The sequence below is a fragment of the Desulfomicrobium macestii genome (assembly GCF_014873765.1).
In the GTDB taxonomy this organism is placed as follows: Bacteria; Desulfobacterota; Desulfovibrionia; order Desulfovibrionales; family Desulfomicrobiaceae; genus Desulfomicrobium; species Desulfomicrobium macestii.
Genome location: NZ_JADBGG010000002.1, coordinates 114,048 through 229,390, shown reverse-complemented (window position 1 = coordinate 229,390; position 115,343 = coordinate 114,048). Strand labels below are relative to the sequence as shown.

102 protein-coding genes, 1 tRNA gene and 1 pseudogene (2 of these 104 cut by a window edge) are annotated in these 115,343 nt (G+C 61.0%); 43 read left to right on the top strand and 61 right to left on the bottom strand.

Going from position 1 to position 115,343, the window contains the following annotated elements; translation table 11 throughout:
• The 3 genes from H4684_RS02325 to H4684_RS02315 all read left to right on the top strand — a co-directional run.
• On the top strand, nt 1–97 hold the 3' portion of the coding sequence (locus H4684_RS02325) for a YdbL family protein (protein WP_092189014.1). It extends 275 nt beyond the left edge of the window; 97 of the gene's 372 nt are visible here — the last part of the coding sequence; its start codon lies off the left edge, out of view; the stop codon is at nt 95–97.
• Nucleotides 98–410: 313 nt separating this feature from the next.
• The gene (locus H4684_RS02320) at nt 411–1,286 is read left to right on the top strand and encodes a DMT family transporter (RefSeq protein WP_092189016.1); all 876 of its coding nucleotides are present in this window, start codon (nt 411–413) and stop codon (nt 1,284–1,286) included.
• A 295-nt stretch (nt 1,287–1,581) separates the two neighbouring features.
• Complete coding sequence (locus H4684_RS02315; protein WP_192622693.1) at nt 1,582–3,990, top strand: PAS domain S-box protein; 2,409 nt, start codon at nt 1,582–1,584, stop codon at nt 3,988–3,990.
• Between the two features lie 36 nt (nt 3,991–4,026).
• Here H4684_RS02315 and H4684_RS02310 read toward each other — a convergent pair whose 3' ends face one another.
• The 6 genes from H4684_RS02310 to H4684_RS02285 form a co-directional block, all read right to left on the bottom strand.
• The gene (locus tag H4684_RS02310; protein ID WP_407644762.1) at nt 4,027–4,509 is read right to left on the bottom strand and encodes a rhodanese-like domain-containing protein; all 483 of its coding nucleotides are present in this window, start codon (nt 4,507–4,509) and stop codon (nt 4,027–4,029) included.
• A 98-nt stretch (nt 4,510–4,607) separates the two neighbouring features.
• The gene (locus tag H4684_RS02305) at nt 4,608–5,906 is read right to left on the bottom strand and encodes a rhodanese-like domain-containing protein (RefSeq protein WP_192622692.1); all 1,299 of its coding nucleotides are present in this window, start codon (nt 5,904–5,906) and stop codon (nt 4,608–4,610) included.
• Nucleotides 5,907–5,988: 82 nt separating this feature from the next.
• Complete coding sequence (locus H4684_RS02300) at nt 5,989–6,711, bottom strand: formate dehydrogenase subunit gamma (protein WP_092189024.1); 723 nt, start codon at nt 6,709–6,711, stop codon at nt 5,989–5,991.
• Nucleotides 6,712–6,719: 8 nt separating this feature from the next.
• Nucleotides 6,720–7,475, bottom strand: a complete 756-nt coding sequence (locus H4684_RS02295) for a 4Fe-4S dicluster domain-containing protein (protein WP_092189026.1) — start codon at nt 7,473–7,475, stop codon at nt 6,720–6,722.
• Nucleotides 7,475–9,664 carry a molybdopterin-containing oxidoreductase family protein gene (locus H4684_RS02290; protein ID WP_092189028.1) on the bottom strand — a complete coding sequence of 730 codons (2,190 nt, stop codon included), beginning with the start codon at nt 9,662–9,664 and terminating at the stop codon, nt 7,475–7,477. Before H4684_RS02290 ends, H4684_RS02295 begins: the two co-directional genes overlap by 1 nt.
• Before the next feature lie 95 nt (nt 9,665–9,759).
• On the bottom strand, nt 9,760–10,101 hold the full coding sequence (locus tag H4684_RS02285; RefSeq protein WP_092189030.1) for a c-type cytochrome: 342 nt from the start codon (nt 10,099–10,101) through the stop codon (nt 9,760–9,762).
• Between the two features lie 266 nt (nt 10,102–10,367).
• Here H4684_RS02285 and H4684_RS02280 point away from each other — a divergent pair, with 266 nt between their 5' ends.
• Entirely contained in the window at nt 10,368–11,792 is a 1,425-nt protein-coding gene (locus tag H4684_RS02280; RefSeq protein WP_092189032.1) for a sigma-54 interaction domain-containing protein, read from the top strand.
• Nucleotides 11,793–11,948: 156 nt separating this feature from the next.
• Here the strand turns inward: H4684_RS02280 and H4684_RS02275 are convergent, their stop codons facing one another.
• The 9 genes from H4684_RS02275 to H4684_RS02235 form a co-directional block, all read right to left on the bottom strand.
• A complete protein-coding gene (locus tag H4684_RS02275; RefSeq protein ID WP_192622691.1) occupies nt 11,949–13,268 on the bottom strand; it encodes a (Fe-S)-binding protein in 1,320 nt (439 codons plus the stop codon).
• Nucleotides 13,269–13,363: 95 nt separating this feature from the next.
• Nucleotides 13,364–14,278, bottom strand: a complete 915-nt coding sequence (locus H4684_RS02270; RefSeq protein WP_192622690.1) for a universal stress protein — start codon at nt 14,276–14,278, stop codon at nt 13,364–13,366.
• 21 nt (nt 14,279–14,299) lie between these two features.
• Nucleotides 14,300–15,217 (bottom strand): CoB--CoM heterodisulfide reductase iron-sulfur subunit B family protein, encoded by a 918-nt coding sequence (locus H4684_RS02265; protein ID WP_192622689.1) that lies wholly within the window; start codon nt 15,215–15,217, stop codon nt 14,300–14,302.
• Nucleotides 15,214–15,780: a 4Fe-4S dicluster domain-containing protein gene (locus H4684_RS02260; RefSeq protein WP_092189040.1), complete on the bottom strand. Its 567-nt coding sequence runs from the start codon at nt 15,778–15,780 to the stop codon at nt 15,214–15,216. The genes H4684_RS02265 and H4684_RS02260 overlap by 4 nt, the downstream gene beginning before the upstream one ends.
• An 18-nt stretch (nt 15,781–15,798) precedes the next feature.
• Nucleotides 15,799–19,227 (bottom strand): FAD-dependent oxidoreductase, encoded by a 3,429-nt coding sequence (locus H4684_RS02255; RefSeq protein WP_192622688.1) that lies wholly within the window; start codon nt 19,225–19,227, stop codon nt 15,799–15,801.
• A gap of 16 nt (nt 19,228–19,243) precedes the next feature.
• Entirely contained in the window at nt 19,244–20,386 is a 1,143-nt protein-coding gene (locus H4684_RS02250; RefSeq protein WP_192622687.1) for a 4Fe-4S dicluster domain-containing protein, read from the bottom strand.
• A gap of 20 nt (nt 20,387–20,406) precedes the next feature.
• Nucleotides 20,407–20,832: a hydrogenase iron-sulfur subunit gene (locus H4684_RS02245; RefSeq protein ID WP_092189046.1), complete on the bottom strand. Its 426-nt coding sequence runs from the start codon at nt 20,830–20,832 to the stop codon at nt 20,407–20,409.
• 10 nt (nt 20,833–20,842) lie between these two features.
• Complete coding sequence (locus H4684_RS02240) at nt 20,843–22,852, bottom strand: CoB--CoM heterodisulfide reductase iron-sulfur subunit A family protein (protein WP_192622686.1); 2,010 nt, start codon at nt 22,850–22,852, stop codon at nt 20,843–20,845.
• A gap of 21 nt (nt 22,853–22,873) precedes the next feature.
• Complete coding sequence (locus tag H4684_RS02235; protein WP_092189050.1) at nt 22,874–23,143, bottom strand: transposase; 270 nt, start codon at nt 23,141–23,143, stop codon at nt 22,874–22,876.
• 455 nt (nt 23,144–23,598) lie between these two features.
• Here H4684_RS02235 and H4684_RS21345 point away from each other — a divergent pair.
• The 3 genes and pseudogenes from H4684_RS21345 to H4684_RS02225 form a co-directional block, all read left to right on the top strand.
• Nucleotides 23,599–24,460, top strand: a pseudogene (locus tag H4684_RS21345) (sigma-54-dependent transcriptional regulator); the annotation flags it as partial.
• Nucleotides 24,446–25,003, top strand: a complete 558-nt coding sequence (locus tag H4684_RS21340; protein WP_456073123.1) for an AAA-type ATPase lid domain-containing protein — start codon at nt 24,446–24,448, stop codon at nt 25,001–25,003. The pseudogene H4684_RS21345 and the gene H4684_RS21340, both read left to right, overlap by 15 nt.
• A 147-nt stretch (nt 25,004–25,150) precedes the next feature.
• Nucleotides 25,151–26,746 (top strand): aspartate:alanine exchanger family transporter, encoded by a 1,596-nt coding sequence (locus H4684_RS02225; protein ID WP_192622685.1) that lies wholly within the window; start codon nt 25,151–25,153, stop codon nt 26,744–26,746.
• A gap of 22 nt (nt 26,747–26,768) precedes the next feature.
• On the opposite strand, the gene H4684_RS02220 is transcribed toward H4684_RS02225, so the two are convergent.
• From H4684_RS02220 to H4684_RS02195, 6 genes are all read right to left on the bottom strand, one after another.
• Complete coding sequence (locus tag H4684_RS02220; RefSeq protein WP_192622684.1) at nt 26,769–27,221, bottom strand: PaaI family thioesterase; 453 nt, start codon at nt 27,219–27,221, stop codon at nt 26,769–26,771.
• A gap of 87 nt (nt 27,222–27,308) precedes the next feature.
• Nucleotides 27,309–28,349 (bottom strand): ABC transporter ATP-binding protein, encoded by a 1,041-nt coding sequence (locus tag H4684_RS02215; RefSeq protein ID WP_192622683.1) that lies wholly within the window; start codon nt 28,347–28,349, stop codon nt 27,309–27,311.
• Nucleotides 28,346–29,137 carry an ABC transporter permease gene (locus tag H4684_RS02210; protein WP_225940185.1) on the bottom strand — a complete coding sequence of 264 codons (792 nt, stop codon included), beginning with the start codon at nt 29,135–29,137 and terminating at the stop codon, nt 28,346–28,348. The genes H4684_RS02215 and H4684_RS02210 overlap by 4 nt, the downstream gene beginning before the upstream one ends.
• Before the next feature lie 39 nt (nt 29,138–29,176).
• Complete coding sequence (gene wtpA, locus H4684_RS02205; RefSeq protein WP_192622682.1) at nt 29,177–30,154, bottom strand: tungstate ABC transporter substrate-binding protein WtpA; 978 nt, start codon at nt 30,152–30,154, stop codon at nt 29,177–29,179.
• A gap of 190 nt (nt 30,155–30,344) precedes the next feature.
• On the bottom strand, nt 30,345–30,608 hold the full coding sequence (locus H4684_RS02200; RefSeq protein WP_092189062.1) for a hypothetical protein: 264 nt from the start codon (nt 30,606–30,608) through the stop codon (nt 30,345–30,347).
• A 99-nt stretch (nt 30,609–30,707) separates the two neighbouring features.
• On the bottom strand, nt 30,708–32,069 hold the full coding sequence (locus H4684_RS02195) for an MFS transporter (RefSeq protein WP_192622681.1): 1,362 nt from the start codon (nt 32,067–32,069) through the stop codon (nt 30,708–30,710).
• Between the two features lie 148 nt (nt 32,070–32,217).
• Between H4684_RS02195 and H4684_RS02190 the strand changes: the two genes are divergently transcribed.
• From H4684_RS02190 to H4684_RS02165, 6 genes are all read left to right on the top strand, one after another.
• The gene (locus H4684_RS02190) at nt 32,218–33,126 is read left to right on the top strand and encodes a bifunctional enoyl-CoA hydratase/phosphate acetyltransferase (RefSeq protein ID WP_192622680.1); all 909 of its coding nucleotides are present in this window, start codon (nt 32,218–32,220) and stop codon (nt 33,124–33,126) included.
• 3 nt (nt 33,127–33,129) lie between these two features.
• Nucleotides 33,130–34,230: a butyrate kinase gene (buk, locus tag H4684_RS02185; RefSeq protein WP_192622679.1), complete on the top strand. Its 1,101-nt coding sequence runs from the start codon at nt 33,130–33,132 to the stop codon at nt 34,228–34,230.
• Nucleotides 34,231–34,346: 116 nt separating this feature from the next.
• Nucleotides 34,347–34,742 (top strand): bacteriohemerythrin, encoded by a 396-nt coding sequence (locus H4684_RS02180; protein WP_192622678.1) that lies wholly within the window; start codon nt 34,347–34,349, stop codon nt 34,740–34,742.
• Nucleotides 34,743–34,866: 124 nt separating this feature from the next.
• Complete coding sequence (locus H4684_RS02175; RefSeq protein ID WP_192622677.1) at nt 34,867–36,234, top strand: efflux transporter outer membrane subunit; 1,368 nt, start codon at nt 34,867–34,869, stop codon at nt 36,232–36,234.
• A gap of 21 nt (nt 36,235–36,255) precedes the next feature.
• On the top strand, nt 36,256–37,437 hold the full coding sequence (locus H4684_RS02170) for an efflux RND transporter periplasmic adaptor subunit (protein ID WP_192622676.1): 1,182 nt from the start codon (nt 36,256–36,258) through the stop codon (nt 37,435–37,437).
• 4 nt (nt 37,438–37,441) lie between these two features.
• The gene (locus H4684_RS02165; RefSeq protein ID WP_192622675.1) at nt 37,442–40,540 is read left to right on the top strand and encodes an efflux RND transporter permease subunit; all 3,099 of its coding nucleotides are present in this window, start codon (nt 37,442–37,444) and stop codon (nt 40,538–40,540) included.
• Between the two features lie 636 nt (nt 40,541–41,176).
• Here H4684_RS02165 and H4684_RS02160 read toward each other — a convergent pair.
• Nucleotides 41,177–41,446, bottom strand: a complete 270-nt coding sequence (locus tag H4684_RS02160; protein WP_015774533.1) for an RNA recognition motif domain-containing protein — start codon at nt 41,444–41,446, stop codon at nt 41,177–41,179.
• 299 nt (nt 41,447–41,745) lie between these two features.
• Between H4684_RS02160 and H4684_RS02155 the strand changes: the two genes are divergently transcribed.
• From H4684_RS02155 to H4684_RS02135, 5 genes are all read left to right on the top strand, one after another.
• Entirely contained in the window at nt 41,746–42,666 is a 921-nt protein-coding gene (locus H4684_RS02155; RefSeq protein ID WP_192622674.1) for a glycyl-radical enzyme activating protein, read from the top strand.
• Nucleotides 42,667–45,027, top strand: coding sequence for a trans-4-hydroxy-L-proline dehydratase (hypD, locus tag H4684_RS02150; RefSeq protein ID WP_192622673.1), 2,361 nt, complete (start codon nt 42,667–42,669; stop codon nt 45,025–45,027).
• A gap of 750 nt (nt 45,028–45,777) precedes the next feature.
• Nucleotides 45,778–46,518, top strand: coding sequence for a glutamine ABC transporter substrate-binding protein GlnH (gene glnH, locus H4684_RS02145; RefSeq protein WP_192622672.1), 741 nt, complete (start codon nt 45,778–45,780; stop codon nt 46,516–46,518).
• A 56-nt stretch (nt 46,519–46,574) separates the two neighbouring features.
• Entirely contained in the window at nt 46,575–47,255 is a 681-nt protein-coding gene (locus H4684_RS02140; RefSeq protein WP_092189084.1) for an amino acid ABC transporter permease, read from the top strand.
• Nucleotides 47,252–48,007: an amino acid ABC transporter ATP-binding protein gene (locus tag H4684_RS02135; protein ID WP_192622671.1), complete on the top strand. Its 756-nt coding sequence runs from the start codon at nt 47,252–47,254 to the stop codon at nt 48,005–48,007. Before H4684_RS02140 ends, H4684_RS02135 begins: the two co-directional genes overlap by 4 nt.
• Here H4684_RS02135 and H4684_RS02130 read toward each other — a convergent pair.
• Entirely contained in the window at nt 47,995–48,702 is a 708-nt protein-coding gene (locus H4684_RS02130; protein ID WP_192622670.1) for an RluA family pseudouridine synthase, read from the bottom strand. The genes H4684_RS02135 and H4684_RS02130 overlap by 13 nt on opposite strands.
• A gap of 110 nt (nt 48,703–48,812) precedes the next feature.
• Nucleotides 48,813–49,661: an NAD(+)/NADH kinase gene (locus H4684_RS02125; RefSeq protein WP_192622669.1), complete on the bottom strand. Its 849-nt coding sequence runs from the start codon at nt 49,659–49,661 to the stop codon at nt 48,813–48,815.
• A 155-nt stretch (nt 49,662–49,816) separates the two neighbouring features.
• Here H4684_RS02125 and H4684_RS02120 point away from each other — a divergent pair, with 155 nt between their 5' ends.
• Entirely contained in the window at nt 49,817–50,227 is a 411-nt protein-coding gene (locus tag H4684_RS02120) for a DVU0524 family FlgM-associated protein (RefSeq protein ID WP_092374136.1), read from the top strand.
• Between the two features lie 77 nt (nt 50,228–50,304).
• Nucleotides 50,305–50,607: a flagellar biosynthesis anti-sigma factor FlgM gene (gene flgM, locus H4684_RS02115; protein WP_192622668.1), complete on the top strand. Its 303-nt coding sequence runs from the start codon at nt 50,305–50,307 to the stop codon at nt 50,605–50,607.
• Nucleotides 50,608–50,661: 54 nt separating this feature from the next.
• On the opposite strand, the gene fliW is transcribed toward flgM, so the two are convergent.
• The 11 genes from fliW to flgF all read right to left on the bottom strand — a co-directional run bounded on the left by fliW (nt 50,662) and on the right by flgF (nt 60,912).
• Nucleotides 50,662–51,132 (bottom strand): flagellar assembly protein FliW, encoded by a 471-nt coding sequence (gene fliW / locus H4684_RS02110; RefSeq protein WP_192622667.1) that lies wholly within the window; start codon nt 51,130–51,132, stop codon nt 50,662–50,664.
• Entirely contained in the window at nt 51,108–51,347 is a 240-nt protein-coding gene (gene csrA / locus H4684_RS02105; RefSeq protein WP_192622666.1) for a carbon storage regulator CsrA, read from the bottom strand. The genes fliW and csrA overlap by 25 nt, the downstream gene beginning before the upstream one ends.
• Nucleotides 51,348–51,356: 9 nt before the next feature.
• Nucleotides 51,357–53,129 (bottom strand): flagellar hook-associated protein FlgL, encoded by a 1,773-nt coding sequence (gene flgL, locus H4684_RS02100; protein ID WP_192622665.1) that lies wholly within the window; start codon nt 53,127–53,129, stop codon nt 51,357–51,359.
• Between the two features lie 12 nt (nt 53,130–53,141).
• Entirely contained in the window at nt 53,142–55,232 is a 2,091-nt protein-coding gene (flgK, locus tag H4684_RS02095) for a flagellar hook-associated protein FlgK (protein WP_192622664.1), read from the bottom strand.
• Nucleotides 55,232–55,705, bottom strand: coding sequence for a flagellar export chaperone FlgN (gene flgN, locus H4684_RS02090; protein ID WP_192622663.1), 474 nt, complete (start codon nt 55,703–55,705; stop codon nt 55,232–55,234). Before flgN ends, flgK begins: the two co-directional genes overlap by 1 nt.
• 209 nt (nt 55,706–55,914) lie before the next feature.
• Nucleotides 55,915–56,505, bottom strand: coding sequence for a rod-binding protein (locus tag H4684_RS02085; RefSeq protein WP_192622662.1), 591 nt, complete (start codon nt 56,503–56,505; stop codon nt 55,915–55,917).
• 14 nt (nt 56,506–56,519) lie between these two features.
• Nucleotides 56,520–57,635, bottom strand: a complete 1,116-nt coding sequence (locus tag H4684_RS02080) for a flagellar basal body P-ring protein FlgI (RefSeq protein WP_092189110.1) — start codon at nt 57,633–57,635, stop codon at nt 56,520–56,522.
• Nucleotides 57,619–58,308, bottom strand: a complete 690-nt coding sequence (locus tag H4684_RS02075) for a flagellar basal body L-ring protein FlgH (protein WP_192622661.1) — start codon at nt 58,306–58,308, stop codon at nt 57,619–57,621. Before H4684_RS02075 ends, H4684_RS02080 begins: the two co-directional genes overlap by 17 nt.
• A 13-nt stretch (nt 58,309–58,321) precedes the next feature.
• The gene (flgA, locus tag H4684_RS02070; protein ID WP_192622660.1) at nt 58,322–59,272 is read right to left on the bottom strand and encodes a flagellar basal body P-ring formation chaperone FlgA; all 951 of its coding nucleotides are present in this window, start codon (nt 59,270–59,272) and stop codon (nt 58,322–58,324) included.
• A gap of 3 nt (nt 59,273–59,275) precedes the next feature.
• Nucleotides 59,276–60,058 carry a flagellar basal-body rod protein FlgG gene (gene flgG, locus H4684_RS02065; protein WP_092189116.1) on the bottom strand — a complete coding sequence of 261 codons (783 nt, stop codon included), beginning with the start codon at nt 60,056–60,058 and terminating at the stop codon, nt 59,276–59,278.
• 77 nt (nt 60,059–60,135) lie between these two features.
• Nucleotides 60,136–60,912 (bottom strand): flagellar basal-body rod protein FlgF, encoded by a 777-nt coding sequence (gene flgF / locus H4684_RS02060; protein ID WP_092189118.1) that lies wholly within the window; start codon nt 60,910–60,912, stop codon nt 60,136–60,138.
• A 136-nt stretch (nt 60,913–61,048) separates the two neighbouring features.
• Between flgF and H4684_RS02055 the strand changes: the two genes are divergently transcribed.
• The 11 genes from H4684_RS02055 (at nt 61,049) to pnp (ending at nt 71,615) form a co-directional block, all read left to right on the top strand.
• Nucleotides 61,049–61,123 (top strand) — tRNA-Gly (locus H4684_RS02055).
• Between the two features lie 88 nt (nt 61,124–61,211).
• Nucleotides 61,212–61,700 carry a ribosome maturation factor RimP gene (locus H4684_RS02050; RefSeq protein WP_192622659.1) on the top strand — a complete coding sequence of 163 codons (489 nt, stop codon included), beginning with the start codon at nt 61,212–61,214 and terminating at the stop codon, nt 61,698–61,700.
• Nucleotides 61,701–61,748: 48 nt separating this feature from the next.
• Entirely contained in the window at nt 61,749–63,074 is a 1,326-nt protein-coding gene (nusA, locus tag H4684_RS02045; protein WP_092189122.1) for a transcription termination factor NusA, read from the top strand.
• Nucleotides 63,075–63,332 (top strand): YlxR family protein, encoded by a 258-nt coding sequence (locus H4684_RS02040; protein WP_167364124.1) that lies wholly within the window; start codon nt 63,075–63,077, stop codon nt 63,330–63,332.
• Nucleotides 63,322–66,210, top strand: a complete 2,889-nt coding sequence (gene infB, locus H4684_RS02035) for a translation initiation factor IF-2 (protein ID WP_192622658.1) — start codon at nt 63,322–63,324, stop codon at nt 66,208–66,210. The genes H4684_RS02040 and infB overlap by 11 nt, the downstream gene beginning before the upstream one ends.
• A gap of 183 nt (nt 66,211–66,393) precedes the next feature.
• The gene (locus H4684_RS02030) at nt 66,394–66,681 is read left to right on the top strand and encodes a DUF503 domain-containing protein (protein WP_092189542.1); all 288 of its coding nucleotides are present in this window, start codon (nt 66,394–66,396) and stop codon (nt 66,679–66,681) included.
• A gap of 6 nt (nt 66,682–66,687) precedes the next feature.
• Nucleotides 66,688–67,032, top strand: a complete 345-nt coding sequence (gene rbfA, locus H4684_RS02025) for a 30S ribosome-binding factor RbfA (protein ID WP_092189544.1) — start codon at nt 66,688–66,690, stop codon at nt 67,030–67,032.
• Nucleotides 67,007–67,969, top strand: coding sequence for a DHH family phosphoesterase (locus H4684_RS02020; protein WP_092189126.1), 963 nt, complete (start codon nt 67,007–67,009; stop codon nt 67,967–67,969). Before rbfA ends, H4684_RS02020 begins: the two co-directional genes overlap by 26 nt.
• The gene (truB, locus tag H4684_RS02015) at nt 67,966–68,889 is read left to right on the top strand and encodes a tRNA pseudouridine(55) synthase TruB (protein WP_192622657.1); all 924 of its coding nucleotides are present in this window, start codon (nt 67,966–67,968) and stop codon (nt 68,887–68,889) included. The genes H4684_RS02020 and truB overlap by 4 nt, the downstream gene beginning before the upstream one ends.
• A 64-nt stretch (nt 68,890–68,953) precedes the next feature.
• On the top strand, nt 68,954–69,223 hold the full coding sequence (gene rpsO / locus H4684_RS02010) for a 30S ribosomal protein S15 (protein ID WP_092189546.1): 270 nt from the start codon (nt 68,954–68,956) through the stop codon (nt 69,221–69,223).
• 184 nt (nt 69,224–69,407) lie between these two features.
• The gene (gene pnp, locus H4684_RS02005) at nt 69,408–71,615 is read left to right on the top strand and encodes a polyribonucleotide nucleotidyltransferase (protein WP_192622656.1); all 2,208 of its coding nucleotides are present in this window, start codon (nt 69,408–69,410) and stop codon (nt 71,613–71,615) included.
• Between the two features lie 692 nt (nt 71,616–72,307).
• Here the strand turns inward: pnp and H4684_RS02000 are convergent.
• Nucleotides 72,308–73,258 (bottom strand): hypothetical protein, encoded by a 951-nt coding sequence (locus H4684_RS02000; RefSeq protein ID WP_192622655.1) that lies wholly within the window; start codon nt 73,256–73,258, stop codon nt 72,308–72,310.
• On the bottom strand, nt 73,255–73,638 hold the full coding sequence (locus H4684_RS01995) for a VanZ family protein (RefSeq protein ID WP_192622654.1): 384 nt from the start codon (nt 73,636–73,638) through the stop codon (nt 73,255–73,257). Before H4684_RS01995 ends, H4684_RS02000 begins: the two co-directional genes overlap by 4 nt.
• A gap of 82 nt (nt 73,639–73,720) precedes the next feature.
• On the opposite strand from H4684_RS01995, the gene lpxB reads away from it, so the two are divergent.
• The gene (gene lpxB / locus H4684_RS01990) at nt 73,721–74,845 is read left to right on the top strand and encodes a lipid-A-disaccharide synthase (RefSeq protein ID WP_192622653.1); all 1,125 of its coding nucleotides are present in this window, start codon (nt 73,721–73,723) and stop codon (nt 74,843–74,845) included.
• Between the two features lie 335 nt (nt 74,846–75,180).
• Nucleotides 75,181–76,800, top strand: a complete 1,620-nt coding sequence (gene cimA, locus H4684_RS01985; protein WP_192622652.1) for a citramalate synthase — start codon at nt 75,181–75,183, stop codon at nt 76,798–76,800.
• Nucleotides 76,801–77,218: 418 nt separating this feature from the next.
• Here cimA and H4684_RS01980 read toward each other — a convergent pair whose 3' ends face one another.
• Together H4684_RS01980 and H4684_RS01975 are read right to left on the bottom strand one after the other, a co-directional pair.
• Nucleotides 77,219–78,280 (bottom strand): phosphotransacetylase family protein, encoded by a 1,062-nt coding sequence (locus tag H4684_RS01980; protein WP_092189140.1) that lies wholly within the window; start codon nt 78,278–78,280, stop codon nt 77,219–77,221.
• Between the two features lie 49 nt (nt 78,281–78,329).
• Nucleotides 78,330–80,423, bottom strand: coding sequence for an acetate--CoA ligase family protein (locus H4684_RS01975; protein WP_192622651.1), 2,094 nt, complete (start codon nt 80,421–80,423; stop codon nt 78,330–78,332).
• An 11-nt stretch (nt 80,424–80,434) separates the two neighbouring features.
• Here H4684_RS01975 and rnc point away from each other — a divergent pair, with 11 nt between their 5' ends.
• The gene (gene rnc, locus H4684_RS01970) at nt 80,435–81,163 is read left to right on the top strand and encodes a ribonuclease III (protein ID WP_092189144.1); all 729 of its coding nucleotides are present in this window, start codon (nt 80,435–80,437) and stop codon (nt 81,161–81,163) included.
• 97 nt (nt 81,164–81,260) lie between these two features.
• Here the strand turns inward: rnc and H4684_RS01965 are convergent, their stop codons facing one another.
• The gene (locus tag H4684_RS01965; protein ID WP_192622650.1) at nt 81,261–82,184 is read right to left on the bottom strand and encodes a flagellin N-terminal helical domain-containing protein; all 924 of its coding nucleotides are present in this window, start codon (nt 82,182–82,184) and stop codon (nt 81,261–81,263) included.
• Between the two features lie 201 nt (nt 82,185–82,385).
• Between H4684_RS01965 and H4684_RS01960 the strand changes: the two genes are divergently transcribed.
• Nucleotides 82,386–82,769, top strand: coding sequence for a flagellar protein FlaG (locus tag H4684_RS01960; protein WP_192622649.1), 384 nt, complete (start codon nt 82,386–82,388; stop codon nt 82,767–82,769).
• Between the two features lie 77 nt (nt 82,770–82,846).
• On the opposite strand, the gene H4684_RS01955 is transcribed toward H4684_RS01960, so the two are convergent.
• From H4684_RS01955 to H4684_RS21085, 3 genes are read right to left on the bottom strand one after another with little or no spacing between them, the layout of a single operon-like run.
• On the bottom strand, nt 82,847–84,502 hold the full coding sequence (locus H4684_RS01955; protein ID WP_192622648.1) for a flagellar hook protein FlgE: 1,656 nt from the start codon (nt 84,500–84,502) through the stop codon (nt 82,847–82,849).
• Between the two features lie 44 nt (nt 84,503–84,546).
• Nucleotides 84,547–85,227: a flagellar hook assembly protein FlgD gene (locus tag H4684_RS01950; RefSeq protein WP_092189152.1), complete on the bottom strand. Its 681-nt coding sequence runs from the start codon at nt 85,225–85,227 to the stop codon at nt 84,547–84,549.
• A 12-nt stretch (nt 85,228–85,239) separates the two neighbouring features.
• Complete coding sequence (locus tag H4684_RS21085) at nt 85,240–86,994, bottom strand: flagellar hook-length control protein FliK (protein ID WP_192622647.1); 1,755 nt, start codon at nt 86,992–86,994, stop codon at nt 85,240–85,242.
• A 105-nt stretch (nt 86,995–87,099) separates the two neighbouring features.
• Here H4684_RS21085 and H4684_RS01940 point away from each other — a divergent pair, with 105 nt between their 5' ends.
• Nucleotides 87,100–87,639: a hypothetical protein gene (locus tag H4684_RS01940; RefSeq protein ID WP_192622646.1), complete on the top strand. Its 540-nt coding sequence runs from the start codon at nt 87,100–87,102 to the stop codon at nt 87,637–87,639.
• A 24-nt stretch (nt 87,640–87,663) separates the two neighbouring features.
• Here H4684_RS01940 and H4684_RS01935 read toward each other — a convergent pair whose 3' ends face one another.
• Genes H4684_RS01935 through H4684_RS01920 form a run of 4 tightly spaced genes read right to left on the bottom strand, consistent with a single transcriptional unit; the run spans nt 87,664 to nt 92,134 of the window.
• Nucleotides 87,664–89,628, bottom strand: a complete 1,965-nt coding sequence (locus H4684_RS01935; RefSeq protein ID WP_192622645.1) for a DUF1365 family protein — start codon at nt 89,626–89,628, stop codon at nt 87,664–87,666.
• Complete coding sequence (locus H4684_RS01930; RefSeq protein ID WP_192622644.1) at nt 89,625–90,899, bottom strand: NAD(P)/FAD-dependent oxidoreductase; 1,275 nt, start codon at nt 90,897–90,899, stop codon at nt 89,625–89,627. Before H4684_RS01930 ends, H4684_RS01935 begins: the two co-directional genes overlap by 4 nt.
• Nucleotides 90,896–91,708: a DUF1295 domain-containing protein gene (locus H4684_RS01925; protein WP_192622643.1), complete on the bottom strand. Its 813-nt coding sequence runs from the start codon at nt 91,706–91,708 to the stop codon at nt 90,896–90,898. The genes H4684_RS01930 and H4684_RS01925 overlap by 4 nt, the downstream gene beginning before the upstream one ends.
• Nucleotides 91,709–91,726: 18 nt before the next feature.
• Nucleotides 91,727–92,134 carry a DUF2177 family protein gene (locus tag H4684_RS01920; protein ID WP_192622642.1) on the bottom strand — a complete coding sequence of 136 codons (408 nt, stop codon included), beginning with the start codon at nt 92,132–92,134 and terminating at the stop codon, nt 91,727–91,729.
• 15 nt (nt 92,135–92,149) lie between these two features.
• Here H4684_RS01920 and H4684_RS01915 point away from each other — a divergent pair, with 15 nt between their 5' ends.
• Nucleotides 92,150–92,356, top strand: coding sequence for a hypothetical protein (locus H4684_RS01915; RefSeq protein ID WP_092189164.1), 207 nt, complete (start codon nt 92,150–92,152; stop codon nt 92,354–92,356).
• Here the strand turns inward: H4684_RS01915 and H4684_RS01910 are convergent.
• Nucleotides 92,342–92,722, bottom strand: coding sequence for a hypothetical protein (locus H4684_RS01910; protein WP_092189166.1), 381 nt, complete (start codon nt 92,720–92,722; stop codon nt 92,342–92,344). The genes H4684_RS01915 and H4684_RS01910 overlap by 15 nt on opposite strands.
• Before the next feature lie 261 nt (nt 92,723–92,983).
• On the opposite strand from H4684_RS01910, the gene H4684_RS01905 reads away from it, so the two are divergent.
• The 5 genes from H4684_RS01905 (at nt 92,984) to H4684_RS01885 (ending at nt 98,298) form a co-directional block, all read left to right on the top strand.
• Entirely contained in the window at nt 92,984–94,606 is a 1,623-nt protein-coding gene (locus H4684_RS01905; protein WP_192622641.1) for an ATP-binding protein, read from the top strand.
• A complete protein-coding gene (locus H4684_RS01900) occupies nt 94,603–95,286 on the top strand; it encodes a response regulator (protein WP_092189168.1) in 684 nt (227 codons plus the stop codon). The genes H4684_RS01905 and H4684_RS01900 overlap by 4 nt, the downstream gene beginning before the upstream one ends.
• Before the next feature lie 201 nt (nt 95,287–95,487).
• Nucleotides 95,488–96,459 carry a TRAP transporter substrate-binding protein gene (locus H4684_RS01895; protein WP_192622640.1) on the top strand — a complete coding sequence of 324 codons (972 nt, stop codon included), beginning with the start codon at nt 95,488–95,490 and terminating at the stop codon, nt 96,457–96,459.
• Nucleotides 96,460–96,526: 67 nt separating this feature from the next.
• Entirely contained in the window at nt 96,527–97,021 is a 495-nt protein-coding gene (locus tag H4684_RS01890) for a TRAP transporter small permease (RefSeq protein WP_192622639.1), read from the top strand.
• Between the two features lie 2 nt (nt 97,022–97,023).
• A complete protein-coding gene (locus H4684_RS01885; RefSeq protein WP_192622638.1) occupies nt 97,024–98,298 on the top strand; it encodes a TRAP transporter large permease in 1,275 nt (424 codons plus the stop codon).
• A gap of 76 nt (nt 98,299–98,374) precedes the next feature.
• Here the strand turns inward: H4684_RS01885 and H4684_RS01880 are convergent, their stop codons facing one another.
• The 5 genes from H4684_RS01880 to H4684_RS01860 form a co-directional block, all read right to left on the bottom strand.
• Nucleotides 98,375–98,929, bottom strand: coding sequence for a peptidylprolyl isomerase (locus tag H4684_RS01880; protein ID WP_225940183.1), 555 nt, complete (start codon nt 98,927–98,929; stop codon nt 98,375–98,377).
• A 13-nt stretch (nt 98,930–98,942) separates the two neighbouring features.
• Nucleotides 98,943–99,494: an AmmeMemoRadiSam system protein A gene (gene amrA, locus H4684_RS01875; RefSeq protein WP_092189178.1), complete on the bottom strand. Its 552-nt coding sequence runs from the start codon at nt 99,492–99,494 to the stop codon at nt 98,943–98,945.
• A gap of 11 nt (nt 99,495–99,505) precedes the next feature.
• Nucleotides 99,506–100,174 carry a phosphoribosylglycinamide formyltransferase gene (purN, locus tag H4684_RS01870; protein ID WP_192622637.1) on the bottom strand — a complete coding sequence of 223 codons (669 nt, stop codon included), beginning with the start codon at nt 100,172–100,174 and terminating at the stop codon, nt 99,506–99,508.
• Nucleotides 100,175–100,178: 4 nt separating this feature from the next.
• Entirely contained in the window at nt 100,179–101,687 is a 1,509-nt protein-coding gene (gene cobA / locus H4684_RS01865; protein WP_192622636.1) for a uroporphyrinogen-III C-methyltransferase, read from the bottom strand.
• A 263-nt stretch (nt 101,688–101,950) separates the two neighbouring features.
• On the bottom strand, nt 101,951–104,614 hold the full coding sequence (locus tag H4684_RS01860; RefSeq protein ID WP_192622635.1) for a valine--tRNA ligase: 2,664 nt from the start codon (nt 104,612–104,614) through the stop codon (nt 101,951–101,953).
• Nucleotides 104,615–104,758: 144 nt separating this feature from the next.
• Between H4684_RS01860 and H4684_RS01855 the strand changes: the two genes are divergently transcribed.
• The gene (locus H4684_RS01855) at nt 104,759–106,003 is read left to right on the top strand and encodes a BPL-N domain-containing protein (protein ID WP_192622634.1); all 1,245 of its coding nucleotides are present in this window, start codon (nt 104,759–104,761) and stop codon (nt 106,001–106,003) included.
• Here the strand turns inward: H4684_RS01855 and H4684_RS01850 are convergent.
• The 8 genes in view from H4684_RS01850 to H4684_RS01815 are tightly spaced (at most 55 nt apart) and all read right to left on the bottom strand, a layout consistent with a single transcriptional unit that may run on beyond the window.
• Nucleotides 105,969–106,736, bottom strand: coding sequence for an HD domain-containing protein (locus H4684_RS01850; protein WP_192622633.1), 768 nt, complete (start codon nt 106,734–106,736; stop codon nt 105,969–105,971). The genes H4684_RS01855 and H4684_RS01850 overlap by 35 nt on opposite strands.
• Nucleotides 106,736–106,927: a hypothetical protein gene (locus H4684_RS01845; protein ID WP_192622632.1), complete on the bottom strand. Its 192-nt coding sequence runs from the start codon at nt 106,925–106,927 to the stop codon at nt 106,736–106,738. Before H4684_RS01845 ends, H4684_RS01850 begins: the two co-directional genes overlap by 1 nt.
• Nucleotides 106,928–106,946: 19 nt before the next feature.
• Nucleotides 106,947–108,392, bottom strand: a complete 1,446-nt coding sequence (locus tag H4684_RS01840) for a TrkH family potassium uptake protein (RefSeq protein WP_192622631.1) — start codon at nt 108,390–108,392, stop codon at nt 106,947–106,949.
• The gene (gene trkA / locus H4684_RS01835; RefSeq protein WP_092189192.1) at nt 108,392–109,750 is read right to left on the bottom strand and encodes a Trk system potassium transporter TrkA; all 1,359 of its coding nucleotides are present in this window, start codon (nt 109,748–109,750) and stop codon (nt 108,392–108,394) included. The genes H4684_RS01840 and trkA overlap by 1 nt, the downstream gene beginning before the upstream one ends.
• Nucleotides 109,751–109,774: 24 nt before the next feature.
• A complete protein-coding gene (locus H4684_RS01830; RefSeq protein ID WP_092189194.1) occupies nt 109,775–110,497 on the bottom strand; it encodes a thermonuclease family protein in 723 nt (240 codons plus the stop codon).
• A complete protein-coding gene (gene rpoD, locus H4684_RS01825) occupies nt 110,487–112,253 on the bottom strand; it encodes an RNA polymerase sigma factor RpoD (RefSeq protein ID WP_192622630.1) in 1,767 nt (588 codons plus the stop codon). The genes H4684_RS01830 and rpoD overlap by 11 nt, the downstream gene beginning before the upstream one ends.
• A 55-nt stretch (nt 112,254–112,308) precedes the next feature.
• Nucleotides 112,309–114,012 carry a DNA primase gene (gene dnaG, locus H4684_RS01820; RefSeq protein ID WP_192622629.1) on the bottom strand — a complete coding sequence of 568 codons (1,704 nt, stop codon included), beginning with the start codon at nt 114,010–114,012 and terminating at the stop codon, nt 112,309–112,311.
• 19 nt (nt 114,013–114,031) lie between these two features.
• Nucleotides 114,032–115,343: the 3' portion of an endonuclease MutS2 gene (locus H4684_RS01815; protein WP_192622628.1), read on the bottom strand. 986 nt of this gene lie beyond the right edge of the window; only the last 1,312 of its 2,298 coding nucleotides appear in the window; its start codon lies off the right edge, out of view; its stop codon occupies nt 114,032–114,034.

The following is a 115,343-nucleotide window of genomic DNA, read 5'->3' as shown; positions in this document are numbered from 1 at the left end:
CGCCCTGGTAGGGCAGACCCGAGCCGCGCAGATCGCCGAGAAGGAAGCCCCGGGAACATGGATCCAGAGCCCCGATGGGGCGTGGAAAAAGAAATGAGCCGGAGATAAGAGTGCTCTGAAAATGAACCGGTGTGGACTGACGCGGAAGGAAACGGACTGACGCGGACAGGCATGGACCGACACAGACGAACACGGACAAACACAGGGTAATACAGGCGCGGCCATTATTCCTTGTCCGTGCCTGTCCGTGTTCGTCCGTGTCGGTCCGTGTTCTTCTGCGCCCCCCCCTTTAAAATCCACCCACGCCTACCCCCGACCCTCCACCCCCGCCTTGACGGAGCCGCCCCCGGCCCGCTACAGCCTCCATCCAGCCCGAAAGACATCACCCGCTTGCCGCACAAGGAATCCCCATGAACTCCAGAACCATACGCGCCAATCTCTTCCTTTTGCTGACCGCCCTGATCTGGGGCGCGGCCTTCGTGGCGCAGCGCATGGGCATGGACCACATGGGCCCCCTGACCTTCAACGGCATCCGCTTCGCGCTGGGCGCCCTGGCTCTCCTGCCCCTCATCGCGAATATGGACAGAAGACGCACCACCGTCGCCCCGCCGCTGTCCACCCTGATCCGCGGCGGCCTGCTCATGGGCGGAGCCCTCTTTCTGGGCGCGTGGCTACAGCAGTTCGGGCTGTGCTACACCACGGCGGGCAAGGCCGGGTTCATCACCGGACTGTACGTGGTCTTCGTGCCGCTGATCGGCATCTTCCTCGGACACCGCTACGGCATCGGGACCTGGGCCGGAGCGGGGCTGGCCATCGCCGGCATGTACATGCTGAGCGTCACCGAGAGCATGACCATGGACAAGGGGGACGCGCTGGTCCTCATGTCGGCGTTTTTCTGGGGCGTGCATGTGCTCCTCATCGGCAAGCTGACCGGCGGGCTTGCGGCCGTGGACGCCATAAAGCTGGCAGCCGTCCAGTTCGCCTTCTGCAGCCTGATCAGCCTGGCCGGAGCCGCGGCCTTTGAAGAAATCACCCTGGCCGGTCTCTGGGCCGGCATCGTCCCCATCCTCTACGGCGGACTCATGAGCGTCGGTGTGGCCTACACCCTGCAGGTCGTGGCCCAGCGCGACGCCCGCCCGGCCCCGGCGGCCATCATCCTGAGCCTGGAGGCGGTCTTTGCCGCCGTGGCAGGCTGGATGCTGCTGGGCGAAATTCTCACCACTCAGGCCCTCATCGGCTGCGCGCTGATGCTCGGCGGCATGATCTGGTCCCAGGCCAGACCATGACGGCAGCGGAAGCAAAAAAACGCCTGTCGAACCGCCAAGGCATCCCACCAGGATCAAATCCCGCCCAAAGACTTCCATAAAACATCACGCCGGCAGCATCCCGTTTTCGGCGCAGCCCTCTTTCCCGGACGGCTTTGGTTGTATTGGCCGAAAAAAGCTGTCATGTTCTTCTTCAGCACCAATCCTTGATCCCAGATTCAGCGCCTCCGTAATGCACAGTCAGTCACGCGCGGTGCCGCAAGAACAACAGACCAGTTCTGCCTGATCACAGCGACTCTCTGGAGCAAAAATCCATATGACGAACACCCTCCCCGCCGACGAGCTGGATAAACGACTCGCCGCCGCCCAGGCCGCCCTTGAAGACAGCGAGGCCAGATACAAAAACCGCTTCGAACATTCTCCGGTCGGAGTGTATCGAAGCTCCCTTTCGGGCAGGTTCCTGGAACTCAATCCCGCCATGGCGGAAATGATGGGATATGACACAGCGCAGGAAGCTCTTGCCGATCTGACGGACCTCTCCCGTCAGCTCTACGTCGAATCCTCTCGCCGCCGGGAATTCATAGATCTGCTGCAAGCTGACGGCGTGGTCAGACATTTCGAATTTCAGGCCAGAAAGAAAAACGGCGAAGTCATCTGGATTCACGAAAACGCAAGCCTCGGCAGTCACGATTGCCCTGAAGAATGGGTTATCGACGGTTTTGCCCAGGACGTCACTGCTCGAAAATCGGCCGAGGAGACCTTGCGGAAAAACGAGACCCTGCTGCGCTCCATAACCGCCAATGTTCCCGGCGCGCTCTACCAGTTCACCCGCAGGGGGCCCCTGGCATACGAAATTCCCTTTGTGAGCCAGGGTGCGGGTCGGCTACTCGAATGGCCGGACGAATCCCTGCGCGACACCTCCGTTCTTTTTCAGAACGTCTTCCCGGAAGACCAGAGCAGGCTCTTTGCCTCCATCGAGCAATCGGCCCTGTCCATGAGCCCCTGGAAGGAAGATTTTCGCATCTTCACCCGCACCGAGGCGACCAAATGGATCCGGGGCGCATCAAACCCGCAGGCCATGCCGGACGGGAGCATCACCTGGTTCGGCTTCATGCTCGACATCACCGAACAAAAACGGATCGAGGAAGCCCTGCGCGAAAGCCAGGAACACCTGCAGGCCATTTTCAAGGTCGCCCCCACGGGCATCGGCGTGGTCAGGAACCGGGTTCTGATCCGCGTCAACCAGCGCGTCTGCGAAATGACCGGACATACAGAAGAGGAACTGCTGGGCCAAAGCGCACGCATGCTTTATCCCGCGCAGGAGGATTTCGACTTTGTCGGCCGGGAAAAATACAGGCAGATCAAGGCAAAAGGAACCGGCGAGGTCGAGACGCGCTGGCTCAGAAAGGACGGGACCATCATTGACGTGCTCATGGCCTCTACTCCCCTTGACCCGGAAAACCTTTCCCTGGGCGTGACCTTCACCGCCACGGACATCACCGAACGCAACTCGATCCAGGCCAAGCTGCGCACCGCCAATCGGGAACTGCTCGAAGCCACGGCGCGGGCCACGGAACTGGCAACCCAAAGTCAAGCCGCCAACCGGGCCAAGAGTGAATTCCTGGCCAACATGAGTCACGAAATCCGCACCCCCCTGAACGGAGTGCTGGGCACGCTGCAACTCATGGAAACGACCAGTCTGGACGAGGAGCAGCGCAGCTTCGTGTCCATGGCCATCAACTCCTCCACCCGGCTGACCCGCCTGCTTTCAGACATCCTGGACATCTCGCGCATCGAGTCCGGAAAACTGGTACTTTACGAGACCGAGTTCGAAATTGGCGCGCTCAAGGATTCCGTACTCGAACTCTTTGCCCCCATCGCCAGACAAAAAAAACTGGACCTGAACTTCCAGCTTGCCGAAAACGTGCCGCCACGGTTTGTCGGAGACGAGATGCGCCTGCGCCAGATTCTCTTCAACCTGGTCGGCAACGCCATCAAATTCACCGAGCACGGCCGAATCGCCGTCGAGATCTCCGCCCTGCCCAGCAACGCGCAAAAAGAATGTCGCCTGCTGCTCTGCGTCTTTGACACGGGAACAGGCATCCCGGATGACCGTCTCAAGGACATCTTCGAACCCTTTGTACAGGTTGACGGTTCCTTCGTCCGTCAGCACCAGGGCGCGGGGCTTGGCCTGTCCATCGTAAGGCGCCTGACCCTGCTGCTGGGAGGCAATCTGGCAGTGGACACCGGCCCCGGCGAGGGAACCGCCATATGCCTGTCCCTGCCCCTGTCGATCCCGAAACCTGCCGAGCCCCAGATCCAGGCTCCTTCGGCAGCCAACTCCCCACGCCGGATTCTTCTGGCCGAGGACGACGAGGTCAATCTGCTGACCAGCCTCAAAATGTTGCAAAAACTCGGGCACACGGTGACTGCGGTCATGAACGGACAGGAAGCCCTGGACGCCCTGGCCCGGCAGGACTTCGACCTGATCTTCATGGACATCCAGATGCCTGTCCTGGACGGCGTCGAGGCGACCAGAATCATCCGCAAGTCAAGGGAGCTTGGCGCCAAGGCCGCAATCCCCATCGTCGCCATGACCGCCTATGCCATGGCCGGAGACAGGGAGACCTTTCTTCAGGCCGGCATGACCGACTATCTGGCCAAGCCGGTAAGCAGGGAAGCCCTGATTCAGGTCATCGAAAAGACAATGTCCGCCGGTTCCTGACAATCCGAATGAAAACAGAACCGGCATTGCTCCCTTTCAGGGAGTCCGCCCCTGCCAGGCCTGATACCCGCCCGGGTAGCGAAAGACATTCGTGTATCCCAGACGCACGGCCCAGGCTGCGGCGATCCCGCTGAGCAGTCAGCGAAATCCCCGGCAATAGACCACGATGATCCTGTCCTTGTCCGCGCCCAGGACGTCCTCGAAGGCCTGCCGCCGGGCAGGAGGCAGGTCGCCCCGGTCCGAGAGGTCAACGGGCAGACTGACCGCACCGGGCATGTGTCCTTCGGCGTACTCGTAGGAAAAACGCACATCGACCAGCAGCACGCCTGGCTTGACGCGCAGCATCTCGCGCAACCCGGCGGTGGTGACCATCCTGTAGCCGTCGCGCTCGGCCGCACGCGCGGCCTGCTCATAAAGCGGGGAGCCGGTTTCCTGATCGGCCAGCCCAGTCGAGACGCAGCACAGCGCCGTCAGCACGGACAGACACAAGGCTCGTCGCAGCAGATGCATGATCCTCACGGCATTTCCCCCTCCCTGCAAACTTTAAAGGCCGCCCTCACCAATGCATGACGAAGGCGGCCAACGGGTGACGCATTGCGAACAGAGACCAGGCCCCGCTACTTCTTGATCTCGAAAGACCCGTCAGGGGCGAAACTGACATTGGCGTCAACGTAGTAGACGTCCTTCAGGTCAGGCCGCATGGCCTGGAACATGTAGAAGGCTTCGCCGCTGCGTGCGCCGGTGGAGCAAATGAACACGAGGGGCTTTTCCGCCGAGAACTCGTCTATTTTCTTCTCGAGCATGTCCACGGTCATGTTCACGGAACCGGGGATATGCGCGATGGCGAACTCCGCAGGTGCGCGCACGTCGATGAGCCGGATGCTGTCCACATTGTTCCGGGCCAGTTCAGTGAATACATCGTTGTCGATGGTCCCTTCGGCAGCACCGGCCTTCAATGCTCCGGCCGGAGCAGCGGCCGGGGCCGGGGCCGGGGCCGGCGCGGCCTCCTGGGAAGCCCCCTCGGCGGTCCAGACCTTAAGGCCCTTGGCCACCCATTCAGGATCGCCACCCGCATACACGGCCACATTGGTGTAGCCCAGGGCTTCCGCCTTCCAGGCCGACTGGTGACTCAAGGGACATTCCACTCCGCCGCAGTAGAAGATCAGCTTCGCGCTCTTGTCGGCAGGCAGAACCTCGGCGGCCATCTTGTCGAACTGGCTGTCTGGCAGGCTCACGGCCGTGGGGATGTGCCCCTTGTCATAGCGGGGCTGCTTGGGCCGGGCGTCGATGATCATCACGTCCTCTATGGGTGTGGCCGAAAGCATGGCGTTGGCCACGTACGGCTTGACCTGATCGAGGGTCAGCAGCCGATGAAACGGTTTGGTCACCTTGGCCGGATCGAGCACCGGCAGAGGCGTACGCACATCGCGCGCCGTCCAGACCGTGTACCCCAGGGATTCCCATTCAGGGTCACCAGCGGCATAGACCTTGACGTTGGTGTAGCCAAGGGCTTCGGCCTTCCAGGCCGACTGGTGGCTCAAGGGACAGGCCAGCCCGCCGCAATAGAAGACCAGCAGGGTGTCCTTGTCCGCAGGCAGGACCTCGGCGGCCATCTTGTCGAACTGGCTGCCGGGCAGGCTCACCGCCGTTGGGATGTGGCCCTTGTCATAGCGGGGCTGTTTGGGCCGGGCGTCGATGATCATGGCCCCCGTCGACGGGTTCTGGTTCAGCATGGCCTCAAAGACCAGAGGTTTGACGAACTCGATGTCCACCAGGGTGTGGTAGGGTGTGGGCACCTTGGCCGGATCGAGCTGGAGAGCCGCGCCCTTGTGACCGCGCGCGCCGGAACAGCCGGCGAGCAGCCCCAGAAGGAGCGCCACCACAAGAACATGAAGAAGGGATGATTGTCTGCGCATTGCCTTGCTCCTCATCTGATTGGTTGCATTAAAAGTTGAATTTACCGTACGGACAGCCGCCGCGCCTCTTGAAAGCCCGTGACTAGCCGTCTTTGTCCTTTTCGGCGGCCACCTGCGCGTACCACAACGAGTGATGATGCCGCACGTAGTGTTCGGACACGTTGCCGGTGAACATGGACTTGAATGCCGGGCGCTCCTCGCGGGAGATGGCGGCCATGAAGATGTGCACCAGCAGGCCCGCGAAAACCAGACCCACCGTCAGGTAGTGGATCACGCGGGACCAGGCCGCCGGGCCGGGGTTGTCCATGGATATGGTTGAAAAGAACATGACCAGGCCCGTGGCCACGATCACCACCCCGCCCACCACCGAGGCCTGGGCGAAGAGCTTCTGCCCGAAGTTGTAAAAGCCCTGGGGCGGCAGGTCCGGGCTCAGCCCGAAGCGCTCAATCCCTTTGCGACCCAGGGTCATCTTCAGGGTCATCTTGAGCAGCCACTGCATATCGCTGGCCGGAGACACGGGAAAGACCTCCTTGAGGAAGGACCAGGTCGCGCGCGGCTTGAAGAGGATGTAGGCCAAAAACGCCCCGGCCCAGACCAGGCCGAGGTACTGATGCACCAGGAGCAGGTTTTCCCCGCCGCCGAAAAGGCTGCGCATCAGGTTCGGTAACCACGCGCCAACGGGGTTCAGCTCTTCGTTCTTGATCAGCCCCAGGCCCGTCAGCAAAAGGGCGAACCAGCAGAAGGCGTTGAACCAGTGCATGAAGATGGAGAGCCGGGTATGTCTGTGGATCATTTTTTCACTCATGGGGCACCTCAATCCTTTCCCGGGGCTGACGATTCATGTTCGCTCTCCTCCCTGTCCGGAGAAAAGATCTGCTTGGCCCACATGACCGCGACACCCAGGGCGCTGAGGCCCACCGCCACCTTGACCACCGGGTTGACCAGGGTGGCCATGGTCGTGAACGCACCGGGGAATTCGACCTCGCCCACCCAGTCCGTGGGCGCGGTGGCAGCCACGTAATACATGTTTGGTTTGGTATCGATGCCCCCCCTGGCCAGCACCCGGACGGAAGGCTTTTCGCGCAGCAGTCGGGAGGCGTCGCTGTCCGGGTCGTTCAAGTCCCCAAAAACCCGGGCCTTGGTCGGGCAAGTGTCCACGCAGGCGGGAAGAAGACCGCGCTCAAGTCTGCCGGAACTGAAACAGAAATCGCACTTGTCCGGCACCCGCCTGTCCGGATGACGGAAGCGGGCGTCGTAAGGACAGGCCGTGATGCAGTTGCCGCACCCGATGCACAGCGCCTCGTTGACCCGTACGATCCCGTTCTGCGTGTCCTTGTAGGTCGCGCCGCTGGGGCAGGCCTGCACGCAGGTCGGGTTGTCGCACTGCATGCAGCCCCCAGGCTGGAAATGGGTCCGGGTCTGGGAGCCCTGGGAAAAGTCGGGGATGGTGTGCTTGATCCAGTTTCGCCAGTATCCGCGGGGCACGTTGTTCTGCACCTTGCACGAGGCCATGCAGGCCTTGCAGTCGATGCACATCGAGGAATCGATGACCATGGCGTATTTCTTCATCAGCCCACCCTCCTCGTCACGGTGACCAGGGTTTCATGCATGGCCATGTTTCCGGAAATGAAGTCCGCGTGATCTTCGAGCACCTCGGCGATACTCGCACCCCTGTTGTGCACCAGAGGCAACTCCGGAGACAGGGCCCCGAACCCGGTGGCCATGTACACGGTCTCCTCTTCCATGCCCTCGAAAAGCCTGAGCGCAAGCGTAACAGTTCCAGCCGCGCTCGCCACTTCGACCATTTCCCCATCCACAAGGCCCTGCCTGGCCGCCGACCGGGGATGCATCCACAGGGTGTTTTCGTCCTTGAACTGGATGAGCAGGGCGTTGTTGGTGTTGCTGTGGGTAAAGAAGGCCGTGCGTCCCACCACCAGCCTGAAGGCGCCCTCCTTGCGGCGCGGAGCCTTGTACACGGGCATGGGGTCGAGCCCTTCGTGGGCGTAGCGCTGGTTGAAGAGTTCGATCTTCTTCGCCTGGGTCTTGAGCGGCGAGTCAAAATAGATGCCGTAGACCTTGCTCGGATTGTAGTACACGCCGTCGGCCTTGATGGCCTCGAAGGCTTCGGGGATGCTCTCCAGCTGCAATTTGCGGTACTCGTCCAGGGTGAAGTCGAAACTCTCCGGGAAGCCCAAGCGTTTGGACAGTTCCGTACATATCCAGAGCATATCCCGGCATTCGTGCATGGCCGGGACCACGGCATCACGCCACACGGCGCAGGCGCAGGCCGAGGAGCCCTGCAGGGCGGAGACGGGGTCGTTGCGCTCCAGGAAGCTCGGCGAAGGCAAGACCAGATCCGAGTACCAGGCCGTGTCGCTCATGACGATATCCGCGTTGACCACGAAATCCAGGTGTTTGAGCATCTCCAGGGTTTTGTTACGGTTGGCCGCTGTCTGCATGAAGTTGGTCTTGAAGGTGAACCACCCGCGGATGGGATAGGGCTCCTCCTTGATGATGGCGTCGCGCATGAGCTTAAATGAACCCTCGTGGTGGATGAGACCCGGAGCCATGCCGTGATCGATGCGGTCATCAGGGTTGTCGTCGTACCAGGGCACGTCGAAGTACGGGGCGCGCACGCCCACTTCCCGCGACGCGAGGATGCCGCCGGGCCTGTCCCAGTTGGACAGGAGGGCGTTGGCGATGGCCATGGAACGGCGGATCTGCGTGGAGTCTTCGTAGTCCGAGCTGCGACGGCCGGGATAGATCATGGCCGCCGGGGCCGCCGCCGCGATTTCGCGGGCGATGCGCCGGATGTCTTCCGCCGGAATCCCGCATTCCCCGGCCGCCCACTCCGGCGTGTACTGCCGCACATGGGCCGCATACTCATCCAGCCCGAAGAGCATCTTCTCGGCAAAGGCCGGGTCGTAGAGCCGCTCTTCGGTGATGACATTGGTCAGGGCCAGGAAAAAGGCCATGTCCGTGCCGGGACGGATGGCGTACCACTCGTCGGCCAGGGCCGCGGTCTTGGTGTAGCGCGGGTCCAGAACCACGATCTTGCAGCCGTTCTTGCGGGCCTCCATGAGATCGATGGTGTCCGGGGTGATGATCGCCTCCAGGGGGTTGGCCCCGGAGATGATGATGTACTTGGAATAGAGCACGTCGGCGTAGGGAGTCTCCCCGAAGGTGTCGAGGTACGCCCGGTTCTTGCTCAGCAGACAAAGCGTCTCGTGCGAGGTCACGTTGTAAGAACCGAAGACCTCGGCGAAGCGGATCAGGAACTGGGACTGCATGTCCGAGCCCGGAGAGAACATGACCCCGCAGCGGGTGTATTTCTCCGCGATGCGCGTGAACTGCTCCGCTGCATGATCGAGGGCCTGTTCCCATGTCAGCTGCTGCCATTTGCCCTCCCCGCGGGCGCCCTTGCGCAGGAGCGGGGTTTTCAGGCGGTTGGGGTCATAGAGGTGATCCACGGCCGCATTGCCGCGCGCGCAGAGCATGCCTCTGGATTTGAGGAATTTGGGGTTGGGGTCGAGCTTGACCACCCGGCCGTTCTGCACCCTCGCGATCATGCCGCAGCGGTTGAAGCACATGTCGCAGACCGTGTAGTGCGAGGTGACCGGAGCCTGGGGCGCCGCTCCTGCGGCATGGGCCGTGGCCAGATGGCCCTTCAGCGCCGGGACGCCGGCGGCGGTGGCCGCCACCGCCGCCGACGCCTGAAGAAATCCGCGTCTGGAGAGTGTTTTCGCTTGGGTTTTCATCCCGTGTTCCCTTTTCGAGCTGTCGGTGGCGGGTTTCAATATTCCTGCTCCTTCATGCATGTTCAGGCTTTGTGGCCGCGTCTAAAACCACTTGATCAGCCGCACTTGGCCGGGGTCGGGGAGTCCTTGGCGCCGTCATGGACATAGCGAAAGATGTCCTGACGATCCTTATCGGAAATCTTGGACCACTCGTCCTTGCAAGGCAGGTCGCCATAACTCTCGAACACGGCCTTCCACTCGGCCTGGGTCTTGGCGTCGGGCCCGAGGTAATGGGCGGGCTTGGCCCCAACGGGATTTTCCATGTGGCACGGACGGCAGTTCTGGCGAAACAAAAAACGACCCTTGCGCGCGTTGCCCACTTCACTGGCGACGGAAATACCTACATAGGATACCAAAATCAGGGCGGCTGCGATGCCCACGAAAGTCTGCTTCTTCATGATGAACTCCTCTTGGTAATTGTCATGGATGATTGTCTCCGGTGTGACTGAGCAGTATAGAGCAGAACGCATACCAAAAGAGTAGGAATTGCCGAAGGCTAGTTCTCCCTTGAATTCATTGAAAAAATACAAATGAAAAAAACCGGGACGCCAGAAGTGGGCATTGACAAGTGATTAATCACATATCAACTGTATAAATGTTTTAAACAACTAATTCAGCACCGCTTACAACACCCGATTCGCGCTAACGCAGCCCCAGGAGACTCATGACCCCCCTCTTCCAGATCCCTCAAAAGCCCCAAACCGGCCTGCCCGCAACGCCCCCGCTGGAGGCCCACTGGCACGAAATTGTGGACCTCATGCAGGAAGGGCTCCTGCTGGTGGATCCGGACGGCTCCATCAAGATGGTCAACCGGGCCTTGGAAGAAATCACCGGATACAGCCGGGAGGAGCTCATCGGCGCCAACTGCTCCCTCTTCAAGTGCGACGCCTGCCGCCGGGTCCGTTCCGAAGCCCGCGAGGCCTGGTGCAAGCTTTTCGAACAGGGCGTCTTCGTGCGCCGCAAGTGCAGCATCATGCGCAAGGACGGCACCTACGTCCCCATCCTCAAGACCGCCTCCATTCTGCGCGCCGAAGACGGCAGCGCGGTCGGGGCCGTGGAGACCATGACCGACCTCTCGGAACTCGACCGCAAGGAAAACGAGTTGCAGCAGCTCTCGCGCATGCTTGAGGAAGAAACCGTATTTCACGGCATGGTCGGACATTCGCCGCAGATGCGCAGGGTTTTCCACCTGATCGAGAAAGCCGCGCAAAGCGACGCGCCGGTGTTCATCTGTGGCGAATCAGGCACGGGCAAGGAACTGGTGGCGCGGGCCATTCACGATCTGGGCCCCAGAAGCGACCAGCCTTACGTGCAGTTCAACTGCGCTGCCCTGAACGAGGCGCTCCTTGAGAGCGAACTCTTCGGGCACGTCAAGGGTGCGTTCACCGGAGCGTTCAGACATAGGCAAGGCCGCTTCGAGGCCGCTCATGGAGGCGATATCTTTCTGGACGAGATCGGCGACCTGCCCATGCCGGTTCAGGTCAAACTCCTGCGCGTGCTGGAGACCAAGACCTTCGAGCGGGTCGGAGACAACCGGCAGCTGTCCGTGGACGTGCGCATCATTACCGCCACCAACAAGGTTCTGCCGGAGCTCATCTCTCTGGGGCAGTTCCGCGAGGACCTCTTTTACCGTATCAACGTCATCCCCGTGCACCTGCCATCCCTGCGCGAACGCAAGGAAGACATCCCCCTGCTGGCCGACTACTTCATCCAGCGGCTGCGCATGAAGAGCGACAAGGACATCAAGGGATTAAGCCCCCAGACCCTGCACCTCTTCATGGACTATTCCTGGCCGGGCAACATACGCGAACTCAAAAGCGCCCTGGAGTACGCCTTCGTGCTGGCCGACCACGGCCACATCGAGCCCGAGCACCTGCCGCACAACATCGCAACGCCCACCCTCGCTTCCGAAAATCCGCGCCCTGTCAACTTAGGTCAGGATACGCAGAAGCAGCAGCTCCTCCAGGCCCTGCGCCAGGCCGGTGGCAACAAATCGGAGGCGGCCAGGATACTGGGCATCAACCGCGTCACGGTGCTGAACCGCATGCGCAAATACGGCATCGACATGCCAAGGGTCATCCAGTCCTGAAAGAGCTGAAAAAATTCCGCCCAAGGCAAGAATTGGTTCTGCCGGCAATACAGGACCAAAAAATGTCAAAGGCCGAAACTTGAACGACAAGTTTCGGCCTTTCCCTACTTGATACGCCATCCAGGGGCCTGAAATCACATCAAGAAAAAACCCGTCCTAGACTGCAATTTCAGGATGAAAAACGTTTATATCCTTCAGATCATCCCCCAGATACGTCCGCTCGTTGGGCCCGAGGATGCCAAGCGAGAGGCAGATCAGGGTCCACAGGTGCACCACTCCGTAATGTCCTTCGTAGTGTTCGCTCAGTTCATGAATCTGGGCATGACAGTTGTGACAGGCGGCGATGCAGTAATCGGCTTTGGTGGCCTTTATCTGCTCGTCCTTGGTCAGCCCGTAGGCCAGGCGCTGATCCTTGAACCCCGATTGCAGGAATCCTCCGCCACCACCGCAACAGTAGTTGTTGGAACGATTCGGGTGCATGTCGATGAAGTTTTCCTCGCCGACAACTGATTTCACGACAAAACGCAGGTCATCGGCGATGGCGTCTCCATAACTTTTCCTGACGATCTGACACGGGTCCTGCACCGTGAATTTTATCTTGAGATCCTTGTTCCATTCGGAATTGACCTTGAGTTTGCCTTCCCGAATCCATTTTGCATAATATTCATAGATGTTTTTTACTTCGAATCGATGCTCGATACCAAATTTTTCCAGTCCGGCCCGGACTGAGTATGTTACGTGGCCTCACTCGGTATTGAGAAAGACCTTGCACCCCAGCTCGCTGGCCTTGTCCGCCGATTGACGCGTCAAACGCTCCCAGCTCTGGTTGTCCGCCAGAAACATGCAGTAGTTCTCCCCGGCCCAGCCCCTTGACCCGTAGGTCCAGTCCGCCCCGACCAGATGCAGGATCTTCCACAAGGGGAGCAGCTCGTCGGGCTCGGTCACGGGCTCGCGCGAGTTCTGGTTGAGGAAGAATTCCGCGCCTTCATTGTCGATGGGCGCTTCCATGTCCTCGAATTCGGGCTGCGCCTCCCGGCATTCCGTCAGGATGTCATCGACCACGAAGGCGAAATCATCCGGCGCGGTGCCCATGGCGCTTCCGCTCTCGTTTTTGAGCGCCATGTCGCAGGAGCCCATGATGCCCTTGGGGCGCGTCTCCCTCGGCCAGGCGGCCCTGGCCTCGTAGACCAGACGGGGAATGTCGATCTTCATGGGACAGGCGTAAATGCAGCGCTGACACATGGTGCACATCCAGACCCAGGGCGTGGACAGAACTTCCTCGTCCATGCCGAGCGCCGCCATGCGCAGGAACTTGCGGGGGTCCATGCCTTCCAGGCCGGAAGCCGGGCATCCGGACGAACATGCCCCGCAGGTCAGACACATGTTCAGGTTCCCCCCCTCGGGCAAAATTTCCCGGACTGTTTCCATGAAGGTACTTTTCCCGCGACCAAGCTCGATTATCTTTCCGTTCAACATCCCGGTATCCCCCGAAATGAATGGTTACCCAAGCGGCCGAAGCGCAGGCGGAGACGGCCGGGCCAAGCCGTCCGCCCCCGTGTGCGCCCTTAGAGCTAGACGGTGGCCGCGACATCAACCACCTGACCGGTCTGATCGTACATCAGCCCGCAACGCAGGTCGAAGTGGCGGTTGACGCTCATGGTCGGACACGGCGCATTGACCGAGACCTGCACCACGGTGGAGCCGAGGAAGGCTTCTTCCGGGTCGTCGGCCTTGGAATGGTGAGCCATGATGATCAGATCCGCGCCGATCTGCGTGGCCATATTCAGAATTTCCATGGCCGGCCGACCGAAGCGGCCCGCATAGACGAAATCGTCGATGCCCTGGAGCCGGTCGCCGTATTCGGCTTGCAGCCTGGCTTCGATATCGGCTCGGCCCTGCGGCGAATCCGTCGAGGTCTCGCTGACGTTCATGAGCGTGAGCCGGGCCTTGTACTGCCTGACCATCTGGCCGCCGTAGCTGACCGCGCACTCGGACTGATCGGAGAAGTCCGTGGCCACGAGGATGTTGGAGAACGCCGGATCCTTGCACTCCACGGCGCGATGCACGATCATGACCGGACAGCGCGCCTTCTGGCTGACCCGTTCCAGGGTGCTGCCGGCCATGCCCCACATCTGGGCCCGCTTTTCCTCGTATTCCTTGGTGTGCGGCCCCATAACCACCAGGTCGGTGTCCTTCTTGCGCGCCAGGCGCAGAAGCTCGTTATGCGGAATCCCGGCCACGACCTGCACCGCGACGCTCGGCAGGTCGGCCAGCAGGGAAGCGTACATTTCTCGGATGCGCGCCTCCAGCCGGGCCGTCTCGCCCGAGGCCTCCAGGGTCTCGATGGAACCCCAGCCCTGCTCCATTCCCGCCACGTGGACCAGATAAAGATTGGACTCGAACTTCTTGGCGAAACCCACCGCGGATTCAACCGCGCATGCATCCACGCCGCTGGGCGTCACGCCTACGATGATGTCCTTGAACATAACTACCCCCTTTGTTTTTAATCAGGTTTCGCGGGCAAGCGTCTCGTCACCTTCGCCTGGCGCTTCGTGCCGCCAGGCCCGGGATCTGATCCCGGCGCGCATGCTCCCATCCATGCTCATGTTCTTGTCCAGCAACACGGAGGGTTCCTCCAGGCCGAACGCCAGGCCCATGAGCTGGGTCAGATACAGTATCGGCACATGGTGCCCCCCGGCCGCCGAATCGTGCTGATATGCCTCCAGATTCATCTGGCAGAGCGGACAGACCGTGGCCACGGCGTCGGAGCCATCGGCGGCTCCCAGAATGGCGGCCACGGAATGCATGGCCACCTCCGGATGCGTGACCATGAGGGAAGCGCCGCAGCATTTGTTGCCCATGTCCCACGGCAGCGGCTTGGCTCCCAGGGCCGAGAGCACGTTGTCCATGCTGACCGGGTGCCGGGGATCATCGAAAACCTCGTAGGGACGCAGGATCTGGCATCCGTAGTATGCGGAGACGCGCATCCCTCCGAGATCGTTGACGATCCGCTCCTTTATGGGATCAAGCCCGATGTCGTTGACCAGCACGTCCAGAATGTGCCGCACCCCAACGGTGCCCCGGTAATTCAGGCCCGACGCGCCAAGGGCCTCATTGACCCGCGCGTGCAGATCCTTGTTGCCGACGACTTCGCGGTTGACCTTCAGGAGATTGAGGTAGCAGGCGCTGCACGGGGCGAGCACATCGAGCCCCGGTAGCTCCTGCTCGGCCAGGGCGAGATTGCGGGCCGGGAGTGCGTAATTCATGAGCGCGCTGACCGGCTCGGCCGCGCTGGCCCCGCAACAGGTCCAGTCCGGTATGTCAACGAGCTCCACCCCCAGCGCGGCCATGACGGCCCGCACGGACACGTCGAACTCCCGGGCGCTTTCCTGCAGCGAGCAGCCTGGATAGTAGGCGTATTTCATGATTCCTCCTCCATCTCGCGCACCTTGGCGAAAAGCTCCTTCAGCCGCCCTTTCTGGGCGCTGCTCGGCGGGTGCAGCTTGCCGGCCCGCATCATGCGCACCCCCAGAGGCAGGTAGTGCAGCGGCAGGAGCGGGTCGCGGCTTTTCAGGAAGTAGCCGGGCATGAGGCTCGTCTCCTGCACACGCCCGTACTTCTCCACGTTTTCCATGAATGCGTCGTAAAACGCGCTGTTCTTCCTGATCTTCCATGTGCCCCGCTGCCGGGCCAGCCGCTTCAGCGCCCCCATGGCCCGCGTCAGCTTCAATCCGCGCGGACAGCGCAGGGTGCACATGTAGCAGGAAGAGCACATCCAGAACGTTTTGCTTTCAAGAATCCTGTCCAGCATTCCGAACTGCACCATCCGCCACATCTGCCGGGGCGTTATGTCCATGGCGAAGCCGTTGGGGCATGACGCGGTGCATGTCCCGCACTGCATGCAGGCCCCGATCTCGCCGCGCAGCTCTTCAAGAATCTCCCGGGTAACGGCATCCGGGCTCCATGCGTGTGCTTGCGTCTGGTTCATGATTCACCTCCCCTTGGCCTAGGCCAATTGTTCCAGGGCGGCGTCAATGACCGCCATCATCGGACCGTCATGGAAGCCCTTGATCACCGTTGCGCTGTTGGGGCAGACCGCCGCGCAGGCTCCGCAGCCCTGACAGAGCATCTCATCGACCAGTATGAGCTCGTTCTCCAGATCCACGGTGCGCGCCCCGTAGGGGCAGGCCGCCACGCAGGCCTGACAGAGGGAGCACAGGGACGGCCGCACCGTGGCCACCAGGGTCTCCCGGGCCACCTTGCCCGCCGAGAGGATGCGCAGGGATTGCTGGGCCGCCGCCTTGGCCGAGGCCACGGTTTCGGCCATGCGCCGGGGCGAATGGGCCAGCCCGCACATGTAGACTCCCTGCTTCAGGAAATCCACGGGCCGCCATTTGCTGTCCGCCTCCTGGAAGAATCCGTTGGCGTCGGTCTTGACCCCGAAGATCTCCACCAGATCGTCCACATCGTTCGGCTCCACCCCGCTCGACAGGGACAGGATGTCCGCGTGCACCTCTATTTCATTGCCCAGAATCGGGTCCAGGGCGGTGATCACGGGCTTGCCTTCGACAAAGCGCACCTTGGGCGGTTTCTCCAGATCGTAACGGATGAAGATCACACCGGCCTTGCGCGCCTGGGTGTAATAGGCCTCAAGGAAGCCCTGGGCCATGATGTCGCGGTAGAAAACATAAATGGGCAGGTCGGGGTTGCGCTCCTTCATGGTCAGCACGTTTTTCAGCATCTCCGGACAGCAGATGCGGCTGCAGTAGTTGCGCTCGCCTTCCTTGCGGGACCGCCAGCACTGGATCATGGCCACCGCGCCAAGGCTGCCCACGTCAAGCGCGCCCGTGGCCAGTTTCTCCTCCAGCCCGAAGTGGGTCATGACCGTCCTGTGCACGCAGAATCCGCTCTCGTAGATCTTGGCCTCATGACCGCCGGTGGCCAGAATGGTCACGCCGTGTTCCAGCGGGAAGATGCCATTGTCGCCGCTTATGGCGGAGCGGAAGCGTCCGGCGCTGCCTCGGGAAAGAACCACGCGCGCGTCCTTGAAGACCTTGATGCGCGGGTGCTTTTCGACCTGGGCGACAAGGTCCTCCATGTACTTGCGCGGGTCCGTGCCATCGAGCTGGGTGTGCAGGCGCAGGGCCATGCCGCCGAGCTCCTCCTCGGCCTCCACCAGACAGACACCGAAGCCCTGGTCGGCGATGGCCATGGACGCGGTCAGACCGGCCAGGCCTCCCCCCACCACCAGCGCCGAGCGCGACACGTCCATGAGCACGTCCGGCGGCGTGGGATCGACACCCTGCAGTTTGGCCACGGCCATGGACAGGCTGGAGAATATTTCGCGGGCCACGTCCACGGAGTCGCGTCCGTTGAAGGTCGGGGTGTGCACGTCGACCACATCCATGAGCGCCGGGTTGAGCCCCACGGTGCGGGCCATTTCTTTCAAGCGCGGAATGTAGGCGTAGGGCATGCAGGCCCCTATGAGAATGCGGTTGGGTTTCTTCTGTTTGACCGTTTCAAGGATCTGCTTCCAGCCGGCTTCGGTGCAGGCCTGGAACACGGGAAGCACCGTGCCGACCGAATGGACCCGGCCCACGGTGTGCGCCAGCTCGTCCAGGTTCACCACCTTGCCCAGGGTCGGACAGGAGGTGCACACGGCCACCAGGGTGCGCACCGGCTCGCGGGAAACATCCGGATAGTCCGGCTCCGCGGGCGCCGGAGCCGCCCCCAGCACGTCGTAGATCTTGATCATGCGCGCCGCCGCCTCGGACGCCGCACCGGCCTGCATGACCGACTCGGAGATGTCGCGGGGCTCGCCGAACGATCCGGCCGCGAACACGCCGACCCGGCTGGTCCGCTCCGGGGCATAGGGCTGGGTCTTGCAAAAGCCCCACTCGTTGGTCTCGATGCCAACCGTGGCGGCGAACTTGTCCATACCCCTCGGGGGCCGGGCGCCCACGGCCAGGACCACCATGTCGAATTCCTCCGAGCGGCGCGTGCCGTCGTCGCTCAGCGATTCGAGCAGCACCCCGCCGCCCTCGGCAGGCACGACCGAGTGCGGCCGGTTGCGCACGAAATGCACGCCCTGCTGCACGGCCTTCTGCCGGTAATCGTCCCAGCCTTTGCCGAAGGTGCGCATGTCCATGTAGAAGATGGTGGCATCCACCGCCCCGTCCGTGACCTTCTTGGCCAGCATGGCCTCCTTCATGGAAAACATGCAGCAGACCGAGGAACAGTAATCGGCGTTCTTGCCCACATCGCGCGAGCCCACGCACTGAATCCAGGCGATCCTGTTCACGGGCCTGCCGTCACCCGGCCGCGTCAGCCTGCCGCCCGTGGGTCCGGTGCCGCTCAGCAGACGCTCGAACTCCACGGCGGTCAGCACGGCCGGATGGCCGTACCCCCAGATATCCCGTCCGCCGTTTAGGTCCATGTCGGGATTGTAGCAGTCGAAACCTCCGGCCAGGATCACCGCGCTGACCTGCAGCTCTTCGGTGGTGTCGGACATGATGCGCATGTAGTGCTTGTCCAGCCAGGGCACGAACTTCTTGGACGAGAGCGGCTTCATGAACAGATCCCGCGCCCCGCGCCGCACCAGATCGGCCGCAGCCTCTTCCTGCCCGGCGGCGGCCAAGACGGCCACGGGCATGCCGGGACTGAGTTCCTGGGCGCGGGTCATGACGCGCTGGGCATCCACGCCCTGCAGATTGAGCCCCACGAGCACGAAATTGATCGACGCGCCGGACTCAAGCAAATCCAGGGCTTCCTGGCCACCGGCCGCCTCAAAGACCGGGAATTGCAGATGCTCAAGGCTTTCGCGCACCGTGGAGCGGGTCTGCTCCTCCTCGTCCGCCACCAGAATGCCGAACCGCGCGCGCTCTTCGAACTTGAGGTCAATGGCCCCTGTCGGACAGACTTCGTGGCATTTCCAGCAGCGGATGCAATTATCAAGATCCAGGACATAATGATTGGGAATGGCGTGCGGCACCGGCAAATAGACAGCCGAGCGCTTCGTCAGCCCGGCGTTGAATTCGCTCGGAACCTTGACCGGGCAGACCTCGGAACATTTCCCACAGCTGACGCACTTGTGCGGATCGACCAGTGGGGAGCGCCTGCTCAGGCTGACGAAGAACTTGCCGGGTTCACCTTCCAGGGACGCAAGCTCCGTTGAAAGCATCAGATCTATATTTTCATGAAACATGCCTTTACGCAGACAAAACTGACTGGACGCATCCCGGCTCATGAGCGGAAGCATGCGGCACATGCCGCAGTGATCCGAAGGGAACTGGTAATCCAGCTGGCTCAGGATGCCGCCATGACTGGGGCGTTTGTCGATCAGGGCCACCTTGTGTCCGGTCACGGCCAGATCAAGAGCCGCCCGGAGTCCGGCGATACCCGCGCCCACCACCAACGCGCCGTATTGTTTCCTCATTGCCTCCTCCTCGGATTCAAGCCAGGTGCGAAACCGTATCCTGATATTCGTCCTCCCTGAACACCGTCAGGGGCGGAGCCTGGTCCAGACTGAGTCCAGGCTGATAGTCGAAACTCTTCTGCGTGCGGGCGGCCACGGTGCGGAACAGCTCCACGACCTCCACCCCGTTGGGGCAGGCGTTGGAACACTGGCCGCAGCCCACGCAGGCCGTACTCATGTGCGCCATGCGCGTGAGATGGTAAAAGACGGTGTCGGTAGGCAGCTTGAGGCTGCCCTTGCGTTTGGCCCAATCCAGATATTGCCAGGGCTTGTGCTCGAAGACGTCGGTGTTGAAGACGCACTCCTTGCAGTAGCAGACCGGGCAGGCCACCCGGCAGTTGTAGCAGTTCACGCAGGAGCCCAGATACTGGGCCAGCTTCTCCAGCGTCGAGGTCCGCTCCTGCACGTCGGCGTACATGGCGTCCCGCGCCGCCTCACGCTCACCGACCAGGGCGGCGACGGCGGCCTCGCGTTTCCCGTCGGGTTCCTGGGCCTGCAGCCCCATGGCCCCGAGCAGGGCTTCGCCGCGAGGACTGGCGGCCATGATCTGGATGCCTGAAGAGATGTCGCCCCCGAAAAGGCCGACGACAATGTCCGTGCCTTGCGGCGTGGGGTGCTCGCAGACCTTGCAGGCTCCGGCCAGCTCGACGGAAGCGGGCTTTCGGCCCTCGGCCAGGGCCTTGTGGAATTCGGCGCTGGCGGCCATGGGCTCGCGCTCGCCGAGAAAATCGCGATAATGCATGTTGTCGTAGGCTCCCGGACAATCCATGCCGATGAGGATGACCTCCTCAAGGAAGCCCTGATTGAGCTTGACCAGTTCCATGAAGGCCCGGATCTCGCAGGGGCGCATGACCACGGCGAAGCGTTCCCCCGCCGAACCCTTGCTCAGCCGCGAGACGAGCTTCGCGCTGCTCATGGGAAAAGCCGGAGCCAGCGGGTCGGCCCGATCCAGCTGGGCCGGATCGGTGACCAGGGTCGGCATAGGCATGCCGCCGCCGAAGAGATGCACGGGGACCATGATGCCGGACAGGGATTCGTCCGCCAGCAATTTCCTGAAAAAATCCTGCAGGGCCGGAACCGGGCCGTGTTCGCCAACTTCAATTCGTACCGTGGTGGCCATGATTACTCCTCCCCGTCCGCTTAAAGGGCTGCCATACCGCGCACGTCCAGCGGGCCGAGCTCTCGGATTTCATTGATGAAATTATTGACCGTGGCCGCAAATTCATTGCCTTCGCTGGCCCCGACCCAGGTCAGGCGCAGCCGCCGTTCGTCTATGCCGAACTGCGGCAGGATCTCGTTTAAAAGCTTGACCCGCCGCCGGGCCTTGTAGTTGCCGTTTATGTAGTGGCAGTCGCCGGGATGGCAGCCGCTGACGAGCACTCCGTCGGCCCCGGACAACAGGGCCTTGATGACATATTTGGGATCGACCATGCCCGTGCACATCATGCGCACAAGGCGGACATTGGGCTGCTGCACCATGCGCGAGGTTCCGGCCAGATCGGCGGCGGTGTAGGTGCACCAGTTGCAGACAAAAGCCAGAATGGCGGGTTCAAATTCCTGGTTCATGCAATCCTCCTCACGCCTCTGCTCGGTTCGCGGTTTCGTAAATATCTCCAATCAGGGCCATTATGTCCGGCTTGCGGTCCAGCAGACCGTCTATCTCGTTGAAGACCTGCACCTGGCGGAAATGCTTGATCTGGGCCGCTCCGCTCGGACAATGCCCGGCGCAGCTGCCGCAGCCCTTGCACATGGCCTCGTTGATGACCGCTATGTGGCGACGCTCGTCGAACTCGATGGCCGAATACGGGCACAGCCCGATGCACATCTTGCAGCCGACACAGATGTCCGGATTGATCCAGGAGGTCGTGGGGGAGATGGACACCACCCCGCGCGCGGCCAGGGCCAGGGCCTGCGCCGCGCCGCCCGCGGCATGGGCCACGGCGTCGGGAATATCCTTGGGCCCCTGGCAGGTTCCGGCCAGATAGATGCCGTCCGAGGCCGTGGAGACGGGACCGAGCTTGGGGTGCTCTTCAAGGAAAAATCCGTCCCGGCCCTGGGACACGCCGAAAACACGGGCCACTTCCGTGGTGTCCGCGCGCGCCTCCATGGCCGTGCACAACACGACCATGTCCACGGGCACACGCAGACGAGTCCCGAGCAGGGTGTCCTCGCCCACCACGACCAGCTTGCCGTTTTCCTGGACGACTTCAGAAGGTCTGCCGCGCACGAAGGTCACCCCTTCGTCCTGAACGCGGCGGTAGAATTCCTCGTACCCTTTGCCGAAACAACGCATGTCGATGTAGAAATTGTAGACTTCCGCCCCGTGCCCGACCTTGTCTTTGATGAGGTGGTCGTACTTGAGGGCGTACATGCAGCAGGTACGCGAACAGTACTCATGGTAATTTTTGTCGCGGCTGCCGACGCAGTGGATGATGGCCACGCTCTTCGGGGTCTCGCCGTTCTTCATCAGGATCTTGCCGCCGGTGGGGCCCACGGCGTTGTTCAGACGCTCGAACTGCAGGGCGGTATAGACCTCCGGATAGCGGCCGAACCCGTATTCGGTCATGGGGGTCGGGTCCATGGTGTCGTAGCCCGTGGCCAGGATCACGCTGCCCACATGGTAGACTTCCCGGCGGTCCTGCTGGGTGAAATCGATGGCTCCGGTGGGACAGGTCTTCTGGCAGACGCCGCACTTGCCCTTGGTGAGCATCTTGCAATGCTCGGCGTCGATGACCGGGGTGCTTGGCACCGCCTGGGGAGAATTGCGGTAGATGGCCCGGCGCATGCCGAGACCCTCCTCGAACTCGCTCAAGACCTTGGTCGGACATTTTTCCAGACACGCCCCGCAACCCGTGCAGATGTCCTCGCGAACGTAACGAGCCTTGCGCCGCACGGTGACGGTGTAGTTGCCGACAAAGCCCGTGACCTCCTCCACCTCGCTCCAGGTCAGAAGGTCAATATTGGGTTCCTGGGCCACGGCCACCATTTTCGGAGTGGAAATGCAGGCGGCGCAGTCCAGGGTGGGAAAAGTCTTGTCGAACTGGGCCATGTGTCCGCCGATGGACGGGGACTTCTCGACCAGGATGACGCGATGCCCGGAGCGGGCGACATCGAGAGCGGCCTGGATGCCGGCGATGCCCGCGCCCACGACCATGACGTCGGGCACGACGGCCACCTCGCGGGAATGAAGCTCCTGATGCCTGCGCACCCGAAGCACGGCTGCCTCGACGATATGCTTGGCCTTGGCCGTGGCCTCGGCCTTGTCACCGGTCACCCATGAACAGTGCTCGCGGATGCAGCAGTGCTGCATGAGGTAGGGATTGAGCCCGGCCCGGGCACAGGCCTTCTGGAATGTCTTCTCATGCAGGCGCGGCGAACAGGAGGCCACAACCACGCGGTCCAGCCCGTGTTCGTTAATGTCCCGGATGATCATGTCCTGGCCGGGATCCGAGCACATGAACTGGTAGTCACGCGAAACCGTGACGTTCTTGAGCCCCCGTGCAAAAGCGGCCACGTCCGGACAATCCACCTTGCCCGCGATGTTCGAGCCGCAGTGACAGACATACACTCCTATCCTTCTGGCCATGTCATCCCCCTTGTCCCTCGATCAGCGAAGACTTCCGCCCTTGTTCAATTCCAGGGTCAACTCGCCCACCAGACGCTTGAGCTTTTCGTTCTCGGCAGCCAGGTCCGACTGACTCGGGGCTCTGGGCTGCTCCTCGAAAATGAGGTGGCAGTGCTCCAGGAAATGTCCCCGCCATTTATAGTACAGCCCCGGTCGCAGCTCATGGTTTCGGCAGATCTCGTTCACACACCCGCCCATGAGCCCTTCGAGCACGATACGCGCCTTGGTTCTTGCGTCCCATTTGCGTTTCATCCTCCACTCCTCCTCGCAGGGGGCACCCTGTCATCAGATCATCAATGACCTCTTGCCGGGAAGGCGAGAACGTACTTTCCGCGCCATGCGCCAGCACAAAATTCAAATTCAACCTATATTGCGATGTAAAAGAACTCCGCTGCAGAGCGCCCTTGCTCTCTCATGTTGTCCGTAAAAACACTTTGCGTGCCGAATCATTCATTCCAAAATAATTCAAGCAAATGGATAAAAAACAGTACGCAATTATGAAAGGAGAGAAGGTGAGAGACAAATGAACTTTGTCTTGGGACAAGAGAAGTGTCTTACTTGACGAGACAGCAAAACAGTGTAGGTGAGAGCCATGTCCTCGCACCGGTTGGAGCAGGCCCTTCCGGACCGGGCGACACTCACCTTTGCGAAGCCCTAAAAAGCCTGATTATCGTCTTGCCAGACAAGACAGCACTGCGGGAGTCTTCATGAGCGACATTCTGATCATCGATGGCGATGCGGCATTTTGCCAATCGCTGATGGCGGAACTGGCCAGGCACAACCTGCACGCGGCCCACAGCACGACGCTGTCCAAAGGTCTTGCCATGCTGCACGTGGGCGAATTTTCCCTGGTCCTGCTCGGCGACGAGGCCGGCAGCAAGAACAGTCTGGAATTCCTGTCTACCCTGCGCGAGGTGCCGTCGCGCCCGGAAATCATCGTCATGTCCAAAAGCCGCGACCCGGACGCGGCCGAGGCCGCCATCCGCGGCGGGGCCTGGAATTTCATGCCCAAACCCGTGAACATGCAGCGCCTCATGGTCCTGGCGGAGCGGGCCCTAGAATACCATCGCGAGCGGCCCGCCAAGTGCGCGCCGGTCTCCCTGCGGCGCGAAGGGATCGTCGGCAACAGCCGCCTGCTCAACTCCTGCCTCGACATCGTGGCCCAGGCCGCATCCACGGATGTGAACGTGCTCATCACCGGCGAAACAGGCACCGGCAAGGAGCTCTTTGCCGGCCATCCACGCCAACAGCTCGCGCGCGGGCAAGCCTTTCGTGGTGGTCGATTGCGCGGCAATGCCCGAAACCCTGGTGGAAAGCATGCTCTTCGGCCATGAACGCGGCGCGTTCACCAGCGCGGAGAACCGCTCCATCGGCCTCGTCAAGCAGGCCGACGGCGGGACCCTGTTTCTGGACGAGGTCGGTGAACTGCCCCTGTCCACCCAGAAGGTCTTCCTGCGCGTGCTCGAAGGCCGCAGCTTCCGTCCCGTGGGCGGGGCAAAGGAGATCACCAGCAATTTCAGGCTGGTGGCGGCGACCAATCGAAATCTTGAGGCCATGGTCCGGGCCGACACCTTTCGGCGGGACCTGTTCTACCGCCTGCGCGGGATACGGCTTGAGCTCTCCCCCCTGCGCGACCTGCTGGACGACCTGAACGATCTCATCTGTCACTTCGTGCGCCGCACCTGCAAACGGCTGAACATAGACAACAAAGGCTTCTCTCCGGACTTTCTCGACACCCTCATGCAGTACGAATGGCCGGGAAACATCCGCGAGCTGGTCAACGCCCTCGATCAGGCCGTGGTCCGGGCCGGGACCGAACCCATCCTCTACCCCCAGCACCTGTCCAGAAACATTCGCGCCAACGTCGCCCGGCTCCTGGTCGCGGAGCTGCCCGAACTTGAAAACAGGACGCCACCGCTCACGGACGGGGAGGCTTTCCCGAGCCTCAGGGAGTATCGTGAAAAGCACATGGCCGAGCTGGAGACGTGGTATCTCAAGAATCTGATGCTGGTCAGCAAGGGCGAAATCGCAAACGCCTGCCGTCTCTCGGGCCTGTCCCGACCCAGACTCTACGCACTGCTCAAGCAAAGGGGCGTTGAGCGCGGTTCGTGACGATTTACCGACAGCTCCGATGCGCCCCCGCGACTTCACGCGCCCTGATTCCTCCGGCGCTACCCGTCACTTTCCGCTTGCAATGCGGGACAAAAAGAGTAGTGCCTGCGCCTATTGATCGATCAAACAATCTTTTGGAGGTTCCCCATGGAGCTCCTGCATAATCCCATGTTCCTGCTGCTTGCCGTCATCCTGTCCGGGCACCTGCTCGGCAAGGTCAAGATATTCTCCTTTTCCCTTGGCTCCTCTGGCATCGTCTTTACCGGCCTTCTGGCCGGATTCGCGGGCTTCAGCCTGCCCGGTGTGATCCAGAGCCTCGGGCTCATCCTGTTCATCTATTCCGTGGGGCAGCAGGCCGGACCAGGCTTCATGCACTCCATGAAGCGCGGGGGTCTGGCCCTCAGCATCGGGGCCATGGTCATGATCGCGACGGGCCTGCTCACGGCCCTCGGCTGCAAGGCATGGTTCGGATTTTCAAAAGAGATCACCGCCGGACTCTTCGCCGGAGCCCTGACCTCCACGCCGGGCCTGGCCGTGGCCGTGGAACTGGCCCACGACAGCGCGGCCCCGGCCGCATACGGCGTGGCCTACACGTTCGGTGTTGTCGGCGTGGTGCTGGTGGTCAAGCTCCTGCCGCGGATCATGCGCGCGAGCATCGGCCAGGAAGAGGAAAAACTGGAGCAGGAAATGAGCAGCCTGCATCCGCAAATCGAATTCACGCATCTTGAAGTCACCAACCCCAATCTGTGCACCGGGCCGCTATCCCAGGTCCTGCCTGCGCGCATGGCCGAGGTGACCATCACCCGCGTCCTGCGGGCAGGAAGCGACAGCCCGGAACTGGCCGTGGCGGAAACAGTCCTGAACATGCACGACACGGTGCGGGTGGTGGGGACCTCCGAGGCCCTGCATCAGGCCGAAATCGTCATTGGACCCGTGGTGGAGGCCGACCTGGCCTTCAATTCCGTGCTCATAAAAAAGGAAATCCTGCTCTCCCGCCCCGAGGTGGCCGGCAAGACCCTGCGCGCCCTAAATCTGAGTCATGTCTTCGGGGTGCAGGTCTCGCGCATCACCCGCAACGGTTTCGACTGCCCGGCCGGCTCCAATGTACGCCTGCGCCAGGGCGACGTGCTGCATGTGGTCGGCAATCCCGAGACCGTGGAAAACGTCAAGAAAATGCTGGGTGACGATGTGCGTGCGCTCTTCGCCACCAGCGTGATGGTGCTCCTGTCCGGATTGTTCTGCGGGCTGGCTTTCGGGGCGTTGCCCCTCTATCTGCCGGGACTTGGAATCTTCACTCTCGGCGCCACCGGCGGGGTGCTGCTGGCGGGACTTGTCTTTGGCGCGGTACGCCAGGTCGGGTCGGTCATCACCGAACTCCCGAGCACGGCCAACGCCCTGATCCGCGACCTCGGCCTTGGACTTTTCCTGGCCGTGGTCGGAACCGCGGCCGGAGGCACCCTCGTGCCGACACTGCGCGAATACGGCATGCCCCTCTTTCTGGGCGGAGCCATCATGACGCTTGCGCCCATGCTCATCGGCGTGCCCATCTGCTCCAGAGTGCTGCGCATTCCGTTCCTGCGCATGCTCGGCGTCATCACCGGCGGCATGACCTCCACCCCGGGCCTGGCCGCCGCCGCGTCCCTGAGCGACACGCCCTATGCGGCCACGGCCTACGCATCGGTCTATCCCATCGCCCTGGTGGGCATGATCATGGCCTCGAAGATCATCATGCTGCTAGGCTGACACCCGTGTCCATGGGCCGGAATCAATCCCGGCCCATGGTGGCGGGCATGGGCGCGGCCACGACCTGTCCCCGGGCACGCAACTCTCCAAGGGCCGATATCTCCACCTCGACCACGATCTTCCTGCCCCGCCGCTCAATGACCCGCGCCACCAACTCAAGCTCCGGCCCGAGCGGCGTGGGCCGCAGAAAATCCACATGCAGCGAGGCCGTCACATAGCGCTGGGGCCGGCCGTCGTCCCCGGCCGCCGAGGCAGCGGCCGTGGCCACGCCGTGACAGTCCACCAACGAAGCGAGCATTCCACCATAAACGAATCCGGGCAGCGCGATATGCTCCGGCCGAGGCGTAAAACGCCCCACACCCTGCTCTCCATCCCAGTGAGTCTGGATGTGCAGGCCCTGGGCGTTGTTTTTTCCGCAGCCGTAGCAATGGCTCAGGTCTTCGGCATAGCGGTGCTGAACGGGAATGTCGGTCATGAAATCCTCCTTTGGAAAAAAGAATAGGTCCTATAGGTCCCATGAGACCTATAGGACCTATTCTTCTTGCACTGCAAGGGCGTTTGGTCAGGCGTCCGGCATGAAATGCAGGCTTTCGCGGGCAAAAGTCAGCCAGACTGCCCGCCCCGGCTCCAGCCTGCCCTGCTCCGGAAACTGCCGGTCCAGGGCGGCGGTGAAACGCGAATGCCCGCAGGACACTTCCGCGAACCACGAAAAGCCTTCGTGCCGCACCCCCAGCAACGTTCCGGGCAGGCTCAACCATCCTGGCGCGGCGCGATCGGTGAACGAAACAAACACGTCCTCGGGCCGCAGGGCCACATGCCCGGGAACTGAAGCGCCTGGCACGGCAAAAAGCGCATCCCCGCCCAGGCGGCATTCCCCCTGGCCCTCCACGGAAAAAATGTTCTTCATGCCCACGAATCCCGCCACGAACGCAGTGGCCGGCTTGCGGAACACATCCCCGACAGTCCCGACCTGTTCCAGGCGGCCCTCCCGGAGCACCGCCGCGCGGTCAGCCAGGGTCAGGGCGTCCACAAAATCGTGCGTGACCATGAGGAAGGTCAGCCCCGAATGCCGATGCAGATCCTTGAGCGCCGCGCGCAGGTCGTCTCGAAATTGCGGATCAAGCGAAGACAGGGGCTCGTCGAGCAACACCACATCCGGCTTGCAGGCCAGGGCGCGGGCCAGGGACACGCGCTGCTTCTCGCCGCCGCTCAGGTTCACGGGCAGACGTTTGGCCACGCGGGTCAGGCCCAGGCGCTCCAGCAGCGCAAGCCCCATGCGCCGCCCCTCGTCCTTTGCGATGCCGTGATAGCGTTGCCCGTAGGTGACGTTGTCCAGCACGCTCAGGTGAGGAAAGAGGGCGTTGTCCTGGTAGACGAGGCTGACATTCCTGCGCTCGGGAGGCCGCCCGCCCACCTCCTGCCCGGCGACACGTATGCTACCCCGCGCATGCTCCACCAGCCCGGCGATGGATTCAAGGATCAGGGTCTTGCCCGAACCCGTCGGCCCCATCAGCGCAAAAAATTCACCCGGCGCGACCTGAAAGCCGACATCGCGCAAGCTGAATTTCCCGAAGCAAAGGGCCAGGGACTCTACGCGAATCATGCATCCCTCCTCTGGGGCCGGGAGACCACGCGCAAGGCGATGAAAAAGAGCAGGCTGACCACGATGAGGATCACGGCCACGGGTTGCGAATATTTGAGTCCGTAGGCGGTGAAGCGCTCGAACATGAGCACCGGTGCGATCATGGGATGATAGGCGACGATGACCACGGCTCCGAACTCGCTCAGGGCCCGGGCCATGCACATGATCATGCCGACCAGCATGGCGCGGCGGCACAGGGGCAGGGTCACGCGGAAAAAGGTTGCGCCGGGGCCTGCGCCAAGGGAACGGGAAACCTTCTCCAGACGAGGGGCAACGCTCTCGAACCCGGCCTTGGCCGTATTGATGTAAAAGGGCAGGCCCACGAAAAAAAGCACCACGGTGATGCCCGTGACCGTGCCCATCATCTCGATGCCCATGCTCGCGAGCAGGCCGCCGAACCAGTTGTTCCGGCCGGCCAGGGTCAGGAAGGCGATGCCGATGACCGGGTGCGGGATCATGATGGGCAGATCGATGAGGCTCTCCACGATCTTCTTCCCCGCGAACTCACGTCTGGCCAGAATATAGGCCAGAGGCGTGCCCATGATCAGCGAGAGGACGGCGGCCATGGCCGACGCTCCCATGGACAGGCCCACCGAACGCAGCACATCGGGATCGCCCAGGGTCTTCCACATCTGCTCGGCATCCGGAGAAACCACGGTCCGGGCCAGAGGGGCGACGATGAAGACCAGGACCAGAATGCAGGACGCGATCAGCCAAAACTGAAATACACGGCCGGGAAGGCTTCCCAAAAAGCCTCCCCGGCCGTGCGTCGCAACCGGGACTCCCATCTATTTTGCGACCTTGACCAGCGCCTTCAGGCCCTGCGGGAGCGCCTCGTGCATGGCGTCCGTTCCGACGCTGGCCGGAACGATGGGCGGCTGGCCCTGCGCCTTCAGAATCGCAAGTCCGCCCTTCTCGTCCAGCAGATAGGCCAGAAATGCCTCGGCCGCCTCGGGATTGGCCGCCGCCTTGAGCATGGTCACGCCGTAGGTGATGGAACTGCCCGTAAGCTCCATGAACGTGCCCGGTTCCTTGCCCGTGACCTTGACCACGGCGCTCTTGTAGAACGGATCCATGGCATAGTTGCCAAGGTTGATGTGGTCGTCGAAGGTCACGTATTCAAGCCCGTGCTGCACGGCCACGGACATGTACTCGAAGGCATAGTCCATGTTGCCCGACTCCATCATGGAAATGAGCTCCACGGACTTGGGGCGAACGTTCTTCTCCGGGCGGTTGGCGAGCACCTTGTCGTAAAGACCCGGCTGGCCCGTGAACTTCTCGGCGAGCTGGATGGTCATCAGACTGCGATAGCCGCACGGATCCAGATTCGGGTCTGAGTGCCCCCAGACGACATCCGGGCGCTGCAGGATCTCGAACCAGTTCTTGTCGTTAATTTCGTCGGCATACCTGCTTGTGGGGGTGTAGCAGAGCACGATCTGGTTGGTGGCGAAACGGGCGTTCCACTGCGCGAATTCGGGCACGAGCATCTTGTCGATGACCAGATAGTCGGCGGAAGCCATGATGTCCGCGGGCTTGCCAAGTTCCGTGATCATGCGCGCGAGCTTGGTGCTGCCGCCGGATTCGCGCTGTACGTCGACCTTGGGATATTTGGCTTCAAAAGCCTTTTCCATGTCGGCAAAAGGCACGGCCAAGCTTCCGGCATGGAAGATCACCAGCTTGCCCGACGGCTCGGCAAAAGCTGATCCGCTCGTGCAGACGCCGAGCAGGGCTACAAGGAGAAGCACTTTCAAAAAATAGGGATTCATGAGCAACCTCCGGATAAAATGAAAAAGGTGCCCTGTATTATGCCCTCCAGGACTTTTGAGTCAACACTGACATAGATTTTTTAAATACGACCAAAACGGTCGGCTCCATGCCCAAGAACGCCAAACAAAAAATCCAGCCCCCGGCCGCGCCGAAGACTGGATTTCCCAGGGGAGAAAGATTGGGCCTGGACTATTTTTTCTGCGCCGAAAGCCAGTCGACGATAAGCCCGTGTTCCTCGTGGGTGACGGCAGGAGCCTTGCTCTTGGCCAGCATCCGGGCCACCGTTGCGGACCAGGCCGCCTGATCCTTGACCCCGAATCCGGCCCGGACCCGGCCCAGATCGTGGCACTTGGAGCAGGTCTTCTCCACCAGCACCTGCCCGTCATCGGCAAAGGCAAATACGGAACCAAGGCATAGCAGCACGCCCATGACCATGACTTTAATAGCGTTCATGACAACTCCTTCTGTTTGCGAAAACCAGCAAGACACCATGGATGATCGTTATTTCAATGCGGCCTCGATGAAAAGAAAATCCTGGCTGTCGCGCCCGAATCAGCGTTTCGCGACCCGGCCCAGCGAACAGAACACGCCCGCCACGCAAAGCCCGGCGCAAACGGCGAAAATGATCTTCATGCTGGCCAGAAATTCCGGGATCGTGTCCGGAGCGATCTGGCGATCCTGCAGCAAAAAGCCGAACACCACGGCGGAAATGCCCATGGACAGAGTCATGCCGAAGGTGCGCATGGTCGCGACCAGGCTTGAGGCGATGCTGTAGTCCTTCGGTTCGACGCTGCCCATGACCACGCTCATGTTCGGCGAGGCGAAGAGAGCGAACCCGAGGCCCAGCAGAGCCAGGATCGCGCCGATCTCCCATAGTCCGGTCTGAGCGCCCACCCCGCACATCGCCCACAGGCCAAGGGCGCAGAAGGCCATGCCCATGCTGGCCAGCCAGGCCGCGTTGAAACGGTCGGACAGGACCCCTGCCACGGGAGACAACAGGCTCTGCACGACCGGCTGCACGATCAGGATGAACCCGGCGTGCATGGGCGAGAAGCCCTTGACCACCTGCAGGTACAGACTGAGCAGAAAGCCCACTGCGAACGTGCCTGCATAATTGATGAGGGTCGCAAGGCTTGAAAGCAGAAAGACGCGGTTGGCCGTGAACAGTGTCAGGTCGATAAGCGGATGCCGGATGCTGCGCGAGCGCAAAACGAACAGGACACCCATGACCAGGGCGCCCCCAAGCAGCGGCAAGCCCCGCTCGGGCCGGGCCAGCCCGGTCAGCCCGTTAACGCAGCAAACCACGAAGGCCGCATAGAGCAGACTCCCGATCAGGTCGAAGCCCTGGCCGCGCGCCGGACGCCACTCGTCCTTGATCCCGCGGGCCATGATCCAGGCCAGCAGGCCCGGAGGCAGACACAGGAAGAAGACCGAGCGCCAGCCGAAAAGGGAGGTCATCATCCCGCCCACGAGAGGGCCCACGGACAGCCCCAGATAGACGCAGGCGACCAGGATGCCCATGACCCGGCCCCGCTCCTCGCGGGGGTAGAGCTCCGTCACGATGGCCACGCCCGTGGCCAGGATCATGGCCGCGCCCACCCCCTGCACGACGCGCAGGGTCACGAGGCTGACCACGGACCAGGCCAGGGAGGCGCACAGGGAAAAGACGACGAAGGCGCCCGTGCCCCAGACGAAGGTGCGCCTGCGGCCCAGGATGTCGGCCAGCCTGCCGATGGGCAGGAGAATGGCGGCCAGGGCGAGAATGTAGCTCCCGGCCACCCAGCTTAGCTCCACGGCCGAGGCCCCGAGCTCGATTTGCATGACCGGCAGGGTGATGGCCACGGCGGACATCATGAAGGGTACCAGAAAACTGGCCACGGACGCGGCGGCCAGGGCGGCTGTACGATTGTGCATGCTTCCTCCGAAGATCGGCCTTGATTAGTCCCAGCCGCGCCCGGGAGCAACCCCTGCAACCAAGGATGCAAAATTTGACAAAAACGGTTGCGCGCCACTTGTTTTCATCCAATCGATGATCTATCGGCAGGACTCGCAAGGAGATCCGATGCTTACATCCATGAAGTCCATCATCGACAAGGCCCTGACCCTGCCCAGGCAGACCGTGGCCGTGGCCTGCGCGCAGGACGCCGAGGCGCTCACGGCCGTGGCCGAGGCACATGCCATGGGTCTGGCCGATTTCATACTGGTCGGGAACACCGACAAAATCAAAGCCATTGCCGAGAGGATCGAACTCGATCTCACGGCGTTTGAACTTCTCGACGCCCGGGGCGAGGCCTGCGGAGCCGCCGCCACGGTGCAGGTCGTGGCCTCGGGGCGGGCGCAGATCCTCCTCAAAGGGTTCGTGGACTCCTCGGTCCTCTTCAAGGCCGTGCTCGACCGCGATACCGGGCTGCGCAACGGTTCCACGGTCAGCCACACCGTGGTCATGGACGTGCCCGGGTTCGACAAGCTCTATCTGCTGACCGACGCGGCCATGATCATAAAACCCGACCTCGCGACCAAGCGCCAGATCGTGCTCAACGCGGTCAAGGTGGCCCGCGCCCTCGGCAACCCGGACCCCGTGGTCGGGGTTTTGTGCGAATCCGAGAAGGTCAACCCGAAAATGCCGGCCACCATGGACGCCGCGGCCCTGGTGGAGATGAACGCCAAGGGCGAACTCCCGGGCTGCCGCGTGGGCGGGCCCTACGCCCTGGACAACGCCATCAGCGAGCAGGCCGCCCGGCACAAGGGCATGAAAGATCCCCTGGCGGGCAAGGCCGACATCCTGCTGGCCCCGGATCTGGCGGCAGGCAACATCTTTTACAAGAGCCTCATGTACTTCGCCCACGCCCGCTCGGCCGGGGTGGTCATGGGCACCAGGGCCCCGGTGCTGCTCAACTCGCGGGCCGACTCCCACCAGACCAAGATCAACGCCGTGGCCCTCGGAATTCTCATGGCGGCAAAAGGAGCCTAGAACATGAAAATCCTGGTCCTGAACCCCGGTTCGACCTCCACCAAGATCGCGGTCTTTCAAGGCCGGGAAGCGCTCTTCGTGGAGACCATCCGCCACGAAGCAGCCGATCTGGATCGCTTCGCGCACGTCATGGACCAGGAGGGATACCGGCGGGAAATGATCATGGCGGCCCTTGCGCGCCATGAGCTTGCCGTCTCGGACATGGCCGCCGTCATCGGCCGGGGCGGCCTGCTCCGTCCCATGCCCGGCGGCGTGTACGCCGTCGGCCCGGAAATGCTCGCCGACCTGAGTTCCTGCGGCTTCGGAACCCACGCCTCCAACCTCGGCGCCATCCTGGCCCACGACCTGGCCGCCCGCGCCGGAATACCGGCCCTCATCGCCGACCCCGTGGTCGTGGACGAGCTTGGTCCTCTGGCCCGCTATTCCGGCCATCCCTCCATACAGCGGCGCAGCATCTTTCACGCCCTGAACCACAAGGCCGTGGCCAGGCGCGTGGCGCAGGAACTGGGGCGCGCCTATGAAGAACTGCGGCTCATCGTGGCTCATCTGGGCGGAGGAGTGTCCGTGGGGGCGCACGAACTTGGCCGGGTGGTCGACGTCAACAACGCCCTGGATGGGGACGGGCCCTTCTCCCCCGAGCGCAGCGGCGGCCTGCCCTGCGGAGCGCTCGTCAGCTGGTGCTTTGCCCCGGACGCCAGCGAAAAGGACATCCGCCGCAGAATCACGGGCGCAGGCGGACTCTTGGCCTATCTTGGAACGGCCAACGGCATGGAGGTCGAGCGGCGCATCCGCGAAGGCGACACCCTCGCCCGGGAGGTGCGTCAGGCCATGGCCTACCAGGTGGCCAAGGAGATCGGAGCCATGGGCGCGGTACTCCGTGGCCGGGTCGACGCCGTGATCCTGACCGGAGGGCTCATGCACGATCGGGAGCTGGCCGCGCTCATATCCGGACAGGTGGAATTTCTGGCTCCGGTCATGGTCCATCCGGGAGAGGACGAAATGTCCGCCCTGGCTGAGGCCGCCGGGCGCGCCCTGGCAGGCATGTGCGAGACGCTGACCTACCCGCCCCGAACCATGGCCGTTGTCGGGCAGAATCCAGACTGAAAATCCAGCGCTTCCGATTCTTCCGGGATTTGGCGGGAATTGCCCCTTTTCCCGGGCAGCGCTCTGGGGTAAAGGAAGATAAATATTTTCATCTCAAGCCCCAGGAGCCGCAGGGAATGAATAAAAAAATCATTTGGGATCAGTCTTTTGAGACCGGAATTGCCGAAATCGACACGCAGCATCAGCGCCTGGTCGAGATCATCAACTCCCTTGCGGACGGCATCGGTCACTCTTCCATAGATGATCTGAACAACATCCTGACCCAGCTCAAGGAATACGCCAATTACCATTTCCGGGCCGAGGAGACGCTCATGGAGGCCGCCGGATACGCGGAACTCGAAGAACACAAAAGCGAGCATCTGGCTTTTGTCGACCAGATCCTGCTTTTCGATCTGGACGTCATCCTGGCTTCCGAAGGACTGGCCTGGGACATGTTCCATTTCCTGCGCGGCTGGCTGACCAACCATATCCTCGTTGTCGACAAGAAATTCTCGACAGCGATGCCGGCCTGACACCCTCCCGCGCATTCCATTTCAATCGCGAAGCGCGGGTTTCCCCTTTTTTAAGGTTCAGATTGCGCCAATGTTCATGCTCAGCAGGACTTTTCCGCCATCGACTCCTCCCGGAGCAATTTGCATGAGGCTTCTTGTTTTTCTTTTTCTCCTGACGGGATGTCACGCCTTCGCTCCTGTCCCCCCGGCCGTGCAGGAGCTGCCCCAGGCCTACCGGCTTGAAGCCGGAGAACATGATCCGGCCGACCAGTGGTGGCGGGACCTGCAAAGCGAGGACCTGAACATCCTGATGGACGAGGCCCTGCGCTCCGCTCCGGACATGCGCACGGCCCTGGCCAGGCTCGATCAGGCGCAAGCCGCGGCGGAAAAGACCGGCAGCACCCTGTGGCCGACCCTTGGCGCCAGCGCCGACGCAACGCGGACCTGGACCAAGCTCGACACCAAAAACCAGATCGAAAGCGACGCCTATGGACTGGGACTCGCCGCCAGCTACGAGCTCGACCTCTGGGGCCGGGTCAGGGCCCTGCGCCAGGCCGACACCCTGGAAGTCATGGCCAGCCGCGACGATCTGCGCACGGCGGCCCTGACCTTAAGCGGCGAAATCGCGGGGGCCTGGATATCCCTGTGCTCGACCCGGCAGCAGCTCGCCGTGCTGGCAAGCCAGCAGCGCACCAACGCGGACATCCTCTCCACCCTTGAGCTGCGCTTCGCCAACTCTCTGGCCTCGGCCCTGGACGTGCTGCAACAGCGCGAGGCCATCGCCCAGACCGAGACCGTGATTTTCCCCCTGAAATCCGAGGCCGTGCGCCTTGAAAACCGGATCAACCTGCTCCTCGGCAAGGCGCCGGGCACGATGGATCTCGCCGGAGCGGCCGATCTCCCGATGCCCATGCCCCTGACCAGGGCCGGGCTTCCGGCGGAACTGCTGCTTGAGCGGCCCGACATCCGCGCGGCCTGGCAACGGCTGCTCGAATCGGGCTGGGACCTGGCCGCCGCCCGGGCGGACCGCATGCCGGCCCTGCGCCTGACCGGAAATTTCGAGCACAACGGCGGGGACGCAAGCCGCATCTTCGACAACTGGCTGGCCAACCTGGCCGCGTCCCTGACCGCTCCGATCATCGACGGCGGCAGCCGCCGGGCCGAAGTGAAACGACAGGAAGCCGTGCGCCGTGAGCGGCTGGCCTCCTATGAAAAAACCGTCTTCACGGCGCTCTTTGAGGTGGATACGGGCATAAACGCCGTGCTCAGGCAGATCGAGCTGGTGCGCGCCCTGGAAACCCAGCGCGACGCGGCCCGGTCCGCCCTGACCAGCGCCCAGGTCCGTTACCGCAACGGCGTGCTCGACTACGACACCGTTCTCTCCCTGCTCCTCAAGCTGCAGCAGCTCGAGCGCACCCATATCAGGGAACAGGCCTCCCTTTTGACCCTGCAGACAGGACTCTGCCGGGCGCTGGGCAAAGGCTGGAGATCTTCTTTCCCCGATGCATCCTGAAAAACCCAAAGCGAAAAAGCCATGATCATACCCGAATGCGACAGCACCAAGCCCTTGCCGACCAAAGTCAAGCTTCTTGTCGTTCTTCTGTCCCTTCTTTTCCTCGGAGCCGGAATCTTTGTCGCGGTCCGTTTCATCAAGACCCGGCCCACGCCTCCCCAGAGGCCGCTGGTGGTCATCGCGCCCCTGGTCGAGACAACCACCGTCACGGCGGGACCCCAGACGGCTGTAGTCCAGGCACTGGGCACCGTCGTGCCCGCACGCCAGACCCTGATCCGCTCCGAAGTGGCCGGAGTCGTCCGCGAGATATCTGCGGCCTTCGTGCCCGGCGGAACGGTGGTCGGGGGCAGTCCGTTGCTGCGTTTGGCGGACGAGGATTTTCGTCTGGCAGTGACCAGCAGAGAGGCGGAGCTTGAAAACGCCAAGGCCGCGCTGGAACTTGAACTTGGGTACCAGCAGGTGGCCAGGCACGAATGGGAGCTTTTGGGAATCACGGGCAACGCCGGTGAAAGTCCGGATCTGGCCCTGCGCAAACCGCAACTCGCCCAGGCCCGGGCCAAGGTTCGACAGGCCGAGGCGGCCCTGGATCAGGCCCGGCTCGATCTGAAACGGACCACTGTGACCGCGCCGTTCACCGCCCTCGTGCTGGAAAAGAACGTGGAGATCGGCTCCAGGGTCTCCATCACCGACACCCTGGCCACCCTTGTCGACACCCGTGAATTCTGGGTCGAGGCCGCCATACCGGTGGACCGCCTGCCCTGGATCACCCTGCCCGGAAAAGACGGCCCCGGCTCGAAGGTTCGCATCCGTTCCCAGGCCAGCGGCGCCGAGCGCACGGGCCGCATCCTGCGCCTGCGCGGGGATCTGGAGGAGCAGGGGCGCCTGGCCCGGGTGCAGGTCTCGCTGCCCGCGCCCCTTGAAGCCACCCCCGCGCCCATTCTGCTGGGTGAATACGTGCGTCTTGAAATCGAGGGAACGCGTCTTGAAAACGTGATCCGCCTGCCCAGGGCCGCACTACGCGAAAACGACACCGTCTGGACCGTGCACAACGCGACCCTGGCCATCCGGCCCGCCACCGTTGCGTGGCGCGACACGGACACGGTCCTTGTTTCGGACGGCCTTGAATCCGGCGACACCGTCGTGACCAGCGAACTGGCGAGCCCCATCGACGGCATGCCTGTCAGCCTTGGCCAGGAAAAGTAGAGCCATGCGCAACAAAATCCAACACGGCGCCATCGCCTGGATGGCCTCCAACCCGGTGGCCGCGAATCTGATCATGCTGCTCTGCCTTGTCGGCGGACTGCTCATGACCACCCGGATCAAGCAGGAAGTCTTTCCCGAATTCGAGTCCGAAATCGTGACCGTGACCGTGGCCTACCCCGGAGCGAGCCCCGAGGAAGTGGAGAAGGGCATTGTCCTTGCCATAGAGGAACGCGTCACGGGACTGGACGGAATCAAGAAGGTCACCTCCTCCTCGGTGGAAGGCGCCGGCACGGTCACGGTCGAGGCGCTGGAAGGGACCGACATGGAACGCCTGGCCCAGGACGTGAAAGGCGAGGTCGACCGCATCTCCTCTTTCCCGGAAGATGCCGAGACGCCGCGGGTGGTCATCGCCTCCAACCGCCGCCGGACCATGTCCATCGCCATCTATGGCGACATGGAAGAGCGCATCCTGCGCGAGATGGCCGAAACGGTGCGCGACGACCTGCTTCAAGACCCGGAGATCACCCAGATCGAACTGAGCGGCGCGCGCGACCTTGAGATCAGCATCGAAATTTCCCAGGACACCCTGCGCGCGCATGGCCTGACCCTGCGGCAGGTGGCGGAGATCATCGGCAACTCAGCCCTGGAGCTGCCCGGAGGCAGCGTCAAGACGAGCCAGGGTGAAATCCTGGTCCGGGTCAAGGACCGCCGCGAACTGGGCAAGGAGTTCGCGAACCTGCCCATCATCAGCTCCTCCGACGGCTCGATGGTCCGCCTTGAGGACCTTGGCCGCATCACCGACGGGTTCGAGGACACTGACCTCTTCGCCCTCTACAACAACCAGCCGGCCATCCTGCTGGACATCTACCGCGTCGGGGACCAGACGCCCATCTCCGTTTCCAATGCCGTCAAGCGGCACATGGAGCGGCTGAAGCAAATCCTGCCGCCGGGCGTGAACCTGGCCAAACGCAACGACAGCTCGGACATCTTTCGCCAACGCATGGACCTGCTGACCCGCAACGGCCTCATGGGTCTTTGCCTGGTCTTCATCCTCCTGGCCCTGTTCCTGGAAATCCGCCTGGCCTTTTGGGTCAGCATGGGCATCCCCATCTCCATCCTGGGCTCGTTCCTGATCCTTCCGGGGCTTGGCGTGAGCATCAACATGGTTTCCATGTTCGCCTTCATCATCACCCTCGGCATCGTGGTCGATGACGCCATCGTGGTCGGTGAAAACGTCTATCAGTACAAGGAACAGGGGCTCTCCTCCCTCAAGGCCGCCACCAGCGGCGCCCGGGAAGTGGTCATGCCCGTGACTTTCTCTGTCCTGACCAACGTCGTCGCGTTCGTGCCCATGCTCTTCGTGCCCGGCGTCCTGGGACGCGTTTTCGGCGTGCTCCCGGCGGTTGTCGTCAGCGTCTTTCTCATCTCCCTGGTGGAAAGTCTCTTCGTGTTGCCTTCCCACCTTGGGCACCTCAAGTCCGGAGGCAAATCCAGGCTGTCCTTCCTGCACAATTGGCAGGCCAAATTCAGTGCCGGGTTCATGCGCGTGGTGAACAACTTCATCTCGCCCCTGCTCATGCTGACCATACGCCTGCGTTATCTGACCCTGGCCATCGCCGTTGCGGTGCTTCTGGCCACGTTGGGATACGTGGCCAGCGGACGCATGGGCATCGTCATGTTCCCCAAGGTCGAGTCGGATTATGCCTACGTCGAACTGGCCATGCCCTTCGGCTCGCCCGTGGCCCGCACCGAAGCGGCCATCAACCGCATGGTCGGCATCGCCGACGAGCTGGCTCGTGAACACGGCGGGGATGAGCTGGTCGAGGGAATCTTTTCCCAGGTCGGGACGAGCTCGGGCGGACACCAGGGCTCGGTGCGCGTCTTTCTGACCCCGCCGGAAATGCGCACCCTGCCCACGGCGGAATTCACCAGACTCTGGCGGGAACGCGTTGGCGAAATCGCCGGAGCCGAATATCTCAAATTCGAATCGGATCGCGGCGGCCCGGGTTCCGGCGCGGCCCTGACCATCGAACTCTCGCACCGCTCCACCCAAATCCTGGAAAAAGCAGGAGAGGATCTGGCCAAGGAACTCGGTTCCTACGCCCAGGTGTCGGACATCGACGATGGATTTTCCGCCGGAAAGACGCAGCTCGACTTCCGCATCCGGCCGGAGGGGCGCAGCCTGGGGCTGACCTCCCAGGATGTGGCCCGTCAGATCCGGGCTGCATTTTACGGAGCCGAGGCACTGCGCCAGCAGCGCGGACGCAACGAAATAAAGGTCATGGTCCGTCTGCCGGAGGGCGAGCGCGTCTCCCTGCAAAACATCGAGGACTTTCTGGTGCGCACCCCTGCCGGCACAAGCGTGCTGCTGCGCGAAGTGGCCGATGTCACCAAGGGGCACTCCTACACCAGCATCGACCGGCGCAACGGCCGCCGGATAATCTCCGTGACCGCCGACGTGACCCCGCCCTCGGAGGCCGCCGCGATCATAAACGCCATCAAAGACGGATACCTGCCAAAACTGCAAGACCGTTATCAGGGTCTGGAGTTCAGCTTCGAAGGCAAGCAGGCCGACATCAAGGAAGGGGTCGGGGCGCTTTTGCTCGGACTTGGCATGGCCTGCCTGGGCATCTTCGCCCTGCTGGCGGTGCCGCTGCGCAGCTATGTGCAGCCGCTGATCATCATGACCAGCATCCCCTTCGGCATCGTCGGCGCCGTGTTCGGACATCTGGTCATGGGCTACAGCCTGAGTCTGGTGTCACTTTTCGGCATCGTGGCCCTGTCCGGGGTGGTGGTCAACGCATCCCTGGTGCTCATCGACTGCGCCAACGGCAAACGGCGGGTCGGTCAATCGGCCCTGGCCTCCATTCATCAGGCCAGCGTGCAACGCTTCCGGCCCATCCTGCTGACCACGGTGACCACCTTCGGCGGTCTCGCGCCCATGATCTGGGAAACCTCGCGCCAGGCGCGTTTCCTCATCCCCATGGCCCTGTCGCTTGGGTTCGGCATTGTCTTCTCCACTTTCATCACCCTTGGAATCGTGCCGTCCCTTTACATGGTGCTCGAAGACCTGAAGCGCTTCGGGCGCTCTCTTGTCAAATAAGGAGGACAAATGGAACTTGGAGTGCTGATCCTGCTGGCCGCCGCGGCCGGAGCGCTTGGCTGGTTCTGGATGGACGGCGTGGCCAGCGGCGAACGTCGCATGGGACACCGCCCTTGAGGTGCGCGCGGACCTCTTCCGGGAGAAGAGGCTGAAGAACACGAGGATAAAAAAGACGAGACGAGACCGGGCGGGGTGTAAGACGGCTAAAAATGCGATGCGTCCCAACGCACTTTGTTCATGGACTGCCAAAGACGGCACAGAAAGCGCCTCTCGGCCACCGGATACAGAATTCACAAAAATTCCAATCATTTGATCAAACCTGATCAGACTCTACTGATTGGCTGCATCGGCACCACGCAGCTGCCGCGACGGTCCGAAAAGCTCACTCTGTTCAATTCTTGAGCATTTTTTCGTGACTCAGATTTTCACCATCTGCCGTCAAAAAAACAGCCTGGCAAATAATTATCAATGAATTCAAGGCGATTAAAATTCAGACCGGCAACTGGCGTGAGTTCAAATTCTTCGATCACGGAATATCAGGGGGAGGGAAGATGCGGGCAGGTGCGCGTAAGTCAACCGGCCACACAGCAAAAAAAAACCCTGCAAGGCAGGGTTTAGAGGCTCAGATCGACGCGACTACCATCTGGGCCGGCGTTCACGCTCGGGACGGGGACGGGCTTCGTTGACCTTCAGGGAACGTCCGCCGTAATCGGCGCCGTCCAGAGCAGCGATGGCTTCTTCAGCGCCGCTCTCCATTTCCACAAAACCAAATCCACGGGCTCTGCCTGTCTCACGGTCGGAAATGAGTTTAACGTTTGCAACTTGGCCGTAGGTTGCGAACAGCGTTTCCACATCCTGCTCGGTGGCACTCCAGGGCAGGTTTCCGACATAAATGTTCTTCGACATGATGCACTTGTCTCCTGTAAAAAAACTGAAAAATCCAGGTTGAGTCTCCCATCGGATCTGTCGCGCCTTTGGGCCAAAACCCTTCCCGTCTCCTCGTACCTCGCACCAACCGAAATGGTTGATACATGGCTATGGAAAATACGTATTTCTAAAAAAAGAGGCAAGAGTTTATTTGAAAAGTTCCCTTAAAAAAGATGCCTTTTTTCGATCTTTTCAAACACGCCCGATTCCGGCATTTCCCCGGGAACATTCTCTGTTTCCACGTTGAAAAACATAACGGCTTGCATTACTAATTACCAATGCCCAGCGCTTCCTCCCCTTCCGGCACTCTTTTCGCCATCAAACGCTACGCCCTGCACGACGGGCCGGACCTGCGCGTGACTGTCTTCCTGAAAGGCTGCCCCCTGTCCTGCCTGTGGTGCCACAACCCCGAAGGCATCGAGGCCGCGCCGGTCATGGTGCACCTCCCGGAAAAATGCGTCGGCTGCGGGGAATGTCTGAAAACCTGCCCGCAAGGAGCCCTGCGCCCCGGACTGACAGGCGTGGACAGAGACAATGAGACCTGCACCACCTGCGGGGTCTGCGCCGAGACATGCCCGGCCCTGGCTCACGAAGCCGTGGGCAAGACATGGGCCGTGTCCGAAGTAATGGCCGAGATAGAGAAGGAGATCCCCTTTTTCTCCGGAACCGGAGGCGGGGTGACCTTTTCCGGAGGCGAACCTCTGGCCCAGCCGGATTTTCTTGAAGCCATGCTCATGGCCTGCGGACAGCAGCACCTGCACCGCGCCGTGGATACCAGCGGCTTCGCATCCGCCGCGACGATCTCACGCATCGCCAGGCACACGGACCTTTTCCTTTTCGACCTGAAACACATGGACCCTGACGCCCACCGCCGGGCAACAGGCGTATCCAACGCCCCGATCCTTTCCAATCTGCGCCTGCTGGCAGAGTCGGGGGCACGGATCGGGCTCAGGCTGCCGCTCATACCGGGAATCAACGATGACGCGGAGAACATTCGCCGCACAGGCCTTTTGGCCGCATCCCTGCCCGGAATCCAGAGCATCGACGTGCTCCCCTACCACGCCGCTGCCAAAGGCAAATACGCCAAGCTCGGCATGCCCTACCCGGGAGATGCAATCCCCGCGGCCGATCCAGACAGCCTGGACCGGGCCATGGAAATTTTACGGCACTGCGGACTTGCGGTCCGCATCGGAGGATAGATGAACGACAGAATCATGCGCCTGCGCGAAGAGAGCTTCGCCGCCGAACCGTCCGTTTCCATCGAGCGAGCCCTGCTGGAGACCCGCTTCTACCGCGAGAATTACGGCAAACACTCCTTGCCTGTGCTGCGAGCCCTGGTCTTCAGGGACCTGTGCGAAAAGAAAACCATTTACCTCGGCGACGGCGAACTCATCGTCGGCGAACGCGGCCCCGCCCCCAAGTGCGTGCCGACCTTCCCCGAACTGACCTGCCACTCGGCCTCGGACCTGCGCGTACTCGCGACCCGGCCCATGACCCGCTACCATGTCAGCGACGAGGATATCGAAACCTACGAACGCGAGGTCATCCCCTACTGGACCGGCCGGTCCATGCGCGAACGCGTCTTCTCCCAGATTCCTGACGAATGGCGGGCGGCCTACGAAGCCGGTCTCTTCACCGAGTTCATGGAACAACGCGCTCCCGGCCATACGGCCCTTGACGGCACGATCTACGAGTGGGGCATGCATGATTTCAAGGCGCGCATCGCCGAACGCATGAGCCGTCTGGACTATCTGAACGATCCCCTGGCCTCGGACCGCGCCGAGCAGCTGAAGGCCATGGACATCGCCTGCGACGCGGCCATCGTCTTCGCCCAGCGCCACGCCGATCTGGCCTGGGAAAAAGCCAAGACCGAGCCAAATCCGACGCGCAAGGCCGAACTCACGCGCATCGCCGAGGTCTGCCGCCGCGTCCCGGCCCAGGCCCCGCGCGACTTCTGGGAAGCGCTACAGATGTATTGGTTCGTGCACCTGGGCACCATCACGGAATTGAACGGCTGGGATGCCATGACCCCCGGCCACCTCGATCAGCACCTCACCCCTTTCTACGAGAAAGGCCTGGCCGACGGCACCCTGACCCGCGAAGCGGCCAAGGAGCTGCTCTGTTGCCTGTGGATCAAGGTCAACAACCACCCCGCCCCGCCCAAGGTCGGAGTCACGGCCAAGGAGAGCGGCACCTACAACGATTTCACCAACATCAACCTCGGAGGCCTCCGGCGCGACGGCTCCGACGGGGTGAGCGAGCTCTCCTACCTCATCCTGGAAGTGGTCGATGAACTGAGACTCCTGCAACCCCAGACCAGCGTGCACATCAGCCAGAAGACGCCGGACCGCTTCCTGAAGGCCGCCGCCCGCGTCATCAAAAACGGCTGTGGCTACCCGTCGGTCTTCAACACCGACGCCGTGGTCATGGAACAGATGCGCGTCGGCAAAACCGTGGAAGACGCCCGCGAAGGCGGCTGCTCGGGCTGCATCGAAACCGGGGCCTTCGGCAAGGAAGCCTACATCCTGACCGGCTACCTGAACGTGCCCAAGGTCCTGGAACTGGCCCTGAACGACGGACGCGACCAGCTCACCGGCCGCCAGATCGGCCCCCGGACCGGCGACGCCCGTGATTTTTCAAGCTTCGACGACCTCTACGACGCCTTCACCCGCCAGCTGGACTGGGTGGTGGACCTCAAGGTGCGCGTCAACAACTACATCGAGCGCATGTACGCCACCCACTCCCCTGCGCCCTTCCTGTCCACGGTCATTCACGACTGCATCGAAAAAGGCCGGGACTACTACGACGGCGGCCCGCGCTACAACACCAACTACATCCAGTGCTGCGGCATCGGCACGGTCACGGACAGCCTGTCCGCAATCAAGACCCACGTCTTTGACGCCGGGACCGTCCCCATGCAGAAACTTGCCCAGGCCCTGCAATCCAATTTCGAAGGATCGGAAGCCCTGCGCCTGAAGCTCTGGAACAAGACCCCCTTCTTCGGTAACGACGACGACCGGGCCGACGAAATCATGCGCCGCATCTACGATTCACTCTTCACGGCCATCGACGGCCGCCCCAACACCAAGGGCACCGAATACCACTTGAACATGCTCTCCACCACATGCCACGTCTATTTCGGCAAGATGCTCGGAGCCTCGGCCAACGGCCGCCTGGCCGGGCTGCCCGAGTCCGACGGCACCTCGCCCTCCCACGGCGCGGACAGAAACGGACCCACGGCCGTGGTCAAGTCGCTCTCGAAGATGGATCAGATAAAATCCGGCGGCACCCTCCTCAACCAGCGCTTCCTGCCCGGCGTCCTCAAAACCGATCAGGATCTGGACAAACTCGCCCAACTTGTGCGCACCTATTTCCGCCTCGGCGGCCACCACATCCAGTTCAACGTGGTGGACACGGCCACCCTGCGCCAGGCCCAGGCCAGTCCCGACGAGCACCGCAACCTGCTGGTCCGCGTAGCCGGATACAGCGACTACTTCGTGGACCTGGATCTGGACCACCAGGAGGAAATCATCCGGCGCACAGAGCAGGAAACGGCGTAGGCTAAAAAGATGCCTCCGGCGGGCAGGGGACGCGTCCCCTGCACCCCATTCACATCCTTTTCAACCTGTCCTCATCCCTCTCAACCCGTCCACATCGCCTCAAGCGGGTCGGCGTGGTCCGGGCGAGGGCTGTCGGCTGTTTGACTGAGCCAGGCATCGTTTGCTTCCTGGCCGCGTGCCGGACAAAGCGCGCAAGGATGCCAAAAGCTCAAGGACGGGAAGCATTACGAGGCCAGCGAAGGAGTTCCGGCAGACCTTGTCTGGACCGCACCGACACGCGCCCCCCGCATCCAGCGCCAAATCCCTACCTCCGACAGCCCCCAGCACCCTCCCCTCCCTTCACAACCCGTCCGCATCGCCGCAACCCATCAACATCGCCTCAAGCGTGTCGGCGTGGTCCGGGCGAGGGCTGTCGGCTGTCTGACTGAGCCAGGCATCGTTTGCTTCCCGGCCGCGTGCCGGACAAAGCGCGCAAGGATGCCAAAAGCTCAAGGACGGGAAGCATTACGAGGCCAGCGAAGGAGTTCCGGCAGACCTTGCCCGGACCGCACCGACACGCGCCCCCGCATCCAGCGCCAAACCACCCCTCCGCCTCCCCAACACGCGCCCCCAGCCCGTTCCTCCCAGAGAACCGATCGTTCCGATTCTGCCAACCTTCTTGCATTTTCCGTCATTTTGGCCCATGCCAAGGACGATTTTCCGCCATAGTGGCCAAACCCGTTTCTTCTCATCCATCACCAAGGAGGCTCCATGAAACGCATCCTGCTTTTCGCCGTTTTAGCCCTGGCTCTGTGCGCGACCACCGCTTCAGCCAAAAAGCTGGTCGTGGCCACGGATACCAATTTTCCGCCTTTTGAATTCAAGGACCCCGAGAGTGGCAAGCACACCGGCTTCGACGTGGAGCTTTGGGACGCCATAGCCAAGGAAATCGGCGCCGAGTACGACTTGCAGCCCATGGACTTCAACGGCATCATCCCCGGCCTGCAGTCCGGCCAGGTTGACGTCGGCATCGCCGGCATCACCATCAAGCCCGAACGCGCCGAAGTCGTCGACTTCTCCGACCCCTACTACAACGCGGGCCTTCTGATCCTGGTCAAGGCCGACAACGAAGACATCACCGACGTGAAGGGTCTGACCGGCAAGATCGTGGCCACCAAGCTCGGCACCACCAGCGAGGACTTCGCCAAGAAGGAAGCCGGAGCCAAGGAAGTGAAACTTTTCCCCAACAATGACGCCATGTTTATGGAACTGCTCGCCGGCGGCGCCGATGCAGTCATCTTCGACTCCCCTGTCATCTCCGAATTCGTGCGCACCGTGGGCAAGGGTCAGGCCAAGATCGTCGGGCCCCTGTACATGGGTCAGTCCTACGGCATCGGCTTCCCCAAGGGCAGCGATCTGGTCGCCAAGACCAACGCCGCGCTCCAGAAGCTCAAAGACAGCGGCGCCTACCGCGAACTGTACATCAAGTGGTTCGGCACCGAGCCCAAGTAATCCCTCTTAAATCATCCATGGAGGCAGGATCTTCCTGCCTCCATTTCGAGACACCCATGGCCTTTCAATTCGAACCAAGCGTCGTTATCGACACCCTGCCCATGCTCATGCGCGGAGTCTGGTACACCATCTACCTGACCATCGGCGGCCTGTTTTTCGGCTTTCTTCTCGGAGTGGCCACGGGCCTCATGAAGCTGGCCCGCCCCTTTTTCGTCCGCAAGCTCGCCGATCTCTATGTGGAGCTCATTCGCGGCACGCCCATGCTGGTGCAGGCCATGTTCCTCTATTACGGCGTACCCATGGCCGTGGGTCTGCGCATCCCGCCGCTCATCGCCGGAGTCATCGTCATAGCCATCAACTCAGGCGCCTACATCGCCGAGATCGTGCGCGGGGCCATCCAGTCCATCAATGTCGGCCAGACCGAAGCAGGACGCTCCATCGGCCTGACCCGGGCCCAGACCATGCGCTACATCATCTGGCCGCAGGCCTTCAAACGCATGATCCCACCCCTTGGCAACCAGTTCATCATCAGCCTCAAAGATACCTCGCTGCTGATGGTCATCGGCGTGGGCGAACTGCTGCGGACCGGCCAGGAGATCGTGGCCGTCAATTTTCGGGCGTTCGAGGTCTATATGGCCGTGGCCATGGTCTATCTGGTCATGACCATGAGCATCGCCAAGGCCCTCAAGATCCTTGAGAACAGACTCATCAACAAGACCAGCGGAAAGCGCGCATGATTGAAATAAAGAACCTGCACAAGAAGTTCGGTGATCTGGAAGTATTGAAAGGAGTCAACCTGACCGTGGCCTCGGGAGAGGTGGTCTGCATCATCGGACCGTCGGGCTCGGGCAAATCGACCGTGCTGCGCTGCATCAACCGGCTGGAAACACCGACCGCGGGCACGGTGATCGTCGACGGACACGACATCATGAACCCGCGGACAGACATCAACTACGTGCGCACCGAAGCGGGCATGGTCTTTCAGCAGTTCAACCTCTTCCCGCACATGACCGTGCTCGACAACGTGATCCTCGGACCGGTCAAGGTCCGCAAAATGCCCCGTGCCGATGCCGAACACCTGGCCCATGACCTTTTGGCTAAGGTGGGCCTCGGCTCCAAGGCCCAGGCCTACCCGGAGCAGCTCTCGGGCGGACAGAAGCAGCGCGTGGCCATCGCCCGCGCCCTGGCCCTGCAACCCAAGGTCATCCTCTTCGACGAGCCGACCTCGGCCCTGGACCCGGAACTTGTCGGCGAAGTGCTGGAAGTCATGAAAAAACTGGCGGCCGAGGGTATGACCATGATCGTGGTCACGCATGAGATGGGCTTCGCCCGCGAGGTGGCGGACAGGGTCATCTTCATCGACGAAGGTGTGATCCAGGAAGTAAACACCCCGGACAAATTCTTCAGTAACCCGAAAAATCCGCGCCTGCGCGACTTTCTGGGCAAGATCGTGGGCACCTGCCGGGAAATGCAGGGTCAGGGCAACTGAGCCCGGCCCACCAGCTGCGCGAATATGGTCGGCATCGGCGCTTCAAGGGTCATGCGTTGACCCGAGAACGGATGCGCGAAGCTGATTGAAGCGGCATGCAGCGCCAGGCGGGAAAAATTGTCCCCCTTGCCTCCGTATTTCCGGTCACCGGCCACCGGATGCCCCAGATCCGCCATCTGCACCCGGATCTGGTGCTTGCGTCCCGTCAGTAGTTCGATCCTCAAAAGCGAATATCCCCCCTTCTCCTTGACCACGGTCCAGGCGGTCTGCGCCAGCTTGCCGAGCCTGGCGTCGCGAGTGGAATAGACCTTGTGCACACCGCTCTCCACCAGATGGGAGATGACCGTGCCCGAGGGCTTGTCCATTTGCCCGTGCACCACGGCAGCGTAGATTTTGGTGGTATCCTCCCACTGATCCTGCAGGGTGCGCTTGGCCGCCTCGGTCTTGGCGAAAAGCAAAATCCCGGAAGTCTCCCGGTCCAGTCGATGGACAATGAAAATCCTGTACCTGGACTTGGCGTTGCCCTTGCGCACGTAATCGGTCAGGGCGTAATAGGCGGTACGCGTCTTTTCCGCCTCCGTGGCCATGGTCAGCATTCCGGCGGGCTTGTCCACGACGATGATGTCCCGGTCTTCGTGAATGATATGAAGTCCGGGGGGCAAATGCCTTGAGCCGGGGCGGGCTTGTTCACGCATGGGTTGTCCTTGAAGGAAAGTGTTGCAGAATTTTTAGACGCCAACGCCGACTTTGCCGACGATGCGCGCCAACCGATCGGAAAAGGAGGCAAAAGTCCAGGACAAACCCGTCAACTCTCGCGCACGAACCCCTTGGACTTGAGTTTGTGGGCATATTGGGAATGCAGGGGACGGATCAGGTTGAGCCTTTTTTCGGCTCTGGAGGCGAAGATGTTGTCTCCGGCGGCCAGGACCACGCCGGTCTGGCCGTCCTGGGTCAGATAGACATCCGGGTCGGCGTCGAGGACCAGGATGCGCAGGTCGTTCTCGAACGGCAGGACCATGGGCCTGAAGGCGTGCAGGAAGGGACAGATGGGGGTCAGGGCGAAGACGTTGAGCTCCGGATAGATGAGCGGCCCGCCCGCGGAGATGGAATAACCCGACGAGCCCGTGGGCGTGGCCACGATCATGCCGTCGGCCCGCACCGTGCCCAGGTGGTCGTTGCCGTACCACATGTCCAGCCTGATCATGCGCGCCAGGCTTCCGCAGCTGATGACCAGATCATTTATGGCGTAACCCCGGTAATACTCCTGACCGCGCCGGAGCACATGAAAACTTATGACCAGCCGCTGGGACATGTCGTACTCACCACGCAGAATGAGCGTCAGGGATTCGCGCCAGTCCGTGGGAGAAAGCTCCGTAAGAAACCCGACTTTGCCGAGGTTCAGGCCCAGGATCGGGATACCCAGATCCTGCACGGCCCGGGCCACGGCGAGCAGTGTGCCATCGCCGCCCAGGGTAAGGATCATGTCCGCATCCCCCCAGGTCGAGACGCAGTGGACCTCTTCCTTGGAAGATGCGACAATCCGCGCCGAGCGCCCTTCGCCAACGAGCCAGCGCCGGATTTGCCGGGCCATGTTGGCCGCCAGCTCGTTCTCGACGTTATGGACAATGACTATTTTGCTGATGATTTTTCCCATTTGCGGGAGTGTAAGCAAAAGGTCTCGCGTATTCAAGGAGAGGGGCAATGTTCGCTTGGGGCGGGCTATGGGCGGGGACAAACTTTTTTGCAAATAAAACTAAAGTTCGCGGACAAGTGGCCGATAGGGTGAAGTAAGAGGTATGCCCTGTGACAGTGAATCCCTTTCTCGTCAAAAACGTGATGCGCACGTACGACCAGCACCAAGAGGCGGGTCGACGCATTGCCAGGTTCAAGAAATACATGGACCGCGCCGGGCAAGAGGATTCCGTTTCCATTTCCAAGGAAGCCAAAAGACGCCAACTGGTCGAGAAGGTCGCAGGCGAGATCGTGAACAACCTCATCGGTTCGGACACCACGAACCCGGTCGTTCGCGAAATCAAGACACAGATGGCCAAGGAATTCGGGCAGGATGTGCTTTTCAGGTACCCGTCCGACGGAAGCGGCCTTCAGATACTGAAAAAAACAGACCAGGGTGTCGCGGAATTGACCAACGGCGAAAAGGATGCTTTCATGCGCCGGTTGTGGGAAATTGCCTTGACCCGGGTCAACGAAACAATGCTCTAGGTCTTGTTCTTGGGGGACGCATGTCGTCCACATGAAGATCAAGCCAGTGCGGCCGGAAACCCCGGCAGGAGCGGAAAATGTCGATCAACACCATCAAATCTTTCAGCGGCTACGAATCGCAACGACTGGACCAGCTGGAGCAGCAGCGCCAGGAGCACCAGAAGACCGTCGCCAATCCGGACGGCGGAACCGACCGCATCTCCATTTCGGATGAAGCGCGGCTCAAGATGAGCATGCTCAAGGCTGCCCAGGAAAACGACGGAGTGCGAGCCGACAAGGTCGCCGACGTGAAGGCTCGGATAGAGGCGGGAGAGTACGGTGCAAGCGGCAAGGATATCGCGGCCAGCCTGCTCAAGCAGGAGCTTGACATCTGGGGCTGACCCATTTGCGACTCGACTGAAAAAGCCTGACCGGTGACCCGGCCAGGCTTTTTTTCATGAATTGGCCAAGCGCCTGTCCTCGTTTCCAAGATCGCGCAGCAGGACCTGGGACGGAAATCCCGATTCCACTTGCGGGGACTGCAGCCCCAGGCGCTCCTGGACATTGACGCAGATGGGCCCGGTCAGGTTGAGGGTGCTGCCCTGCGGATCGCCCTTGGGCACGGTCACGCTGACCAGGATGACCAGGTCGTGGATGCTGCGCACCTTCAAAATCCGCTCCTCGGCCGCGGCCAGCCGAATCTCATAGTTCGGCAAGAAGGAGAAAGGGTCGGCGAGCATCATGCCCATGCTCGGCACTTCCATGCTTTGCAGGAAATGAAAGGGGGTTCCGGGCTTGAACTCCACCAGGGCGAATTCCCGCAGGGACTCGAAGCCGATGATGCCGCGAGGAAACCGGATGGTCTTGTCCGCGGAGATGACCAGCTGCCCGATGCGTGAATTTATTGTTTGTCTTTGCTTGTCCATATTGCTGCCGCCATCATCAGATCGTTGTTGTCGAGTTCCAGGGCCGAGGCGTTCTGGGTCTGCACCTTGAGGTAGATTTCTTCCCGGTAGACCGGCATGTGTTCAGGCACTTCGAGGCCCAGCTTGATCTGCTGCCCCTTGATGCTTAAAATAGTGATCTTGATGTCATCACCCACATGCACGCTTTCTCCGGGGCGACGAGAGAGTATGAGCATAACCCCTTCCTACAGATAATTGACCAGGCTCATCTTCATGATCATGGACGAGGATTTGAGGACCGCCTCATAAGACAGCTGCTGGTTGGCCAGCTCCGTCAGAAGCGTGGCCAGATCCGCGTCCTCCACATTGCTCATGCGCTCGGTTTCGTTGAGTTTGAGGCCGGAGAGAACGGTGTCGGCCACGTCGAGCCGGTTTTCCCGCGCACCCACGGAGGCCAGCTGGGTGGTGAAATATTCGTGGCCGGTCTTCAGGCCGTCCAGCGCCTCGGCGCAGCCCTGCTGGTTATTGTTTTCAAGCGCGGCCACCAGCTTGCCCACGGTGACCATGATGTTCTTGCCCACGTCGGAATCCGAGAACACCGGCTGAGTCCCGTTTTCATAGTAGCCACCAAAAATTTCCGCTCCGACATTGTTGAGCTGCAAATACTGCCCGGCGGAAATCTCCACGTTGTGGGCCGCCGTCTGGGGATGGATGACGAACTGGGCGTTCTTGACGAGCGTATCCTCGGCACCCCGTGCCGTAAGCACCAGCTTGCCTCCGGGCACCAGCAGCTCTGCCGTGGCGCTGGTATTTGCGGCCTTGTGCCCCGTGTCCCAATTCACACCGCCGTCGATGCTGTACGAGTAATTCAGGGTCCCGGCGCCAATATCCACCGAAGGGTCATTGTCGATGCGGACCATGACGTCGCTGGTGAAAAGCCCGCGTCCCTCGGCGTTGACCGCCGCCCCCATCTGAATGACGCCCGTGGATCCGGCTTTTACGTCAAATGCAGCTCCGTCGAGATCAGCGCCGGACAACCGCACTTGGCCGTAAGGCGTCTTCACTATGCAGGAGGTCGAATTCGGAATCGTGGTGGTCCATGACTCGGTCGTCCCATTGACCTCAGCCGAAACGGTGATGTCCAGATTCGCCCCCGCCGCCGCGACGGACACCGTCACATCCTTCTCGAACCCACCAAGAGGCTGGGCGACAACGTCGGGATCACCCGCTGTATAAAGCACCGCGGACTGGGACTCGTGATCGCCCTTGTACACCGCCGTGGGCGCGATAGTCAGCCAAGAGCCCTGCGACACCGAGGTGTTGGAGGGAGGCGAAAGCGTCACTTCATAGTTTGAAGGCAGATTCACGCTAACCCCGCCCAAATTCAACGTCCCGTTGGCGTCCCATGTCCCAGTTTCCCAGGTCGCGCCCCCGTCCTTGCTGAACCGGCAATCCGGCGCCCCGCTCACAGGGACGACCGTCCCTTCGGCCCCCAGAAACTGGACTACGAAGCTGTGACTGGCCAGGCCCGTGGCCAGGCCAAGGCTGTTGCCGTCCTGGTCGTAAACCATGAGCGCCTCCTCGAAGGCGCTCTCGTCAAATTTCTGGCCGCCAAAAATGGCGTTGCCCTCGAAACGGGTGTTGCCCAGATTGACCAGCTGGCTGAAAAGCTGACGGACCTCGTAGGAAGTCGCCTCGCGGTCAGAAGCGGTCATTGTCCCGGAAGCGCCCTGTTCGGCCAGCCCCTTGAGTTTGGTCAAAATGGTGCTGACCTGGATCATGGATTCGTCGGCCAGGCCGAGCCAGCCCTTGGCCGTGTCGATATTGGTGCGGTACTGGTCGATGGATGACAGCGAGGTCCGATAGTTGAGCACGCGGGCTGTACCCACCGGATCATCGGAGGGCCTGTTGATGCGCTTCTGGCTGGAAGCCTGCATGTTCAAATCCATGAGCTTGGACTGGGTGTCCTGCAGATTGTACAGAAAATTGCTGTACTGGTTACGAAGGGATACGCGCATGGTTCGCCTCCATCAGTTCTTGAGTCCCAAAAGTACTTCCAGCATGGACTCGGCCGTGGTGATCAGCTTGGCAGCGGCCGTGTAGGCATGCTGAAACTTGATCAGGTTGGTCATTTCCTCGTCCAGGTTCACGCCCGAGACGGATTCCTGGCGCGACCTCAAATCGTTGGCCAGGGCCTCCTGGTATTCAGCATTGAACTTCGCGGACTGCGTGTCCGATCCGGCCTTGGCGACCAGGGTAGAATAATATTCCCCCAAGGTCTGGCGCGAGGTGCCCTCGATCACGGTGCGCGTGCTCACGGCCTTGGTCTGCAAGGCAGCGATGGCGGCGGCCGTGGTGTTGTCGCCCTCGTTCATCTCCCCGGCGCCGTTGATGTGGCCGGTGTTGATGCGGGAAGAATTGCTGCGCACGCTGTTGTTGACCGAGAGGGTTCTGGCGTCGGAGCCCTCGAAAAACGTATTGATGCCAAGCGCGGCCAAGAGTCCCGTCGTATCGGAGCCAAATGCGAAATCATGATCGGCGTCGGAACTGATCTGCAGATGATTGTCCAGCACCGAAGCGGTGAGCGCGCCGAAGGTGTTGTTGATTGCGTCGACCACGTCCTGCAGACTGTGCTCGGTAGGATCGAAATTCTGGATTCCGGCCAATGTGTTATTGAAATCCAGGCCCTGAAACTGCACCATCGCCCCGGTGTCCTTGTCGTAAACGCCGATCATGAGGTTGCCGCTCTCCAGCTTTTCGCCAAAGATCAACCCGGCGTCGACGCCAAGATCGGCATCCTTGTCCACCAAACCGTACGTGCCGGTGACCTCTTCGAAGCGCTCAAGACCCGTGCCCTGGGAATGAAGCCGATTGACCTCCCAGGCCAGGCTCTTGGCGAAAGCGTCGAGCTTTTCAAGATAGCCACCGATGCTCGAATCCCGAAATTGAAAATACCCGGCCAGGCTGCCGCCGGTCAGACGGCGTTCGTTGTCTTCCCCGTTGCTCAGGACCTGCGGGGTGATGTTGATCTTGGAAGCGGAAGTTTCATACCAGAAAACCGATTTATTGGGCAGAATCTGAAAACGGTCCCCTTTAGTAAGCGTATCACCGGCCTTGGGAGAAAAAAGCACGGAACCCTTCCCGTCGGGCAGCAGCACTCCCTCATCCGTGATCGTGAAGACACCCACTCCATTTTCGTCCTTGAGCCAAGTCTTGCCCCCGTCCACGGAAACCTTGAAAGTCAGGCCGCCGTCAGACATTAGCCCGCCGTTCACGATTTCAAGCGTGTACTCGCTGGAGCTCTTGCCATCGAACGAAACGTCCCCTGTAAACGTCGAGGCGCTGTCCAGAGAGGCGGAAAACGGAGCTGACTCGAAAGCCAGCCTGAAGGCGCTTGTGCCATCGACCAGGGTATGGCCGGCCTTGGTGGTGATGGTCACGTTGCCAAGGCCATTGTCGATGTAATTGATGTCGATCTTCTCGGCCAGATCACGAACCAGGGTCGCACGCTGATCGCGCAGGCCGTTGGCGTTGTTCTTGCCCGTCTCTTCGGTCACGGTGATCTGATTGTTCAGCTCGGCGATGCTTTGCAGAAGGGTGTTTATTTCCTTGACTTCCGCATCGATGGTGTCGTCCGTCTGCCCCTGCAATCGCTGCAAATCCCCCTGGACGACCCCGATGGCCTGCTCCAGGTTGGAAGCGTGTCCGAGCAGGGCCGCACGCACGCTCGTATCCTCAGGATTGGTGGACAGGGTCTGCCAGTCGGCCCAGAACGCGGACAGCGCCGCATTGACCCCTTCGGCGTTGGACTCGTTGAAAATCATTTCAACGTTCTGCAGATTCTCGTGAAGCTTCTGCCAGCGCTGCTGCTCCGAACTCTTGGTGTTGTAGAGGATCTCGGTGAACTCATCGAAATAACGGATGACTTCGGCCGCGTTGACCCCTGTACCGAGCTGGCCCGGAGTGTAATTGATGTAGTAGCCATCCTCGAATCGCACCGCCTGACGGCTGTAACCTTCGGTATTGGCGTTGGAAATGTTGTTGCCGACGACCTCGATGGCCGACTGGTTGGCAAAAAGGGACTGCTTCCCGATATTGAACAGGGATGCGATGCCGGGCATCAGAGCCTCCCGCGCACCAGAGTCGCCGTGGCCGTGCGGTCCTTCCACGTCCCCTTGGCCGAGTAGGTGTTGCGCTCCCTCGGTGCGACCTGATTCTGAAAATGGCTGAGCAGCACGCCGCTCTGCTTCCACAGGGCCATGGCCAGATCGGCGTTGATCGAGGCCAGATGGCCGCTGTCCTGCTCATGCGTGATGATCTTGGCCCGCCACGTTTCAAAGATGCGCCTGTCCGCGGCGGACAGGGTCTCCAGAAAAACAGCCAGATTGGTCATGCCCGCCGATTGCAGGCGATGGACCAGAGCCTCGCGTTCGCGCACGAGCTGCCTGATCAGGTCCTGGATGCACATCTCAAGTCCCGTCACCTGATCCGGCGCGCCCGCCCGCAGCAAGGAGTATTCCTCGCGCAGGAGCTGGCAGAGAAGCTCTGTGCCTTTTGCCTGACGAATGAGACTGCCGAGAATGATCTGTTGCATATCGTGCTTCCTTACACTTGGGCGGTAGTGAAAATTAAGGCCGAGGCAGGAAATCCCTGCTTGGCGCACCCTTCATTTTCCTGATCATTGCAAAATGCCGACCAGCATGCATCAGACCCTCCAAAGGCTGCGCCAGAGGCCCTTTCCCGTCCCGGACACAGGCTCCAGCGCCCTGCCCACCGGCAAGAATTTCCCCGTGGTCATAAACACTAAGGGCCATCCTCGCCATCCATGCGCACAACGCGCAGGGCATCCTCAAGATCCGTGGGCATGATCTTCGTCTGAGCTTCTCCGGACTGCGACCTCTGCTCGATACTTCGCGCCAGCATCTCGGCCTCATGCTGGGCCGTGATCGCGGCCAACGTACGCGGGGGCACTGCCGCGGCCTGCGTCCCGGACGGAGCCTTGCCGCGACCCGGCACGTTCAGGGGATGCAAGGGAGCCGTCGATGTCGTGTCGCGGCTGGCATTGACCAAGCGCTCGGAAAGATTCGCATAGAGCATGTCGGACAAGCCGATGCCCCCGCTTTGCGACATCTTGACCGAGAGCTCCTGGTCAAACATGGACAGATAGCTCTCCTCTTCCTTGGAATGAAGCAATCCTTCCTTGGGTACGGAAGCGCGCATCTGCTTCCAGATCTGGCCGATGAACACAGCCTCGAAATCCTGGCAGGCCTTCTTGAGCTTGACCTCATCCAGCCCCTTTTCGGGCTGCACCCGGGAGCGCAGATCCCGCAGGCGTTCCTGCAGGCTTTGCGTCGGATCAGGTTCGGGCAGGCCCGTGGTGATAATCTCGTTCATGCCGCCTCCGCTGGCTAGAGGACCTCAAGATCGGCATGCAGGGCGCCCGCCGATTTCATGGTCCGCAGAATGGAAATGAGGTCCCGGGGAGTGGCGCCGATGGCGTTCAGGCCATCGACCAGCTCCTGGATGGAAGCCCCGGCCATGAGGACGAGTCTCCGCTGCTCTTCGCGCACGCCGATCTCGGTGGACGGAGTGATGGCCGTCTGACCCGGGGAGAACGCTCCAGGCTGGGAAACCTGGGGCTGCTCGGACACGACCACGTTCAGGTTGCCATGGGAAACGGCAACCCGGGACAGGGTGACGTTGGAACCCAGAACCACGGTGCCGGTCTTTTCATCGACAACCACCTTGGCCCGGCTGTCGGGCTGTACTTCCAGATTCTCAAGAGAGGCCATGAGCGCGACGATGTTCCCCTGATACTGGGGAGGAATTCCGAGCCTTATGGAAGAGGCGTCCTGGGCGTGGGCGTACTGGCCGCCGATGGCCTTGTTCAGGCTGTCCGCGACCTGCTTGGCCGTGGAAAAATCCTCCACGCCCAGCTGGATGGTGATGTCCTTTTGCTCATTGAAGCTGAAGGGCACGCTGCGCTCGACCACCGCGCCGCCGGGGATGCGACCCACGGTGGTGATGTTCTTGGTCGCCGTGGCCGCATCTCCTCCGGCCGAAAACCCGCCCACGGCCAGGGAGCCCTGGCACAGGGCGTAAATGCTGCCGTCAATGCCCTTGAGCGGGGTCATGAGCAGCACGCCGCCAAGCAGCGAGGACGCGTCCCCCACGGAGGATACTGTCGCGTCGAGCCGGGACCCCGGTCTGGCCGAAGCCGGCATCTTGACCGTGACCATGACCGCTGCGACGTTTTTGGGCTTGAGCGCTGCCCGGTCGACCTTGACCCCCATGTTTTCAAGCATATTGGCCATGGATTGGATCGTGAACTGCGAACTGCTCTTGTCTCCGGTTCCCGGCAGGCCGACCACCAGTCCGTAGCCGACGAGATCGTTGGAACGCACCCCGCCGAAGCTGGCGATATCCTTGAGACGCACGGCCCCGGCCGGCATGGCCAGGCCCATGGTCAGGCCAAGGGCGAGAAGCAGGAAAGCGAAGCGTCTGGTTTTAGAATGGCCACACATTGTCAAGTATCCTCGCAAGCCACCCGGGGCGTTGTTTGTCGGCCAGGACGCCCTCGCCGTAAAGTTCGATGCGCGCTTCGGCCAGACTGGTGGACATGATGGTATTGTCGGCGTCGATGTCTCGATCCCGGGCCACACCCTGCACCAGCACGATCTGGGTCTCGCCGTTGACCCGCGTCTCGCGGGCCCCGACCACTTCCATGAGTCCGCCGCCAAGAACCCGGGTCACCCGGGCGGCCACGGTGGTGGTAAGGGAACTTTCGCGCTTGGTTTCGCCGTCGCCCTCGAATCCGCTGGTGGACTTGGCACTGACCAGGGACTCTGGTCCCACGGTCGCATCGGGAATCAACGGCAGCTGTTTTTGACCCAGATAGGCGCTCACGCCCAGATCCATGGAACTCGCCCTGTCGGCCGTGGTCGAAGCCTTGCTTTTGGACAGCGTGGTCTCCACGACCTTGATGAGCAGGATGTCGCCGACCCTTTTGGCCCTGGCGTCGGCAAAGAGCATGGTCGCCCCGTCCGGATCGAAGAGCGAACCCGGATTTTGGGCCTCGGCCACCCGCTCCTGGGGAGGAGGCGTGACCACGGCCGCGGGCATGGGCGGACGGCCTGTGGTCCGGCATCCGGTCATGGCCAGCACGGCCAGCGTGAACATAAAGAATTTTTTCTGCATATTTCCTCCCAGCCTACGGCACACGCACCGTTTCTGCGTCGACAACCTGCGCGGCCACCACTCTGCGGCTTTGCATGTTTCGGACCCGGATGGTGTTGCCGATGCCGCCGTCCTCGAGACTTTCGACCGGCACGGTCAATTTGAGTGTCTGCCCCGCATAGACAAGGGTCAAAATCTGCCCCTTGGCCACCACGGGAATGAATTCCACCGCGTCGGCACTGATGACCTGCCCCTCGCCCACCGCCGCGGTCATGCGCAGGGGCAGATTGCCTCCATCCCAGGGCGCTCGCGCCATGTAAGCCAGATTCTTGCGCGCAAAGCCCACCAGGCCCGGCTCCAGGATGTCGCCCCTGTTCAGGACGCGGGCGGCGCAAGGCACGGTCTTCCAGACATCGGCGAAAACCGTGCCCGTGAAGCTCTGCACCGGGCGCCCGTCCTCGGTCACGGCCTCAAGGCGCAGGCTGATCCGCCCCGGCGCGGGAGTGCCCACGGGAATGACACGGACCTGAATCGGCTCCTTTTCCGGAAGAAAGAGATAGTCCGCCATGCGATACTCGCGGATTTCCACTTCGCCCCCGTGATGGGCCAGTGCATTCGTCAAAATTTTGTCGATGGCCGGCCGCAGGGACAGGGAGCTGAGCACCTGTCCCCCGCGCTGGACCTGAACCTGATCGGGAACGTCCACGGACGGCAGGGCCGTCCCGAAGCGCTGCACGATCAGATCCCGGAGCCTGGCCCCATTGAGGTTGGCCCTTGCACCATCGAATTTGGGAGAGGCCAAAAGTGGTACAGTTCCGATGCCTGCCAGGATGGCCTTGGCGTCCTCGCCCTCGGCGCGGGCCAGATCGTTCAGGGTGATGGCCGGTCCGTCCACGCACACGGCCCCGGCCACGATCAGCCGGCCCTGGGCCACGGCCAAGCAGGGACAGAGCAGAAGAACGAACAGAGCCACGAAAAAACGCATGAGCTACCTCTTCAGCTGATTGGCGGTCTGCAGCATCGTGTCGGCCGTGGTGATGGACTTGGAGTTGGCCTCGTAGGCGCGCTGGCCCACGATCATGTTGACCATCTCTTCCACGATCTCAACGTTCGACATCTCCAGAAATCCCTGGGCCAGGGTGCCGGCATTGTTCTCTCCGGGCACACTCTCCACCGCCTCGCCGGATCCGTCGGTCTGCACATAGAGGTTGCGCCCCATGGCCTTGAGACCGGCAGGGTTGACGAAGGTGTAGACCGGAATGTCCGTGCCGGCGATCTCCGCTCCGGCCTTGTCCACGCAGGTCAGACGGCCGTCCTCGGTCACGACGATGTTCTGCGTCTCTGGCGGGACGATGAATTCAGGCTGCAGGGGGTGCCCGTTGTCGGTCACGATGCGTCCGTCGCTGTCGAGCTTGAAGGCGCCGCTTCTGGTGTAGGACTCCTCGCCGCTGCGATCGACGCGGAAAAACCCGTCGCCCTCAATGACCAGATCGAGCTGGTTGCCCGTATTCTGGAAATCGCCCTGCGAAAATATCTTGTGCACGGACACGGGCCGCACGCCCATGCCGACCTGCATGCCCACGGGCAGGCGATCGCCTTCCTGGTTTGAAGAGCCCGCGATCTTCATGTTCTGGTACATGAGATCCTCGAACTCGGCCCTGTTCTTCTTGAACCCGGTGGTGTTCACGTTGGCCAGGTTATTGGCCGTGACATCGAGATTGAGCTGCTGGGCGATCATGCCCGAGGCGCTGGTCCATAAAGCGCGAATCATATCTTCTTCTCCTTGCGGGATCACCCGCGCCCATCCTGCGTCCCGCGATCAGGTCGCGGGCGGCAAGCCTAGGGATATTATCTGGGCGCACCGACCTCTGCGATGGCCTTCTTGTCCTGCTCGAACGAGCCGCTGATCATCTTCTGGTAGGCCTCGAAAGCACGCATGGCCTCGATCATGTTGACCATCTCCGAGACCACGTTCACGTTGGCCGCCTCCAGAAAGCCCTGCTCCACGGTAGAATCCTCGGCCGGGATGGCCTGTGCCTCCGCACCCGGGCGGATGCGCAGCAGGGAATTGCCCACCTTTTCCAGAACGCGAGGGTCCTCGACGCGAACCAGATCGATGGTATCGACAAGTTCGCCGTCAACGGAGAACCCGCCGTCGGCGTCAACCAGCACGGCTCCCCCTTCCGCTATCTGCAGGGGGCCGCCCTGGCCCAGGAGCTGATTGCCGTGGGCGTCCACGACAAAACCCTCGGCCGAGCGATGGTACACGCCCTGACGGGTCAGGAATTCCCCTTCGGGCGTCTGGACCCGGAAAAAACCGTCCCCTGCGATGGCCAGGTCAAGCGGGTTGCCCGTGCTCTTCATTGGTCCCTGGGACATGTCGATGACCGCCTCGGAAATCCTGGGCTGCGCCAAAAGATTGGGCTGCGGCCAGGGTACCTTCTCGTTCAGAGTGGTGTTAGGGTCGACCATGTCATGGGCATAGCGGCGAAAGGTATCCCGAAAGGCCAGTTTTTCGCTCTTGAAACCCGTGGTGTTCACGTTAGCCAAATTATTGGCGATGCTATCCAGTCGATGTTGCTGTGTAAGAGCCCCGAATACGGCGCTATAACTGCTGTCTTGCATGGGGGGTCCTCCTTGGTAACGCTCATTGAGCAAATACCAGGCCACTTGAAATGCATGATCGCCGGGTTCACAAGGGCCACGGGAAAAAAACACTTGACTGCCATCCCCCCACTCATGCAAGGGAAACGGTTGCAGAGCGGGTGTAGCTCAATGGCAGAGTACAAGCTTCCCAAGCTTGGAGTCGCGAGTTCGACCCTCGTCACCCGCTCCACTCCTGTATGTGGTCATACTGATTTTCGGTAGCTGATGGGGGTGGGCCTTTTCGTGGTCCACCTTTTTTTTTCCGATAGGCTTATAAGATGGACAAAAACGAAATACACGCGCGGCTCATGGAAATGGTGACTCCCCTGTGTCAGGCCCGGGACCTCGAAGTCTGGGGCATCGACCTGCTTTTCGCGGCCGGGGGACGGCACAAGATCGTACGGGTCTATCTGGACTCCGAACACGGGGTCGGCATCGACGAATGCTCGGAGGTCAGCAGACATCTGAGCCTGGCCCTGGACGTGGAGGACATCATTCCCGGAGCATTCACACTGGAAGTGTCCTCGCCCGGCCTTGAGCGGCCGTTTTTCTCCTTGGAGCAGCTGCAGGCCCATGTGGGGCAGACGGTGCGCATCCGCATGGAAAACCCGCTTGAGGGCAGAAAAAATTTCAAGGGGCGTCTGCTCGGTGTCGAACCGCCCATGTTTACGCTGACCGACGACAGCAATACATTTGAATTGAACTGGGACGATGTGGGCAAGGCCAACCTCGTCTACGAGCCCTTTGATCAGGGCAAGAAACGATAAATTTCGGAATACGGCGGGTTGTTTCCGCACGGAGAACGGAGGACGTTCATGAATTTGGAACTCAAAAAAGCCATCGACCAGATCAGCAAGGACAAGGGCATCGACCGTGAAATGCTGATCGACACACTGGAAGAAGCCATTCGGGCCTCCGTGACCAAAAAATACGGTGACAAGATGGATATCGAGGTCACCTTCAATGAAGAGACCGGCGAGATCGAAGTCTACCAGTTCAAAATCGTGGTCGAAGAGGTCGAGGATCCCGACACGGAGATTCTCATGGTCGAAGCAGTCAAGCACGACCCCAACGTCGAGCTTGACGACGCCATCGGATTTCGCCTGCAGGTCGAGGATCTTGGCCGCATCGCCGCCCAGAGCGCCAAGCAGGTCATCATCCAGCGCATGCGCGACGCCGAACAGGAAATCATCTTCGAGGAATACAAGAACCGCAAAGGCGAGATCGTCAGCGGCATCATCCAGCGTCGTGACCGTTCCGGCTGGATCATCAACCTCGGCCGGACCGAGGCCCTCCTGCCCAAGGACAAGCAGATCCCGCGTGAACGCTTCCGTCAGGGCGACCGGGTCGAGGGACTCATCATCGACGTACGCAAGGAAGGACGCGGGCCGCAGATCATCATCACCCGTTCCGATCCCGAGTACATGACCGCCCTTTTCCGCCGTGAAGTGCCCGAAGTGGCCGACGGCACCGTGAACATCATGGGCGTGGCCCGTGACCCGGGCCTGCGCGCCAAGGTCACCGTCCTGTCCCAGGATTCCAACGTCGACCCGGTCGGCGCCTGCGTCGGCATCCGCGGCTCGCGCATCCACAGCATCGTGCAGGAACTGCGCGGCGAGCGCATCGACATCGTGCTCTGGAGCCCGGACATCGCCACCTACGCGGCCAACGCCCTGTCCCCGGCACGCATCTCCAAGATCGCCATCGACGACGAGGAAAAATCCCTGGAAGTCGTGGTACCCGAGGATCAGCTGACCCCGGCCATCGGCAAGAAGGGCCAGAACGTCAAGCTCGCGGCCAAGCTTCTGGGTTGGAAGATCGACATTTTCACCAACAGCCGCTTCAACAAGGTGCACAAGAACCGCCACCTGCTGGAACAGCTGGCTAGCGCGGCCCAGGTCTCCGTTGCGGACTTCACCGAAGCCGGCTTCGATTCCCTTGAAGCCATGGCCGCCTGCACCAACGAGCAATTGCTCGACATCCAGGGCATCAGTGAAGAAAACATCGGCGCCCTGCGCGGAGCATTGAACCTCCTCATCAGCCAGAACCGGGAAGAAACCCCGGAAGAATCCGAGGAATCGGAAACAAAAGGCGCGGTCGAAGGGGAAGATGCTGATTACGCGGACGGAGACGAAGCATAGATGATCCCAGCGGACGACAAGACCGCCTGCGCGCAAGGGCCTATACGCATGTGCGTGATTTGCAGGCAGCGCTTTTCCAAAGAAGAACTATATAGATTTACCTGCCCTGTTCACGGAGAGCTCACTCTGACCGCTGACAGCACCGGAAAAACACCGGGACGGGGTTTTTATCTTTGCCGCGATGCGGCGTGCCGGAACAAATTCGAGCGATTCAAGGGCTGGCAGAAGAAATGTAAGGGGGTTGGGCATGTCCACTAGATTGCGGGTGAGAGACCTTGCCACGGAGCTTGATATCTCCAGCAAGGATTTGATGACGTTATTGCGGGAACTCAAAATCCCGGCCAAGAGCCATATGAGCAGCCTGACCGACGAAGAAGTCGGACAGGTCCGCAATCACCACCAGAACCGGGCCGCCGCGCCCCAGGTCGTGGACACGCGCGCCACCTCTGGCGTCATCGTGCGCAAGCGGCACAAGGTCTCTGCCGCCGAGGCCGAAACCCCGGAAACGGACGGCGAAGCACAGCCCAAGGACGGAACTCCCGCCGAGACCCCGGCAGAAGCGCCAGCCAAGACTGTGACTGAAACGGCCGAGGCGACCGAGAAGTCCACGGCGCGCAAGCCTTCGAGGGCGGTCATCGTCACCCCGGCGCGCATCATCGAGGAAGTCTCCAGCGCCAAGGCCGCGCCCGAGGAATCCGCGAAGGAAGAGACGCCTGTGGCCGAGGCTCCGATCGCCGAAGCTCCGGTTTCCGTCGAAGAGGTCCCTGCCGAGCCGGTGGCCGCTGAATCGGCCGATGCCGATGCCGCAACCGCCGAAAAGACCGTTCAGGCACCTGCCGAGACTCCCGGTGAAGCCGGAGACGAGACAACCGCGGAAACCGAAGGCGAGTCCGAGGAAGCCAAGCGCGCCCGCAAGAAGACCAAAAAAGCCAAGCCCGCTCCTCCGTCCGTTCAGGTCAAGATCATCTCCCGGCCCACCATCGTCGAATTTCCCGACACCCGCGTGGACGGCCAGCCGGTTCGTCCCATGGGACCGGCAGCGCGCCCCATGGGTCCGGCAGGCTATACCCCGCGTCCCTCCGGACCGGGCGGACGTCCTTCCGGCCCAGGTGGCCCCGGCGGCCCCGGTGGTCAGCGCCCGAGCGCTCCGCGTCCCTCCGGACCGGCCAACCTCGGAGCTCCGCCACGTCCCGCCCCTGAAACCGAGGGTACCAAGGACAGCCGCGGCAAGAAAAAGAAGGGTCGCCGCACGGTGGAGGCAGCCGATCTGTACCGCAAGGAAGAATTCTCCATGGGCAAGGGCAAGAAGGCCCAGCGTGCCGAGGCTCGCAGAGCCGGTGGAGCCCGGGCCCAGGCACAGAACACGCAGCCGCTCAAGGCGTCCAAGCGCAAGATTCGCATCGACGACACCATCAGGCTGACCGACCTGGCCCATCAGATGGGCATCAAGGCCCAGGACCTGATCAAAAAGCTCTTTTCCCTGGGTGTGATGGCCACCATCAACCAGTCCCTGGATTTCGACACGGCCCTGCTCCTGGCTGCCGAATTCAAATATGAAGTGGAAAGGGCCGGATTCTCCGAAGACGACTTCCTGCTGCCCAAGGAGGCCGACAAGGCCGAGGACTTGAAGCCCCGTCCCCCTGTCGTGACCATCATGGGCCACGTCGACCACGGCAAGACCTCGCTCCTGGACGCCATCCGCTCCACCAGCGTGGCATCGGGCGAAGCCGGCGGCATCACCCAGCACATCGGCGCCTACCACGTGGCCACGTCACGCGGCGAGATCGTCTTCCTGGACACCCCCGGCCATGAGGCGTTCACCACCATGCGCGCCCGTGGCGCCAAGGTCACGGACATCGTCGTCCTGGTCGTGGCCGCCGATGACGGCGTCATGGAGCAGACCAAGGAAGCCGTCAGCCACTCCAAGGCGGCGGGCGTGCCCATCGTCGTGGCCGTGAACAAGATGGACAAGGAAGGGGCCGACCCCGACCGCGTCAAGCGCGAACTGTCCGATCTTGGACTCATGCCCGAGGACTGGGGCGGCGATACCATCTTCGCCCACGTCTCCGCCAAGAAGCGCGAAGGCCTGGACGAATTGCTCGAACTTATCCTGCTGCAGGCCGAAGTGCTCGACCTCAAGGCCAACCCGGACAAGCCCGGCCGCGGCCACGTGGTCGAAGCCAAGCTGGACAAGGGCCGCGGCCCCGTGGGCACGGTTCTCATCCAGGAAGGCCAGATCACCCAGGGCGACGCCTTCGTGTGCGGCCTGATCAGTGGCAAGGTCCGCGCCATGTTCGATGACCAGGGCCGACAGATCAAGACCGCCGGACCGGCCATCCCGACGGAGATCCAGGGTTTTGAAGGCATCCCCGAAGCAGGCGACGAGTTCGTCATCGTCAAGGACGAGAAGGTTGCCCGCAAGATCGCCGAAGAACGCCGCGTCAAGCATCGCGACAAGGAACTGGCCAAGGAATCCAAGGTCACCCTCGAAAGCTTCCTGGCCACCAAGGCCGGCGAAGAGGCCCAGAACCTGAACCTGCTCTTGAAAGCCGACGTGCAGGGCTCCCTTGAAGCAATCTCCGAGGCCTTGCGCAAGCTGTCCACGGACGAGATCAAGATCGCCCTCATCCATGGCGGCGCCGGGGCCATCACTGAATCCGACATTCTGCTGGCATCGGCCTCCAACGCCCTCATCATCGGGTTCAACATCCGTCCCACGGCCAAGATCAAGGAAGTGGCGGAGCAGGAAAAGGTCGACATCCGCTTCTACGACATCATCTACAAGCTCGTGGATGACATCAAGGCGGCCATGTCCGGCATGCTCTCTCCCGACATCAAGGAAGTGTACCTCGGCCAGGCCGACGTGCAGCAGGTATTCAGCGTGCCAAAGATCGGCAATATCGCAGGCTGCATGGTCAGTGACGGCAAGCTCAAGCGCAACGCCAACGTCCGTCTGCTGCGCGACGGTGTGGTCATCTACACCGGCAAGCTCAGCTCCCTGAAGCGATTCAAGGATGACGCCAAGGAAGTGACCAAGGGCTACGACTGCGGTGCGGGCCTGGAGAACTTCAATGATATCAAGTCCGGAGATATCATCGAAGCCTTTGAACTGGTCGAGGAAGCCCGGACCATCTAGGGCCGGGCGCCCCTTGAGGACCGGCTGCGGTCCTCAAGAAAGCGGAAACAAAAGGCATGGATTCCCGCCTGCGCGGGAATGACACGGAAGTGACGCGAACGGCCGGTGCGTCATCCCTGCTCAGACGGGAATCCATGCCGTTCATTTTTTTCAGCACGTTGGATTTACGAACGGTACACGGCCATGATCATCGGCACCCTGCGCCTGGAATTCCGCCTGCACGGCGTTTTTTCCTTGAAGGAAAAGCGAAAAAGCGCCAACAGCCTGAAGCAGAAGCTGCGCAACACCTTCAATGTTGCCGTGGCCGAAACCGAATCACAGGATTCCCATCAGGTCCTGGTTCTCGGGGTGGTCACGGTCTCCAACGATACGGCGCACGTACACAGCCGACTGTCCAAAGTACTGGCCATGGTGGAAGCTTCCACCGCCGACGAGCTTGTCCATGCCGACATGGACGTATTTGGAGCCTGATTTTTTATGCAAAGAAGCAATTCGAGACGCGCCATACAGATGGGCGATCAGATCATGCAGGTCCTGGCCTCGCTCCTGATTCAGGAGGTCGAGGACCCGACCCTTGCCCTTGTAACCATCACCGGAGTGCGCCTGAACCGGGATTTCAGCATTGCCGAGGTCCTCTACACCCACTTGCGCGGACGCGCGGCAGAGCCCGAGATCACCAAGGCGCTCTACCATGCCAAGGGTTTTCTGCGTTCGCGGCTGAGCAAGGAGCTCAACCTGCGCGGCATCCCGGACCTGCGATTCAAGTGGGACACCTTCCTCGAAGACATGGTGTACGATGCCCCTCCTGAAACAGATAGCTGAGCAACTGCGGGACGCGGACAATTTTCTTGTCCTCGCGCACGTTTCCCCGGACGGCGACGCCCTGGGCTCCATGCTGGCCATGGGAGAACTTCTCGACGCCCTGGGCAAGAAGGTGGTCCTCTTCAACGAGTCCGGCATCCCCCGTCGCTTTGAATGGCTCACGCCCAAACGCGAGATCCTGACCCGTTTGCCCGAGGAAGAGCCGGACAACCTCATAGTTCTGGACTGCGGCAGCGCCGAACGGGCCGGAGAACTCATCGCGCCGTGGCTCAAGACCAAGAAAGTGTTCAACATCGACCATCACCTGGGCAATCCCATGTTCGGCACCCTGAATTGGGTCGAACAGCGTGCGTCATCGGTGGGCGAAATGGTCGGCATGCTGGCCCGAAAGCTGGGAGTCCCGCTGGTGGGCCTGCTGGGCGAATATGTCTATTTGGCGCTCATTTCCGACACCGGGGACTTCTGTTTCAACAACACCCGACCCGAAACCCTGGAGATGGCCGCAGAAATCCTGCGCCTGGGCCTTTTGCCCGGACCTTTCCACGAACAGAAGCAATCCACCGGAAAGCTCAGCCAGCTTCAGATGCGCGGCACTGTCCTGCAACAGGCCCGCCTGTACGCGGACGGGCAGATCAGCCTCATCTGCTTTACGCGTGAACTCTTCGAGCAGACTGGAACAGGCCCCGAGGATACCGAAGGACTGGTCAACACCGTCCTCTACGTAAACGGGGTACAGGTGGCCATCAGCCTGCGCGAGGAAGAACAGGGCATCAAATTTTCGCTGCGTTCCAAAAGCAGCACCAACGTGCAAACCGTGGCCTTCCGCTTTGGCGGAGGCGGGCATCGCAACGCCGCCGGCGGGACCCTGCTCATGGACATGGAGCAGGCCAAGGCGACCATGATCCAGGCCGTGACCGAGGAGCTGGGCAAGTCATGAGCGCACCGTCACTGAAACAACTTGACGGGGTGCTGGTTTTGCATAAACCGGGAGGTCCCACTTCGGCGGATTGCCTGAATCAGATCAAGCGCCGCCTGGGGCAGAAAAAAATCGGGCACGCCGGTACCCTCGACCCCATGGCCACGGGAGTTCTGGTGGTCCTGCTCGGACAGGGCACCAAGCTGGCCGGCTATCTGGTCGATGGCCGCAAGACCTACCGGGGGCGCCTGATCCTCGGACAGACCACGGACAGCTACGATACGCAAGGCAAGGTTCTCGCCGAAGCGCCATGGGAGCACCTGGACCCCGATGCAGTGCGGGCCGAGGTGCTCGGCTGGAAGGGAACCATCAGCCAGGAAGTGCCCCCGGTATCGGCGGCCAAGCACCAGGGCAAGCCCCTGTATGCCTTGCACAGGGCCGGCCAGGAAGTTCCGGTCAAGGTCAAGGATGTAACAATTTTCGATTCGCAGCTGCTCTCCATGGAGCTGCCGAGTCTTGATTTTCGAGTCACCTGTTCCGCGGGAACCTACATCCGCTCCCTGGCCCACAGCCTGGGGATGCGACTTGGGTGCGGAGCGGTGCTCAGCGAACTGGAGCGGGAGGCAAGCCACCCGTTCACCCTCGCCCAGGCACATGATCTGGAAAAAGTGCTGGAAAGCAAGGATCAGCTCCATGAGCTTGTCCTGCCCATGACCCAGGCCCTGCCCCACTGGCCCAAGCTCGTGCTCAGTCACGAACAGGCCGCGCTCGTGCAGAATGGGGCATGGCTGCCGACGAGCCTTTTTCCCGATTATCCGGCCCAGGAAGGGGACCGGGCTCTCATGCTCTCCGCCGAAAGGGCCCCCCTGGCCCTGATGGAAGCGGGCATGCGCGCGGGAGTCCTGTCATGGGCCATCCTGCGCGGGCTTTGGCAAGCCTGAAAACTCTGGTTCGCAAAGTGGATATGGTCAGGTGGAAGAAACATGATAACCGGAGGATATGGCTGTGGTCTTAACCCCTGAACGCAAGGCTGAAGTTGTAAAGGAATATGGCAAAACCGAAACTGATACCGGGTCTCCTGAAGTACAGGTAGCCCTGTTGACCGAACGGATTACGTACCTCACTGACCACTTCAAAGGTCACAAGAAGGACTTCCATTCCCGCACAGGTCTGCTGAAGCTCGTCGGCAAACGCAGACAGCTTCTGAATTACCTGAAGAACAAAGACATTCAGCGTTACCGCGATCTGATCGCGAAACTCGGTCTGCGCAAGTAGACAGCTTTAAGGCGGGACCAATGGTCCCGCCTGCCCTTTTTTTGAACCGCGCTCCCGGCAGCATCACATGCCTGCGGTTTTGTGTTTAGTGCATGGCCCAACCCCGGTTGAACCATGCACTAAACACCAAACCCGCCGCCCGCTGCCCTCGACAGGGAGTGCCCAAACCATCACGAGGCAAATCATGGCAGCTTTTCAGACCACCAGACGCACCATCCCTATGGGCGACAGTGAAATCATCATCGAACACGGCAAGCTCGCGCTCCAGGCCAGCGGCGCCGTGACCGTGCAGTGGGGCGACACCGTCGTTCTGGTCACGGCCACCCATCAGGCCCTGGACCGGGTCGTGGATTTTCTTCCCCTGACCTGCAACTATCAGGAAATGCTCTATTCCGCAGGCCGCGTTCCCGGCAACTACTTCCGCCGCGAAGTGGGCCGCCCCAGCGAACACGAGACCCTGACCTCCCGGCTCATGGACCGTCCCATCCGTCCGCTCTTCCCCAAGGGCTGCACCAACGAGATCCAGGTCATCGCCACGGTCATCTCCTCGGACAAGGAGCGCTCCGCCGACATCCTGGCCATGCTCGGCGCTTCCACGGCCCTGCACATCTCCGAGATCCCCTTTGCCGGACCCATCGCGGCCATCCGCGTCGGCTACCGCGACGGACAGTTCCTCTTGAACCCCACGGCATCCGAGCTCGCCACAAGCCAGTTGAACATGATCCTGGCCGGTTCGCGCGACGCGGTGGTCATGGTCGAAGGCGGGGCCCAGTTCCTGTCCGAGGACATCATGACCGAAGCCGTGGCCTGGGGACATGCCCAGCTCGGCCCCCTGCTTGATGTTCAGGAAGAGCTGCGCAAGGAACTTGGCAGAGAAAAGTTCACGGTCACTCCCCCGGCCGAGGACGCGGAACTGATTGCCGTCGTGGCCGAACTCGCCACCACGCCCCTGACCGAAGCCCTGGCAGTGCCCGGCAAGATGGATCGCCGCGATGCCAAGAAGAAGGTCAAGCAGAATCTGATGGAAGCCCTGGCAGCCAGATTTGCCGAAACACCCGAACGCGTCAGGGGTGTCGGCGAGATCATGGAAAAGCTGGAAAAGAAGATCGTCCGCCAGCGCATCATGAAGGACAAGATCCGCATCGACGGCCGCGACCTGACCACGGTCCGCCCCCTGATCATGGAAGTGGGTTTTCTGCCCCGCACCCACGGCTCGGCCATCTTCACGCGCGGCGAGACCAAGGCCCTGTGCACATGCACCCTTGGCAGCACCCGCGACGAGCAGCGCATAGAGACCCTGGCCGGCGACACGTCCAGACGCTTCCTCATGCACTACAATTTCCCGCCGTACAGCGTGGGTGAAGCGCGCATGCTGCGTGCTCCCGGACGCCGCGAAATCGGCCATGGCGCCCTGTCCGAACGGGCCCTGAATCCCGTCCTGCCCGCGCCGGACGCGTTCCCGTTCACCATCCGCGTTGTCTCCGACATCATGGAATCGAACGGCTCGTCCTCCATGGCTTCCGTCTGCGGCGGCACCCTTGCGCTCATGGACGCTGGCGTGCCCATCAAGACTCCCATTGCGGGCATCGCCATGGGTCTCATCAAGGAAGGCGACGAGTACCTGGTCCTGACCGACATTCTCGGTGACGAAGACCACCTCGGCGACATGGACTTCAAGGTCGCGGGCTCCCGTGACGGCGTGACCTCCATCCAGATGGACATCAAGATCGCGGGCATCCCGGCCGAAGTCATGCAGAAAGCCCTGCACCAGGCCAAGGACGCACGCGTGCACATCCTCGACCAGATGGAAGCGCTCATCGCGGCGCCCAGAGGCGAGCTGTCCAAGTTTGCTCCGCAGATGGACATCGTGCACATCTCCCAGGACAAGATCCGCGAAGTCATCGGACCCGGCGGCAAGAACATCAAGGCCATCTGCGAAGCCACGAGCGCCGACATCGATATCGACGATTCGGGCAAGATCTCCATCTTCGCTCCGGATTCGACCTCCCTGGCCAAGGCCCGGGAAATGGTCCTCTACTACGACCAGAAGGCCGAGCTGAACAAGGACTACGACGGAATCGTCAAGAAGATCATGGACTTCGGCGCGTTCATCGAAATCCTGCCCGGACTTGAGGGCCTGTGCCACATCTCCCAGCTTGCCCGCGACCGGGTCAACGTGGTGACGGATGTGGTTCAGGAAGGCGACGCCATCCGCGTCCGGGTCATCGACATCGAGCCTTCCGGGCGCATCAAGCTCAGCCGCAAGGCCATCATCCTGGAAGAACTGGGTGAAGAACCCGAACCGGTTCAGCCCCGCTCCGACCGCCCGCGTAACGACCGCCCGCGCGGCGGAGACCGAGGCGGAGATCGCGGTGGACCACGCCGTCGTTAATTCAAATCAAAAAAAACCCGGAAATTCCGGGTTTTTTTTGGCTCTCATTTTGCCGGTCATCCATCGCGTCTCGGATCACCGCCGGATGTAGTGGCTGAATTCTCCGCCCTGCACCCAGCGCTTCATCCCTCCGAAACCAGCGATAACGTTCCTGCAAGTCTCAAGGTCCGCTGGCGACATGGCCTTGAGACGCGTCGGCTGTCTGACCGAGCCAGGCATCGTTTGTTGAATCGTTGCCGAATGTACCGACTGGATTTGTTGTCCTGCACGCAACGATTCAACTCTACGAGGCCGGTAAGGGAGTTCCGGCGGGGCTCAAGGCCATGTCGCCAGCGGGCCGCGTATCGCAAAATCAGCCGTGTTTTTTAAATTTTTATATTTTGCCCTGCACCCAACGCTTCATCCCTCCGAGGCCAGCGAGAACGTTCCAACAGGTCTCAAGGTCCGCTGGCGGCATGGCCTTGAGACGCGTCGGCTGTCTGACCGAGCCAGGCATCGTTTGTTGAATCGTTGCCGAATGTACCGACTGGATTTTCTGTCCTGCACGCAACGATTCAACTCTACGAGGCCGGTGAGGGAGTTCCGGCGGGGCTCAAGGCCATGCCGCCAGCGGGCCGCGTATCGCAAAATCAGCCGTGTTTTCCAGGTTTTTATATATTCCCCCCCCGGTCCGACTTCACGAAACGCCCCCCTCAACTCATCCAATAATACACGGCTCCGCAGAAAATCAGGCTGGCCACGCGAAAACCCTGGCTGCAAACGATGAGTTCCAAGGCCAGTTTCGGCCTGAAAATGCCTGCGTAGTAGGGAAACTGATGCCGGAAGGCCCGCATGGGTGAAGACAGGACGTTCCCGACAATGAGCGCGATGACCACGTCGCGCACGGACATGGACCCGGCGTCGAGCAGAGCGCCGGCGGCGGCCATGCCGGCCGAAAACTCGGCGGCCAGCTGAAAGACAATGATGCCCATGGCCTTGGGATGCAGCCAGGACATGGCACTCATGTGCTCGGCCAGAAAATGCTCGACGACCGCAAACATGCCAAGCTTGTTCATGAAATGAACACCGACATAAATGGGCGCGGTAATCATCACGATCTTTTTGATGCGTCGCCTGAAACGACTCCAGGTCTTCTGCAAGACCTGCCGCGCCACGAGCTTTTCCTGGGCGGGCATGTCCATGGCATGGCAGCGGTCAAGCCCGGTCAGCAGAATCCGGCCAATGAAAAGAATCAGAACCGTGCGCAGCAACGCCGCCCCCACTGTGATGCCAAGATAGACCACAGCTGCGGATTTGAGGATGGGCACGGTGATAAAGATCATGCTCGGCAGGTGCAAGAAATAGGTCGGCAAGCTGTTGAAGAGATTGGTGAGGATGAGTTCACGGCGGGACAGTCGGCCCTGGTCGTACGCTTCGGCCAGCATGGTGTTGGCCGTGACGCCGGAAACAAAGGCCACGGAAAAACTGGCGGCGGAAATTTCGCACATGCGCCCGATACGGGTCAAGGGATTGGCCAGACGCGCCATGAAACGGGTCCAGTGCATGGCCTCGATCAGGTTGCCGACAAAGAGTCCCACGGAAACAAGGCCAATCAGTTTGCACAGAGGCCACAGAATCTGCGCCCACAATTCAGCCGCGCTCATGCCCTGCGCCTCATGCGTTCAAACAAATTTCGCCTCGTTGATCGGGACCACACTAAAACCGCGCCGACGCCAACCCCGGCTCCCATGGCGTTGGCCACGGCGTCCCACGGATCGAAAAAACGCCCCGTGGGCAACGCCCCCTGTGCAAACTCGAGCAGCAATCCAAGTCCGCCGGCAAGACAGAACGCCGTCAGCCAGGAGCGTCTCCAGGACGAGGGCCAAAAAGAAGCCATCAGGGCATAGGCCAGGAAATGAACAACCTTGTCGCTCTGTTCCGGTGCGCTGGACATATTCACCGGGATCAGGGAACCGACGATGAGGGCAAGCACATAGAACGCCCAGAAAAATTTGTGCAGGAAGATGACCGTATTTTCACGCATGGCCTCACCTATTCCAAAGGTCCGGACAGGGCAAGGGTTCGGGCTTCTTGTTATTTTGACGCCAAAGAACTATTGCCATCCCATGACGCACACGCCCACCATCTGGATAAATGCCGGAGAAACTTCCGGCGATTTGCATGGCCAGCTTCTGGTTCAGGCCCTGCGTGACCAGTGCCCGGATGCCAGATTCCTGGGCATGGCCGGACCGGCCATGCGTGAAGAAGGGGTCGAGGCCATGCTGTGCACAGAGGCCCTGTCGGTCATGGGCTTCACCGAAGTCCTGGCACAACTCCCCAGAATCATGGGCCTCTTGCGTACCCTTGAAAGCCAGCTGGCAACATCCCGTCCGGATGTGGTGGTGGTCATCGACGCCCCGGATTTTCACTTCCGTGTGGCCCGAATCGCGCAGCGTCTGGGCATTCCCGTCGTATATTACATCAGCCCCAAGCTCTGGGCCTGGCGGGAGGGGCGGGTTGCGTTCCTGCGCCGCCACGTCGATCGCCTGATCTCCATTCTCCCGTTTGAAGTCGAATTCTACGCCCGCCACGGCTTGTCCATCGACTATGTCGGCCACCCCCTGCTAGACTCCATCAGAACGCCCCGGATCATGAATGTCCATCGCCACGACAACCGCATCGGCATCCTTCCCGGCAGCCGCAAACGCGAAATCACGTCCCTGCTGCCCATTTTCTCCCGCGCCGCCGCCCTGCTGGCCGTCCGCTATCCCGATCTGGAATTCGTGCTGCCCGTAGCTCCTGGCATGGACCGGGAACTGATCACCAGCTGCTGGGTCTCAAAAACTCCGGTCACCCTGGTCGAAAGCTCCTCCCGTTACGAACTCATGCGCTCCTGCCGGGCCATCATGGCCGCGTCGGGCACTGCGACACTGGAAACGGCCCTGCTCGAAGTGCCCACGGCCGTGGCCTACAGATTTTCCCCCCTTACCTATCTTTTGGGGCGCATGCTGGTGAAGGTGCCTTTCATCTCCCTGCCGAACCTCATCCTGGGCGAACCCGTCTTCCCGGATTTCCTGCAGCACGATGCCAACCCCGCGGCCCTGGCCGCCGCCGTGGCGCAATGGATCGAGAATACACCGTCCCGGGCCCGCGTTCTTGACCAGCTCGGCACTCTGCCCTCCCTGCTCGGCAACGGAGGGGCCACAGCGCGCGCGGCAAAAATCGTCCTGGACACCATGCACAGGCCCTAAAAAAGCCCGCCGTCAACCTGCTGGCGTTCTTGTCGTGACCCCGGGGAGACAAAGATCAGCTTGACAATCGATTCTCCATTGTTCATCTACGCAGACAGGAAACAAACATGAAAAACATCGCTACCCCCATTTCCATTATTATTCTCATTTCCGTGATTCCAGGATCACGGTCGGGGGAGTGACGCGTCTGCACAAGCGGATATCCACAAAAGAGCAAAGCCCCCGACCGCAAGGTCCGGGGGCTTTTTTTCATGCGAAAAATGACAAACCAGGCCCGTCGGGCATGCAACCATGAACACCAGGCCACACGGCCGGCGGACACCGCCAGGAATTCAATGAACACCATTCAAATCTACGACACCACCCTGCGTGACGGCACCCAGTCCGAGGAACTCAATCTTTCGACAGAGGACAAGCTGCGCATCGCCACCAAGCTCGACCAGCTTGGGGTGGCCTACATCGAAGGCGGATGGCCCGGCTCCAACCCCAAGGACAAACGCTTTTTCGCGGAGATGCAGCAGTACCAGCTCAGCACGGCCAGGCTGGCGGCGTTCGGCTCAACCCATGCAGCCAAGGTCTCGGCGGAGAACGACGCCAATCTGCTCGCGCTCATCGATTCCGGCGCTTCGGTGATGACCATCTTCGGCAAGACCTGGGACATCCACGTCACCGACGCCCTGAAAATCACCCTGGAGCGCAATCTCGAACTCATCCGGGACTCCCTGGCCTTCCTGCGCCCCCACGCCAAAGAGCTTTTCTACGATGCCGAGCATTTCTTCGACGGGTACAAGAAGAACGCCGACTACGCCATCTCCTGCCTTGGCACGGCGCTGGATTCCGGCGCGGATCTCCTGGTGCTCTGCGACACCAACGGCGGCACCCTGCCGGAGGAGGTCGCCGCCATCATGGACGCGGTGCGCACACGCCTGCCCGAAGCGCGCTTGGGCATCCACGCCCATAACGACTGTGAGCTGGCCGTGGCCAATTCCCTGGCGGCCGTCCGGCACGGGGCCGTTCAGGTCCAGGGCACCATGAACGGCTACGGGGAGCGTTGCGGCAACGCCAACCTCTGTTCCATCATCGCCAACCTGGAACTCAAGATGGGATATTCCTGCCTGCCCGAGGGGCATCTGGAGCGCCTGACCGACACCTCGGCCTTTGTGGCCGAAGTGGCCAACCTGCGCTGCTTCAAGCGCCAGCCGTACACGGGGCAGTCGGCCTTTACGCACAAGGGCGGGGTGCATGTCGCCGCCGTACGCCGCAACCCGCGCACCTACGAACACATCGAACCCGAACTGGTCGGCAACAAGCAACGTATTCTGCTCTCGGACCTGGCCGGGCAGTCCAACATCCTTTTCAAGGCCAAGCAGTATGGATTCGAACTGGACAAGGGCGACCCGTTTGTCCTTGAGCTGCTGACCGAACTCAAGAACCGCGAGGACCAAGGCTACGAATATTCGGCCGCCGAAGCATCCTACGAACTCCTGGTCAACCGCGTGCTGGGACGGGCCCGCAACTATTTCAGGCTGATCAGCTTTCGCATCATGGACTCGGTCTTCACCGAGGGGATGGAACCCTTCACCGAGGCCACGGTCATGCTGCGCGTCGGCGGCATGATCGAGCACACGGCGGCCACGGGCAAGGGTCCGGTCAACGCCATGGACTGCGCGCTACGCAAGGGTCTGGAGCGCTTCTACCCCAACCTTGGCGAAATGCGTCTCCTGGACTTCAAGGTTCGCGTCCTGACCGGATCGGTCCGCGAAGACGGGCACGGCGGAACAGCGGCCGTGGTGCGGGTGCTCATCGAATCCGGGGATCAAAAGAGCCGCTGGACCACGGTGGGCGTATCCTACAACATCATCGAGGCCAGCCGCCAGGCGCTGGAAGATTCCATCAATTACAAACTCTTCAAGGACGACCAGAAGAAACTGACCCAGGCCATCCGGGAAATCTGACAACTGTTTGAAAGGCAAGGGTCGGGGCTTCTTCACCCGGAAGCGATGCCCTGCCGACTCGGAGGAAATGGATCCCCGCCTTCGCGGGAATGACATCGCGGCAGTGAGCGAGGCTTTGAATTGGTCCGATCGCCTGCACGTCTATCGAAGAACAACCCTGATCCGGGATTCACTGCGGTGTATGGCGGTTGGTCCGGGCAGGGGTCGCCAGCTGTCTGACAGAGCCAGGCATCGTTTGTTTTCCGGCCGCGTGACGGACAGTGCCCTGCCCGCTGCCCAAAGTTCAAGGCCGGGAAACATTACGAAGCCGGCGAGGGAGTTCCGGCAGACCTTGCCTGGCCAGTACCGGAACGCGCCACCCGAAAAAAAAGCCCCGATTTCACGGGGCTTTTTCCTTTTTGCATGGGGTCCGAAGTTTTTAGATCCCAAGACTTTCCTTCATGTACTGGAAATCAATGATGGAGCTAACCAGCTGGGAGCCGTGCTGGATCTTGATCACGTCACGCAGTTTGTGCCGCGACAGGATGGCTTCCATCTTCTTGGCCACGGTGAAGGTGTCGTCGCGAACGACCACGATGGGCACTTCGAGAACCTCGGCCCGGGTCATGATGATGTCGTTGGGATAGAGATTGCCGGTCAGCACCAGGCACTGGCACTGCCCTTCCAGGGCGACCAGCTGAACATCGGAGCGGTCTCCGCCGACGATGATCGCGGACTTCTTGCTCTTGCGGAAATGGGTCATAAAATTTTCGACCTGCATGGTGCCGATCAGAAAATTCTCCACCACCCGCTCGGACTTGTCCTGGGCGGTAATGACCTTGCCGCCCAGACGGTCGGCCAGATCCGCGACCTTGATGGCGCCCATGAGCGGATCGGACGGGATCTTGCCCAGAATCTTGATACCCTTGCTCTCCATGAACGGATGCAGAAGCGAATCAAGCTCTTCCTTGAAAGCCGGGGGAATGTCGTTCAGAAGTACGCCCAGAAGCTGCTCTCCGAGCAGTTCCTTCATGGCGATGAGGTAGTCGTAATTGAGCTCTTTGACGTAGCGATCGATGATGATGGACTTGATCCCGAGGGACTTGACCACGCTGATCCCGTCCACACCGCAGTACTTGCCCGAATACATGCTGCCGGAACCGGCCACGATCATGACATCCTTGTCCTTGCCGAGCTCTTCGTAGGCGGTCTTGATGCGAGGCATCAGATCTTCGCACTTGCCCGTGAAGGCCTTCATCTTGAAATCCTGGTCCACGACCACGGGAGTGACCAGGGCGGGATTCTCGGAAAGCCCCAGGATGTCCTGAACGAAAAACGCGTCGGCATCGCCCAGCACTCCGTTCTTTTCCTGCGGCAAGGCACCCACCGGCTTCATGTAACCAACCCGGTAGCCCTCTTTTTGCAGCTTGAGCCCGATCCCCATGGCAATCATGTTTTTCCCGGAATAACCGGACGTCGCCCCTACATAAATTCCTACCATATTCCCTCCCGATCAGGACTGCGAAATTATTTTTTCGATCACGGCCCGACTATTCAGACTGAGGCAAAAGAGACATTCGCGCCCCGGCCACCCAGGCCCCCCTCGACGTGACCAGAACAGGATCGAATTCCAGGGTGTAAATTTCAGGAAAATCCAGAGTCATCTGCGACAATGTCAACAATACATCCTCAAGAGCCCGCAAGTCCAGCGCCTCGCGCCCACGCTCCCGCTTGAGCAGGGAGAAGACCTTGAGTTCCCGCATCATTCCGGCGGCGTCATCCAGGGACAATGGTGCAAGACGCATCGAATACTCCTGGAAAATGTCCGCCTGGCTGCCCGACAGCCCGAAGCGGATCAGCGGACCGAACTTCGGATCGCGCTGGACCCGAATGCAAACTTCCGCCGGTTTGCCGAGAATCATTTCTTGGACCAGACAACCCGAGACAAAGGCTTCGCTGCGCAGGCGCTGCACGCGCGAAGTCAATTTCATGAAACCCAGGCGAACCTCTTCGGAAGTCTGCAGATTGACCTCGACTCCGCCCACATCGCTTTTGTACTCGATATGCGGGGATGCAATCTTCAGCGCCACTGGACAGGCCAGACGCTTGGCGATCTTGACCGCGCTCTTGCTGGTCCGGGCAAGCTCCGTGCGGGGGAAACCAAGCTCATAAGCCATGAGCAGGGGCTGCACTTCAAAGCCGAACAGCTCGGTCTTGCCGACATCGAGGCAGTCTTTCAGAAAACGCTCGGCCTTGGCCTTGTCCCGGCGGTAACAGACCTCGACCGGATAGGATTTGGTCTTCCACCCGGCATAGCGAAGCATGGCCTCGAAGCTGGCCAGCGCCGCCTTGGGGTTGGAATAGCAGGGCAGGCCGTGACGCTGCAGAAAACGTTTCTCTTCCATCACCCCTTCCTGGCCGATCAGGCAGACCGCGACGGTCTTGCCTTCCGCCCTTGGCAAGGCGACCAGTTCGCGCACGATGGCCGGCAGGTCCACGCCAAGCCCCGGAGCGATGACCAGCAGGACCATCTGGATCTGCCGGTCGTGCAGCACCGTGTTCAAAGCCTGTGCATACTGAACGGGGGTGGCTTCCATGCCGATGTCCACAAGATTGGAGGTCTGTGCATGGCGGGGAAGAACGTCGGCCAGACGGGCGGCCGTATCGCGGCCGAGGCGCGGAAGGATGAGGCTGGTCCCGGCCATTCCGTCGGCGGCCAGAATCCCGGCTCCTCCGGAATTGGTGACGATGGCCAGATTCGGCCCCTTGGGCAGGGACTGGGTGCCGAACATGCGCGCCAGATCGAAGAGTGTGGAGAGATTGTCCACCTGAATGATGCCCGCCTGCTTCAGGGCGGTCTGGTAGGCCCGCTCCGATCCGGTCAGGGCACCCACATGGGAAGAAATTGCCTTCTGCCCGTGCTCGGTCATGCCGGCCTGCAGCATGATGACCGGCTTCTCGTGGGTGATGGTCTGGCTGATGCGCGCAAAGCGGCGGCCGTTGTTCATGCCTTCCAGATACCCGATGATGACGCTGGTCTGGGGGTCTTCGGCCAGAAATTGGAGCATGGACGCTTCATCGATGACCGCCCGGTTGCCGAGGCTTGCGAATTTGGAGAAACCGATCTCCTCGCTTGCGGCCCAATCCAGAATGGCGTTGCACATGGATCCGGATGGCGAAAAAAAGGCGATATTACCCTGGCTGGGCAGCCGGGAAATGAGCGATGCGTTCAGATGGTCCGCCCAGGAAGCCACGCCCAGACAGTTGGGCCCGAGCAGGGTCAGGTTCCGGCGTTCGGCCAACTGGATGATGGATTCTTCGAGATAATAGCCCTGCCCCCCGATCTCCCGGAATCCGGCGGAAATGATGATGACCGCCTTGATGCCCATGTCCGCGATCCATTCCAGCGCTTCAGGCACAAATTCAGGAGCAAGGCAGACCACGGCGAGGTCGATTCCTTTCAGATCGTCAAGGGTTCGGGGATCCTGTCCGGAGGTCCAATTGACGGGAACAATCCTCCCCTGATACCCCCAGCCTTCAAGATTTGAAAGCACGACACGGGCCGAGGCTCCTGCGTTGTCGAATGAACCGACAACGGCGATGGTTTGGGGAGAAAAAAGGGCGTGAAGATAATCGTCTCTCATGGAGAACCTTAATGTCACTGGAAGTTCCATCGGATGCACTGCAATCGCTGCAGAATGAAATCCATTATGAATTCAAGCAAGTCAAGCTTTTAATCCAAGCCCTCACACACAGCTCCCACGCCAATGAACACGGCTGTCCGCATAACGAACGGCTCGAATTTCTTGGTGATGCGGTTCTTGAGCTGGCTGTGTCCCAGGAATTGTTTCGCAAATTTCCGGAAGTGCAGGAAGGCCATCTGACCAAAATGCGCTCCGCGCTGGTCAGCGAAGGAGCGCTCGCGCAGGCGGCCAGAAGGATTCGTCTTGGCTCATGCCTGCTCCTTGGCCGCGGTGAGGATGTGCAGGGCGGGAGAGAAAAAAATTCCGTGCTGAGCGACGCCCTGGAAGCGGTGCTCGGCGCCGTCTACCTTGACGGGGGGCTGGAGTCCGCGATCACATGCGTCAATTTTTTGTTCGAGGGACAGTGGCCCGCGCCTCCTGAAACCTTCCGACCGCGCGACTTCAAAAGCCTGCTGCAGGAAGCCACCCAGCGCATCTGGAAGGCCAGGCCTTCGTATGCGCTACGCGACAGCCAGGGCCCGGAACACGCCAAGCAGTACACCGTCGTGGTGACCATGCCGGACAAGACCGAGGTTGAATGGGAGGAGCGCAGCATGCGCAAGGCCGAGCAGGGCGCTGCCGAGCAGGCTCTGCTGCTCCTGCGGAAACGCTTCCCTGATCTTTCCGAACCAGGCGCATAAGCCCGCCATCACCAGCAAAAGGCATTGCAAGAAAACAAGCCGGGGCCAAACGCCCCGGCTTTGTCTTTGATCATTGCCTTTGCCGATGGAAACCCGATTAACCCTGCATGAGCTGCATGGCCATCTGCGGCAGCTGGTTGGCCTGCGCCAACATGGCCACGGCGGACTGGGTCAGGATCTGGTTGCGCACGAATTCCGTCATTTCCTGGGCCACATCCACGTCGGAAATGCGCGACTCGGCGGCCTGCAGGTTCTCGGCCTGAATGCTCAGATTGGTGATGGTATTCTCCAGGCGGTTCTGCAAGGCACCAAGGCTGGCCCGGATATTGTCCTTAGAGACAATGGCTTCGTTGATGGCGTCGAGCGACTGCTGCGCCCCCTGCTGGGTGGAAATACTGAAGCCGCCGCCAACAGCCGGATCGGACTGGTTGCCGACGCCAAGCGCCGAAGCGGTGGAGTTGCCGATGGCGATGTAATAGTAGTCTTCCGCCGAATCGTTGCCCGTGCCGAAGTGAATCTTCATGGCGCCTTGGGCCTGCAAGCCGCTGCCCTTGTGACCATCACCCCAATCGGCAGCATTAGTTTCCGATGATGAAAGATTGCCGTTGAGCAGATAAATTCCGTTGAAGTCCGTCGCATTGGCGATTCGGGTAATTTCCGAGGCCATGGCCTGGTACTCCGAGTCGATGATCAGACGCTGATCCGATCCATAGGTACCGGTGGCTGCCTGGGTGGCCAGTTCCTTCATGCGGATCAGCTTTTCATCGATAACGCCGAGGGCGCCGTCGGCCGTCTGAATCATGGAGATGGCGTCGTTGGCGTTGCGGACGCCCTGATTGAGGGACGCGATATCGGCGCGCATCAACTCGCGGATGGCCAGGCCCGCCGCATCGTCGGCGGCGGTGCCCACGCGCAATCCGGAGGAAAGGCGCCGGGTCGAGGTTGCTAAACTGCTGTAGGAATTGGACAGGTTCCTGGCGGAGTTCATCGCCATCAAGTTGTGATTTATGACCAAAGACATGTGAGATCCTCCTTACGCTGGTATGCACGCAATATTGCACACAGGATGCCATTTAAAATTTATTTATTATTTCCAGCATTTTAGATCAATACCCCAGACAGAACTCCGGCAAAGAGGTCAAAATTGCCTCCCACGGCTAAAGTTTTCCTCCCGCTGGACGATTATATTGATGAACTCATCCATCAAGAGGAGGCCTCGGCCATGAAAATAACCTCCCTCTCCTACGAGCCCCAGGAACTTCTGGCGCCCGTCGAGCAAACCAATCAGCTCAAATCCGACTTCGAAGACGCGGAGCGTGCCGTATCGGGCGGGCTTCAGGGTCGGCAGTTCGGAGCGACGCCAGACGAGTCGGAAGAAATTTCCGCGCAGAAACTGCAAAACCTGACCGAAGCGGTCGATTCCTACATGTCCTCCCTGGGTGTGAACCTGAAGTTTCACATCGATGAGCGAACCGACACGGTCCAGGTGGAGGTGCGTGACCCCGAAACGCAAAAGCTGATCCGCAAGATCCCCGCCGACGAGATGCTCGACCTGGCCGTTTCCATAGAAAAGATGGTCGGACTTTTTCTGGACAAAGCCCTTTAAACCGTTTGGTCAGCACGAAAAAAAACCCGTTCCGGAATTGCCGAAACGGGTTTTTTTCGTGCTGAAAGCTTAGCGGACTAACGCTTGAGCTGGATAAGTACGGTCAGCATCTGATCGACGGTGGTGATGGTCTTGGAGTTGGCCTGGAAGCCCTTTTCCGTGGTGATCATCTTCACGAACTCCGTGGCCAAGTCCACGTTGGACTGCTCCAGGGAGTTGGAGGCGATGCTACCCTTGCCCCCGGTGTTCGCCAATCCGGTGATGGGCGGCCCCGAGGAGCGCGTCTCGGAAAAGAGGTTCCCGCCCTCGCGGTACAGGGCATAGTTGTTGTTGAACGTGGCCAGAGTCACGGCGAAGAGTTGCAGAACCTGCCCGTTGGAATACCTACCAGTGATGACCCCATCTCGGTCCACTGAGATGTTCTGCAAAAATCCTGCGGTGTATCCGTCCTGGGCCTGAAAGATGGTCGTGGAACCGGTGCTGTAGTTGGTGGATGAGAGAGCGCTTTTATCCGTCACATCAAAACCGTTAATAAGGGCCAAGTCGCTTGGGTCAAGGGTTGCCAACGCGGCCAAGTTGTCAAGACCGAGGTCTGAGGCTTCAGGATTCTGACCGGCGGGCCCAGGGTCCCATGTTGTCGTCTTGTTCCGCAAGCCAAAATTGATCTCGATATTTTTGGAAAGCGGCCCCACAATACTTCCATCCGAGGTTCCCAAAAAATTGGCCGTACACCGTGGATAGCCAGTCGGCGAGATATCGGCAGGTTCCCAGGAAGTCAGTGTATCAGGGGGCAAGGTGGTATCGTTGATCGTGAACGCGGACATATTCTCGAGTTCGCCAGCCGCGTTGAATGTAAGAGTACCAGCCATCAAAACACCTTTCATTTTCGGATCAGCAACACCATCCCAGAACTCGCGATTATCGTCACCAGGAGGAACAGTAACAATATATTCCCAATACTTCTTACCTCCAGCTTCAGACTCAACATTCTCATCGCCAACAGGATCCATATACACAGTTAGATTGTGGGACGAGCCGTTTTCATCATAAACCTTTATTGTAGTCTGATATGCGTAACTTTCTTCGGTCAGTGGTGAAGCTTCCCCCGCGTCATACGCGTTGAATAACGATGTAAACGGGGAAGTGGTGGAAGCTGACTTATCCTCCGATGCAGAGTCTACGTTGACGATCACATCAATCCGAGCCGTTGCCTGGGGTGGAGACTGGAAATTTTCCAATTTCACGTCCTGAGGCACGCCCTGAATCTGCACTCCGGATTTCGTCGGAGCTGTCGTGTTTCCGGTGGTTGAGGCGCTCGCATTTGTCTGCTGTACTTCCCACCCCTGAAGACGGTAACCTTGAGGATTGACCAGATAGCCATCCTCGTCAAAACGAAAGTTTCCGGCTCGCGTGTAGTAATTGATTTCCTGCCCGGCGGGGGAAACCATGAAAAATCCGTTGCCGCCGACAGCCAAATCCGTGGCTTCTGTGGTGCTCTCCAGGGAGCCCTGGGAAAAATCGCCCATGACCGTACCCACGGCCACACCTCGTCCCACCTGGCCGCTGCCGGAAGCTGTGGTGATCTGCTGGCTCAGCGCATCCTCGAAATACATGCGCGAGCCCTTGAATCCTATGGTCGAGACGTTGGAGATGTTGTTGCCGATGACGGTCATATCCTCGCCATGAGCCTTGAGACCGCTGGTCCCGGAGTACAGAGATGCTGACAAACCCATAACTACCCCCTTCTTGATTCACTGCAATGAGCTGTGAAGAAAATTTACTCTTCAGCCACAACCGGCTGGATGACCTTCTTGATGTCGCTGAAACTGATCTTACGTCCGTCGCTCAGGCGGAAGAATGTCTCCCCGTCGCCCTGTTCCAGTGCGGTCACGGTGCCGGAGACTTCCGTGTCGACAAAAACCGTTGCCCCGGTTGGGCTTTCCGCTGAAAAATATACGTTGTACTGGCCGCTGTTGGCCGGATTCCCGTTGTAGTCCAGACCGTCCCAAGTGAATCCAAACTCCCCGGCCTGCATGGAGGAGAACTTCTCGGTACGCACCATATTGTTATTTTCATCGTAAACATTGGCGTAGACTTGCGCGGCGGCGTCGGCCAGGGTGAAGTAGACCGGAGTCACGTAATTTCCGCTCTTGGTGATTCCGTCTCCCGAAGCCGTGATTTCCTTGCCGATGTAGTTGACTGCGCTGAGCATGTCCTGCTGGGCGGTCTTGTCCGTGAGGGAGGTGATGCCCTCGGAAATATTCGTCATCTGCTCAAGGCTCGAAAACTGCGCCAGCTGGGCAATGAATTCCTTGTCGTCCAGAGGATTGAGCGGATCCTGATTCTGCAACTGGGTCACCAGAAGCTTCAAAAAGGCGTCCTTGCCCAGGACATCGTTCTTGGATGCCGTGTCCGCGCCGTAAAAACCGCCCTGCTGCTGCAAAATCTGATCGATCATGACCGCCTCCTCTCAGGCAAAAATATCCAGGCCGCTTTGGGAAAGTTTTTCCCTGTGCCCGCTATTTTGCACATCCCGGACCATACCGCCCGCCACCCGTTCCAGAGTGCGCCAGCGCTTGGCCGACGAGGCCAATTCCTGGTTTTCCTGATAGCGGTTGTGATTCTCGGAGCCCTGCCACTGCGACTGGCTCTGAGAATCGGCCAGTTGCGTCTGCACCTCAAGTTTCCCGACCTTGAGCCCCTGGGCTTCGAGTTGCGTGCGTAGCTGCCCCAGTTGCTCATTCAAGGCCAAAGAGGTCTCCTGATTGCTGGATCTGAGCACGGCCTGCACTTCCTTGCCCCGCACCTGCAAAATGACACTGACCTGCCCCAGGTCGGCCGGATCAAGACGAATGACCAGTTGCTTCACGCCCTGCCCCAGGTTCCTGAAGGCTCCGTTCTCAACCTGCTGATATACCTCGGCGTTGCGAGCACTGACGGGAGCCTCCATCCTCTGCTGAAACTGACTCTGGGAAGTCTGTGCGGAGGCTGGGGTCAGCGTCTGGGATTCGGGTGCTGTCTTTGTGTTCCCGGAGACCTGGGCGGCGCGGGAGGTGGATGAGGACGATTTTTCCCCGTCCTGCGTGCCGAAAAATCCCTGACGGGCATCGGGCTGCTTTTTCTCCCCCTTGGAATCCGCGGCCGCAGCGCTTCCGGCGGAAGCGGCTTCGCCCTCACGCGCCAGGGAGGCCGCGTCCTGCGCTACCGTCTGCCCGGAGCTTTCCCTTGCCGCCACGGGTCTGTCGGCGGCAGCCGGCAGGCCGCCGCGCGTCACGACGCTCCCGTTGCGGGCGGCGCCGTCCTGATCCTTTGCGGCGGCATGCTTGCGCTCCGCGTCGGTGGCCACGGACTCTGCGTGCCGGTCCTGCGCCGAAAGAGCTTCTTCCGTGGCATCAAGCACCACAGAGCTTTTCCCGGCGGAACCCTCGGACGCCGCGACGCGAATTCCGGGTTGACCTTGAACATCCGAAGACTGTTTCTCGCTGCGGACCGGGCGAGTTCCGATCTCAGGGCCCTTGCCGTCCTTCAGCGCGACCGGAATCTCGGACTTGGGATCATCGCCCTGCTTGCGATCCAGGGCTTCGCCGGACGCGGCCTTCGCAGCTTCCACCGCCAAAATCCGAGACCTCGCGACGCGGGACTGTCCATCCTGCGCTCCCTCCATGACGCCGGCTTTCGAGGCAACGGAAGCATCGGCCTTGCCCAGGCTCTTTGTCAGGCTCTTGTCCGGGCTCACGCCTTCATGTCCCGCCGTCCGATGCGCTTCCAAGCGGACCAAAAGGGCGTCGATCTTCTGCATCACAGAAGACGAAGCGCTCTGTGTCTTCCGCTCCAAATTTTCGGTGCCTTCGCCCCGTTTCCCGTCCGCTGCCAGCTCCGCCTTCAGGCTTCTCATCTGCTCGCCCAGGGTCACGGCCAGTTCGCTGCGGTTCGAAGGATCGCTCTTTTGGAATTGACGGAGAAGTTCGTGCAGGGCCGCGATTTTTTCGGAAATGACGGATTCATCGTTGTCCGCGCCCCTCGCCCTGACTTCCTCGGCCAAGCTGTCGAGCAGCTCCTGCACTGCGGCAGCGGTGGAGTCATCCGCATTGTCCGCATTCGTGGCGCCGGTCTCTTTATCCAAGGCAGCGCTCTCGGCAGCGGATACGGAATCCGCCTGCCCAGATCCTGAGGCTTGGGGCTCCTGCACGGCAGCTTTTGCCGAGCCACCTGCGCTTTCTTCCACACGGTTTCCCTCATGGTCGGCAGGGTCCGGACTTGCGGAGACACTCTCTTCTTCAATTGGGGACGACTCGCGATAATCCGTATCCCTTCCATCTTCGGCAGGAACATGATCGTCAGCGAAAACCTGTTCGTGACTTGCAGGCGGCTCGGCCTGACTGGTTTGAGGAGTTACGACGGCTGTATCCGGCTGGTTCAGATGCGCCGAAAACAGATCATGAAAATCCTGACCGGACCGATTTTCCATCATTTCAAATGCGCCGCCAGCGCGAAAGGACTGTGCCCCACCAGACATGGATGCGGGAAAAAACTGCATTCTTCACCTCCTGCTGGAAGCAATAGATCAAAAGACGGGCCAAGCCGGAGCACGAAGGCCAAGGCGCCCCCCCCGAAAGAAATTTTCCACCCGGAAAAACGCACCGCGCGCGTCCTACAAAAAAAGCGATTTCTGTCTTACAAAGCCTTTTTGATTTACTTTTTTCTTCAGCCCATGTTAAAAAAAAATCGACTATCGCGTCATGGACTGTGTGGGGTTTTCGGAGCTGGCTTCTCCGAAAGCCCTCGCTTCCCGAACACGGGAGGCACACGACAAACGCCCAGCGGCTTCCCGCTGGGCGTTCTTTTTGGTGCCCCCGACGATGGGGCTTGAAAACTCTCTTTACGCGGAAATACGCTATGATCCCGTTTCACCCATTCGGGAGAGCAGAAGCTGATAATTCCGAACCGTGCGACTGCGAAACCCTGCCTCACAATAGCTGAAATAATACTCCCACTTGCGCAAAAAATTCTGATCAAAACCCAGCTTCATGACCTCATCGCCACGCGACATGAACGCCAGCCGCCACAACTCAAGGGTTCGGGCGTAATGGAGCCCGATATCCTCCATGCGCGTGATGCCCAGCCTGCTTCGTGCGCCCACGGCCTGGGCCATGGCCCCGAGGGACGGCAAGTGACCGCCGGGAAATATGTGCTTGCGGATCCAGTCCGAACCCAGGCGGTAAGCCCTGTATTTCTGGTCGGGCATGGTGATGACCTGCAGCACGGCCCGTCCGTTCGGAGCGAGCAGACGGTCAAGGGTCTGAAAATACAGAGGCAGATTGCGATGCCCCACGGCTTCGAGCATCTCGATGGAAACGATGGCGCTGAAGCTGCCCTGCACATGGCGGTAGTCGGTCAGCAGAATGCTGATGTTCTCCTCCAAGCCCTCTTCCCGTACCCTGCGCGTGGCCCACTTAAGCTGCTCTTTTGAAATGGTGATGCCCGTCACCCGGCAACCTGTGCGCCGCACCGCCTCCAGGGCGAAGCCGCCCCAGCCGCAGCCGATCTCGAGCACGTGGTCTTCCGGGCCAAGACCGGCCATGTCGATGATGGCGTGCATCTTGGCGAACTGGGAATCTTCAAGGGAATCCTCTGCGCTTTTGAAGATGCCGCCGGAATAGGACATGGTCGAATCCAGAAAGAGCCTGTAAAAATCATTCCCGAGGTCGTAATGCTCGCCGATGTTGCGTCGGCTCCCGGCGACGGTGTTGGGGCGGCGCAGATGCGTCATGAAATTGAGCGCTCTCCCCGCCAGGGCAGGCCAGAAGCGCCGATCATCCAGGACATCCTCGCGCTGCGCCAGCAGGCAGAGCAGGCGGACCAGTTCCGGGCTGTTCCAATCGCCGTCGGCGTAGGCCTCTCCAAAGCCGATGTCCCCGGAAAGCATGACGCGGCTGAAAAAACGCGATCTTTGCACCGTAATCTCGGCCTTTGGCAGCGATCCGGACAAACCGAATATTTCCCGCCCCCCGTCCGGAAGGCCAAGCGTCAGCTGTCCATGATCCAGTTGCCGCAAGAAGCGCCTGACCGCCCACTTGCCAAGCGTGTCGAGCAGTGTCGGCGGAGCCTGACGGATCGTCATGGAGGAAGCAGGTTCAGGCTTCGGGTGGACGGCGAGTTTGCTGCGAAAATAAAGCCGCGCCGCCTGGGCCACGATGCGCGGGACGGTCAGGACCGCCCGCAAAGGATGCCCCATGAGTATCCGCGCCAGATTGCGACCGGTCATGGGTCGCGCCGCGCCGGTGAATGACGCCTTGAGGGCCTGCTGGTCGCCCAGATAATACGTGATGGAGATGGCAAGCTCGTCGCCCGGTTCGGAAAACATGAACTCATAGCGACCGCGACGTGGAAAAAACGGGGAGACATGAAAAGCCTTCCGCGCGCCAAAACTCCTCTCCTCGCCTTCGGGGACGAGTACGTAGAGGTGGGTCTCGCCGAAGGTGTTGTTGACCTGTGTCAGGACGCACGCAAGACGGTCCGACGCGTCGTAACAGTAAAAGAAGCTGGCCGGGTTGAAAACGTAATGAAATTGACGCAGGGCCGTGATCAGCACGATGCGCGCTGGCGCAAGATCCACTCCGTTCTCCCGCAAGGCGCGCAGCACTTTGTCCCGCAACCCCTCGTCCCCATGATGCAGATAGTCGCGGTCATGCAAAGCCAGGGGGCGCAAACGGTTGTGTCCGAACCAGAATGTATCGCGCTCCAGCCGGTCCAGTTCGTCAATATCCAGGGCATACAGATGCAGATCGTAATCAAAGCCATGCCTGGCCTCATGCGTGCGCAAATGGCTCAGGGTTCCGACATAAATCCGCGAATTCATTCCTCCCTCCTGAACTTCCGCACGGCTTCGTGACTGGAGCGAACCGCGTCCTCGTGAAATCCGAAGCCGAAATAGCTGCCGCAGAAATAGGTGTTTCGGTGACCGTTCAAGGAAGAGAGGGAGCCCTGCGTCTCCATGGATTCCCTGGTGTACACCGGATGATGGTAGACCAGACTGGCCAGGACCGTGGATTCGTCATGGGGAGTCGGCCGGTTGAGGGTCACGAGATACTGTTTGCTTGCGGCCAGACCCTGCAGAAGATTCATGGCATACGTTACAAAAACCCGCGCGTTCTCCTGGGCTTCCCGCCTGAAATTCCAGCAGGCCCAGGCCTTGGGCGAGGGGGGCAACACCGAAACATCCGTATGCAGGACGGTCGTGTTTTCCTCGTAACGCCAGGCCCCGAGAAGGCGCGCCTCCTCCGGTGAAGGATCGCCCAAAAGGCGCAGGGCCTGATCGGCATGGGCCGCGATGAACACGTCATCAAAAATGCGCGGTTCCTCACCGGCAACCGTCACGCTGACCCCCGACGCGCCGCGCCGGATTTCTTCGATGGGAGCGTCAAGCCGCACCTCTCCGCGAAAACGACGCAAAAATGCCCGGACGTAGCTGCAACTGCCCCCTGAAACCGTTCTCCAACGTGGACGATCAACAAGGGAGAGAAGCCCATGATTGTTGAAGAATCGCAAAAAGGACAGGGCCGGAAACTGTCCCACCCGTCCGGCCGGAGTCGACCAGATGGCCGCGGCCATGGGCAGCAGATAGTTCTCGACCATGAAGGATGAAAAACCATGGCGGCGCACGTAGTCATCGAGGGTGCCAAGCTCCTGTCCGTCCTTGAGATCCGCCTTGCCCTGACGGCAAAAGCGGACAATCTCGAACAGAAAACGGTAATAGCGCACGGAAAACAGATTGGAGCGCTGGGCGAACAGCCCGGCCAGGTCCGTCCCGGCGTAGGTCAAACCGGTGCGCTCGCAATGAAATGCGAACGACATCTGAGCCTCCCTTGATGGGACTTCAAGCTCTTCGAGAAATTTGATGAAAAGCGGATAGGTGGCCTCGTTGAAGACGATGAAGCCCGTATCCACAGGGGTTCCCCCGTCCGGGCCATCCGGGACGGAAACGGTGTGCGTGTGCCCGCCCAGATAATTTTCCTTCTCGAAGATGGTCACCTCGCGGCTATCCTGCAAGAGGTGCGCGGCCACGATCCCGGCCACGCCGCCGCCGATAACGGCCACTGTCTTTTTGGCATTCGCCCTGCCTGTATTCATGCATGCTCCGAATCGTCGCCGCCGGGGCGGGTTTTCAAGGTGCGAGGGGGCCAGGGAAAAAAGGCGCTGGTAGCGCTTTTATAGGCCTCGAACTCAGGCTGGCCCTTGTATTTGTCTTCCAGCATGGGGATGCCCGATACTTTCAGGAGCAAAAATCCGATGAGTACGGGGCTGACCAGACCATACCAGCCATGCCCGGCACCAAGCCCCAGAAAAAAGAAGCCCCACCACAGCACGGCTTCGCCAAAATAATTGGGATGGCGGGTGTAACGCCACAGCCCCGTGGTCATGATCCTGCCCTTGCCGGCCGGAGTCCTCTTGAAACGGGACAATTGCCAGTCGCCCACGGCCTCGAAGAAAAAGCCCACCGCAAAGAGGGCCGCACCCAGGACATCGGTCCAGACGAGCCCGGATCCGGGTCCGGCCACGGCCAGAAGGATGGGCATGGCGACCAGGAACACGACCAGCCCCTGCAGCATGTAAATCTGCAGGAAACTTCGCCAGACAAAGGTGTCTCCCCATTGCTCGCGAAAATTCCGGTAGCGAAAATCCTCGCCGCGACCCCGATGGCGCAAGCCGATGTGCACCGCCAGGCGCACGGCCCAAAGACACAGCAGACAGAACATGAGCAGCGGCCTGAAATGCAACTCCATCCCGCTCGCGAGCCAGGCTCCGAGACAGGCCGCCACAAAGGCCGGGCCATAGGCTATGTCGATGAGGCTGTTGTCACTTGCACGCGTCCCGATGACAAACATGGTGTTCATGGTCAAAAGCAATGCCACGGCCGCACCAAGAAATACGACAGTCATGGACTCCTCCCTGAAGTTTCAGTTCAGCCGCACTCCGATGAGGTAGCTGCCTCCGGCGACGAGGGTGCACAGGACCATGCCCCAGGCGATATCGACCACAGCGACCAGCACCGGCCAGTCCCGCAAGGTCGCGAGGTTGGTCAGATCGTACGTGGCGTAGGTGAAAAAGCCGAAGAGCGCGCCAAACATGCAGGCCCGGACCAAAGACTGGGCTTCCAGGCCAGGACGGACGGCAAAGAGAAGAATCCCCGCTATATATATGAAATAGAACGCGAACGCCGCAGGCCAATTGACTTCCGGGCTCAAGAGATGATGCAGGTTGGTCTTGTAGAAATTTCTGGCCACGAAGCCCAGCCAGATCATGTCGATGGCGAAGAAGACAGGGATGGTGAACAAATAGAGCTTGAGCCAAAAAATCGGATTCATGACCGCGCCTCCCTCATGGTTGCAAATCTTGCCCTCCGGCAACTATCCGCCCCTTCCAGCGCCGAGGCGGCAAGCACTGGCATCTCGGCCTCCCTCATAAGGCGCGGCTTTGCTGAAAAATCCGCCCGCTGCCGGGAGCAGGAACAAAAACGCCCGGTGACTGTCACCGGGCGCGATTATTTGGTTTTCAAAAAGCAGGGTTTTTCTTCAACCTCCGAATGAGCCGGCTCCGATCACTTCCATAGCCTTGGTGTAATGCACGCGCAGCTTGCCCATCTTGTCACCCAGATCCTTTTCCACGGGTCCCATCTCCAGCGGACATTCAGCTTCAAGTTGGGCGGTTTTCGTCTCGATCTCGCGCACCAGAGCCTTTATCTCGGCGACAGCGTCAACCAGTGCGCCTCGATCCTTGTCACCGAGGTCCAGAAAGCCGACCATCACATCATAAAGAGTCGCCTTCCATGCATTGAGTTCTCGTTCGACGCCTTTGCAATAGCCTTTTACAGCCAATTTTTTCGCTTCTTCAGTCGCACATCCATCAATTGCGGAACAAGCAAAGCAGGGGCCTGGATAATCCATGTTTACCATAGGTGCCTCCAAAAAGAGTTTGATGTTTGAGATACATGATACTCTAAAACCATCAATCGTCAATGAAAACTGTTATTGAATTCTTAATGTCACGCGCACTTCTGACAAGAGGCACGGCCCACTTTTTGCCCTCTGATTATCAAAGCATGACGCCCTTGGACGACTTGTCACAGCCGCCACGCATGCACCACGCACAGGAAGCGCCTTGCCATGACACCCGCAATCCGCGATGACCATGACGCAAGCGCGGAGGTACAAAAAATGCGATCCTGGCTCCACATAATCAGCCGACTGCGGCCCGCCACCATCCAGGCACATCTGATCCACATGGTGCTGGCCCTGGTCGTCATTCAGATCGCCGTCAGCTGGCACGTCATCTCCGGGCTGACCGAAGAGATGCTGCATGAACAGATCGGCCAGACGGCCCTGCAAACAGCCAGGACCATCGCCCAGATCCCGCGCATCCGGCAGGCGCTGCTCGAAGGCGACCCGCAAGGGGAAATTCAAACCCTGGCCGAAAACATCCGCACTCAGACCGGCGCATCGTTCGTGGTCATCGGCGACAGCGCGCAGAAGCGCTATTCACACCCGGTGCCCGCACGCATAGGCCAGACCTTTGTCGGCGGAGACACCGGGCCTGCCTTGCAGGAAGGTAAATCCTATGTTTCCGAAGCGGTCGGAACCCTTGGCAGGTCCCTACGCGGGATGACTCCGATCCTGGACGAGGACAACTCCATCATCGGCTTCGTATCTGTTGGCTATCTATCCGAAAGCATTCATCAATCAATCTCTGCCCACTTGGACAAGCCGCTCATGTACATCATCGGCATGAGCGTGGTCGGCATCCTGAGCGCCGTGGTCATCGCCGGGCGCCTCAAGAAGCTGACCCTGGGCCTTGAACCATCTGAAATAACCAGCCTGTATCTGGAACGTGTCGCCGTCCTGCAGACAATCCGCGAGGGAGTTCTGGCCATCGACCACCATGGCAACATCCGCGTCGCAAACCAGGCTGCGCAGCGCTATGCGGGGCTGAGCCTCGATGAACGTTTTGCGGGCAGACCCGCCTCCGGCATCATCCCGGAGGCGGGTCTTGAGCAGGCTCTGCGCACGGGCCAATCCGAGTTTGACCAGGAACGAACCGTCAACGGTCAGGAGCTCATCTTCAACATCGTGCCCGTTTTCCAGGACCAGAAAATTCAGGGCGTCGTGGCCAGTTTCAGGCGCAAGGACGAGCTTGACCTCCTGGCTGCGGAGCTTTCGCGAGTGCAGGAATACTCCGAACTGCTGCGCGTACAGACCCATGAATACTCGAACAAGCTGCACACCATCGCAGGACTCATTCAGATCGAAGCCTACCGCGAAGCCCTGGAACTGGTGGTCACCGAATCCTCGGGCTATGAGGAATTCATCCGATTCCTTGGCGAATCCGTGCCCCATCCGGTCATTGCAGCCATCATCCTCGGCAAGTACAACAGGGCCAAGGAGCTCAGGATCAATTTCGCCATCGACCGGGACAGCAGCATGGCCGATGTGCCAAAATGGATTCGCCAGGAAAAGATCGTGACCATTGTCGGCAACCTCCTGGACAACGCCTTTGATGCGGTCCTGACGCAGCCGCAGCAACTGCGCATGGTCGAGATGTCCTTCACGGACCTTGGCAACGACATCGTCTTCGAGGTCGAGGATGCCGGGCCGGGAGTGGCCGTGGACCAGCTTGAGCGGATTTTCGAGAAAGGGGTTTCATCCAAGGGCCGTGGGCGGCGCGGAGTCGGGCTGTATCTGGTCCGCCAGCGTCTGGATGAGCTGAACGGACAGATCATGGTCAGCCGCGGCAGCCTGGGCGGCGCTCTTTTCACCGTGGTCATTCCCAAGGAGCAGACATGATTACCAGGGTACTTGTTGTCGAAGACGATGTACGCATCGCGGATCTGCATCGCCGCTTCACCGAACGGGTCGAGGGCTGCGAAGTCGTCGGCATCGCCCACCGACTTGATGACGCGCGGGACATGGCCCAAGCCCTGGAGCCGCACCTCATCCTGCTTGACCTCTATTTCCCGGAAGGCCCCGGCACGGATCTTCTACGGGAAATCCGGGCCCAGAACCTGGAAATCGACGTCATCCTGATCACCGCAGCGCGCGAAGTCGGGACCTTGAAAGAGGCCCTGCGCGGCGGGGTATTCGACTATCTGATCAAACCCGTCACCGCCGAACGCTTCCATGAATGCCTGACCAAATTCTGCGCCTACCGGGAGCGCCTTGGACTTGGAAACGCCATCGAGCAGCACGACGTGGACACGCTGCTGCATCCCGCAAGTCCCTGCCCGCCCCTCGGCAGCAGCTGCCTCCCCAAGGGTATCGACGGTCTGACCCTGACCAAGGTGCGCGGCGCGTTCGAGCAAACCGAACCCGCAGGTCGCAGCGCGGAGGATGTGGCCGAACTGATCGGTATCAGCCGTTCCACCGCGCGCCGGTATCTTGAATACCTCATCTCCGAAGGCACGCTCTACGCCGACGTGGTCTACGGCAGCGTGGGCCGACCCGAACGCCGCTATTTCAGCCGCTGAGAGACCTGCCTTGGCCACTCCTGAAAGGGGGACCCTGATGCCGCCGTGAACAAAATGCGCTTAATCCACAAAATGGCGCTTTTTCTTTTTACGTTCCAAACCGTATTTTTCCCCCTCCCCGTCATATCCTCTTCTCATCAAAACTTGAGGTCCCTTCCCCGCGCGTCCGCGCCCATAACGTTTTTTGTTGACGGAGGAGTCATGAAACGTTTCTTCATGTGTGCAGTCCTTGTGATCGCAGTAGCCCTGACCATTCCCGCCTTTGCCAAAACAGTGCTCAAGCTCGGCCATATCGCCGAAGTCAGCCATCCCTATGCCAAGGGCGCCGACCATTTCGCCAAGCTGGTCGGGGAAAAGTCCGGCGGAGAAATGGAAGTCCAGGTCTTCCCGTCCTCCCAGTTGGGCAGCCAGAAGGACATGACCGAGGGTCTCATCTACGGCACCATCGACATGGTCCTGACCGGCACCGCGGACCTCGGGCAGTTCCAGCCCAAGATGTCCCTTTTCGACCTGCCCTTCCTGTTCAAGGACCGCGCCCACGCCTACAAGGCTCTGGACACCGTGGGCATGGAACTGGGCAAGGAGCTTGAGCCCCGCGGCCTGAAGCTGCTGGGCTACATGGAGAACGGCATCCGCCACCTGACCAACAACGTCCGTCCGGTCAAAGCCCCGGCCGACATGGATGGCCTCAAGATCCGCGTCATGTCCAACAAGATCTACATCGAAACCATCAAGTCCCTCGGCGGCTCCCCCACGCCCATGGCCTTCGGCGAGCTCTACTCCGCCATGCAGCAGGGCACCGTAGACGGACAGGAAAACCCCAGCGCACACATCTACACCAAGCGCTTCTTCGAAGTGCAGAAGTACGCATCCATGACCGCCCACGCCTATGCCCCGGAACCGGTGCTCATCTCCATGGTTACCTGGAGCAAGCTCAGCGACGCCCAAAAGGCCATTATCCAGGAAGCCGCCACCGAGGCCGTCGCCTGGCAGCGCGAACTCTCCACCCAGCAGGACAACGAGTACTGGGACAAGATCAAGGCCACCGGCAAGATCGAGGTCATCGAAGTCGACCGCGCCCCGTTCATGGAAGCCACCCAGCCCGTGTGGAAGGAATTCGCCCCCACTGTCGGACAGGACAACATCGACAAGGTGCTGGCTCTCGGCAAATAGCTCATTCTCATGAACCCGCCCGGTTTGCCGGGCGGGTTTTTTATCATCATATTTCCAGGAGGATTCCATGGACAAGCTCCTCAAGGGCGTGCGCTCGGTACTGTACGGATTTTCCGTCGTCGCCATGTCGATCATGCTCCTGATCATCTTTGCCCAGGTCGTGACCCGCTACATGTTCGGATACACCCCTGAATGGTCCGAGGAGCTGGCACGTTTCCTCTTTGTCTGGGTCGTTTTCCTGGGCTCGGCGCTGATCATGGGAGAAACCGGACATCTGGCCGTGCAGTTTCTGCCGGACAAGTTCAAGGGCACCCGCTTCGGCACCATTCTGGACGTCATCATCAACGCCTGCGGATATGTATTCATCATCCTGCTCCTGACCCAGGGCTGGAAAATGACCTCCATCATGACCTTCCAGCGCGCCCCGGGCCTCGATATTCCCATGAGCTGGGTCTATGTCATCATCCCTGTCAGCTGCGTGCTCATGCTCCTGTACCTCTTCAAGGAGACCCTGCGCATCATCAGGGACATTTCCAAATCTCGCGCCAGGCAGGAGGGATAGCCATGGAATACGTACTGCTCTTCGTCTTTCTGGGCCTGACCGCCCTTGGCGTGCCCGTGGCCTTTGCCCTGTGTCTGGCCGCGGCCACCGTCCTACACTTTTTCATGAACATGCCCCTCGTCATGGTTTCCCAGATGATGTACTCGGGCATCGACTCGTTTTCCTTCATGGCCGTGCCCTTCTTCATGCTCGCCGGATCGTTCATGTCCGCGGGCGGCGTGACCGGCAGGCTGGTCAACTTCTCCCAGGCCCTGGTCGGCTCCTTCACCGGAGGACTGGCCCAGGCCGTGGCCGTTTCGGGCATGTTCTTCGCCGCCATCTCCGGGTCGTCCGCCGCCACCACCGCCGCACTGGGTTCGACCATGGTCAATGAGATGGAAAAGAAAGGCTACACGCGCGAGTGGGCCACCGGCATCGTCGCCGCCGGCGGCACCGTGGGCATCGTCATTCCGCCGTCCATCACCCTGGTCGTGTATGGCGTCATCGCCGACACCTCCATCGGCGATCTGTTCGTGGGCGGTTTCCTGCCCGGCCTGCTCATGGGTCTGTCCATGATGCTGGTCAGTTGGTATCTGGCCAAAAAACGCGGGCTCAAACCCGAGGGCACGTTCTCCACCTCGGCGCTGTGGACTTCCTTCAAGGACTCCTTTTTCGCCCTCATGACCCCGGTCATCATCATCGGCGGCATCTACGGCGGCATCTTCACCCCGACCGAAGCCGCGGCCGTGGCCGCCGTGTACGGCATTCTGGTCGGCCTGTTCATCTACAAGGAACTCAAATTCAAGGATTTCCCCAAGATCATCTTCCAGGCCGTCATCGGCACGACCATCATCATGTTTCTGGTCGGCGCGGCCAACGTCTTCGGGTGGCTCCTGACCAACCTGCAGATTCCCCATCATGTGGGCACCTTCGTGGCCAGCCTGACCTCATCCCCGGTTCTTTTCCTGCTGGCCATGAACGTGCTGCTGCTGTTCATCGGGACCATGGTCAACGCCTCGGCCGCCGTGGTCATCCTGACCCCCATCTTCCTCCCGGTGGCCAAGAGCCTTGGCATCGACCCGCTCTTCTTTGGCGTGCTCATGGTCTGCAACCTGGCCATCGGCTGCATCACCCCGCCGGTGGGCCTCGACCTCTTCGTGGCCAGCGCCATCACCAAGGTGCCGCTTGAAAAGGTCATGAAGGCCGCCGTGCCCTACCTGCTCGCGCTGCTGGCCACCCTGCTGATCCTGACCCTCTTTCCGATCATCACCACCATCCTGCCCAGCCTGCTGCGCTAGAAAAGATACGAAGCACCACAAAAAAAGGGGCGATCCTTACCGGACCGCCCCTTTTTTTGTGGTGCTTGGCGCAGGATCACTGCATCACTTCAGCCTTTTCGATGATGACAGGCTCGACCGGGACATCCCCGTGCATGCCCTTGGAGCCCGTGTTCACGGCTTCAATAAGGTCCACCACGCGCTTGCCCGCGACGACCCGGCCGAAGACGGCGTATCCGAAATCACGAGCGCCGTGATTCAAAAACGCGTTGTCGGCCGTGTTGATGAAAAACTGGGACGTGGCGGAATCGACCTCGCCCGTACGGGCCATGGCGACCGTGTACTTGTCATTTTTAAGACCGTTGTCGGCCTCGTTTTTGATGGGATCATGGCCGCGCTTCTGGTGCATGGCCGTATCCATGCCGCCGCCCTGGATCATGAAACCCTTGATGACGCGGTGAAATACCGTGCCGTCGTAAAAGCCCTCGCTCACGTAGGTCAGAAAATTCCGGGCCGAGACAGGGGCCTTGGCCTCGTCGAGTTCGATGACGATGATGCCTTTGTTCGTGGTCAGGGAAACCCTGGGGCCTTCCGCGAGAACGGTAGACGAAAACAGGCAAAGCAGAATCAAGGCAAAAACAAAAGTACGCATTGAGCACCTTCCTTTAAAAAATGACGGCTTCAAACCACCAGATCTCCGTCTTGGGTTTGCGCCAGGTTCCCTTGGGCAGGCCGGCCTTGACGCAGGTCTGATCCAGAAATGTTTCGCGGTCCCAGCCCCACTCCGTGGCCACCTGAGGCAACAGCAGGCCGGAATGCACGGATTTGCGGATATAGAGCCCGTGCCGGCCGACCTCGATCAGTTCCGGGTCGGGACACGGCGAGAGCGGCCCCATGACCGAGACCTCGATATCCAGATCATCGAGCTCCCCTGCCGTCAGCGGAGAAAAGCGTGGGTCCTCGAAGGCCGCCGCGCCCGCCATGCGCTCGATGGTGGCGGCCAGCGGGCCCTTGCCGACGATGTTGCCGATGCAGCCGCGCAGGCGTCCCTCGCGCTTCAAGGTCACAAAAGCGCCCAGCTCCTCGCTCAGGGTCCTGGACTCAAGAGCGGGCTTCGGCCCGGAAGCCAGACCGAGATGATCCCGGATGACCCAGACCACGAGGTCCTTGCAGAAGCGCTTCTCCTCATCGGTCAAAACCAGTTCGAATGTGTTCATGCTTTCCTCCCTCAAGAATCAAAAGGCGGTTCCAAAGGCGGATTGGCCCACAGCGCGCCCATGGTTCTGGATGCGTCCCGGACCACGACCTGCCGTCCCTCGACACGCACCCGGCCCTGGGCGATCCAGTGCAGGGCCTGGGGATAGATACGATGTTCCATCTCCAATATGCGCGCCCCAAGGGAGGCTTCGTCGTCGTCCGGATAGGCGGGCACGGCGGCCTGGATGATGACCGGGCCGTGATCCATCTGCTCGTCCACGAAATGCACGGTGCATCCGGCCAGCCGCACACCGTGGTCGGCCTGTTGCCCCTGGGCGCGCAGCCCGGGACAGGCCGGAAGCAGGGCGGGATGGATGTTGACCACGCGACCGGCAAAGGGCGTCAAGAACGCCGGGGTAAGGATGCGCATGAACCCGGCCAGGGCCACGAGCTCGACACCGGCCTCCCGCAGCAGCCGGACCAGCTCGCCGTCAAAGGCCGCACGCTCGGGAAACTCGTCGTGGCGCACGCAGGCGGTTGCGATACCCGCCTTCCGGGCGCGCTCAAGCCCCTGCGCGTCAGGCTTGTTGGCGATGACGATGCGGATCTCGGCGTCGAGGCCGCCGTCGGCCACCCTGTCGAGTATGGCCTGCAGGTTGGACCCGGACCCGGAAACGAGGACGCCCAGCGCGATGGTCATTGAATCAGCCCTTCACCAGTGCTTCGACCAGGGCCGGAATGGTGTAGTCCTCGGGCATGATGTCGGGAGTGAACCCGTAATCCTTCAGGGTGCCTGCCGTCACGGGGCCGATGCAGCAGATCTTCAGCCCCTGGCCGACATAGGGGCGCAGGGTGTCTGCCGGGACCAGGGCGAAGAAGTTCTCCACCGTGGATGAGCTGGAGAAGGTCAGGTAATGGAGCCTGCCCTTTTCGAGAAGATCGATGATCTCGGCGCCGTCCTCCTGGGTCAACTGCGTCTCGTAGACCGGAAGCACGTCCACCTGGGCCGCGACCTTGGCCAACTCCTCGGGCAGCACTTCACGGGCGACCCTGGCGCGGGGGATGAGGACGCGTTTGCCTGCGATGCCACGCTCAAGCAGCCCCTCGACCACGGATTCGGCCACGTACTTGGGCGGGATGAAGTCGGGACGGATGCCGCGCTCCAGGAGCGCCTCGGCCGTGGCAGGTCCGATGGCCGCGATCTGCATGGCGCCGAAAGCCCGGGCGTCCTTGCCCACGAGTTCGAGCTGGTTCCAGAAATGACGCACGCCGTTGACGGAGGTGAAAATGGCCCAGTCGTAATCCTGCAGGCGGTCTATGGCCGCGCGGACCGGAGCATAATCCTCCAGGGGCACGATGGTGATGGTCGGAAACTCGTAGCAGGCCGCGCCCAAGCCTTCCAGCGTGTCCTTCAGACCGCTGGCCTGCTCCCGGGCCCGGGTCACGACCACGCCCTTGCCGTGCAGGGGCAGCTTCTCGAACCAGTTCAGGGTGTCGTGCAGCTGCACCACCTCGCCCACGACCAGCATGGACGGAGCCTTCACCCCTTCACGCTCGGCCATGGCCGGGATCTCGCCGATGGTCGAGACCCAGGACTGATGCTCGCTTGTCGTGCCCCAGCGCACCAGGGCGGCGGGCATGTCCGCGCGCATCCCGTTCTCGATCAGCTTGGCCGAGATGTACGGCAGATTCTTCACGCCCATGTAGAAGCACAGCGTACTGGCCGCCGTGGCCAGAGCCGGCCAGTTATGGGCGGAATCAGGCTTGGTCGGGTCCTCGTGGCCGGTGATGAGCGACACGGAGGAAGCGTACTTGCGATGCGTGAGCGGAATGCCCGCATAGGCCGCGCCAGCCACGGCCGAGGTCACGCCGGGGACGACCTCGAATTCGAGCCCGGCTTCGAGCAGCTCCTCGGCCTCTTCGGCTCCGCGCCCGAAAATGTAGGGATCGCCGCCCTTGAGGCGGGCCACGTTCTTGCCTTCCCTGACTTTGGCCACGATCAGGTCGTTGATCTGGTCCTGGGGCAGGGTATGGTCGCCGCCCTTCTTGCCGACATAGATGATCTCGGCGTCGGGACGGCACAGGGCCAGAAAGGTCTTGCTGGCAAGGTAATCGTAAATGACGACCTCGCATTCCTGCATGAGGCGCTGCCCCTTGACCGTGATGAGACCCGGGTCGCCGGGACCCGCGCCGATGAGATATGCTTTGGCCATGATTGTTCCTTTCCTGAGCGTTTCCGCTGTTATTTTTTCGATCCGTGAACTTCCCGCCCAAGCTGTCGAAGGTGGGAACCCCGAAGTTGCGGGGGCTTCTCCGGGCAGACGCGTCACCATGACGTCATCCCCGTGAAAACGGGGTCCATCCCCTTGTACAGGAAAAGGCATGGATTCCCGCCTTCGCGGTAATGATCCGGCAACAACGCGCCACGCCTTCCCATGAAAAACGGGGTGACGTCGGGCCCGGAAATGTTAGCGCCTCACCCCACAAACTCCTGCATCCTGGCCCGCAGCTGCTCCAGGGTGGCCTTCTTCTCGGCGAATCCCTCCGCCTTGGCCTTTTCCTTGGCCACAACTTCCTCGGGAGCCTTGCTGACAAAACTCTCGTTGCCAAGCTTCTTTGTCACAAAATCAAGCTCTTTGCTGATCTTGCCCAGCTCCTTGTCCAGACGGGCCAGTTCGGCCACAAAATCGACCACGCCCTCAAGGGGCACGAAGAGTTCGCAGCCGCGCACCACAGCCGAGGCGCAGCCCCGGGGCGGCTCGATGTCCGCGCCCACGATCAGGGTCCCGACCCGGGCCAGGGCCGCGATCTCCGTTTCATGCGCCTTGAGGAAGCGCTGATCTTCCCCGCCCGCACGAACCATGACCGTCAGGGCCACGCCCGGCGCAACGCCCAGCTCGGAGCGGATGTTGCGCACGGCCACGATGACTCCCTGCAGAAACTCCATGTCGCGCACGGACGCCTCGTCCTCGCACTCGGGGCGGGCCTTGGGATAGGGGCGCACGGCCAGGCTCTCGGCATCGAGAGATGGGATGGAGGACCAGATCTCCTGGGTCACGAAGGGAATGACCGGGTGGGCGATGACCATGATCTCCGAGAGCACGTGCTTGAGGCACGACCGCGCCGCGGCCTTGGCTGCCGGATCATCGCCGTAGAGCTCGGGCTTGATCAGCTCCAGGTACCAGTCGCAGAACTCGCGCCAGACGAATCCGTACAGACCCTGGGCCGCCTCGTTGAAACGATAGCCTTCGATCTGGGCGGCGTGTTCGTTCTTGAGCATCTCCAGACGATGCAGAATCCACTTGTGATGCAGGGCCGTCATGACTTTGGGATCAAACTCGGGCTCGTTTCCATCGACATGCATGAGGGCGAACCGGGCCGCGTTCCAGATCTTGTTGATGAAGTGACGATACCCCTCGATGCGCGCCTCGGAGAGCTTGATGTCACGGCCCATGGCCGCGAACGAGGTCAGGGTGAAGCGCAGGGAGTCACAGCCGTACTTGTCGATCATTTCCAAGGGATCGATGACGTTGCCCGTGGATTTGGACATCTTCTTGCCGTGCTCGTCGCGGACCAGGGCGTGGATGTAGACGTCCTTGAAGGGCACTTCATCCATGAACTGCAGGCCCATCATCATCATGCGGGCCACCCAGAAGAAGAGGATGTCAAAACCCGTGACCAGGAGCGAGGTCGGGTAGAAGGCTTTGAGCTCGTTGGTTTGCTCCGGCCAGCCCATGGTCGAGAACGGCCACAGGGCGGAGGAAAACCACGTGTCTAGCACGTCCTCGTCCTGAGAAAGGGCTGTGCTTCCGCATTTGCAGGAGGTCGGGTCCTCGCGGGCGACAATGATCTCGCCGCAGTCCCGGCAGGTCCAGACCGGGATGCGATGTCCCCACCACAGCTGACGGGAGATGCACCAGTCGCGGATGTTGTCGAGCCAGTTGAAATAGGTCTTGTTCCACTGCGCGGGCCAGATGGTCGTACGTCCGTCCTCCACGGCAAGGCGGGCCTTTTCGGCCAGGGGCTTGACGGAAACGAACCACTGCTCGGACACGAACGGCTCGATGGTGGTCTTGCAGCGATAGCACTGGTTGACCTTGTTCTCGTAGGGCTCCTCGGCGGTGAGCGCCCCGCAGGCGCGCAGATCCTGGGCGATGAGCGTACGGCAGTCGACGGCGCTCATGCCCCGATACGCCTCGGGCGCGTTGTCGTTCATGCACCCCTTGTCGTCGATGACGCCAATCGCCTCCAGACCGTATTTGCGGCCCAGTTCCCAGTCGTTCATGTCATGGGCCGGAGTGATCTTGAGGCAGCCGGTTCCAAATTCGCGATCCACGTAGGCGTCGGCGATGATCGGAATGCGCCGCCCCACCAGCGGCAGAATGACGTACTTGCCGATCATGGACTGATAGCGTTCGTCCTCGGGGTGCACGGCCACGGCCGTGTCGCCGAGCATGGTTTCGGGGCGCACCGTGGCCACGGTCACGGAACCCGAACCGTCCTCCAGGGGATAGCGCAAATGATAGAGGGTCGACTTGGCCGGTGCGTACTCGACCTCGTCATCGGCCAGGGCCGTGTGACAGCGGGTGCACCAGTTGATGATGTACTTGCCGCGATAGACAAGCCCCTGTTCGTAGAGAGAGACGAAAACCTCGCGCACGGCCTTGGTCAGTCCCTCGTCCATGGTGAAGCGTTCCCGGCTCCAGTCCACGCTGGCGCCCATGCGCCGGATCTGGTTCAGAATGCGTCCGCCGTAGTCTTCCTTCCATTCCCAGACGCGGTTTATGAATTCCTCGCGGCCAAGGTCTTCACGCTTCTTGCCCTCGCCCAGGAGTTTGCGTTCGACCACGTTCTGAGTGGCGATGCCCGCGTGGTCCGTGCCCGGCACCCAGAGCACGGTCTTGCCGCGCTGGCGCATGTAGCGGCACATGATGTCCTGCAGGGTGAGGTTGAGAGCGTGTCCCATGTGCAGGGCCCCCGTGACGTTGGGCGGCGGGATGACGATGGAGTAATTGTCCTTGACGTGGGTCGCGGCCTTGGCCGCGTCGGGGGTGAAACTCTGGTGCGTCTTCCAGTACTCAAGCCACCGCTCTTCCACGTCGGCTGGTTCGTATCCCTTGGAAAGCGTCTCGTTGGCCATATGATGAACTCCGGATAATGAGCTGTTTGCGGCAAAAAAGCGCCGGAATGCCCGGCGCCACGGAAACAAAAATGAGTACTGGGGCGAACCCCAAAAATCAAGCCCGACTTGCCCGCCATCGTGCTTCCTGCTAGTCCGTCGGACATGCACAGACACCTCCCGCCCCTGGTCCTGCTGTGGGACGAATCGCACCTGTGGGTCCTGCTTCTCCACCGCGCCCTGAAAGCCCTGCACGCCCCCGTGACCCTGCTCAAGGCCGAGCAGGTCCGCGCCGGGGCATTGCGCGGTCATGGAGGCGCCACGCTGCTCGTCCCGGGGGGCTGGGCCAGGCTCAAATCCCTGGCCCTGGGCGAAGACGGCCGCAGGGAAATCCGCGAGCACATACGCGGCGGCGGCAAGTACCTGGGTTTCTGCGGAGGCGCGGGCCTGGCGCTCGGTTCGGAGCGCGGCGCACCCTTTCTGGATCTGTGCCCCTGGTCGCGCAAGGCGGCCAGTCAGCGGCTGCCCAATTTCAGCGGACACCTGAACTGCATCGTCACCGAGAACGGCGAAGAGTACGAGGCCGCCCTGCCGGTCTGGTGGCCCTCGCAATTTCAGGCCAAGGACACGGAACTGGAAGTGCTGGCGCGCTACGAAGGGCCCGGCCCGGACTTCTGGTCCGCCGATCTGGATTGGTCCGGCATCGCGGCTTCGGAGGTGGGACAGTGGGAAGAGCTGTACGGCATAAACCTGAGTCCGGAGCGGCTGCGCCGGGAACCGTGCATCGTCCGGGGCGCTTACGGTCAGGGTTCCTTCGTGCTCAGCTACGCGCATCTTGAGACGCCGACCTCGCCCCAGGCCAACGCCCTGCTCTGCCGCCTGCTCGGCCTCGACCCGGCCCCCGGCGTACCGGCCTGGGACCTGAGCCGGGAAGAGGCGCTGTGGGACGACGAAGCGCTGCGAAGCGTGCATGCCGACCTGGCCGATCTTGTATCATTCGGCCAGAATCATTTTCTGCTCTTCTGGCGCACCCCCTGGCTTCTGGGCTGGCGGCGCGGAGTGCCCGGCTCGCCCATCAACTTCCTGCTGGCCATGGCCTGGCAGGCCAGACACAATGAGGCGACCGCGCCGGCCAAGGAATACTGGGCCGAACACGGAGCCAAATGCAGCCACCTCTGCCGGGATTTTTGCGCGCAGACCCGCGACTACCTGTTGCAGGAGCGCCGCATCCTGGCCACGTCTCCATCCTCGCCGGAAGCCAGCGCATCACCTGGCCTGCAACGCCGCAAACAGGAGCTTTTCGGAAAGTTCCCCGGATACGGGGGGCTGTACGGAGATATCCTGCGCACCCTTGACGAGCTGCTATGGTTGCAGTTCAGCGCTCAAGATGACCGGCAAGGCAGCTCTTGAGTCCCGAGAAGCGCTCGGTTTTCGGGAGCAGGTCGAAGAGGCTGTCCAGATAGCCGCGCCCGGAGAAAATGCGCCGGCTTGCGCCATGGACCAGTTTCGGTCCCCATGAGGCAAGCAGCAGCTTGAAATCGTTGATGTAGCGAAGCTCCCCGTACGCAGGGCTCTCGCCGTCGGCCACGGCTTCGGCGACAAGCTCGGTCCAGGCCTCCGGTTCGTCCATGAGCCCAAGGGTGACCACGGGGTCCTGCGGGCCGGGGGCACCGAGCTTGGCCAAAACCACCGGCACGATATCGAGCTTGTCCGCATCCCGGACGACGTTGCACAGCGCCCTGCTCAGCGGGTCCATGTCCCGGGGGACTTCGCGCTTGTTGTGCAGCCGCACCGCCAGGATGATGCAATCCCGAACCTGCGGCTCGAAAGCCGACAGAAAATCCCCCTCGCGCAGAAAATCGGCCCCCTCCTCGCCGTGGTCCACGGACTGGTCATCGCGATAGGTGCCAAACCTCTCGAACTGCGAAAACCTGCCGATATCATGCACAAGCGCCGCGGCCAGGTACGGCGCGGGCGGGGCGATGCTCTCCCTGGCCACGATCTTCGCGGCCAGGGCATGCACACGCAGGGAGTGGTCGCGTTTCAGGATGATGTGCTCACGCCGATCACCCAGACGCTCGGCGTACTCGCCGGCCATCCCGACAAAACGGGCGCGCATCTCCCGCAACACGACCGGATCCATCAAAGTCCCTGATAAAACTTGTACAGATCTTCGTCGATAAGCAGTCTGAAACCCTTGTCGGTCTCCTCGAAACGAATCACCGAGGCCGGGTCCAGGGCCACATCCAAAGCGTATTCCGCCAGACGGTTCGCTTCTTTCTGTGCAACATCATCGAGCTCGGCAAACTTTCCCATCTCTATCCATTCGGTCATGATTTTCTCCCAGGACTGTCTATTTTCGCCAGAATTCAGGCACAAACAACACCAATACCGTATAAATCTCAAGGCGCCCAAGCAGCATGCAAAAACTCAGCACCCATTTGCCCAGGGTCGGGATCGCCGCGTAGTTATCAACCGGACCGACTTCGCCGAGGCCCGGGCCGATATTGCCGATGCACGCCACAACCGCCGCGAAAGAGGTCAGCACGTCCACTCCCATGGCGGCCAGGGCCAGCGCCGAGAGTACGAAAAGGACGATGAAGAGAACGAAAAATCCCCAGATGCTCGTCAGCACCTCTTCCTTGACCAGCTTGGGGCCGAATTTGAGCGGGAGCACGGCCCGGGGATGCACAAGTCGAAACAGCTCGCGGTAGGCATGCTTGAAGAGCAACATGACCCGCATGCACTTGATCCCGCCCGCCGTGGATCCGGCGCAACCGCCGATGAACATGCACAGGAGCAGCACCCCTTGCGACAGGGGCAGCCAAAGCTCGTAGTCCGCAGTGGCGTAGCCGGTGGTGGTGAGGATTGAGGCTACCTGAAACGATCCGAAGCGCAGGGCATCGAACCAGGAGGGGTAGCTTGAACCCTGGATGGAAACGGTTACGACGACGGTCAGAACAAGAACCAGAATCACGAAAAAGCGAAATTCCGGATCACGCCAGACGGCCAGCGGCCTTCCGCGAAAGAGCTGAAAATGAAGGGCGAAATTGACTCCGGCCACAAGCATGAAAAACGTGATCACGCCATCGATGTAGGCGGAATCGTAGGCCGCGATGGAGGTATTGCGCGTCGAGAATCCGCCTGTGGCCATGGTCCCGAAGGAATGACAGATACTCTCGAAGAGATCCATGCCGCCAAACATCAAGAGCACAACCTGGATCACGGTGAAGAGCACATAAACCTTCCACAGGCTCATGGCCGTATCCTTGATCCGGGGCTGGAGCTTGTCGGCCACGGGGCCCGGCACCTCGGCCTTGTACAGCTGCATGCCGCCCACGCCCAGAAAGGGCAAAATGGCGATGGTCAGGACGATGATGCCCATGCCGCCCAGCCAGTGAGTCAGGCTGCGCCAGAAAAGAAGCCCCTTGGGCAGGGCTTCGATGTTGGTCAGTATGGACGCACCAGTGGTGGTGAAGCCTGAGACGGATTCGAAAAAGGCGTCCGTGAAGGAGGGAAATCCGCCCAGGGCAAAGGGCAGGGCTCCGAAAAAGGCGCACGCGGCCCAGCCCAGGGAGACGATGACCATGCCCTCGCGATGGTTGATGACCAGCGGTTTGGGGCGCTTGAAGGCGAACATCAGAAAGGCCCCGGCCAGCACCGTCACGCACAGGGACAGAAAAAGCGGTGCCACGGAGGTATCGTCATAATACCAGCCGCAGGCCAGGGGCAGGAACATGCACAGGCCCACGCAAAGCAGGATGAGACCGGTGACGTGCAGGGCGATGGTCCAGCGCATCAGCCCTTCTCCTGTCCCCGGGACAACATCCGCTCGACTCCGGGAATGGACTCGGTCAGGCTCAGGATGAAGAGTCGGTCGCCGCGCTGGATAACGTCAAGCCCGGACGGGATGAGCACGGCGTCGGCGCGCATGATGCAAAGGACAAGCACGCCCTTGGGGAAAGTAAGGTCCTTGAGCGCCCTGCCCACCAGATCGGACTCGGGACCGACCAGCGCTTCAAGTGCTTCCGCTCCGTCCTTGATGGCCACGGCCGAGAGAACCCCGCCTTTTCGCACATGCTTGAATATGCTGTTCACCGCCGAAAGCCGGGGACTTACGATATGCTCAAGACCGATGGCCCGCACCAGCGGCATGTATTCGATCTTGTTCAGGCGGGTGATGGCCATGGGAGTGCCCAGCTTCTTGGCCAAAAGCGAGGCCAGAATGTTGCTCTCCTCGTTGCCGGTCATGGTCACCACCACATCCATGGCGCCGATATTCTCTTCAAGAAGCGCTTCCTGGTCCGTGCCGTCTCCGACCAGAACCACGGTCCGGTCGAGTTCCTCGGCCAGCACGGAACAGCGCTCGGGGCTCTTGTCCATGAGCTTAACGTGGACAGGCTTTTTTTCCAGGGCGCGGGCCAGACGCAGGCCGATGTTCCCGCCGCCGATGATCAGCACGCTGCTCTTCTTGCCGGAGCGGTTGCCCAGAAAGGAAAACACCGACTGCAACTGACTGTCCTCGCAGACAAAATAGACCAGATCCCCGTCGAGGATCTCGTCGGAGCCCGTGGGCACGATGACCTTGTCGTCACGCACGATGGCCGCGACGATGAGCTGCATGTCTCCGGCCTTGCGGCGCAAGTCCATGAGGCTGGTCCCGACCATCGGGTTGCCCGAGGTGATCCAGGTTCCGACGATCTTGATCCGCCCGTCCGCAAGGTCGCAGATGTCGACGGCTCCGGGGGCGCGCAGCATGTGCTCGATGGTGCGCACCACTTCGACCTCCGGATTGATGATGATCCCGATGCCGATGCCCTTGGCCAGCTGCTGTCCATACGCCGTGTACTCGTCGTTGCGGATGCGGGCCAGCTTGGTCAGCCCCGGGGCCAGCATGTTGGCGAAGGTGCAGGCCATGAGATTGATCTCGTCGCTGTCGGTCACGGCCAGCAGCATGTCGGCCTTGGTGATGCCGGCCTCGCCCAGCACAAGCGGGCTGCAGCCGGAGCCTTCAAGCACCTGCACGTCCATGTGTTCGAGAATGCGCTGCAGCACGGCAGGGTTGCGGTCGATGACCACCACATCCTTGTTTTCGGCGGCCAGTCGTTTGGCAATGTGAAATCCGACTTCTCCCGCTCCGACAATAATGGCTTTCAAGCAAATCGCTCCGGTTTTGGTAGGCTAGCGGCCCGATTGCACGGGCCAGGGAGTGCACTCCCGCGCCGGTGCATAACCGGCCGCGAAGGCTTCCCGCAAGGAGGAAAAATATACCCGGTTGGAGACACCGACCTTGCGTCCCTGCGTGCAGGGCAATGTATGAAAACGCTTGCTGCTCTTCGTGCCGACATAGCCGGCCTTGGCGACGGGGCCACTGAGAATCGCGGGCCAAAAACCCTTGCCCTGCTCCATGGCCGCGTTCTGGGCGGCAAGCAGGCGACCGGTCAGTGCCCTGTCCTTGTCCGACGGGTGAGGATAGACGAAAGCCGCACCTTCTTCAATCATGATCAGGTTGACCATCCGCCCGTCCGCAAGCCGCGCGATTCCGACCAATCGTCCATGACGGTCCCTGCCGAGCTCCTTTTCTTCCAAATCAAGGATCTGGCCGGAAACCAGGGAAAAAAGCCTGTCCCGGGATTGACTGCCGTAATGCTGCCCAGGCTTGTCCCCGCGCGAGATCTCCGGCGCGTCGATGCCACGCAGCCGCAGGCGCTCCCCTCCGTCCAGAATCAAGGTGTCCCCGTCCAGAACCGCCTGAACCCCGACGCGCCACGTCTGGGCCGAAACGCCCTGCGCAGAAAGCACCAGCGCCAGGACGACGGCCAGCACCTGAAGCAGCGGCCCAAAAAAGAAGGCAACCCGGAAGGTTGCCTTGGGATTTGAGATCACGTTCAGGCTAGGACTCATAGTACGAGCGCAGCTGCTGGCTGCGCACGGGGTGGCGCAGCTTGCGCAGGGCCTTGGCCTCGATCTGGCGGATGCGTTCACGGGTGACGTTGAAGAGCTTGCCGACCTCTTCCAAGGTATGGTCGCTCTTCTCGCCGATGCCGAAGCGCTTGCGCAGGACCTGCTCCTCGCGCGGGGTCAGGTCGGAGAGCACTTGGGCGATCTGCTCGGCCAGCTTGGTGTTGACCACCTCGTCGGCCGGGGCCACGGCCTTTTTGTCCTCGATGAAATCGCCCAGGCTCGAATCCTCTTCGTCGCCGATGGGCGTCTCCAGGGAAATGGGCTCCTTGGCGATCTTGAGGACCTTCTTGACCTTCTCCAGCGGGTAATCCATCCGCTCGGCGATCTCCTCGGGGGAGGGATCGCGGCCCAGCTCCTGGACCAGGTAGCGCGAGGTGCGCACCAGCTTGTTGATGGTCTCGATCATGTGCACCGGGATGCGGATGGTGCGGGCCTGGTCCGCGATGGCGCGGGTGATGGCCTGACGGATCCACCACGTGGCGTAGGTCGAGAACTTGTAGCCGCGCTGGTACTCGAACTTGTCCACGGCCTTCATGAGGCCGATGTTGCCTTCCTGGATGAGGTCCAGGAACTGCAGGCCGCGGTTGGTGTACTTCTTGGCTATGGACACGACCAGGCGCAGATTGGCGCGGATGAGCTCCTGCTTGGCGTCCAGGGCGTCGGTGTTGCCCTTGCGGATGCGCCACAGGATCTCTTCCAGCTGCTCCACGTCGTGCATGGCGTTTTCCTGCAGCTTGCCCAGGATCTCGATCTTGCCGTTGACCATTTCCTTGAAGGAGAAGAGCTCCTCCATGGTCATGCCGAGCTGGTCGGCGGCGGCCACGGGATTGATGGTGCGGGCGCCGAGCTGCTTGAAGATGCCGAAAATCTCGTCCTGGGATTTGCCCAGCGACAGGATGTAGGCCGAAAGGTCGCGGCGGCAGTTGTGCATCTGGCGCACATAATCGCCCACGGTCTCGATGATGCGGTCGATGAGCGTCTTCTCGAGCTTGATGTCGCGCAGGCACTGCACGACGCCTTCCTTGTAGTCCATGATCTTCTTCTGGATGCCGAAAACACGCTTGTCGAGGGTCGCGCACTCATCGAGACGGGTGTAGAGGGGCTTCTTCTTGCGGTAGATGTTCTTCACGTCTTCGAGCAGCTTGATGACGCGCTCGCGCTGGTTCATCTCCTCTTCGGAGGGGTCGTCCTCCTCGATGGTCTTGACGACATCCTTAAGCTTCATGCGGCCTTTTTTCAGGTCCTCGCCCACGCGCACCAGCTCTTCCACGGCCACGGGCACCTCGACCAGGGCGTACATGACTTCGAGTTCGCCGGCTTCTATCTTCTTGGCGATGTAGACCTCGCCGTCACGGTCCAAAAGGCCCACGGCACCCATCTCGCGCAGATACATGCGCACCGGATCGTTGCTGCGCGAGGAATAATCCGCGCCGTCCTCGTCTTCGGCCAGCTCCAGCTTTTCCTCTTCCTTGGGTTCCTCGCCGTCATCCTCGGCGATCTCGATCCCGCGACTAAGCTTCTCATCGACGATATCAATGTCCAGCTGATCGAAAATGACAATGATTTCTTCTATCTGTTCCGGAGTGTTTACTTCGGAAGGCAAGGCCTTGTTGAGTTCATCGAAGGTCAGAAATCCCTTTTTCTTTCCTTCGGCAATAAGCGCCTGAATTTGCTGAACATCCTTGATATAGCTCATCCGTTCCCCCCAAAGTTGATAAAAACCTTTCGTCCGCCGACGTGAAAATCCTTTCTCAGCACTGTGTCTTGGCCTGGATCAAGGCCAAAAGGCGAAGCTCTTCCTGGAAATCGCCGCTCTGACGGGCCTTGCGCAACCCGAAGTTGAGACTCTCCAACTCACGGCGCTGGCCCGTCTGACGCAAAAAATCCCGGACTTCGTCCCATTCGCTCCGGCCGTCATCAACCGTGACGTCGGTTCGCATCTGGCACTGAACATAAAACTGCTTCTCGCCCTGATCCATGCGGCTCAGGACTTCATGCGGGCTGACCCCGAAAATCTTGCTCCAGAAAATTTTGCCCCGTTCCGTGGCCAGGGCCTCGCCAAGCCCGAGCTCGTGCAGCTGCCCATGATATTCGGGAAAACGCACGGCAAAGGCCAACAGATTCCTGTCCAGCTGGGAAGGCTTGCACTGCTCCAGACCTGCCGGCGCCGACGCGGCGACACCCGTGCCTTTTTCATCCAGCGTGCGGCGCAATTCGGTTTCCGACAGTCCGAGTCCCGCAGCCAATTTGGGCAGGTAAAAGGACTTCCAGTCCAGCTTTCCAAGCCGCGACATGAAACCGATGGCCCAGTTAAGCACTTCCTTGGGAGACTGGTTGGCGGACAGCTGCCGCAGACAGTAATCGAGTCCGTCCGCGGCCTGGGCGGAAAGCTCCAGCAGGCTCTCCCGGCCGTTCTTCTGCAGCACGGAGTCCACGTCCTCGCCGTCCGGCAGGCACAGCACCCTGCATTTGAGACCCTGCGACAGGATCATTTCCGCGCTGCGCAAGGCTGCCTTGCGGCCCGCGTTGTCGCCATCAAAAACAAGATCGACCTGGCCGACCAAACCTGAAAGACGATGCACCTGTTCTGGAGTGAGCGCCGTGCCCAGCACCCCGCAACTGTTTTCGAAGCCGAACTGATGCAGGCTCAACACGTCCACGTACCCCTCGGTCAGAAGCACGCTCTTGGAGTGGGACATGGCACGCCGGGCCTGAAACAGGCCGTAGAGATGCTCACCCTTGGTGTAGATGGGCGTCTCGCTCGAATTCAGGTATTTCGGACCGTCGCCGTCCACCAGGCTGCGGCCGCCAAAGGCCACGGTCTGGGCCGACAGGTTCATGATCGGAAAAATGAGCCGCTCGCGAAACCGGTCGTAATAGGAACCCTTGGCCGACTTGCTGACCAGCCCCGCTTTTTCGGCGAGGACCTCGGAAAACCCGCGTCCGCGCAGGTGATCGCGCAGCTCGTTCCATGCGGCCGGAGCCCAGCCCAGGCTGAAGCGGTCCACGATTTCCGGAGCCAGTCCGCGCCCCGCGATATACTCGCGCGCGGTTTTTCCCGGTCCGCGGCCCAGCATCTCCTTGTAAAAGACCGCCGCCAAGGCATGCATATCAAGGCACTCGGAGCGGGAAATCTCTCCCGGCGCCCTGTATTCAGGACGCTTGCGAACCTCAAGGCCGGCCTCTCGCGCCAGCGCCTCGACGGCTTCGCCAAATTCAAGGCCGTTGATGGCGCGGTAGAATTCGATGATGTCGCCGGAAGCCTGGCATCCGAAACAATAATAAAAGCCCCCTTCCGGATTGACCGAAAAGGACGGCTTGGTTTCCTGGTGGAACGGACATGGAGCGACCAGTCTGGTGCCGGACGGCCTGAGCTCAACGTGTCTTCCGATCACGTCCTCGATGCGCAGGCGGGCCTTGATCTGGGCGATCAGTCCTTGATCGAACGTGCTCATCCGGCTCCGATGAAAAAAATTAATCCGCCAAGGCCACCTTGGTCACGCCGTCACCACCCTCATCCGCATTGCCCAGACGAAAATCGCCAACGGCCCTGGATCGTTTCAGGTGCTCATGCACCACCCGGCGCATGGCGCCCGTGCCCATACCGTGTATGATTTCGACTTCCGTCCGTCCGGCGAGCAGGGCCTTGTCCAGAAAACGGGACAGCTCCGATTCGGCCTCGTCGGTTCTCATTCCCCGCAGGTCTAGGCGCAGAGGAGTCACCGGGGCGGGCGCGCTTCTGAGCACGACCTTTCCGCCATCGGAATTGTCCTTGGCCGAAATCCGCACATCGGACAGCCCCACCCAAAGCGAAACACCGCCGACATCAAGGCGAACACGCTCTTTCTTTCCGTCGATTTCCCGCACCAGACCCGTTTTGTTCCAGGGCAGATAAAGCAGGACCTGCCCTTGGGCAATGGCCTGGATGGAAAGTTTATCGGCAGTCTCGTCAGTTTGGGGCGTTTGAGCCACGCTGTCGCGCAGCCGAGCGACTTCTTTCAAGGCTTCCTTGCGGCCGAGACGGCCTTCACGCCACTGGCGCATGATCTCCTGAGAAGCCTCGCGCAGTTCCTTTTGCATGCGGCTTCTTTCCTGATCGAGCTTCTCCATCTTGCGGGCAAACTTGAGCTCAAGCTCCCGGGTACGGGCCCGGGCCTTGTCCAGTTCCTCTTCCTTGGCCGCCGCTAAACGATTGAGGCGCTCGAAAATCTCTTCGGCATCGCCAGCATCCAGATACAGGTAATCCTGGGCCCGCGCCAAAATGGACTCGGGCAGCCCCTGCTCCCGGGCCACATCGAGGGCGCGGCTGGCGCCAACCTGATCGTAGCCAAGCTTGAAGAGCGGCTTTCTGGTATCCGGAGAAAAAATGACCGAGGCAGCGCGAACCCCGTCCTTGGAAAGCCCGTAGGCCTTCAGCGCGGGAAAATGTGTAGCCGCGCCGACCCAGGCGCCGCGATCAAGCAGTCCGTCAACCACGGCCTGAGCCAGGGCCGCGCCCTGACTTGGATCGGTGCCGACCCCGAATTCATCCAGAATGACCAGAGTGCGCTCGTCGATTCTCGGCCAGACCTCGCTGAAATGACGGATCTGGGCCGTGAACGTGGACAGACTCTGCTCAATGGACTGCTCATCGCCCATGGAGACGACAAAATTGTTCCACAGCGGCAAGGTGCTGCCCTCGGCGGCGGTGACGGGCAGCCCGGCATGGGCCATGAGGCCAAGCAACCCGAGGGTCTTCAGGCACACCGTCTTGCCGCCTGCGTTGCCGCCGGTGATGATGAGCACG

Bases quoted from the DNA above. Each gene is read 5' to 3' on its own strand.
- H4684_RS02320 (WP_092189016.1), top strand. From the start codon at position 411: ATGAACTCCAGAACCATACGCGCCAATCTCTTCCTTTTGCTGACCGCC.
- H4684_RS02315 (WP_192622693.1), top strand. From the start codon at position 1,582: ATGACGAACACCCTCCCCGCCGACGAGCTGGATAAACGACTCGCCGCC.
- H4684_RS02305 (WP_192622692.1), bottom strand. From the start codon at position 5,906: ATGCGCAGACAATCATCCCTTCTTCATGTTCTTGTGGTGGCGCTCCTT.
- H4684_RS02300 (WP_092189024.1), bottom strand. From the start codon at position 6,711: ATGAGTGAAAAAATGATCCACAGACATACCCGGCTCTCCATCTTCATG.
- H4684_RS02295 (WP_092189026.1), bottom strand. From the start codon at position 7,475: ATGAAGAAATACGCCATGGTCATCGATTCCTCGATGTGCATCGACTGC.
- H4684_RS02290 (WP_092189028.1), bottom strand. From the start codon at position 9,664: ATGAAAACCCAAGCGAAAACACTCTCCAGACGCGGATTTCTTCAGGCG.
- H4684_RS02285 (WP_092189030.1), bottom strand. From the start codon at position 10,101: ATGAAGAAGCAGACTTTCGTGGGCATCGCAGCCGCCCTGATTTTGGTA.
- H4684_RS02280 (WP_092189032.1), top strand. From the start codon at position 10,368: ATGACCCCCCTCTTCCAGATCCCTCAAAAGCCCCAAACCGGCCTGCCC.
- H4684_RS02270 (WP_192622690.1), bottom strand. From the start codon at position 14,278: ATGTTCAAGGACATCATCGTAGGCGTGACGCCCAGCGGCGTGGATGCA.
- H4684_RS02265 (WP_192622689.1), bottom strand. From the start codon at position 15,217: ATGAAATACGCCTACTATCCAGGCTGCTCGCTGCAGGAAAGCGCCCGG.
- H4684_RS02260 (WP_092189040.1), bottom strand. From the start codon at position 15,780: ATGAACCAGACGCAAGCACACGCATGGAGCCCGGATGCCGTTACCCGG.
- H4684_RS02255 (WP_192622688.1), bottom strand. From the start codon at position 19,227: ATGAGGAAACAATACGGCGCGTTGGTGGTGGGCGCGGGTATCGCCGGA.
- H4684_RS02250 (WP_192622687.1), bottom strand. From the start codon at position 20,386: ATGGCCACCACGGTACGAATTGAAGTTGGCGAACACGGCCCGGTTCCG.
- H4684_RS02245 (WP_092189046.1), bottom strand. From the start codon at position 20,832: ATGAACCAGGAATTTGAACCCGCCATTCTGGCTTTTGTCTGCAACTGG.
- H4684_RS02240 (WP_192622686.1), bottom strand. From the start codon at position 22,852: ATGGCCAGAAGGATAGGAGTGTATGTCTGTCACTGCGGCTCGAACATC.
- H4684_RS02235 (WP_092189050.1), bottom strand. From the start codon at position 23,143: ATGAAACGCAAATGGGACGCAAGAACCAAGGCGCGTATCGTGCTCGAA.
- H4684_RS21340 (WP_456073123.1), top strand. From the start codon at position 24,446: ATGGTCCGGGCCGACACCTTTCGGCGGGACCTGTTCTACCGCCTGCGC.
- H4684_RS02225 (WP_192622685.1), top strand. From the start codon at position 25,151: ATGGAGCTCCTGCATAATCCCATGTTCCTGCTGCTTGCCGTCATCCTG.
- H4684_RS02220 (WP_192622684.1), bottom strand. From the start codon at position 27,221: ATGACCGACATTCCCGTTCAGCACCGCTATGCCGAAGACCTGAGCCAT.
- H4684_RS02215 (WP_192622683.1), bottom strand. From the start codon at position 28,349: ATGATTCGCGTAGAGTCCCTGGCCCTTTGCTTCGGGAAATTCAGCTTG.
- wtpA (WP_192622682.1), bottom strand. From the start codon at position 30,154: ATGAATCCCTATTTTTTGAAAGTGCTTCTCCTTGTAGCCCTGCTCGGC.
- H4684_RS02200 (WP_092189062.1), bottom strand. From the start codon at position 30,608: ATGAACGCTATTAAAGTCATGGTCATGGGCGTGCTGCTATGCCTTGGT.
- H4684_RS02195 (WP_192622681.1), bottom strand. From the start codon at position 32,069: ATGCACAATCGTACAGCCGCCCTGGCCGCCGCGTCCGTGGCCAGTTTT.
- H4684_RS02190 (WP_192622680.1), top strand. From the start codon at position 32,218: ATGCTTACATCCATGAAGTCCATCATCGACAAGGCCCTGACCCTGCCC.
- buk (WP_192622679.1), top strand. From the start codon at position 33,130: ATGAAAATCCTGGTCCTGAACCCCGGTTCGACCTCCACCAAGATCGCG.
- H4684_RS02180 (WP_192622678.1), top strand. From the start codon at position 34,347: ATGAATAAAAAAATCATTTGGGATCAGTCTTTTGAGACCGGAATTGCC.
- H4684_RS02175 (WP_192622677.1), top strand. From the start codon at position 34,867: ATGAGGCTTCTTGTTTTTCTTTTTCTCCTGACGGGATGTCACGCCTTC.
- H4684_RS02170 (WP_192622676.1), top strand. From the start codon at position 36,256: ATGATCATACCCGAATGCGACAGCACCAAGCCCTTGCCGACCAAAGTC.
- H4684_RS02165 (WP_192622675.1), top strand. From the start codon at position 37,442: ATGCGCAACAAAATCCAACACGGCGCCATCGCCTGGATGGCCTCCAAC.
- H4684_RS02160 (WP_015774533.1), bottom strand. From the start codon at position 41,446: ATGTCGAAGAACATTTATGTCGGAAACCTGCCCTGGAGTGCCACCGAG.
- H4684_RS02155 (WP_192622674.1), top strand. From the start codon at position 41,746: ATGCCCAGCGCTTCCTCCCCTTCCGGCACTCTTTTCGCCATCAAACGC.
- hypD (WP_192622673.1), top strand. From the start codon at position 42,667: ATGAACGACAGAATCATGCGCCTGCGCGAAGAGAGCTTCGCCGCCGAA.
- glnH (WP_192622672.1), top strand. From the start codon at position 45,778: ATGAAACGCATCCTGCTTTTCGCCGTTTTAGCCCTGGCTCTGTGCGCG.
- H4684_RS02140 (WP_092189084.1), top strand. From the start codon at position 46,575: ATGGCCTTTCAATTCGAACCAAGCGTCGTTATCGACACCCTGCCCATG.
- H4684_RS02135 (WP_192622671.1), top strand. From the start codon at position 47,252: ATGATTGAAATAAAGAACCTGCACAAGAAGTTCGGTGATCTGGAAGTA.
- H4684_RS02130 (WP_192622670.1), bottom strand. From the start codon at position 48,702: ATGCGTGAACAAGCCCGCCCCGGCTCAAGGCATTTGCCCCCCGGACTT.
- H4684_RS02125 (WP_192622669.1), bottom strand. From the start codon at position 49,661: ATGGGAAAAATCATCAGCAAAATAGTCATTGTCCATAACGTCGAGAAC.
- flgM (WP_192622668.1), top strand. From the start codon at position 50,305: ATGTCGATCAACACCATCAAATCTTTCAGCGGCTACGAATCGCAACGA.
- fliW (WP_192622667.1), bottom strand. From the start codon at position 51,132: ATGGACAAGCAAAGACAAACAATAAATTCACGCATCGGGCAGCTGGTC.
- csrA (WP_192622666.1), bottom strand. From the start codon at position 51,347: ATGCTCATACTCTCTCGTCGCCCCGGAGAAAGCGTGCATGTGGGTGAT.
- flgL (WP_192622665.1), bottom strand. From the start codon at position 53,129: ATGCGCGTATCCCTTCGTAACCAGTACAGCAATTTTCTGTACAATCTG.
- flgK (WP_192622664.1), bottom strand. From the start codon at position 55,232: ATGCCCGGCATCGCATCCCTGTTCAATATCGGGAAGCAGTCCCTTTTT.
- flgN (WP_192622663.1), bottom strand. From the start codon at position 55,705: ATGCAACAGATCATTCTCGGCAGTCTCATTCGTCAGGCAAAAGGCACA.
- H4684_RS02085 (WP_192622662.1), bottom strand. From the start codon at position 56,505: ATGAACGAGATTATCACCACGGGCCTGCCCGAACCTGATCCGACGCAA.
- H4684_RS02080 (WP_092189110.1), bottom strand. From the start codon at position 57,635: ATGTGTGGCCATTCTAAAACCAGACGCTTCGCTTTCCTGCTTCTCGCC.
- H4684_RS02075 (WP_192622661.1), bottom strand. From the start codon at position 58,308: ATGCAGAAAAAATTCTTTATGTTCACGCTGGCCGTGCTGGCCATGACC.
- flgA (WP_192622660.1), bottom strand. From the start codon at position 59,272: ATGCGTTTTTTCGTGGCTCTGTTCGTTCTTCTGCTCTGTCCCTGCTTG.
- flgG (WP_092189116.1), bottom strand. From the start codon at position 60,058: ATGATTCGCGCTTTATGGACCAGCGCCTCGGGCATGATCGCCCAGCAG.
- flgF (WP_092189118.1), bottom strand. From the start codon at position 60,912: ATGCAAGACAGCAGTTATAGCGCCGTATTCGGGGCTCTTACACAGCAA.
- H4684_RS02050 (WP_192622659.1), top strand. From the start codon at position 61,212: ATGGACAAAAACGAAATACACGCGCGGCTCATGGAAATGGTGACTCCC.
- nusA (WP_092189122.1), top strand. From the start codon at position 61,749: ATGAATTTGGAACTCAAAAAAGCCATCGACCAGATCAGCAAGGACAAG.
- H4684_RS02040 (WP_167364124.1), top strand. From the start codon at position 63,075: ATGATCCCAGCGGACGACAAGACCGCCTGCGCGCAAGGGCCTATACGC.
- infB (WP_192622658.1), top strand. From the start codon at position 63,322: ATGTCCACTAGATTGCGGGTGAGAGACCTTGCCACGGAGCTTGATATC.
- H4684_RS02030 (WP_092189542.1), top strand. From the start codon at position 66,394: ATGATCATCGGCACCCTGCGCCTGGAATTCCGCCTGCACGGCGTTTTT.
- rbfA (WP_092189544.1), top strand. From the start codon at position 66,688: ATGCAAAGAAGCAATTCGAGACGCGCCATACAGATGGGCGATCAGATC.
- H4684_RS02020 (WP_092189126.1), top strand. From the start codon at position 67,007: ATGCCCCTCCTGAAACAGATAGCTGAGCAACTGCGGGACGCGGACAAT.
- truB (WP_192622657.1), top strand. From the start codon at position 67,966: ATGAGCGCACCGTCACTGAAACAACTTGACGGGGTGCTGGTTTTGCAT.
- pnp (WP_192622656.1), top strand. From the start codon at position 69,408: ATGGCAGCTTTTCAGACCACCAGACGCACCATCCCTATGGGCGACAGT.
- H4684_RS02000 (WP_192622655.1), bottom strand. From the start codon at position 73,258: ATGAGCGCGGCTGAATTGTGGGCGCAGATTCTGTGGCCTCTGTGCAAA.
- H4684_RS01995 (WP_192622654.1), bottom strand. From the start codon at position 73,638: ATGCGTGAAAATACGGTCATCTTCCTGCACAAATTTTTCTGGGCGTTC.
- lpxB (WP_192622653.1), top strand. From the start codon at position 73,721: ATGACGCACACGCCCACCATCTGGATAAATGCCGGAGAAACTTCCGGC.
- cimA (WP_192622652.1), top strand. From the start codon at position 75,181: ATGAACACCATTCAAATCTACGACACCACCCTGCGTGACGGCACCCAG.
- H4684_RS01980 (WP_092189140.1), bottom strand. From the start codon at position 78,280: ATGGTAGGAATTTATGTAGGGGCGACGTCCGGTTATTCCGGGAAAAAC.
- H4684_RS01975 (WP_192622651.1), bottom strand. From the start codon at position 80,423: ATGAGAGACGATTATCTTCACGCCCTTTTTTCTCCCCAAACCATCGCC.
- rnc (WP_092189144.1), top strand. From the start codon at position 80,435: ATGTCACTGGAAGTTCCATCGGATGCACTGCAATCGCTGCAGAATGAA.
- H4684_RS01965 (WP_192622650.1), bottom strand. From the start codon at position 82,184: ATGTCTTTGGTCATAAATCACAACTTGATGGCGATGAACTCCGCCAGG.
- H4684_RS01960 (WP_192622649.1), top strand. From the start codon at position 82,386: ATGAAAATAACCTCCCTCTCCTACGAGCCCCAGGAACTTCTGGCGCCC.
- H4684_RS01955 (WP_192622648.1), bottom strand. From the start codon at position 84,502: ATGGGTTTGTCAGCATCTCTGTACTCCGGGACCAGCGGTCTCAAGGCT.
- H4684_RS01950 (WP_092189152.1), bottom strand. From the start codon at position 85,227: ATGATCGATCAGATTTTGCAGCAGCAGGGCGGTTTTTACGGCGCGGAC.
- H4684_RS01940 (WP_192622646.1), top strand. From the start codon at position 87,100: ATGATCGTCAGCGAAAACCTGTTCGTGACTTGCAGGCGGCTCGGCCTG.
- H4684_RS01935 (WP_192622645.1), bottom strand. From the start codon at position 89,628: ATGAATTCGCGGATTTATGTCGGAACCCTGAGCCATTTGCGCACGCAT.
- H4684_RS01930 (WP_192622644.1), bottom strand. From the start codon at position 90,899: ATGAATACAGGCAGGGCGAATGCCAAAAAGACAGTGGCCGTTATCGGC.
- H4684_RS01925 (WP_192622643.1), bottom strand. From the start codon at position 91,708: ATGACTGTCGTATTTCTTGGTGCGGCCGTGGCATTGCTTTTGACCATG.
- H4684_RS01920 (WP_192622642.1), bottom strand. From the start codon at position 92,134: ATGAATCCGATTTTTTGGCTCAAGCTCTATTTGTTCACCATCCCTGTC.
- H4684_RS01915 (WP_092189164.1), top strand. From the start codon at position 92,150: ATGGTTGCAAATCTTGCCCTCCGGCAACTATCCGCCCCTTCCAGCGCC.
- H4684_RS01910 (WP_092189166.1), bottom strand. From the start codon at position 92,722: ATGGTAAACATGGATTATCCAGGCCCCTGCTTTGCTTGTTCCGCAATT.
- H4684_RS01905 (WP_192622641.1), top strand. From the start codon at position 92,984: ATGCGATCCTGGCTCCACATAATCAGCCGACTGCGGCCCGCCACCATC.
- H4684_RS01900 (WP_092189168.1), top strand. From the start codon at position 94,603: ATGATTACCAGGGTACTTGTTGTCGAAGACGATGTACGCATCGCGGAT.
- H4684_RS01895 (WP_192622640.1), top strand. From the start codon at position 95,488: ATGAAACGTTTCTTCATGTGTGCAGTCCTTGTGATCGCAGTAGCCCTG.
- H4684_RS01890 (WP_192622639.1), top strand. From the start codon at position 96,527: ATGGACAAGCTCCTCAAGGGCGTGCGCTCGGTACTGTACGGATTTTCC.
- H4684_RS01885 (WP_192622638.1), top strand. From the start codon at position 97,024: ATGGAATACGTACTGCTCTTCGTCTTTCTGGGCCTGACCGCCCTTGGC.
- H4684_RS01880 (WP_225940183.1), bottom strand. From the start codon at position 98,929: ATGCGTACTTTTGTTTTTGCCTTGATTCTGCTTTGCCTGTTTTCGTCT.
- amrA (WP_092189178.1), bottom strand. From the start codon at position 99,494: ATGAACACATTCGAACTGGTTTTGACCGATGAGGAGAAGCGCTTCTGC.
- purN (WP_192622637.1), bottom strand. From the start codon at position 100,174: ATGACCATCGCGCTGGGCGTCCTCGTTTCCGGGTCCGGGTCCAACCTG.
- cobA (WP_192622636.1), bottom strand. From the start codon at position 101,687: ATGGCCAAAGCATATCTCATCGGCGCGGGTCCCGGCGACCCGGGTCTC.
- H4684_RS01860 (WP_192622635.1), bottom strand. From the start codon at position 104,614: ATGGCCAACGAGACGCTTTCCAAGGGATACGAACCAGCCGACGTGGAA.
- H4684_RS01855 (WP_192622634.1), top strand. From the start codon at position 104,759: ATGCACAGACACCTCCCGCCCCTGGTCCTGCTGTGGGACGAATCGCAC.
- H4684_RS01850 (WP_192622633.1), bottom strand. From the start codon at position 106,736: ATGGATCCGGTCGTGTTGCGGGAGATGCGCGCCCGTTTTGTCGGGATG.
- H4684_RS01845 (WP_192622632.1), bottom strand. From the start codon at position 106,927: ATGACCGAATGGATAGAGATGGGAAAGTTTGCCGAGCTCGATGATGTT.
- H4684_RS01840 (WP_192622631.1), bottom strand. From the start codon at position 108,392: ATGCGCTGGACCATCGCCCTGCACGTCACCGGTCTCATCCTGCTTTGC.
- H4684_RS01830 (WP_092189194.1), bottom strand. From the start codon at position 110,497: ATGAGTCCTAGCCTGAACGTGATCTCAAATCCCAAGGCAACCTTCCGG.
- rpoD (WP_192622630.1), bottom strand. From the start codon at position 112,253: ATGAGCTATATCAAGGATGTTCAGCAAATTCAGGCGCTTATTGCCGAA.
- dnaG (WP_192622629.1), bottom strand. From the start codon at position 114,012: ATGAGCACGTTCGATCAAGGACTGATCGCCCAGATCAAGGCCCGCCTG.